We start from the raw sequence: 113,820 nt of genomic DNA, 5'->3' as shown, positions 1-113,820 counted from the left end.
ACCCTTCCGCGTGTGTTCGATCACCCTCGTCGTCAGGCGTCGAAGTCGAACCGGGCCAGCAGCGCCTTGCGCTGCCGGTCGCCGAGTCCGCGCAGCCGCCGGGTGGGGGCGATCTCCAGCTCGCTCATGATTTCCGCCGCCTTGACCTTGCCCACCTTCGGCAAGGCCTCCAGCAGGGCTGAAACCTTCATCTTGCCGTAGACCTCGTTGGTCTCGGCGTCAGCGAGGACCTGCTTCAGGTTGGTGCCGCCACGCTTCAAGCGCTCCTTGAGCTCCGCCCGAGCGCGGCGAGCGGCAGCCGCCTTCTCCAAAGCAGCGGCGCGCTGCTCGTCAGTCAGCTGGGGAAGGGCCACGGTTCCTCCGTCTCATCGTTCATTGCATCAACTCCTACCGGTAACCCGGCAGTCTCAGCGACCGTACCCACGACGTCCGCCGATTGCGAACCCACCCCCCAGGTCAGCGCATGATTCCTCATGCGGTGGACGCACCTGCGGCGGACCGCGCAGCGGGCCCGCGCCACCGTGTGGATCGTATCTCCGAATCCGCGAAATACCCCGCGAACAGGGCTTTTTCGACAGACCAAATGGTTTGCGGAAGGGTTGCGACACCGGCTCGCATCGATCCAGCAACCCCTCACCCGCCCTACCAGGAACTTTCTCGAAATTTTCCGCGTGTCGCGAGTTTTTTCCGCGTGTCGGGCGTCACACTGGGCCCCCACGGGAACCCGATACGCGGCATTCTGTGCCGCAGATACGGCCTGGACGCCAGTCCAGGCCGACCGGGCGATCGGAGTCCCATCCGGCGCCGAAACGGGCGCAGAAACGCGCACAGACCCCGCTATGGACCACGTGTGTGTGCATCTGCACGCCCCGCCGCCGAAACGACGAAGACCGGCGCGGGGTGCGCCGGTCTTCGTGGTCATCGCTGCAGAAACGCGAACACGTCCTGGAGCGCGCGCACTCTGGCACGCAGTGCCGGGACCGTCGGCCCGTCCCGCAGCACCTCGCGCGAGACATTCGGGACAACGGCTCCCAGCGTCGGCTCGGGAACGAGGTCCCGAATCGTTTCCGGGCCACCGCCCTGGGCGCCGACACCGGGCATGAGAATCGGGCCGTTGAGCGCGGACAAGTCCGGCGCCTGGGTCAGCGTGGCGCCGACCACCACGCCCACCGACCCGAACTCGGCGCCCGCGTTGCGGGCCGCGGCCTCGTCGACCATGGTCTGCGCCACCGTGCGCGCGTCCGCCGTGACCGCCCGCTGCACTTGCTCGCCCTCGGGATTCGACGTGGCCGCGAGCACGAAGATGCCGCGCTGGTTGGCCTCGGCGAGTGTCAAAGCCGGTGCCAGCGAACCGAATCCGAGATACGGCGACACCGTGACCGCGTCCGACCCCAGGGGACCGTCGGCCAGCCAGGTGCGGGCGTAGGCATCCATGGTCGAGCCGATGTCGCCGCGTTTGGCGTCGGCGAGCACCAGCGTCCCCGAGGCACGCAGCACCTCGATGGTCCGCTCCAGCACCGCGATCCCGCCCGAGCCGTAGGCCTCGAAGAAGGCGACCTGCGGTTTGATCAGCGCGACCAAGCCGTCGAATGCCTCCACGCAGATCTCGGCGAACTGTTCGAGTCCTTCCACGTCCTCGGTGAGACCCCAAGACCGCAGCAGTTCCGGGTGCGGGTCGATGCCGACGCACACAGGGCCGAAATGTCGCATCGCGTGCCGCAGCCGGCCGCCGAAGGTCTTCATCTCGCCCGCTCCGTCCAGCCGAAGCTCAGCCACGCAGAGCCCAATGCAGTTCCTGCAGGGAGCGCACGCCGATCCCGCCGTTGATGCTGGCCTCGATGCCCTGCACCGCGGCCGCCGCGCCCTGCACGGTGGTGATGCACGGGATGTTCACTCCGACCGCCGCGCTGCGGATCTCGTAGCCGTCCACGCGAGGACCGGAGTTGCCGTACGGGGTGTTGAACACCATGTCGATCTCGCCGTCGCGGATCTGCTCCACGATGGTCGGCTCCTCGGCCGGGCCTTCCTCGGAGTGCTTGCGCACCCGCTCACACGGAATGCCGTTGCGACGCAACATCTCCGCGGTTCCCTCGGTGGCGAGGATGCGGAAGCCGAGGTCATGGAGGCGCTTCACCGGGAAGACCATCGCGCGCTTGTCCCGGTTCGCGATCGAGACGAACACGGTGCCCTCGGTGGGCAGCGAGCCGTAGGCGGCGGTCTGGCTCTTGGCGAACGCGGTGCCGAAATCGGCGTCGATTCCCATCACCTCGCCGGTGGACTTCATCTCCGGCGACAGCAGCGAATCCACCCCGCTGCCATCGGCGCGCCGGAACCGGTGGAACGGCAGCACGGCCTCCTTGACCGCGACCGGGGCATCCAGCGCCACGTGGCCGCCGTCGCCCTCGCTCGGCAGCATGCCCTCTTGGCGCAGCTCGGCGATGGTGGCGCCGAGCATGATCCGCGCGGCGGCCTTGGCCAGCGGCACCGCGGTCGCCTTGGACACGAACGGAACCGTCCGGCTGGCCCGCGGATTGGCCTCGAGCACGTAGAGCACGTCGTCCTTGAGCGCGTACTGCACGTTCAGCAGGCCTTTGACGCCGATGCCCTTGGCCAGCGCGACCGTGGAGCGGCGCACCGCCTCGATGTCGCTGCGGCCCAGCGTGATCGGCGGCAGCGCGCACGCGGAGTCGCCGGAGTGGATGCCCGCCTCCTCGATGTGCTCCATCACGCCGCCGAGGTAGACCTCCTCGCCGTCGCACAGCGCGTCGACGTCGATCTCGATCGCGTCCTCCAGGAACCGGTCCACCAGAACCGGGTGCTCCGGGCTGAGCGCGGTCGCGCGGGAGATGTAGCCCTCCAGGGACTTCTCGTCGTAGACGATCTCCATGCCCCGCCCGCCGAGCACATAGGACGGGCGCACCAGCACCGGGTAGCCGATGCCCGCGGCGATCTTCTTGGCCTGCGCGAAGGTGGTCGCCGTGCCGTACTTCGGCGCGGGCAGCCCGGCCGTGACCAGCACGTCGCCGAACTCGCCGCGATCCTCGGCCAGGTCGATGGCGGCCGCGCTGGTGCCGACCACCGGCACGCCCGCCTCGGTGAGCCGCTGCGCGAGACCGAGCGGGGTCTGCCCGCCCAGCTGCACGATGACGCCGGCGACGGTGCCCGATTCGCATTCGGCGTGATAGACCTCGAGCACGTCCTCGAAGGTCAGCGGCTCGAAGTAGAGGCGGTCGGCGGTGTCGTAGTCGGTGGAGACGGTCTCGGGGTTGCAGTTGACCATCACCGTCTCGTACCCGGCCTGGGACAGCGTCTGCGCCGCGTGCACGCACGAGTAGTCGAATTCGATACCTTGGCCGATCCGGTTCGGACCGGACCCGAGGATGATCACCTTCTCCCGTTCGCGCTGCGGCGCGACCTCGGACTCGGCCGCCGGGTCGAGCTCGTATGCCGAGTAGTGATACGGGGTCTTGGCGTCGAACTCGGCGGCGCAGGTATCGACGGTCTTGAAGACCGGGCGGATCCCGAGCCGGTGCCGCAGCGCGCGCACGCCGCTCTCCCCCGCCAGCTCCGGGCGCAGCGCGGCCAGCTGCCGATCGGACAGGCCGTAGTGCTTGGCCCGGCGCAGCAGCGGCTCGTCCAGCACGGGCGCATCGACGACCTCCTGGCGCAGCTCGACCAGACCGGCGACTTCCGCGACGAACCACGGGTCGATGCCGGAGGCGGCGGCGACGGCCTCGATGCTCGCGCCCAGGCGCAGCGCCCGCTCGACCTGGTAGATGCGGCCCTCGGTCGGGGTGCGCAGATCCTCCAGGATCGCTTCGACGTCGGTCCACGCACCGTCGTCCTGGGTCCAGAAACCGGTGGCCTTGGTCTCCAGCGAACGCAGCACCTTGCCCAGTGCCTCGGCGAAGTTGCGGCCGAGCGACATCGCCTCGCCCACCGATTTCATGGTGGTGGTCAGCGTGGCGTCGGCGCCGGGGAACTTCTCGAACGCGAACCGCGGCGCCTTGACGACGACGTAGTCCAGGGTCGGCTCGAAGCAGGCCGGGGTTTCCTTGGTGATGTCGTTGACGATCTCATCGAGCGTGTAGCCGATGGCCAGCTTCGCGGCGATCTTCGCGATCGGGAAGCCGGTCGCCTTGGACGCCAGCGCGGACGAACGCGAGACGCGGGGGTTCATCTCGATGACGATCAGGCGGCCGTCGCGCGGATCCACCGCGAACTGGATATTGCAGCCGCCGGTGTCGACGCCGACCTCGCGCAGGATGGCGATGCCGAGGTCGCGCAGCTTCTGGTATTCGCGGTCGGTGAGCGTCATGGCCGGGGCGACGGTGACCGAGTCGCCGGTGTGCACACCCATCGGATCGACGTTCTCGATCGAGCAGACCACCACGACATTGTCGCGGCCGTCGCGCATCAGCTCGAGCTCGTATTCCTTCCAGCCGAGGATGGACTCCTCGATGAGCACGTTCGCCGTGGGCGAGGCGGCCAGGCCGCCGCCCGCGATGCGGTCGAGGTCCTCCTGGTTGTAGGCCATGCCGGAGCCGAGACCGCCCATGGTGAACGACGGGCGCACCACCACGGGGAAGCCGAGTTCGGCCACCGTGTCGCGGACCTCGTCCATGGTGAAGCAGACCCGCGAGCGCGCGCTCTCCCCGCCCACCTTGGCCACGATGTCCTTGAACTTCTGCCGGTCCTCACCGCGCTGGATGGCGTCGAAGTCGGCGCCGATCAGCTCCACTCCGTACTTCGCCAGCACACCGCGCTCGTGCAGCGCGACCGCGGTGTTCAGCGCGGTCTGCCCGCCGAGGGTGGCCAGGATGGCGTCGGGACGCTCCTTCTCGATCACCTTCTCGACGAACTCCGGCGTGATCGGCTCGACATAGGTCGAGTCGGCGAACTCCGGGTCGGTCATGATCGTCGCCGGGTTCGAGTTGACCAGCGACACCCGCAGGCCCTCGGCCCGCAGCACCCGGCACGCCTGCGTGCCGGAGTAGTCGAATTCGCACGCCTGGCCGATGACGATCGGGCCAGAACCGATCACCAGGATGTGCTCGAGATCCTCGCGGCGAGGCATCAGGCTCCTTCCATGAGACCGGCGAAACGGTCGAACAGATATGCGGCGTCGTGGGGTCCGGCGGCGGCCTCCGGGTGGTACTGCACGGAGAAGGCGCGGCCGTCGACCAACCGGACGCCTTCGACCGTGCCGTCGTTGGCGCACACGTGACTCACCTCGGCCGTGCCGAAGGGGGTGTCGAACCGCTCGCCCCGCTCGCCTTCCAGCGCGAACCCATGGTTCTGCGCGGTGATCGAGATCCGGCCGGTCTCGTGCTCGACCACCGGGATGTTGATACCGCGGTGGCCGAACTTCATCTTGTAGGTATCGCGGCCGAGCGCGCGACCGAGGATCTGGTTACCGAAGCAGATGCCGAACAGCGGCAGGCCCTTCGCCAGCACGCCCCGGGTCAGCTCGACCGCGCCGTCGGCGGTGGCCGGGTCGCCGGGGCCGTTGGACAGGAACACTCCGTCGGGCTTCAACTCGAGGATCTGGTCGAGTGTCGTAGTCGAGGACACCACGTGCACCCGCATGCCGCGCTGTGCGAACATGCGCGGGGTGTTGGTCTTGATGCCCAGGTCGACCGCGACGACGGTGCGCCGGTGCTCGCCGTCCGGCTCGATCGTGTAGATCGCGTCCGTGCTCACTTCGCCCGCCAGGTCGGCACCGAGCATCGACGGCTGGCCGTTGACCCTGGCCACCAGCTCGTCGGCGGCGGCGAGCGCGGCACCGGAGAAGATGCCCGCCTTCATCGAGCCGCGGGTGCGCAGGTGGCGCACCAGCGCGCGGGTGTCGATGCCCGCGATGCCGACGATCCGCTGGCGCTCGAGTTCGTCGGGCAGGGTCGTCCTCGCGCGCCAGTTGGACGCGCGCCGCGCCGGGTCGCGCACGGCGTACCCGGCGACCCAGATCTTCGCGGACTCGTCGTCCTCGTCGTTCCAGCCGGTATTGCCGATCTGCGGCGCGGCGGCCACCACGATCTGGCGGTGGTAGGACGGATCGGTGAGGGTCTCCTGATACCCGGTCATCGCGGTGCAGAACACCGCCTCACCGAGTGTCTGGCCCACGGCGCCGTAGGCCCGGCCGCGGAACACCCGGCCGTCCTCCAGCACGAGTGCTGCGCTGGTTCCGCCCGTGTCTCGTGTCATCCCTCGTCATCTCCCGTCATCGTGCCGGTCTGATCCGCCGTCGAAAACCGCCGCCAGGCCGGGTAGACCGACTTGTCGTCGCCACGGAAACCGGTATCGATCTCGGTTCCGGTCGGAAGTTTCCAGCGAATGACCAGCACACCATCTTCTGTCATCACTTTGCCCGCATGGCCGCGTTCGGTGCGCACCGCGGTGATGGATTCCTGCGGAATCCAGATCACCGTCGCGCCGTCGCGTTCGAGCAGAATCCCCCGTTCGAACCGCGTGAGTTCCGCGGTGGCCCGGAAACCCAAGTCGCTCACCGTGATCCGGTCCTGCCAGCTGGGTGCGATGGTGCTGCCCAGATAGAGACCGGTGGTCGGTTCCAGGACCTGCGCACCGAGTTCGGCGGGCACGGCGGGCAGGACGCCGATGCGCTCCACCTGCCGCGCGGCACGGTTGCGCCAGCCTCGGTACATCAGCCACAGGCACAGCACGAACAGGACGAGCAGCCCGACAACCCAGAGCGTTCTTTCCACCTACGGACCTCCTGTACTGGATGTGCGGCGCTCCCGGAGCCCTACGTGGTCACGCTCCGCGACCGCCTCCGGGCTCGTCGCCCGCGCCGCGGTACCGGATGTGCGGCGCTCGCTCATCTACGCCTCCGCACGGCTGCGCACCGCCTTGCCGTCGCGGGCGGTGACCCGGCCGCGCAACAGGGTCGCCGTGACCCGGCCCGGGAAGGTCATCGCCTCGAACGGCGTGTTGTGCGAGATGCTGGCGAGTTCGCTGCCGCGCACCGTCCAGCTCGCGTTCGGGTCGACCAGCGTCAGGTTCGCCGGCTCGCCGACCTCGAGCGGCCTGCCATGGTCGTCGAGGCCGACGATCTGGGCCGGACGCTCGCTCATCACCCGAGCGACACCGCGCCAGTCCAGCAGCCCCGGCTGCACCATGGTCTGCACGATGATCGACAGCGCGGTCTCCAAGCCGAGCATGCCGGGACGGGCGGCGGCGAACTCGCAGCACTTGTCCTGCTCCGCGTGTGGGGCATGGTCGGTGGCGACGCAGTCGATGATCCCTTCGGCCAGTGCCCGCCGGAGCGCGGCGGCGTCGGAGGCTTCGCGCAGCGGCGGGTTGACCTTGTTGACCGCGTCGTAGGTCTCCAACCGCGAATCGTCGAGCAGCAGGTGGTGCGGGGTGACCTCGGCAGTGATCGAGATACCCTGGGATTTCGCCCATTTCACCAACTCCACGGTGCCCGCGGTGGAGGCGTGACAGATGTGCACCCTGGCGCCCGCGTCACGGGCCAGCAGGGCGTCACGCGCCACGATGGACTCCTCGGCCGCGCGCGGCCAGCCCGCCAAGCCGAGCCGAGCGGCCGTCGGTCCCTCGTGCGCGATCGCGCCCTTGGTCAGCCTCGGCTCCTCGGCGTGCTGTGCGATCAGCACGCCGAGCGAGTTCGCGTACTCCAAGGCGCGGCGCATGATCAGCGGGTCGTAAACACAGTGGCCGTCGTCGGAGAACATGCGCACCGCCCCGACACCCGCGGCCATGGTGCCCATCTCGGCGAGCTGTTTGCCGTCGAGCCCGACGGTGACCGCGCCGACCGGGTACACGTCGACCAGGCCGACCTCCCGGCCCCGGCGCCACACGTGGTCGGTGACGACCACCGAGTCGGCGACCGGGTTCGTGTTGGCCATCGCGAACACCGCGGTGTAACCGCCGAGCGCGGCGGCCGCGGAACCGGACTCGATGGTCTCGGTGTCCTCGCGGCCCGGCTCGCGCAGATGGGTGTGCAGGTCGACGAGGCCCGGCAGCAGAATCTGCCCGTGCGCGTCGATGATCTCGCCCCCGACCAAGCCCAGGTCGGTGCTGATCTCGCGGATCTCGCCGTCGGCGACGAGCACGTCGACCGGCTGGCCCTCGCCGTAGGGCAGTACGCCCTTGATCAGGACGGTGGAGTTGTCACTCATGCCACTGCCTCCTGGGTGCCGACGAGCAGGCGGAACAGGACGGCCATCCGCATGTGTACACCGTTGGTGACCTGTTGCAGCACTGCGGCTTTCGGGGAGTCCGCGACCGAGGACGCGATCTCCATGCCGCGCAGCATCGGGCCGGGGTGCAGCACGACGGCGTGGTCGTCCAGCAGGGCCATCCTGCGCTCGGACAGTCCGTAGGTGATCGAGTATTCGCGGGCCGACGGGAAGAACCCGCCGTTCATCCGCTCGGCTTGCACGCGCAGCATCAGCACCGCGTCGGCGCCGATCAGCTCGGCGTCCAAGTGGTGTGAGACACGGGCGGGCCAGGTGTCGACGCCGACCGGCAGTAGCGTGCGCGGGGCGACCAGCACCACCTCGGCGCCGAGAGTCGCCAGCAGGAAGACGTTCGACCGCGCGACTCGGCTGTGCAGGATGTCGCCGACGATGACGACCCGCTTGCCCTCGATGTCGCCGAGCCGCTGCCGCAGGGTCAGCGCGTCCAGCAGCGCCTGGGTCGGGTGTTCGTGCGTACCGTCACCGGCGTTCACGACGGCCGGTCCGGAGACGCGTCCCGCCGAGACCGCCCACTCGTCCATCCATCGGGCGATCTGGTGCGCGGCGCCAGAGGCCGGGTGCCGGACGATCAACGCGTCGGCGCCCGCGGCGTGCAGGGTCAGCGCGGTGTCGCGCAGCGATTCACCTTTGGCGACCGAGGAACTGGTCGCGCTGACGTTGATCACGTCCGCGCTCATCCATTTGCCCGCGACCTCGAACGAGACCCGGGTGCGGGTGGAGTTCTCGTAGAACACCGTCATCACGGTGCGGCCGCGCAGCGTGGGCAGCTTGTGCACCTCGCGGCCGAGCAAGGCTTGTTCGAACCGTTCGGCCTCGTCGAGCAGTTCGGTCGCGGTGGCGCGATCGAGGCCGGCGACGGACAGGAGATGCCTCACGCGCCCGCCTCCTGTTCCTCGCCGTGGTGCAGGTAGACGCCGTCGCGGCCGTCGTGCTCCGCGAGCAGCACCGAGATGTCCTCGGACCGGTTGGTCGGCACGTTCTTGCCGACGTAGTCGGCGCGGATCGGCAGTTCGCGATGACCGCGATCGACGAGCACCGCCAATTGCACGGCGCGCGGACGGCCCAGATCGCGCAGACCGTCGAGAGCGGAACGGACGGTGCGGCCGGAGAACAGGACGTCGTCGACCAAGACGACCAGTGCGTCCTCGATGCCGCCTTCCGGAACGGAGGTGCGCTCCAGCGGCCGGTGCGGGCGGCTGCGCAGGTCGTCGCGATAGAGGGTGATGTCGAGCGAGCCCAGCGCCGGGCGGACCCCGGAGAATTCCTCGATCTTGTCGGTGAGCCGGGCGGCCAGCGTGGTGCCCCGGGTGGGAATGCCGATCAGGACGACGCGCGGCGCGTCCGGATCGCCCGCGTCCAACGCGGTCTTCTCGATGATCTGGTGTGCGATGCGCGCGATGGTCCGCCCGACATCCGAAGCCGACAACAGCTCTCGGCCCGCCGCCACCCACTCCGGGGCATGTCGCTGCGATGTCTCGGCAGCGCCGGACTTGGCGGCCCGTTCTTCGGGCACGGCCATGCCGACCTCCTTCCCCGCCTCGCCGGACGGTCCGTTAAAGGATGTCTTACGGCAAGCAGACTAGCAGCGCCTCCGCCCTCGCTTTCACCAGCCATATCGGGCTGTGAGCTGGGCCACGGCTCCTCGCGCGCGGCAGCCGTGCCACCGGTTCGCGCACCGCGAGCAGCCGCGGTCCGGATCGTGCACTAATCGACGACTTCGACCGAAAACCGCTAGCACATATGTTCGATCAGCAGTACGCTCGGCGACATGTCCACACCGCTGCAGGGGTCGCTGCTCGACGGGTTCGGTGAGACCGAATTCGGCTCGCTGCGCGATATCCGCCGTACCGCGCTCGACCGTGGTGCCTGGGTGGATCTGTTGCCCGGATGGCTGTCCGGCGCGGCCGCGCTGTTCGACCGGCTGGCCGAGTCCGTGCCGTGGAAGGCCGAACGCAGGCCGATGTACGACCGGGTGGTCGACGTGCCCCGGCTGCTGAAGTTCTACGAGGAGCACGAACCCCTGCCGGATCCCGCCCTGGCCGACGCGCGCACCGCCTTGTCCGAGCACTACCGGCGCGAACTCGGCGAGCCGTTCCGCACGGCCGGACTGTGCTACTACCGGGATGGGCGCGACAGCGTCGCCTGGCACGGCGACACCTTCGGCCGCGGCGCGACGCACGACACCATGGTCGCGATCGTGTCGATCGGGGCGCCGAGAGCGCTGCTACTGCGTCCGCGCGGCGGCGGGCCGAGCCTGAAATACGTTGTGGGACATGGCGATCTGCTAATCATGGGCGGCTCCTGCCAGCGCACCTGGGAGCACGCGGTGCCGAAGACGCGCAAACCCACCGGCCCGCGGATCAGCATCCAGTTCCGTCCGCGCGGCGTGCGGTGACCTACCGGCCTGCTGTGCGCCGCCCGACAACGCGACACACTTGACCTGAACCGTCCTCGAGGTTGAAAGCTCGTCCGCATGAGCACAACAGCATTCACGCCGCCCTTGGTCGAGGACACGACGGTCGACCACACCGCGGACATCGCCGCGATCCGTCAGATCGTCGCCAACGCCGAGACCGCGTTCAATACCAACGATGCCGATCTGTTGACCGGTGACTTCACCGCCAACGCGGCTGTCGTCAACGCGGCGGGAATGTTGATCACCGGATTCGACGCGCTGCTCGACGCGAACCGCCGTGGTCTCGCCGGGTTCCTGAAAGACCAGTACGCGCGCTACGAAGTCGCCGACATCACGTTCCTGCGCCCCGACGTCGCGATCGCTCACAAGCGTGCGTGGGCGACCGCGGCCGACGGAGCACTCCTCGACAACGACCACGCCATGATCGCGCTCTACGTTCTGGTCAAGCAGGGCGAGCGCTGGTATACGGCGGCCAGGCAGAACACCTTGGTACCCGAGGACGAGTGATCGACCCACGGCACACGAACCCGCGGAGGCGCCGCTCAGCTCGCAACCGCGCACTGGGCGGCGCCCACGCGGATCGGTCCCGCGTCATGGCGTATTCGGCAGCGAGTGCGAACGGACCGTTTTCACTTGTCACCTGATCCCATTAACCTGGCACTATGAGCAATCCAGGGGCGGGGGTCTTGGCCGTGATGCCGCTGCACACGATCAGCGAGGTCTACGGCGAGGGTGGACTGCGCGAACGACTCTTGCTGGAAATCGCCGAGCTGCCCGACACACCGCGGCTCGCCGCGGCGCTCGATCTCGCGGCGGACCTGCATCGCGACGATCGTTATGGGCGCGAGCCATACCTCAGTCATCTACTGCGTGTGGCGATTCGGATCATCAGCTACTACGAGGTCACCGACCCCGACGTGGTCGTCGCCGGCCTGCTGCACGACTCGGTGGAGGATCATGCGGCGGAGCTGGCCGCCGACCGTCCCGGCCCGGCAATGGACGCCGCGCTGGGCGCGCTCACCGATAGGTTCGGGGAGCGAGTGGCCGACCTGGTGGCCGCCGTGACCAATCCGGAACCCGACCCGGCGCGCGACCGACAGACCCAGTATCGCGAGCACGTCGCGACCAACCTGGACCGCGATCCCTGGGCCCGTGTCATCAAACTTTCCGACTTCACCGACAACGGCGTCGGCATCCTCTACGCCACCGGTCCCGCAATGCCCAGGCTCGCCGCGAAATATCGCCCGCTCACCGCGGTGTATCGCGACCTGGTCACCCGGCCGGACACGCCTCTGGCCGACCACGTCCGGCAGCACATCCTCGCCCAGCTCGATCGCGCGGACGAGCGCTTCGACGCCATTCTCGCGCACGACTGATCGCCGCTCCCGCCCGCTGCGCAGGAAAGCTGCTCATCGGCGCAGCGGAAGATCGTGCGGCACAGGCGAATCGAACAGTTCGCCACACTGCCGGCAGCGGGGCTGCCCATGGTCGCGTTCCTTGCTGCTGTTCATCTGACACGGCGTGATCAACACGCCGATCGCGACACCGGGCGCCCTCGGGTGAGCGCTCACGTACCGCGCAGCACCGACTCGACCAACTCGCGGACCGCGGCCAGCAGCCGATCGGTCTCGCCCGCGCGGACCATGCGTGGCACCAGCTCGCCACTGAGTGCGCCGAGCAGCAGACGGCCCACCACGTCCGCGTCCAGGTCGGGCCGGGCTTCGCGTAGCAGCGTCGTGATGTGGTCGTCCCAGAACGCGTGGAACTCCGCGGTCCGCGGATGCGGCGGCACGGTCCGATAGGCGACCATCAGCTCGGAATTGTCGATCACCAGCCGCGTCATCGCGTCGAAGTAGGCGATCAGGCGAGCGCCCGCGGGCGCGCCGGGCCCCAGCGGCGGCAGGCCGCTGGTGATCGCGTTCATGAGCGTGAGTGCGCTCTCGGCGATCATTTCGTGCAACAGCCCGGCCCGGTTGCCGAAACGATGGAAGATCGTGCCCTTCCCCACCCCGGCGGCGGCTGCCACGCGGTCCATGGTGATCGCCTCGGCGCCGTGCTCGGCGAGCAGAGCGGCGGTGGCGTCCAGGATCGCACGCCGGTTGCGGGCCGCATCCGCCCGTTCCTTCGGCCGTTCGTCGCCCATCGGACCCACTTTCCTGGACAACTTGACCGGCGGTCCATATCCTCGGAGAGGCAACTGGACCGACAGTCAAGTTATGGAGTTCGTAATGCAGGCAATCGTAATGACGGACATCGGAGGCCCGGAGGTGCTGGTCGCCAGGGAGGTGCCCGCACCACAGGCGGGCCCGGACGAGGTGGTGATCCGTGCCGAGGCGATCCCCGTGCTCTACCCGGAGACCAAATTGCGCTCCGGGGACTTTCCACTGGGCGCGCCGCCACCACTGATCTTCGGTTTTCAGGCGGCAGCCGTCGTCGCCGAGGTCGGCAGGCAGGTCGATCCCGCGCTGATCGGGCAGCGCGTGGTCGTGGCTACCAAGGGTTTCGGCGCCTACGCCGAATTCGTCGCCGCCCCAGCGGATTCGGTGGTGTTCATTCCGGACGGGCTGTCGTCGGTAGACGCGGCGGCCGTACTGATGAACGGATCGGTGGCGATTCCGCTCCTGGAAACCGCCACGCTGACCGGAGGTGAGACCGTCCTCATCCAGGCCGCCGCCACGGGCATCGGTAGCAGCCTGACCCAGCTCGCCAAGGAATACGGCGCGGCCCGCGTCGTCGCGACCGCCGGCGGTCCGGAAAAGGCGGCGCAGGCACGCAATCTGGGCGCCGACGAGGTGATCGACCACAACGACCCGACGTGGACCATGCGGTTGCGCGAAACCCTCGGCGGCGCAACCGTGGACGTGGTCTTCGATGCGATCGGCGGCGCGACCGCCGCCGAACTGCTCGATCTCATGACTCCCCTGCGCGGCCGGATGCTGGGCTATGGCTGGCTGTCCGGCGCACCCGCGCAGGTCTCGGCGAGTGATCTGATCATGCGCGGGCTCACCTTCACCGGCTGCGCCGGACCCGACTGGCTGGACCGGGTTGCCAAGGCGGGCAGCGCCGTTCTGGCCCGCGCCGCCGCGGGCGGGCTGGATCCGCTGGTCGAGGCGGTGCTGCCGCTGGACCAGGCAAGCCGCGCACATCGGCTGCTGGAGGATCGGACGCCGCTGGGCAAGATCGTGTTGCGGCCGGCGCCCGGCGTGTCGTAGGCACGAGGCGACGCCGACGCCGCCGCGGATAGTGTGGGGTCGTGCGGACTTCTCTGGAACTCCATGTCGGGGCCGCGAACGCGCTCACCGCTCGATGGTGCGCGGAGGTGAGCCAGCGGGACTTCGTCGTGTCCGGGGCGGGGGTGTGGCCGTTGCTGGCCCTGCTCGCTTCCGCGGCGGAGGGTTCAGCACGGGACGAACTCGCGGCGGCGATCGGAGTGCCCGGGGCGAACGGGCAGGACGCAGGGTTGCGGCTGCTGCGCGACATCGAAGGCGCGGAGGCGGTATCAGCCGCGCTCGGGGTGTGGGTGCGCCACGATCTTCCGCTGCACGAGGAGTGGTCGGGGCGACTGCCCGCGGGCGTCCTCGCGCGATTGGCCGGGCAGGCCGAACTCGACGGCTGGGCGGCCCGGCACACCGACGGGCTCATCGAGCGATTCCCCCTCTCGGTGAATCCCGACACGCTGATGGTGCTCGCCACCGCGCTTGTCGCGAAGACCCGGTGGCGCGTGCCATTCGAGGTCGGGATGCTGGCCCCGAAAGACGGCCCGTGGCAGGGACATCGCGGGCCCGGGTTGTCCCGGACGAGCACCGGCCTCACGAACGCGGCGATTCTGGACGCCCCGCAACCGGTTACCCGAGTCATCGTCGAAGGGGCCGCCGATCTCGACGTCCACCTCCTCCTCGGCCCGAGCGCGCCCGGCACCGTACTCGGAACGGGTTTGGCGGCCCTGTCCGACGCGGTGCCGATCCGTACCGGCCTGCCGGTCGGGACCGAAGGGCCGGGGCTCACCGTGCGCACCGAGGAGGTCCCGGCCAACGCCGACCAGCTGCGACTTCGGCTGCCACCTTTCGAGGTGCGATCCACCCACGATCTGCTCGCCGGGCCCGGATTGTTCGGCCTGACCGCCGCGACCGACTGCACCAGTGGTCATTTCCCCGCGATCTCCCCCGTGCCGCTGTGCGTCGGCCAAGGAGCCCAAGAGGTTCTGGCCCGGTTCAGCCACGATGGTTTCGAAGCCGCCGCGGTGACCGCGTTCGGCTTACGCGCGGCGAGCGCGGCACTGCGGAACTACCAGGCGACCGTCATGTCGGTAACGTTCGACCGGCCCTTCGGATTCCTCGCCGTACACCGCCCGACGGGATTGGCAGTCGTCGCGGGCTGGATTGCCACCCCACCCACCTCACCTCCCGCCGGCTCGGCGTAACTCCTCCGACAGACGAGCTGAAGGCGCTGCACCTCACACACAGCGCGCGAAGTGTGGTGCGTGTTCGGGTCGCACGCCGCGGGCGATCAGGAACGGTGGGACGCTGCGCAGCACCGGAATTCGGCGCAGGATGCGCACCGGCAAGGGTGCGCGAGGGGAACCGGCGATATCGATGCGCCCCTCGAGGGCCGGGGTGATGGCCCAGGTGTGCAGGAACCGTTGCACCGCCTGGGTCACCACGGTCGGGAACCTCCGCCGTCGCTGCACCTTCGCCAGCTCCCTGGTTCCCACGGTTCCCGAGAGCAGCGGCGCGGCAAGAATTCTCGCCGCGGCAACGGCATCCTGCACCGCCAGATTGATGCCGACGCCGCCGGCCGGGGACATGGCATGGGCGGCGTCGCCGAGGCAGAGCAGGCCGTTGGTGTACCACTTGGTCAGGCGGTCGAGCTTCACATCCAGCAGTTTCACCTCGTCCCAGCTGGTCAAGGCGTCGAGGCGGTCGCGAAGCCACGGGGCGGCATCGGCCAGGGTGCGCATGATGTCCTCGACCGGCCCGCGGCGGGCGGACTCGTCGGCGCCCTTGGCGATCAGGGTCGCGCACTGCCAGTAGTCGCCGCGGTCGAGCAGGACCGCCACTCGCCGGGCGGTGACGATCGGCAGCGCGCCCGCGGGATCGATCTCGTTGCGCGGCAGACGAAACCACCACACGTCCATCGGCGTCGACCACTTGCGGGTCGGCAGTCCCGCCGCCGACCGCAGCAGTGAACCACGGCCGTCGCAGGCCACGGTGAGGTCGGCCTCGATCGCGCCGGTCGCGCCGTCCAGGGTCCGGTAGGCGACACCGCCGACCCTTCCGTCGATCCAGATCAGGTCGGTGGCCTCGGTGTTCATCCGGAGCCGGAAGGTCGGCTCGGCCTCGGCGGCGCGCGCGAGCAGATCCAGCAGATCCCATTGCGGGACCATGGCGATGTATTTGTGCTTGCCCGGCAGATTCTTCAGCGTGACGAGGGTCTGCACGCCGCCCGCGACCGGCAGTTGCACCTGATCCACTTTGCGCGCGGGCAGTTTCGCGAACTCAGCGCCGAGACCCAGTTCGTCGAGCAGGTCGAGGGTGGTGGGATGCACGGTGTCGCCGCGGAAGTCCCGCAGGAAGTCCTTGTGCTTCTCCAGCACCGTGACCTCGACGCCTGCGCGGGCCAGCAGCAGTCCGAGGATCATTCCGGCCGGTCCCCCGCCGACCACCAGGCAGGTCGTGCGCTCCATCGACTGTCCCTTCCTCGGTCGCCGCATCGCCGCAAGGTGTCGCCTGTCTGCGCAAATCCTAGTGCGGGGCGGGCGGCGCCGGACCGGGATCGGCAACGGTCGTCCGGTTCCGCGGCGACCTCAGTCGAGTTTCCCTGCGCAGGACGAAGAAATACGGTTCGGCCAAGCCGCGCAGGTCCATCACGCCGAGCAGGGTGTGCTCGTCGGCGCGCCGGAAGTGATCGATGATCGGGAGATGGTCGTAGATCATCCCGGCACTGGTCACGCCGCGATACTCCACCTCGCGCAGACGCGCGGTCGGGGCGTGGGTTCGCAACGCGGGCCTGAGGATCGGCAGCATCTTGCGCATCGCGCGCACCCCGGACAGCGGAACCCGGCCGGCCAGTGCGAGCGGAACCCGGCGCGGATCGACCGGAAATACCGCACCCCCCGCGGTGAACAGCAGCGGATGCACGCTGTCGGGACCATCGAACTGCTTGCCGTACCACCCGGAGGCTCCGAGCACGCCGTCGAGTGAGTGACCGGTATGCAGTTCTTCGCCGCGCCAACGTCCTGTCGTGATCTCCGCGACCCGTGCCGCGGGCAGGCGGTCGAACAGCGCCAACGCCTCCTCCGCGCTACGGATGTCCGTCACGGTCGGCTCGTTCGCGCCCATATCATCCCTACTTCCGCATCGACGCAACTTTGCGAGAGATACACTATCTTTCTCTCACCAAGGGCGTCCATCGCCCGGCTATCGGCATCCGTCGTCGGTACCGATCTTCGCAGTCGTCCACACTCGGACGCCGCGCCGCGGCTTCCGGGCGTTCAGTAGGCCGCCATCAGATAGATGCCGGTAATGATCATGGCGCACGCTGCGACGCGCTTGGGGCTCACCGCCCGCCGCGGGAAGCCCATCAGTCCGAAGTGGTCGATCGCGAGGGCGCCGAACATCTGCCCGGCGATGATCAGGGCATTGAAGGTGCTGGCTCCGACATCGGAAGCCACGGCGATCATCGCCAGGATGGCCGCCCCGCCGAGTAGCCCGCCGAACGGCGCCCACCGGGGCATGCTCCGGATATCCGCCCTGCTCGGCCACGGCCGGTCGGCGGAAACCACCAGCGACACCACCAAGAAGATCGCGAAACCCGTGAAGGCCACGGCGTAGGAGATCACGCCGCACAACCAGACATTTTTCAGCGCGAGCTTCAGCGAGTTCTGGCAACCGGCCTCGACCGACCGGAGCGCGCCGCCGACGAGGATGAACACGAAGATGAGTGCGGTCGTGACAGGCGGCAGCGCGGTACGGGTTTCGGCGGTTCGAACCGTCATCGAGGATCTCCGGAGGATGCGAAGGGCGGACAGGCAACCGGCAGCAGGGTGTCAGTACTCTGCGGTCAGGTCACGCTGGCGCTGCGCTCGCCCGCCGCGGGTTCCTCAGCCATCAGATAGATCGCGAGCGTGATCAACCCGCATGCCACGAGACGGGGAAGGCTGGCGGACCGCTCCTCGAATCCCATGAGTCCGAAGTGATCCATGATCAGGGCGACCACCATCTCGCCGATGATCACGAGTGCACTGAACGTCGCCACGCCGACGTATCGGGCGACGGCGATCATGCCGATCACCGCCGCTCCGCCCAACAGGCCACCGAACGGCGCCCACCACGGCATGTTCCGCACGTCGTCGAGACTCGGCCACGGCGTCTTCGAGGACAGTGCGAGGAAGACGGAAAATCCGGTCAGCGCAACGGCATACGAGATCACCGCGCAGAGCCACATGTTCCGGATGTGGTTCATCAAGGTGTTCTGGCAGCCTGCTTCGGCCGACCGTAGGCCACCGCCGACCAGGATGAAGAGAAATACCAGTCCAACCATGATGGTCATGGGCCACATCCTTGGCTTGGCGGAATCGCCTCGGACACAACCACTTCGGCTTCTTGAATGGGCCGATCGGCATCCGAGTACACCTGATGACCCAGGCAACGTACCATTATCTAACGGCACGATCAATATAATGACATGATGGCAGCCGATGCCCGAACTGGTCGATTCCTCCCCGCGGAACCCAGCCGCGCGTGCGACGACACAGGCGACCTCCCCCGGATTCCGGCTGAGCATCCCGGACGTGGTCCGGCTGGGGTTGTTGGCGGCCGGTCTGCTGTGCGTGCTCACCGGGCTGCTGCCCCGCGATGAGGCCGCCGCGAACATGCGCCGGATCGGCCCGCTCCTACTGTTTCTCGGCAGCGTCATCGTGCTGGCCGAACTCACCAGGAAGGCCAAGGTCTTCGACGCCATCGCCCATCGCTTCGCGATTCTCGGTCGCGGGCGCTACCCGGCGTTGTTCGGCCTCTGCGTGCTGTTCGCCTCGGCCACCACGATCCTGCTGAATCTCGACACCACGGCCGTGCTGATCACCCCGGTCATGCTGGCACTCGCGGCGCCCGCCCGGATTCCGCCGCTGCCGCTGGCCATGACCACCCTCTGGCTCGCCAACACCGCGAGCCTGCTGCTACCGGTCTCCAACCTCACCAACCTGCTCGCCGCCGATCGGGTGGCACTCACCGCGACCGAATTCGCGGCGCGGATGTGGGCGCCGCAACTGGTTTCGATCGCCGCGACGATGGCGTGCCTCTGGCTGTGGTACTGGCGGCGCGAACGACGGAAAACCGACCGCTATGTGCCACCCGAACCGATCCGCCCGGCGAATTCCCGGGAGCGCGCGCTGTCATCGACCACGGCGGGGGCCTGCCTGCTGTTCATCCTCGCGATTCCCCTTGTCGGTGATCGGATCGGCATCGCAGCCACCCTCGCAGCCGCCATCGCGGTGACGGCGTTCGCCGTCTTCGACCGCAGCGCCTTGCGCCTGTCGCTGGTCCCATGGCGGCTGCTCGTTTTCGTGGTCGGCCTGTTCCTGGTCGTGCCCACTCTGAGCCGATTCGGCCTCGCCGATTCGATGCACGCTTTGATCGGCACCGACTCCGGTGCGTCCGGTGCATTCCGGGCCGCCGCGGCGGGCGCCACCCTCGGCAATCTCGCCAACAACTTGCCGGCCTACACCGCGGGCGAAGCGGTGATTCCCACGCAGAACGGCGACCAGCTTCTCGCACTGCTCATCGGCACCAATATCGGCCCGATCGTCACACCGTGGGGCTCGCTCGCCACGCTGCTGTGCCTGGAGTTCTGCCGTACACACGGCGTGCGCGTCCCTATGCGGCGTTTCGTCGTGACCGGCCTCGTCCTCGCCATCGTCGCCACCGCAGGCGCCGTCGCGGGGCTGTTGGTCACGGGCTAGCCATCGCATGGCTCTTGGCACGCAGTTCGCTGGACGGGTCCAGGATCTCCGAGGCGGGCGGCCCGGCGTGGTACACAGCACGTTCCATGCCCTTGACCTCGAGTGAGGTCAAGGTATGAGGATCGGGCGTGGAACCACCCGGTTCCGGCCGTGCTCCCGCTGGTCATCCGTACACCCACCAGCGGGAGTCACGAGCGCCGAAATACGTTGCGGCACCATAATTCCCGAGCGATGCACTACTCGAAGGACCGACCCCGCGACAGGGGCGGCACGGTCGAGCAGGCCGCTGGAGCCGCCGAGTCCTGCGCTCGTGCGCCGAAATCCGGAGCGCGTCACCGGAGCGTGTGCGACACCACCGAACTCAGCTCGGCGCGGTGATTTCCCACTCGTGGACGGTGAGTTCCGAGGCGCCCGTTGTATGCACGGGATCGGCGAACGCGATTTCCCGTGCGGCGTCGAGGTTTTCGGCGTAGATGACATATGCGCCACCGGTGCCGTCGGTGAAGCGGCCGCTCTCCTGCAGCTGCCCGCGCTCGTGCAGCCACTGCAGGAACTGCCGGTGCGGTTCGATGACGGCGGCGTCGAACCGCGGCGTGCGCATCACCAGGACGAGGTACTTGTTCACGCCTCGGGCTCCCGGCGCGGTGCGCGGGTGGCGGCCGCCGCGGCGCGCACCTGCGGCGCCACCAGGACGACCTGACCGAGCACCCCGTTGACGAAGGACGGAGAGTCGTCGGTGGACAGCTCCTTGGCCAGCTCCACCGCCTCGTCGACGGCGACGACCGGTGGGACGTCGGTCGCGTGGAACAACTCCCACACCGCGATGCGCAGAATCGCCCGATCCACCGCCGGAAGCCGCGACAGGGTCCAGTCCTGCAGGTAGGACTCGATGGTGCCGTCCACCCGGTCGAGGTCGTCGGCGACGCCCTCGACCAGGATGCGGGTATAGGCGTGCACCGGCGCGACCGCCTGGTCGCGGGTGGCCAGCTCGGCGCGCTCGTCGAGCAGGTCGGCGGCGTCTATGTCCCTGGCCTCCGCCTCGAACAACAGATCGACCGCACGGCGGCGGGCCTTGTGCCGCGCGCCGAGCTTCTTGTATGTGGACTTCTTGTCCCCGGGCTGGTCCGCCACGATCACATTATCCCCGGATCACCTGGCTCGGGGATCAGGCGTTGACCCGGCCGAGGTAGCTGCCGTCGCGCGAGTCGATCCGCAGCTTGTCGCCGGTGTTGATGAACAGCGGAACCTGCACCTCGGCGCCGGTCTCCAGGGTGGCGGGTTTGGTGCCGCCGGTGGAACGGTCGCCCTGCAGGCCGATATCGGTGTGGGTGACCTCGAGCTCGACCGAGACCGGCAGCTCGACGTACAGCGGCGCGCCCTCGTGCGTGGCGACCTGCACGGTCATGTTCTCCAGCAGGAAGCGGGCGCCGCCGCCGATGGTCTCCTCGGCGATGGAGATCTGGTCGAAGGTCTCGCCGTCCATGAAGACGTAGTCGGTGCCGTCGTGGTAGAGGTAGGTCATGTCGCGGCGGTCGACGTTGGCGGTCTCGACCTTCACGCCGGCGTTGAAGGTCTTGTCGACCACCTTGCCGGACACGACGTTCTTCAGCTTGGTCCGCACGAAGGCGGGGCCCTTGCCCGGCTTGACGTGCTGGAATTCGATGATCTGCTGGAGCTGACCGTCGATCTTCAGCACAAGGCCGTTCTTGAAGTCGCTGGTGTCCGCCACTGTCTTCGGATCTCCTCGTTCTACCGCTTGGTCTCGGGCAGACCGGCGTCAGTCGACGACGGTCAAGTCTCTGTTGGTGTGGGTGAGCAGCTCCGGGCCCCCTTCGCGCACCACGAGCGTGTCCTCGATCCGGACCCCGCCGCGGCCGGGAAAGTACACACCTGGTTCGACGGTCACCGCCACGCCAGACAGAAGTGTACCGGTTCCGGTTTTCGCGATTCCGGGCGCTTCGTGGATCTGCAGCCCCACCCCGTGCCCGAGACCGTGCACGAACAACTTGCCGTGCCCGGCGGCCTCGATCACCGACCGCGACGCCGCGTCGACGTCGGCCACCGGAACCCCCGGTCGCAGCGCGTCGCACCCGGCGCGCTGCGCCTGCTGGACCAGCGCGTACACCTCCCGATGCCAGTCGGTCGGCGCGCCGAGCACGTAGGTGCGGGTCATGTCGGAGTGGTAGCCGCCGACCACCGCGCCGAAGTCCAGCTTGACGAAGTCACCCGCAGCCAGCACCGTATCGGTCGGTCGGTGATGCGGGACAGCCGAGTTCGCTCCGGTCGCCACGATGGTTTCGAACGACACCGCTTGGGCGCCGTGCTCGAACATGGCCCATTCCAGATCTCGCGCCACCTGACGCTCGGTGCGGCCGGGACGCAGTCCGCCACGCTCGAGCAGCGCGGCGAGACCGGCGTCGCCCGCCGCGCACGCCGCGCGCAACTGTTCGACTTCGTAGGCGTCCTTGACCATGCGCAACTGCTCGACCAGTCCGGGCGTCGCGACGAGGTCCAGGCCGGTCCGCTGCTCGAGAAAGCCGCGATGATGGTCGACGGTGACGGTATGACTTTCGAAGCCGACCCGGCCGAGCTGCCACTCCCCGGCCAATTGCACGATCCGGCGCGCGGTGGCCCGCGCGATCTCCGCGCGCAGGTCCGGGACCTGCTCGGCGACTTGCGTCCGATACCGGCCGTCGGTGCCGATCACGGTGCGGTCCTCGGCGGTGCGTGTGTCCCAGCAGTGCACGAGCAGCGCCGCGTTGGAACCGGTGAATCCGGTCAGATACCTGATGTTCACCAGATCGGTGACCAGCAGGGCGTCCACCCTGTTCTCCACCAGCAGGCTGCGGAGCGCGCCACGCCGCGCCGCATAGTCGGGCGCGTGGACCTGGTGATCAGCACACATGGGTCAAAACTACCGCCGACACGCCGCAGGCCGACACGCAACACGTGTTCGATGCGCGACCCAACCGGCGTGGTCGCAGGTCACACAACGAAATGCCGTGCCCTCCAGTATATTTCGGCTGCGAAGAGATGACTGCGGAGCACTCGCTGTTCACATTCGCGCATGTTGTGCACATTCAGGCCCGGTACGACTCCTGGGCGCCGACGCGGGGCGAAGGTGGAGGCATGTCCCCCTTCGTGTTCACCGCCCTCGCCACGTGGAGTGCGGCATTGACCGTTCTCGATCTCCGCGAACGACGCCTTCCGAACAGACTGACCGGTTTTGGAGCATTGGCGATACTCGGATATGCCCTGATCACAGGGCAATTCACCGTCGCGACGCTCGGTGCGGTGTTCCTCGCGGGGCCGTATCTGCTGGTGCACCTGGCCGCACCCACCGCGCTGGGCGCGGGGGACGTCAAACTCGCGCTCGGCCTCGGCGGGGCGGCCGCGCTCGGCGGTGCGCAGGCGTGGGTCTGGGCGGCGCTCGGCGCACCGGCGCTCACGGCGTGCATCGCGTCCGTGACGCTGGCCGTTCGGCGCCTGCGCACACCGGGCACCGGAGGCCCGGGTAGCAGCCGACTCACCCTGCCGCACGGACCCTCGATGTGTCTGTCGACGCTGCTGGCACTAATGCCGCCGACGATGGACACGAGCTGAGCTCCACCGTCGCCGCGCCGAAGAGCCTTCCTTCGAAGCCCGGGCAGGACTACCCGGCGAACGAATGGCGAAGCCGGCGAATAGAGCGCAATTCGTCGGTACCATCATTCGCAGGCAACGACTTCCCCGAGCAGCTGCTCGAGCTGCGGTAGCGAGGTGCGGCCCCTCGGCGAGTTGCCCTCGAGTGCGCCAGGACAGCGATGCAGCGTCGAGAAGGAGCCGCCGAGTGAATCCGAGGCATCCATCGCGGAGGCCGATCGTCGCGGGAACCGACGGGTCTGCCGAGTCGATCGTCGCGGTGCGCTGGGCGGCACAGACCGCCGCTCTGCACGACGCGCCCCTGCACATCCAGCTCGTCATGGAGTCGTCACTGGGCCCCGATACCGACGATCCGCCGCGCCCGGCCGCACTGCTGCGAGTGCGGGAAGCGGATGAGGCGATCGAACGCGCCGCCGAAGCCGCCGAAGCCGCCGCGCACGTGGTCCGTGATATCGCCATCGGCACCGAGATCCGCACGGCGCACATCGCCACCGCCCTGATCGAGCGCTCCAGGAACGCGGCGATGCTCGTAGTCGGCACGCGCGGCGTCGGCCGGATCCAGCGCGTGCTGCTGGGATCGGTGAGCACGGCCGTCGCGCGAGACGCGGACTGCCCGGTCGCGGTGGTGCCCGCCGAGACGCCGCTGTGGGACCGGGCGAGCACCCGCCCGGTCGTCGTCGGGGTGGACGGTTCGAGCGCCGAGCAGGCCGCCATCGAGGTGGCGGTGACCGAGGCGTCCCTGCGCGGGGTCGAGCTGGTGGCGGTGCACACCTGGGGCGAGATCGAGCCGCTGGCGGCGACCGGCACCGACTGGACGGCGCTGCGTCGGACCGAGGAAGCGGTGCTGGCCACGAGCCTGGCCGGATGGCAGGAGCGGTTCCCGGAGGTGGCGATTCAGCGTGAGGTCGTCCGCGACCGTCCGGAACGCCGCTTGCTCGAACGCTCGCGCGACGGCCAACTGCTCGTCGTGGGCAACCGCGGTCGCGGTGTCTTGAGCCGCCTGCTGTTCGGCTCGGTCAGCGAGGCACTGCTGCGGTCGGTGGATCGCGCCATCGTCATCGCGCGCTGACCGCCCGTGCCGCGCGCTCCGGCCTGCCGTCGGCGTGCGCGTCGTCACGCCGGGCCGAGTTCCGGAGCACGGGCGCCGACATGGGAAGATGGACCACGTGCTGCGTTGGATAACTGCCGGAGAATCCCATGGTCCCGCTCTCGTCGCCATCCTCGAGGGAATGGCGGCAGGCGTCGAGGTGACGTCCGAGGAGATCTCCACGCAGCTGGCGCGCCGCAGGCTGGGATACGGGCGCGGCGCACGGATGAAGTTCGAGGCCGACAAGGTCACCGTCGTCGGTGGTGTGCGGCATGGACGCACGATGGGCGGCCCGGTCGCCATCGAGGTGGCGAACTCCGAGTGGCCGAAGTGGGTCACGGTGATGTCGGCCGACCCGGTGGATCCGGCCGAACTCGCCGAGCTGGCGCGCAATGCTCCGCTGACCCGGCCCCGCCCCGGGCACGCCGACTACTCGGGCATGCTCAAGTACAACTTCGACGACGCCCGCAACGTGCTCGAGCGGGCCAGCGCCAGGGAGACCGCGGCCCGCGTGGCGGCGGGCACCGTGGCGCGCAACTTCCTGCGCCAGGCGTTCGGCGTCGAGGTCGTCTCGCATGTCGTTTCGATCGGCACCGCACAGAACACCACGGGCATCGTGCCGACCGCCACCGACCTCGCCGCGGTGGACGAGAGCCCGGTGCGCGCGTTCGACAAGGATGCCGAGGCGGCGATGATCGCCGAGATCGAGGCGGCAAAGAAGGACGGCGATACCCTCGGCGGCGTGGTCGAGGTGATCATCGAGGGCCTTCCGGTCGGCCTCGGCTCGTTCACCAGCGGCGAGAACCGGCTGGACTCGCGTCTCGCGGCCGCGCTCATGGGCATTCAGGCCATCAAAGGCGTGGAGGTCGGCGACGGCTTCGAAACCGCACGCCGCCGCGGCAGCCAGGCGCACGACGAGATGCGGCCCGGTCCCGACGGTGTGCTGCGCTCCACCAACCGCGCGGGCGGCTTGGAGGGGGGCATGACCAACGGCGAGGCCCTGCGCGTGCGCGCCGCGATGAAGCCGATCTCCACGGTGCCGCGTGCGCTGTCCACGGTCGATATGACCACCGGAGATGAGGCCGTGGCCATCCACCAGCGCTCGGACGTGTGCGCCGTGCCCGCCGCGGGCGTGGTCGCCGAATCCATGGTTGCCCTGGTCGTCGCGCAGGCCGCGCTGGAGAAGTTCGGTGGCGACTCGCTCACCGAGACGGTCGAGAACATCACCAGCTATGTCAAGCGCATCAGCACCCGCCCGCACGTGCCCACGGACAGTCGGTCGCAATGATCGTGCAGACCGATCCACGCGCCCCACGCGTGGTGCTGGTCGGACCGCCGGGAGCGGGGAAGTCCACGATCGGCCGCAAGCTCGCCAGGGAACTCGGCGTCGAGCTGTACGACACCGATGCCGGCATCGAGCGCGAGACCGGTCGCACGATTCCGGAGATCTTCGCCGAAGACGGTGAGCCGGAATTCCGCAGTATCGAGGAGCGGGTGGTGCGCCGCGCCATCCTGGCCGAGCGCGGCGTCGTCTCGCTCGGCGGCGGCGCCGTGCTGTCCGCGGACACCAGGGAGCTGTTGCGCAACCGCACCGTCGTCTACCTGGAAATCAGTGTGGCCGAGGGCCTGCGGCGTACCGGAGCGAGCACGCAGCGGCCGCTGCTCAACGGCGCGGATCCCGGCACGAAGTACCGCGAGCTGATGCGCACCCGCCGCCCGCTCTACCGTGAGGTGGCCACCGTCCGGGTGCGCACCGACGGCCGCAGCCCGGGCCGGGTGGTACGAATGATCATGTCCAAGCTCGGCATGGAACCGGCGGAGCCCGCCTCGGCCGAGCCGGATCTCCGGCTGCCCAGCCAAATCCCGCAGGGCAGAAGCCGATCCCGGGACCGGCGCCGCGCCAGAGCCAGAACGGCCGCCCGGCGCAGGGCCGCGGAGCAAGACGAGACCACCGATACCGCGTCCGATTCCGCGCCGGAACCCGGCCGCACCACAACCGCTCGTGTCGGTCGCGCCCGCAGGGGAAGCGCCACGAGCGAACCCGACGCCCCGGACGGGGCGGGTACCGGTGACCCGTCAGCAGGCGGCCGAACCAGGCGCGCCCGCACACGCCGTGCCCGCGCCAGGGCACGGCAGCAGTCGACAACAGCACCAACAGAATCGGAGCAAGCCACGTGACAGAGCCGAGTCGTCTCGAAGTCCGGACCGCCGACCCGTACCCGGTGATCATCGGCCGCGGGCTGCTCGGCGAACTCGTCGAATCGGTCGCCGGGGCGACCACGGGCGTGCGCACCGTGGCGATCTTCCACCAGCCGCCGCTCGCCGAGACCGCCGAGGTGGTACGGAAGGCGCTGGCCGACACCGGCATCGACGCCCACCGGATCGAGATCCCGGATGCCGAGGCGGGCAAGGACCTCGCCGTCGCCGGATTCTGCTGGGAGGTGCTCGGGCGCATCGGCTTGACCCGCAACGACGTCGTGGTCAGCCTCGGTGGCGGCGCGGCGACCGACCTGACCGGTTTCGTCGCCGCCACCTGGATGCGCGGCGTGCGCATCGTGCACGTGCCCACCACCCTGCTCGCCATGGTCGACGCGGCGGTCGGCGGCAAGACCGGCATCAACACCGAGGCGGGCAAGAACCTCGTCGGCTGCTTCCACGAACCCGCCGCCGTGCTGGTCGATCTGGCCACCCTGGAAACGGTGCCGCGCAACGAGATCGTGGCGGGCATGGCCGAGATCATCAAGGCCGGTTTCATCGCCGACCCGGTGATCCTCGACCTCGTGGAACGCGACCCGGAGGCCGCCATCGACCCGACCGGTGAGGTGCTGCCCGAGCTGATCCGCCGCGCGATCCAGGTGAAGGCCGACGTCGTCGCCGCCGATCTGAAGGAGTCCAGCCTCCGCGAGATCCTCAACTATGGCCACACCCTCGGCCACGCGATCGAGCGGCGGGAGCGCTACCGCTGGCGGCACGGCGCGGCGGTCTCGGTCGGTCTGGTGTTCGCCGCCGAACTCGGTCGCCTCGCGGGCCGTCTCGACGACGCCACCGCCGACCGGCACCGCGCCATCCTGTCCGCCGTCGGGTTGCCGACCAGCTACGACGCCGACGCCCTGCCCCAGCTGCTGGACGCCATGCAGACCGACAAGAAGACCCGCTCCGGCGTGCTGCGCTTCGTCGTGCTCGATGGCCTGGCCAAGCCCGGTCGCCTCGAAGGCCCGGATCCGACCCTGCTGGCGGCCGCCTACTCGGCGATCGCCCGCGAGGACAGCCCGAGCGGCGGCGCGGTCCTGCTGTAGATCCGCAGGGCCTCGGAGATACGACAACGGCGCGCCCGGGTACCGGGCGCGCCGTTTGGTTCGTTGGATCAGATCGCGCTGCCCGCGGCGGAGTACATCGCCGGCGGGGTAGAGCGTTTCTTGCCCTTCTGCCGCTCGGCCAGCATCCGGCCGATGCCGACGCCGATCAACGCGGGCACGAAGATCAGCAGGATGATGAACGACGCGCCCGCCGTGGCTTCGAAGAGCAGGCCGTTGTCACCGAGATCGAACCGGGGAACCAAGTCCAGGATCCAGGCGACCAGACCGCTGCCCACACCTCCCGCGACCGCGGCTTTCAGCCACAGCATGGTGAGATCGGCGCCTCGTTCCGCGTCCCCACTGGCCGCGCGGTCCCTGCGGCCGTCCAGCACACCCCAGGACACGATGGCCGCGACCAGCACGATCAGGCACAGGAGGCGCATCAGTGCCCCGTGTGTCGGCCAGTACACCATCGCGAACCCGAGCGCGGCACGCAGCGCCACCACCAGCGCGCCGAGCACGACGGCCCGCAACAACCAAGCATTCATGCGGAACACCATAGCTGTGTTTTTTGGCGGCGCCTATGGCGCTGGGTCTCAGTTGGACGGAACCCAAAGGTCGTACCGGCCACTACCGTCATTTCGCGGAACGCACCGCGCCCGATCATTCCAGAGCGGCGCGTCCTTCAGGCAGCTCGCCAGCGAGACGTTCGACGCCGAAGACACGCATTGGAACCCCCAGCTCGGCTGCGCCGATGCGCAGGCATCGGCTTTTGCCACTGGCTGTCCGCCGAACCCGAACCCGAACGCAGACGCGGCGATCGCCATCGCGGCGGCGACTCCGATTCGAATGAACATAATGCTCCCCTCCCGTTGAAATGCATTGGACGACAGCATAATACAGGCGGTCACGGCAGCGGAAGAGCATGGAGGCACCGGTGCTACAGGCCCTCGTCCAGCGCCTCCGCCATCTCCGCGCGCGGCGCAGGCCGCCCGGTGAACTGCTCGACCTGCCCGTATGCCTGGTTCAGCAGCATCTGCAATCCGCTGACGACGGTGTGGCCCGCACGTTCGACGGCCTCCGCCAGCGGGGTGGGCCACGGGTTGTAGATCGCGTCGAGCACCACCGGGGCCTCGGCCACCGCGGGGGCGACGACCGCGGCCGCTGTGGCGGGAATGGTGCTGACCACAGCGCCTGCCGCCGCACAGACCGCCTGCAGGGGCCCGGCCTCGAAGGCTGCCAATGCGGCGATCATTCCGAGCCGCTCGGCGAGTTCCAGCGCGCCGCGCGCCCGGCCCGGGTCTCGCGCGACCACGGTGACCGTCTCGGCGCCCAGCTCCGACAACGCCAGTAGCGCGGGCCGCGCGGTGCCTCCTGCTCCCAGCACCACGCCCTCGGTCAGCTCCTCGACCCCGGCGCCGCGCAGCGCGCCGAGCACGCCGTCTACGTCGGTGCAGTCGGCGCGCCAGCCGCTTCCGGTGCGGACCAGCGTGTTGGCCGATCCGACGAGCACGGCACGTTCGGTGCGCTGGTCCGCGTAGGCCAGTGCCGCTTCCTTGCCGGGCATGGTCACCGAAAGCCCGACCCATTCCGGCCCGAGCCCGTCCACCAACCCGGGCAGCTGCTGGGCCGAGCATTCGATGCGCTCGTAGCTCCAGTTCAGCCCGAGCGCGCGATACGCGGCCAAGTGCAGCTGTGGCGATCGCGAGTGCGCGATCGGCTTGCCGAGCACCGCCGCCTTGCGGCTATCGGCCACCGGGGTCCTTGGAACTGTCGAGAATCCCGCTGCGCTGCGCCCGTGCGATCAGGCGCAGATGCTCCTGATAGTCGTCGGTGAACAGGGTGGTGCCCTGCTTGTCGACAGTGACGAAGTACAGCCACGGCCCCTGCTCCGGATTCTCCATGGCACGCAACGCGTTCAACGACGGCGCGGCGATCGGGGTCTGGGGCAGGCCACGCATCGCATAGGTGTTCCATGCAGTTTCCTGGGCGCGGTCGGCGTCGGTGGTCGCCACCTCGGTGCGATCCAGGGTGTAGTTCACCGTCGAGTCGAACTGCAGCATCTGATCGACCCGCAGCCGGTTCACGATCACCCGTGCCACCTTGCCCATGTCCTGGGGTTTCGCCTCACGTTCCACCAGCGATGCGGCGATCAGCGTCTCATACGGCGTGAGTTTCGTGTCGGCGCCGGACTGCAGCAGTCCGGTGGATTCATAGCTCTTCGCGCTCGCGGCCACCAATTGCTTCAGGATCTGTTCCGGTGTGCCGCTGGGATCGAAATCCCAGGTGCCCGCGGCGATAAGGCCTTCCAGCTGCCTCGTCCGCTCCGGACAGTCCTTGACACCCTGCATCGCCCACGCGGGCACCCCGAGCGCGGACAGGTCCAGGCCCGCGCCCGCGGCATCGAGCTGTTCGTAGGTCACGCACTTCTGGTCGGCGCCGGTGCCGATGCAGCTGGCCTCCGCGATCTTGCGGTAGATGCCGTCATACCTTCCGCCGGTGCTCATGTCGTGCTGGTCGTGCAGCAGCCGTCCCTCGGAGACAACCAGGTTGCCGACCCTGGACTGCTTGCCGACCAACGTGGCCGCCGCCTCCGCGGCCGGGCTGCGGCTGGGGATGGCGTAGAAGCCGGGCTGCACCGTGCTCATGCTCGAATTGCGTACGGCCGCTTCGTAGAACGCCCCCGTACTCGCGACGACACCACGCTCGACCATGGTCGCGGCGATCTGCTGGGCGGTGTCACCCGGATGCACCTGCACCACCACCAGCGGTCCGGCCGGGCCGGCGTAGTCGTCCGGGGCGCCCAGGCTGTCGACCAGCTTCATTCCCGCGAAGACCGCCGCACCGGCGAACAGCAGAACGAAGACGCCTGCGAAGACCCATAGGTTCCTGCGCCGCCGCTTCCGCTCGGCCGCCTTGCGCGACGCAGCGCGGGAACCCCTGCCGCGCCGCGGCCGGGTGGTGCGCTCCGGTTGCCGGGTGGTGCGCTCTGGTTGGACGCGCTTCGGGCGGCGCGGCGTCTCCTGTCCAGCGGTGCTCGTCCGCTGACCGCCGCGCCGCGGGGCGGGCGGTGGCGGCGCGGGTGGCTCGTCGTCGTCATCGACGTAGCGCGGGATGACCGCGGTGTCGTCGTCGTAGTCGTCGTATGCGTCGTCGTGCCCGGCCCAGGCCCGCTCGTCTCTGCGGTAACGCCGATCAGCTTCGCGCTGTCGGAACAGTTCCTCGGCCCGCGCCCACCGATCCGTCATGCATCGTCTCCGGACGACGCAGAACGTCCCGCTTCCACCGACCTCAACACCGCACTCCGTTCGTCCAACCATCCTTGCAGGATCGACACGGCCGCCGCCTGATCGATTACCTGCCGCTGGCCACGCGCGCGAACTCCACTGTCCCGCAATGCACGTGCAGCTGACACCGTAGTCAAACGTTCGTCGGAAAGCCGGACCGGCACCGGCGCGACGGCGGCCCGCAATCGCTCAGCGAATGCGGTGGCCAGCGTAGCGGCGGTGCCCTTCTCCCCGCGCAATGTTCGCGGTAATCCCACGATGACCTCGACGGCTTCGTATTCCCGCACAATTTCGGCAATTCTCCCGATGTCGGGTGTAGGGGCCGTGCGCTGCCGCTGTTTCGCCCGCGGCACGGTCTCCACCGGCGTGGCGAGAATGCCGTCGGGATCGCATGCGGCGACCCCGATCCGGACAGAGCCGACGTCGACCCCGATCCGTCTGCCTCGACCGGGATCGGTGGCGGGATGCGGCCGGTCGGCGCCACGCCGCGCCGACCGCTCCGCTTCTTCGGGGTCGCCCATCACCCGGCTAGTTCAGCCACCCGCGCGCGGACCGCGGCCAGGCCCGCCGGAATGCCCGACGGATCCGACCCGGCGCCCTGCGCCATCTCCGGCTTACCGCCGCCGCGCCCCGCGATGCTCGGACCGAAGCTGCCGACCAGATCCCCGGCCTTGATGCCGAGTTCTTGGGCAGACTTGTTCACGGCGACCACGAACGGCACCTTGCCGTCGGCGTTGCCGAGCAGTACCACCACGGCGGGCTCACTGCCGAACCGGCCGCGGATATCGGTGGCCAGCGTCCGCAGATCGCCCGCGGGCACCCCCTCGGGCGCGGCGACGGCGACCAGCAGCAGGCGACCGATCCGCTCGGCCTGCTCGACGAACGTGCCCGCCGAGGACAGCACCGCGGCCATCTTGGTGCGCTCGAGCTCCTTCTCGGCCGCCTTGAGCCGCTCCACCAACTGCTCGACGCGCCCGGGCACCTCGTCCGAGGGCACTTTCAGCGCGGAGGCCACACCGGCCAGCAGGGCACGCTCCTTGGCCAGGTACTTGTAGGAGTCCAGGCCGACGAACGCCTCGACACGGCGCACGCCGGAGCCGACCGACGACTCACCGAGCACCGTGATCGGGCCGATCTGCGAGGAATGCTGCACGTGCGTACCACCGCACAGCTCCATGGAGAACGGGCCGCCGATCTCCACCACGCGGACCTCGTTGCCGTAGTTCTCGCCGAACAGGGCGAGCGCGCCCATCTGCTTGGCCTTCGGCAGGTCGGTCACGAAGGTGTTCACCGGGAAGTCGGCGCCGACCGCATCGTTGGACACGGCCTCGATATCGGCCTTCTGCTGTTCGGACAGCTGGCCCTGCCAGTTGAAGTCGAAGCGCAAGTAGCCCGGCTTGTTCAGTGAGCCCGCCTGCACCGCGTTCGGGCCGAGCACCTGCCGGAGGGCGGCATGCACCATGTGCGTGCCGGAGTGGCCCTGGGTGGCGCCGCTGCGCCAGGCCGGGTCGGCCTGCGCGAGCACCACATCGCCCTCGGTGATCTGGCCGTGTTCCACCGTGGTCTTGTGCACCCACAGCTTCTTGGCGATCTTCTGCACGTCGTTCACGCGCAGCTTCAGGCCCGAGGAGGCGGTGATGGAGCCGCGGTCGGCGATCTGGCCACCGGCCTCGGCGTAGAGCGGGCTGCGATCCAAGATCACTTCGACGTCCTGGCCCACGGTCGCGGTCGGCACCCGCACGCCCTCGGCGATCAAGGCGAGCACGGTGGCTTCGGAGGTGAGCTCGTCGAAACCGGTGAACTCGGTGGCGCCGCGGTCGACCAGTTCCTTGTAGATCGTGAGGTCGGCATGAGCGTGCTTGCGGGCCTGGGCGTCTTCCTTGGCCCGCTGGCGCTGCTCGGCCATGAGCGAGCGGAAGCCCTCCTCGTCGACCGACAGTCCGGCCTCGGCGGCCATCTCCAGGGTCAGATCGATCGGGAAGCCGTAGGTGTCGTGCAGGGTGAACGCGTCCGACCCGGCGATCGTCGTGCCGCCCTCGGACTTGACCGCGGCGGCGGTGTTGTCGAACAGGGTGGAGCCGTTGTTCAGCGTCTTGAGGAACGCCGTCTCCTCGCCGACCGCGACGGTCTCGATGCGGCGGAAGTCGGTGGCCAGCTCCGGATAGGAGGGGGCCATCAGATCGCTGACGACCTTCATGAACTCGCCCATCACCGGCTTCTCGGCGCCGAGCAGGCGGGCCGAGCGCACGATGCGGCGCAGCAGGCGGCGCAGCACGTAGCCGCGGCCGTCGTTGCCCGGGTTCACGCCGTCGGAGATCAGCATGGCGGCGGTGCGGGCGTGGTCGGCGATCACGCGGAAGCGCACGTCGTCCTCGTGCTGCACGCCGTAGGAACGACCGGTCAGCTCCTCGGCCTTGTCGATGATCGGGCGCAGCAGGTCGGTCTCGTAGACGTTGTCCACGCCCTGCAGCAGCAGGGCGATCCGCTCCACGCCCATACCGGTGTCGATGTTCTTCTTCGGCAGCGACCCGACCGGCGGGTGACCCAGCTTCGGGCTCAGCTCACCGCGGATGTCCTGCATGAAGACGAGATTCCAGATCTCGAGGTAGCGGTCCTCGTCGGCGACCGGGCCGCCGTCGCGGCCGTGCTCTGGTCCGCGGTCGTAGTAGATCTCCGAGCAGGGACCACCTGGGCCGGGCACGCCCATGTCCCAGTAGTTGTCCTTGCCGTCACGGAACTGGATGCGTTCATCGGGGATGCCCGCGACGCGCTTCCAGATCTCGGCCGTCTCCGGGTCGTCCTGGTACACGGTCACCCAGATCCGCTCGGGATCGAATCCGTAACCGCCTTCGTCCTGCGGCTTGGCGATCAGGTCCCAGGCGAGGGTGATCGCCCCCTCCTTGAAGTAGTCACCGAAGGAGAAGTTCCCCGCCATCTGGAAGAACGTGTTGTGCCGCGTCGTGACGCCGACCTCTTCGATATCACCGGTGCGCACGCACTTCTGCACGCTGGTCGCCCGCGGGTAGGGCGGTGCCTCCTGACCCAGGAAGTACGGCTTGAACTGGACCATGCCTGCGTTGACGAACAGCAGGTTCGGGTCGGCCAGGATCAGCGAGGCACTCGGCACCTCGGTATGGCCGGCACGGAGAAAATGGTCCAGGAAACGCCGTCGGATCTCGTGGGTCTGCACAGATATCCAGCCTACCGGTGCGGCGCACTCGAATATTCATCGACCGGGCGTGCCCGTGACCGGTCAGCGAACCCAGCCCTGCAGTGGCTCGGTGTCGAATGAGACCCCCACCGGATCCGGCAGCTCGACCGTCTTGCCGAACCGATACCGATTCGTACTGGTGTACACGCCGTCGTCAGGGTGGCTGAACACGACGGACTCACCGCTATCCCGGTCGATTAGCAGGTACACGGGTATGCCCGCTTCAGCGCATGCGGCCGGTTTCTCGACGCGATCGCGCCGGTCGGTGTCCCGGTCGTAGGAGGTGACCTCGACGACCAGCAGTATCGGCGCTGGATCGACCCAGTTTCCCTGTCCGGTGAAGGACCCGTCCGGTGCCAGGACACCGTCGGCTCGAGCACGGCCGTTGCGGTACCTCTCGACCTTCAGATCGATTTCCTGATACAGCCAGAACTCGCCTCGGAGTGGGAGAAGCTGTCGCGCGATCCAGCGAACGATCTCGCAATGATCCCCATCCGGCACAGCCTTGACCCCCAGCTTCCCGTACAGAAACTCCAGTGTGACCGTCTCACCCGAATGGCGGGCGAGATGTTCGAACTCCTCGACCAGCATTTGAGGTCGCTCCACCATGGCCGTCACCAGGTCCTCCCGTTCTGCTCGGCCGGACGGTGAATACACCGATCATGCAGCCGTACGCTACTCGTCGGGCATTCCCGATCCAGTTTGCCCTGGGACCAGCCGTATTCGGCGAACGCCGTCGCGCGGCTCCACGACCTCACGTATCCCGGACGATACGGCGAAGTTTCTGTACGCGGGGACCGATCTCGCGTTCGTGGCCGTGGTCGGTGGGGTGGTAGTAGTCGACGCCGACCAGTTCGTCGGGCGGGTACTGCTGGGCGAGCACGCCGTCCTTGTCGTCGTGCGGGTACCGGTAGCCCTGGGCGTTGCCGAGTGCGGCCGCGCCCGGGTAGTGACCGTCGCGTAGGTGCGGCGGTACCGCGCCCGCCTTGCCTGCCGCGACGTCGGCCATGGCCGCGCCGATCGCGGACACCACGGCGCCGGACTTCGGTGCGGTCGCCAAGTGGATCGTCGCCTGCGCAAGCGCGAGCCGCCCCTCGGGCAGGCCGACCAGCTGCACCACCTGCGCGGCGGCGGTGGCCGTCTGCAACGCCATCGGATCGGCCATGCCGATGTCCTCGCTCGCGTGGATCATCAGTCTGCGCGCGATGAAGCGCGGGTCCTCGCCCGCGCTCAGCATCCTGGCGAGGTAGTGCAGCGCGGCATCGACATCCGAGCCACGGATGGACTTGATGAACGCGCTGATCACGTCGTAATGCTGATCGCCTGCGCGGTCGTAGCGGACCGCGGCCTTGTCCACGCTGGCCTCGACCAGGTCCACGTCGACGGTGCCGTCGAGCGAGGATTCGGCCGAGGCTTCCAGCGCAGTGAGCGCCCGCCGGGCATCACCGCCCGCGATCCGGACGATGTGGTCGAGCGCGGCGTCGGTGACGGTGTACGCGCCGTCGAGCCCACGTGGGTCGGTGGACGCGCGGGTGAGCACCATGCGGATGTCCGCTTCGGTGAGCGAACGCAGTTGCAGCACCAGCGACCGCGACAGCAGCGGGGACACTACCGAGAACGACGGATTCTCGGTGGTCGCGCCGACCAGTAGGACGATCCGGTTCTCCACCGCGGCGAGCAGCGCGTCCTGCTGGGTTTTGGAGAAACGGTGCACTTCGTCGATGAACAGCACGGTCTGCTCGCCCGCCGACAACCTGCGCCGCGCCATGTCGATGACCGCGCGCACCTCCTTGACCCCGGCCGAGAGCGCCGACAGCGCCTCGAAACGACGGCCGGTCGCCTGCGAGATGAGCGAGGCGAGGGTGGTCTTACCGGTGCCGGGCGGGCCGTACAGCAGCACCGACGCCGCACCGGAGCCCTCGATCAACCGGCGCAGCGGAGAACCGGGACCGAGCAGATGCTGCTGCCCGACCACTTCCTCCAGTGTGGCGGGACGCATACGCACCGCCAGCGGCGCACCGGCGTCCCGGCGCACCACCGCATCGATCGAGTGCTCCGGAGACACCGTGGCGCCGGGCACGTCGAACAAGCCATCGCTCACGGAAAAGTACGTTACCGAGCCCCACCGACGCGTCCCATTCCGGAGCGGGGCAGTTCGGCCGATGACCACTTCAGAACTCGGCGCGGCCCGGACTACCGCTGTGGAGTTCGCGATCTTTTCGCCCCGTCCGGTCGGTGTGGGTCGGGCCCGGTCTCGGCGAGCCGAGTTGCGTGACGCCGGTCCTTCCGATGTGATCAACACCCGTGACTGAAAACATGGTTGTTTCAGATCCCGCGTCCCTCGGGCGATTCGCCAGGCGCGCCCTCCTGCGCGGCGGCGCGGCAGCCGCCACCGCCACCGCCGTCTTCGGCGCCGGACGCGCGGGCGCCGGGACACCGGTATTCCGGCACGGCGTGGCCTCGGGCGATCCGCTCCCCGGCGGCGTGATCATCTGGACCCGCGTCACGGTCTCCGACGACGCGACGCCCGGCTCCGGCCTGGGCGGCCCGGCGAGCGTGCGCTGGGAGGTCGCCGCGGACGAGCGGTTCGCCTCGGTCACCGCATCCGGCACGGCCACCGCCACCGCGGATTCCGATCACACCGTCAAGATCGACGTCTCCGGTCTCGCGCCGGGGGTCGAATACTTCTACCGCTTCAGCGCGCTCGGCGAGACCTCGCCGATCGGCCGCACGAAGACCGCGCCCGCCGCCGCGGGCTCCCCCGAACGCCTCAGGTTCGGCGTGGTCTCCTGCTCGAACTGGGAAGCCGGCTACTTCGGCGCCTACCGTCATCTGGCCGCGCGTTCCGACTTGGACGCGATCGTGCACTTGGGCGACTACATCTACGAGTACGCGCGCGGCAGGTACAGCAGCGGCAACGGCGCCGTGCGACCCCATGACCCGGCCAACGAAATCGTCAGCTTGGCCGACTACCGCATTCGTCACGCGCAGTACAAGACCGATCCGGACCTGCTCGACCTGCATGCGACTCTGCCGTTCGTCTGCACCTGGGACGACCACGAATCCGCCGACAACTCGTGGTCCGGCGGCGCGAACAACCACGACCCCGCGACCGAAGGCAGCTGGACGGACCGGCGAGCCGCCTCCGCGCAGGCCTACCTGGAGTGGATGCCGGTCCGCGCGGCCGGATCCGGCGCCGACGCGCGCATCTACCGCAGGTTGCGCTTCGGCACCCTGGCCGAACTGACCATGCTGGATCTGCGCAGCTATCGCGACCAGGAGGCGAAGCCGGGAGCGGGTTGGCGCGAAGTCGACAACCCGGCGCGCACGCTCACCGGGAAGGCGCAGATGGAGTGGCTGACCGCCGGCTTGGCGTCGGCGCCGGTGCAATGGAAGCTGGTCGGCAATTCGGTGATGGTCGCCCCGTTGGTCTTCCCGCCGTTGGAACCGGCCACCACGGCGGCGATCACCAGCACGATGGGTATTCCGCAGTCCGGCCTCTCGCCGAACGGCGACCAGTGGGACGGCTATACCGCCGATCGCACCCGCCTGTTCCGCGCGATCGTCGAGCAGCAGATCTCCGACGTGGTCTTCCTCACCGGCGACATCCATTCCTCCTGGGCGGCGGACCTGCCCGTCGACGCGGCGAACTATCCGGGCGGCGCCACGGTGGGCGCCGAGTTCGTCGTGCCGTCGGTGACCTCGACCAGCATCGGTGACATGCTGCGGGCGAACGCCACGCCGATTGCCGAATCGATCAAGTCGGTCAACCACCATCTGCGCTATGTCGAACTGGATTCACACGGCTATGGCGTACTCGAGGTCACCGCGGATCACGCGCAGATGGACTGGTACTACCTGCTGAACGTGGCCGACCCGAATTCCGCTGCGCGCCACGGCGCTTCGTTCGCCGTCCGCTCGGGCGGCCGGATCGAGCCGGGACAGATCCCCCTCGGCTGACGGTCGGTCCCGCGGCTCGATGCCAGCGGGGACATTCGCCTCTCCGTCGAGTGGTGGAGTCTTCCGGAGACCTACTCCGACCAGCGCTCTTCCAGCATCGCCGAGACGTCCTCGGCGAAGTCGCCGACGATGTCGTCGCCGATGCACCGGGCGTCCTCGGCGAGCGCGGCCCAGCGGTTGATCAGGGCCGCCGAGCGCGGCACGGACAGTCCGTGCTCCCTGGCGGCCGCGATACGCGTGTGGTCGGCGGGCAGGAACCAGTAGGTGGACAGCCATACCCAGATCAGCCGGGCTTCGAGGATGCGCTCGGCGAGCAGTTCGTCGTCGGCCAGCGCGGGCCACACGCCCACCACCTCCGAACGCCATGCCTCCACCATCTGCCCGGCGCGCTCGCGGGAGAGTTCGAGATCGCACAGGCAACCGGGGAAGGACACCAGCGCGTAGGCGATGTCCAGGGTGGCGTCGCGGAACCCGCCCCACTCGTAGTCGAGGAAGCGAGCACCCTCCTCGTTCAAGATCACGTTGTCCGGGCACAGGTCCGAGGGGCTGAACGCCCGGAACCGTCCCGCGGAGTACAGCCGGTTCCCGCGCACGATCCGCTCGGCGACCTCACCGGGTACCTCGATGCCCAGTTCGCGCTGCAGCAGCCCGGGCACCTCGGCGATCGCCGTCTCGGCCTGCTGCGCGATGCCGTCCACCCGGTGCACCACCTCGACCCGCCGCAGCAGCGCGACGAAGTCCGCCTCGCGGCCGACGGTGGCGGCGTGCATCCGGCCCAGCGCCTGCGCGAACGCCATCAGCGCGTTGCGGGTGGCCGGCTCGGCGCCGGACCGCAGCACGGCGGTCAGCAGGGAGTTCTCGCCGAGATCGCTGAGAATCAGCAACCGGTCGGGGAGGCTGTGGGCGATCAGGTACGCGCCCGGCCGCTGTTCTCGGCTGAGCGCTGTGGTGAACTGATAGGACACGGCCTCGCGGAGAAACGCGGAATCGATGCTGGCCACGCCGGGCGCCAGGCCGCCGGTGCGGCGATCCTGCGCAGACCCGCGGACCTGCTTGACGATCAGGGTTCGCGGCAACGAGAAGGCGTTCTCCGATACACGCACGCGTAGGACCGTCGTCCTACCACTACCGCTGAGTTCGATCGGATCGCTCAGCTTTACCGGAGCACCCATTCGCTTTGTGAGCAACTGTTGCGCTGCGGACACGACTTCGGCGGCGCGTTCGGCCAATAGTGCGGTCATCGCCTCTCAAGCTACTCGCATCGGGTCACTTCTAGCGAGCGGTTACACAACCTTTCCGCGTCGCTCGGCGTGTCTTCGTCAAGGTCGGAGGGCGGAAGCCGGTCGCTTGACACGTTTACACCCGTCAGGTTTTCTCATCGTCAACTGCCCTGCGCCACATCGCAAACCAGTTGAGTGGAAAGGTCTCCGCATGACCGAAACCCCGCCTCCCGCACCGAAATCAGCCGGCGGTGCCGCTTACCCCGACGACCAGCGCTTCACGGCACAGCCAGGGCAGCACGAGAGCCCGGACCCCCATGCACCGGGACCAGGGACCGGCCAGGCGCGCCACGAGATGGCAGGGCCGGCCGGATACCCGCAGTTCGAAGGCCCCGGCGCCGCGCAATACGGCAGCGAACCACTGGAACCGCCCCCGTCGGTGGGCGCACCGCACCCCAGCTATGGCCAACCAGGCACCGGACCGGGTTGGACGCCGTCCGGCGACGCGGCACCGCAGCAGCCGGTCTACGGCTACCAGCAGGCCCCCGCCGGTCCCGGCACACTCGACGTGGGCCAGGCGCTCAGCTACGGCTGGGCGAAGTTCCGGGCCAATCCGGGGCCGTGGGTCGGGGTGACCGCGGTGGGCCTGGTCATCTATCTGGCGTTCCTGCTCGTCGTGCAACTCACCGACCCGACGACGATGTTGCCGCTGCTGCTCATCTTCCTGGCCATCATGGCCGCGGTGTGGGTGCTGCAATCGGCCATGGTGCGCGGAGCGCTGTACGAAACCGACGGCACGCCACCGCCATTCGGCGCGTACTTCCGCTTCTTGAACGCGGGGAACGTGCTGCTCACCGCGCTGCTGGCGTTCCTGCTCACCTTTCTCGGCTCGGCGATCTGCCTGATCCCCGGTCTGATCGCCGGCTGGCTGTGCATGTTCTCGCTGCACTTCGTCGTCGATCAGGATCAGGGTCCGTTCGAGGCGCTGAAGTCCAGCTTCAGCCTGGTGGTCGCCAACGCCTGGCAGGTGCTGCTGCTCGCGCTGGCGGTGCTGGTGGTGACCTTCCTCGGGCTGCTGCTGTGCGGTCTCGGCCTGCTGATCGCGGGCCCGGTCGCCGCCGTCGCGGTGACCTACGCCTACCGCATGCTCACCGGTGGCGCCGTCGCCGCGCGGTGAACCGGCGCTCACCCGACCGGTGAGCGCATCCCGGTCCGGCGCTCGAGCACGATGCTCGGGCGCGGCCTCGCCGTCCGCGGGGCCGACGCTCGAGCACGTTGTTCCCGGCCACGACGATCGCCGCCGGGCCATCGCACGCTGACCCATTCCGCCGAAGTCGCTGCGACACAACGGCGAATCCGGCCTCCGGCTCGGTGCGATGGTTACTGCGCGGCGGTCGCGCCCTCGCCCTTCTGCCGGCCCGGCTCGACGTCCAGCCCCGCTTCTTTGCGCTGCAGCTCGGTGATCGCCGCGGGTGCGTCGGTCAACGGGTCGACGCCGCCGCCGGTCTTCGGGAACGCGATGACCTCGCGGATCGAGTCCTCGCCTGCCAGCAGCGCGGTGACCCGGTCCCATCCGAAGGCGATGCCGCCGTGCGGAGGGGCGCCGAAGGCGAAGGCGTCGAGCAGGAAGCCGAACTTCTCCTGCGCCTCCTCATGGTTGATGCCCATCACCTTGAACACGCGTTCCTGCACGTCGCGCCGGTGGATACGAATCGAGCCGCCACCGATCTCGTTGCCGTTGCAGACGATGTCGTAGGCGTAGGCCAGCGCGGAATCCGGGTCGATGTCGAAGGTGTCCAGCGATTCCGGCTTCGGCGAGGTGAACGCGTGGTGCACCGCGGTCCAGGCGGAATGGCCCACCGCCACGTCGCCGCTCGCGGTCGCCTCGGCCGTCGGCTCGAACAGCGGCGCGTCCACGATCCAGACGAACGCCCAGGCGTCCTCGTCGATCAGCCCGACCTTGCGGGCGATCTCGACGCGCGCCGCGCCGAGCAGTGCGCGCTGTGCCTTGGCCGCACCCGCCGCGAAGAAGACACAGTCACCGGGCACCGCACCCACGTGCTTGGCCAAGGCCTCGCGCTCGGCGTCGCTCAGGTTCTTGGCGACCGGCCCGCCCAGCGTGCCGTCCTCGTTCACCAGGACATACGCCAGACCCTTCGCGCCGCGCTGCTTGGCCCACTCCTGCCAGGCGTCGAGCTGGCGCCGCGCCTGGCTCGCGCCGCCGGGCATGACGACCGCGCCCACGTAAGGCGCCTGGAACACCCGGAACGGGGTGTCCTTGAAGAACTCCGTGCACTCGGTGATCTCGACACCGAAACGCAGGTCGGGCTTGTCGGTACCGAAGCGGCGCATCGCCTCGGCGTAGGTCATGTGCGGGATCGGTGTGGGGATCTCGTAGCCGACCAGCTTCCACAGCGCGACGAGGATCTCCTCGGCCAGCAGGATCACATCCTCCTGGCGCACGAAACTCATCTCGATGTCGAGCTGAGTGAACTCCGGCTGGCGGTCGGCACGGAAGTCCTCGTCGCGGTAGCAACGCGCGATCTGGTAGTACCGTTCGATGCCGCCGACCATGAGCAACTGCTTGAACAGCTGCGGGCTCTGCGGCAGCGCGTAGAAGCTGCCCGGCTGCAGGCGGGCGGGCACCAGGAAGTCGCGCGCGCCCTCCGGGGTGGAGCGAGTCAGTGTCGGCGTCTCGACCTCGATGAATTCGTGGCGAGCCAGCACCTCGCGAGCGGCCGCGTTGACCTTCGACCGCAACCGGATGGCGTGCGCCGGAGCCTCACGGCGCAGATCCAGGTAGCGATGCTTCAGGCGCGCCTCCTCGCCGGGCTGCTCGTCCAGCTGGAACGGCAGCGGAGCGCTCTCGTTCAGCACCTCGAGCTCGGTGACGTTGACCTCGACAGCGCCGGTCGGCAGCTCCGGGTTCTCGTTGCCGCTCGGGCGCGGTTCCACGGTGCCGGTGACGCGCACGCAGTACTCGGCGCGCAGCCGGTGCGCGTGCTCGGCCGGTTCGCCTTCGCGGAACACCGCCTGAGCCACGCCCGAGGCGTCGCGCAGATCGATGAAGATCACCCCACCGTGGTCACGCCGCCGCGCCACCCAGCCGGTGAGAGTGACGGTCAGACCGGCATGCTCGCTTCGCAGCGAACCAGCCAAGTGGGTGCGCAGCACGGGATTCCTTTCGACGACTCCGGCACCGGCGCGGTGTGACCAGGTGCGGGTCCATCGTAGTGAGACATATTCGACGAGTGGAAACCGATATCACCACACCCGTGCCAAGCTGTATCCGGAGTGCAGGACCGCAGGCCCGTCTGACCGAGAATTACGGACAACGAGGAAGCGACGACGATGACCTTCAACGAGGGCATGCAGATCGATCCGGATCGGGTCTCGTCCGGCGGTGGCCCCGGCATGGGTGGCAAGCTCGCGCTGGGCGGCGGTGCGGGCGGACTCATCGTGCTGGTGCTGACCCTGCTGCTGGGCGGCGACCCCGGCTCCGTTCTCGGCAACTTCACCGGCGCGCCCGATCAGAGCCAGACGCAGCCGGGCACTGCGGGCACGCCGAGCCACTGCAGGACCGGCGCCGACGCCAACAAGTACCTCGACTGCCGGGTGGCGCTCACCGCACAGAGCCTGGACGCCGTGTGGTCGGCCGAACTGCCGAAACAGACCGGCAAGCGCTACGTGGAGCCGAACGTCGTGCTTTTCTCCGGTGCCGTTTCGACCGGCTGCGGCAACGCCACCAGCGAGGTGGGCCCGTTCTACTGCCCGGCCGACCGGACCGCTTACTTCGACACCAGCTTCTTCCAGGACTTGGTGGACCGTTTCGGCGCCAGTGGCGGTCCGCTCGCGCAGGAGTACGTGGTGGCGCACGAGTTCGGCCATCACATCCAGAACCTGCTCGGCGACATCGGCCGTGCACAACGTGATCCCCGCGGCCCGCAGTCCGGCGCGGTGCGCACCGAACTGCAGGCCGACTGCTATGCGGGCATCTGGGCGCATTTCGCGGACGAGCTGCCTGCGCCCGGAGGCGGCCAGCCGTTCCTGCGGCCGCTGTCGGACAAGGACGTCAACGACGCGCTCTCGGCGGCCGCGGCGGTCGGTGACGACCGCATCCAGCGCGCGGCGCAGGGCAGGGTGAATCCCGAAGCGTGGACGCACGGTTCCTCCGAGCAGCGGCAGAAATGGTTCCTCGCCGGCTACCGAACCGGTCGGGTCGACGCGTGCGACACCTACTCGGCGCCGGACCTGAACAATCCGCCCGCGCCGCGCTGAGCCGCGGGCCGTGACCTACGGCCGAACCCGCCCCCCTTACGGCAGGAGCGGATTCGATCGACGACCCAGCAGGCCGGTTCCCACGGCGGGGCGGCGCGCTGTCATGATCGACGGCAGTTCACCTGTGCCGCAGGCGAACATGGACAGCACCGGAAGATGGGATCGATGCGAGGAACGAAAGCCGTTCTGCTGGTTGTGATGCTGACACTCGGGGTGGCCGCGGGCACCGCCTCGGCCGACCCGGCGGCCGACCGGCCCAGCGCGCTACCGCCGATCGCGGCGCCGCTGGCGCTGTTCACCCTGACCACCATCCCGGACAGCTGGCAAATCCGGAGCGATCTACGCCCGCAGCTGGAGATCTTCGCCGACGGCCGGGCGGTCAGCAGTCCCGACGCCGTTGCCGCCGACCGTCGCCCGGAGACGCCGCCGCAGCGGATCGAGGGCCATATCCCACCCGAGGCGCTGAGAGCCGCAGTGGCCGAGACCGCCGCGCTGGCCACGGCGGATCTCGGTATGCCGAGGGCCGCCGACCAGAGCAGCCGGATCATCGACTACATGCCCGAGCCTGCGGGACAGGACGTGCACCTGATCGTGTACGCGCCCGAGACCACCGACGGGCTCGGCGCCGACCAGCAGGCCGCGCGCAAACGCTTCGCCGACCTCTACAAGAGACTGCTCGACGCGTTCGTCCCGGACAACTGACGACCGCACGCTGCTCGGCCCGAACCGATCGTCGCCGTCCGGGCCGAGTTCAGCGCGGTAAATCCTTGCACCGGGTTAGAACTGGTCCTGTTCGTAGTCGGAGCTGATGATCTCGTCCGAGTGCGTCGCGCCGATGACGTCTGGCGTGGACTCCCCCAGCGGACCGGTGAGATCGTCGTTGCCGGTGGGGCTCAGGTAGGGCTGTACCGTGCGCGAGTGTTCGTCGTCGTCGTTCCGTTGCCCCGCCGCGGCGGCCGGGCCACCCATGAAGCTGTTGGCTCCGGTCGCGGTGGTGCCCGGCGTGCCGGCGCCGAACGGCGTGCCGGGGATACCGGTGACCGGGCGGATCGGCGCAGCCGGGGTGCCGGGCAGGCCGGTGGGCTTGGGCACCGAGGGCGTGCTCGGGGTTCCCGGCCGTCCCGGGCTGCCGAGCAGTCCGCTGGGCGCACCGTGATTGGTGCTCGGGCTCGGCGTTGCGTGTACCGACGAGGGCGTGGTCGCAGGGTTCAGCGTTCCCGGCGCGGCGGAGTCCAGGCCCGCGGCTTTGGTCGCGGTGTCGGCCGCGGTCGACTGCGCCTGCTCCAGGATCGGCTGGCCGACGTTCTGCGCCAGCGCCTGCGCGGCCTCCTGTGGACCCGGTCCGACCAGCTGCTGCACCATGCCGCCGAGTTCGGCGGTCTTGCCCGCGAGATCCCCGCGGGTGGCGTTGACCACGCCGACGGCGTGGCCGAGGTGATCGGTGGCCGACGCGATCAGCGTGGCCTGCGCGGGCGGGGTGAGGATCACCGGGGCGAGCGCGGTCGCCTGGGTGGCGAACGAGGAGGCGATGCCGAGCAGCTGCGCGTTGCCCTGCTGCACCACCGCCGCGGCGCGCTGGGTGAGTTCGGAGATATCGATGCCACGCTGGCTGGTCTCCTGGCCCTCGACGTTCGCCTGCTGGCTGGTGGCCTGGGCGCTGCGGGCGGCCTGGCTCTGCCACACCTGGTCGACCGCGGCCATGCTGCCCTTGCCCACCTGCATGGCCATCTCGATGACTTGGGAGGACTGGCTGAGGATCGCGGTGGGATCCAACGCGCCGAGGATGCCGGAGCCGAAGCTGCCGAGCAGGTCCAGAATCGGCTTCATCAGCACGTCCACGCCGGGCAGTGCGGGCAGCGCGACGCCCTGCATCAGAGCGGCGACCGGATCGGCGGGCAGCGGTGGCAACGCGGCTGCGGCCTGGTTCACCGCGGTGGCGATCGAGCTCGGCGCGTCGCCGAGCCCACCGCTCAGCACGCCATCGGCTCGGTCGAGCGCGGCTCGGACCACCGGCGCGGCCGCGGCGTTCACGTCGCCGAGCAGCGCGGACACCTCGTGCGGCACGCCGGGCGGATCCTCGCCGCTCGGAACGCCGTTCAGTCCGGGCAGACCGGCGGGAACCCCGCCGAGCGACTGCTGATCGTCGGAGATCTTGCGCGACAACACGAATGCGGGCGGCTCGATCGGCGGCAGGTCCTCGGGCAGCTGCGGCAGCGGCAGGTCGAGCACCGCCTGAACCGGTGAACTCTGCAACGCGTCCAGCACGGTCTGCTGGCCGATGGCGACATTCTGCTCGGCCGCGTGCGTGATGGCCTGCTCTTCCGGCGCGATGACGCCGCTGTCCAGCGGTCTCATACCGCTCCCCCGATCTGGCCCGTAACCGACCCGAGTGCGCCCGCGTTGGACCAGTCGATGGCGTCGTAGGCCGCCGCGGCGCTGAAGGCCGATTCCGAGAGCTTGGCGTATTTGGCCGATAGATCGTTGATGTCCTTGGCCTGCAACACCTGCGCGGCAGCGAACATCGCCAGATAGTCCGCGCCGATCAGACCGAACACCGGAACCAGCGCGGCAACGTTCTTCAACGCGTCGAAATTGCCCGCCCCTGCCAGATCACCGGCGATACCCGCGTTCGTGGCGGCGAACGCCCGGACCGCTTCGGTCTCTACCGAGAGATCACTCATCGAGTTGCCCCCCAAATCGTCGTGAACATACGTCATGAACTTCGTCGTGACCGGTCCCGCTCCCTGCCGAATCGGCAAGGGCCGCTATCGGTTGCGCTCAATATAGCGGACGGTACCGGCAAGTTTCGAGCCCGAACGCGCAGCCCGACGCGGCATCGGCACCGAACTGGAACGTGTTGCAAATTGGAACAAGTTCTATATTCTCTCTGCCATGAAGGTCGCAGTGACCGGCGCAGCCGGCTACCTTGGCACCAACCTGCTCCGCCTCCTCACCGAGCACGGCCACCAGGTCACCGCCATTGATCGAGCGGTTCCCGGTGCGGCAACGGCGCCCGGCGTCACCTGGGTGCGCGGCGATGTGCTCGACCCGGCGTCGATGCGCACCGTGCTGGCCGGCGCCGAGGTCGTCTACCACCTGGTCGCGGTGATCACCCTCGCCGAGAAGAACGACCTGGCCTGGCGGGTGAACACGGAGGGCGTGCGCGTCGTCGCCGAGGCGGCGCTGGCCGTCGGCGCGCGCCGCATGGTGCACGCGAGCTCCATCCACGCGTTCGACCAGTACAGCTGCGGTGGCCGGATCGACGAGCGCGCCGCCCGGTCGACCGACCCGGCACTGCCGGTCTACGACCGTTCGAAGTGGGCGGGCGAGGTGGAACTGCGCAAGGTGATCGACCAGGGACTGGACGCGGTGCTGTGCAATCCCACCGGCGTATTCGGCCCGTTGGACTACAGCAAGCCGCTGTCCCGGATCAACCGGACCCTGAAAGACGCGGCACTGGGCCGGGTGCCCGCCATGATCGGCGGCGGCTTCGACCTGGTGGACGTGCGCGACGTGGCCCAGGGCCTGCTGCTGGCCGGCGAACGCGGCCGCACCGGCGAGAACTATCTGCTCGGCGGATCCATGATCTCGATGCTCGAACTGTGCCGCGTCGCGGCCGCGCACAGCGGCAAGAAGGGCCCGAAGTTCGCCATCCCACCCAAGCTCGTCTCCGGCGTCATCCCGGTGCTCGCACCGATCGGCAAGCTGTTCAACTCCGACATCGTCTCCAAGGCCGCGCTCGGCGCGCTGATCTCCGCGCCGATCGTCGACCACGGCAAGGCCGCGCGCGAGCTCGGCTACCAGCCGCGCCCGCTCGACGAGACCGTCCGCGACCTGGTCGCCTTCTTCGACGACCCCACTCGGCTCGCTCCGCCCGGTGCCAGGCGAATAGCTTGACAGCCCTTAGAACACATGTTCGACTGAAGGGGTGCGGTGGCATAGCCAAACCCTGGACGCCGAGGACGGCGCCCTGCCCGGGCTGTCCCGGGCGGGTCTGGTGCGCACCGTGCAGACTCCCGAGTTCGAGGGCGTCACGTTCCACGAGGTGCTGTGCAAGAGCGCGCTGAACAAGGTGCCCGAGGCCTCGGGTCTGCCGTTCCACTGGACCGTCAATCCGATGCGCGGCTGCTCGCACGCCTGCCGCTACTGTTTCGCCCGCGGCACGCACGAGTACCTGGACTTGGACGCGGGCCGGGACTTCGACACGCAGATCGTGGTGAAGACGAATGTCGCCGCGGTGCTGCGCAGGGAACTCGCCCGGCGGTCCTGGCGTCGCGAACCGGTCGCTCTCGGCACCAACACCGATCCGTATCAGCGCGCGGAGGGCCGATATCGCTTGATGCCGGGCATCATTCGCGCGCTGGCCGAATCCGGCACCCCGTTCTCCATCCTCACCAAGGGCACGCTGCTGCGGCGGGATCTGCCGTTGCTCACCTCGGCCGCCCGCGAGGTGCGAGTGAATCTCGCGGTGTCCATCGCGATCCTCGACGAGGACCTCCATCGGAGCCTGGAATCGGGGACGCCGTCACCACGTGCGCGACTGGACTTGGTGCGCGCCCTCACCGACGCGGGATTCGCGGTCGACGTCCTGGTCGCACCCGTCATCCCGTGTCTCACCGACAGCCGGGCGCACTTGGACGCCATTTTCGGCGCGATCGCCGAGGCCGGGGCGAATTCGGCCGTCGCGTTCCCGATGCACCTGCGCGGCAGCACCAGGGGCTGGTTCCTGGCCTGGCTGGCCGAACACCATCCGGCTCTGCTGCGCCGCTACCGCCAGCTCTACGGCCGGGGCGCGTACGTGACGCCGGAATACTCGGCCTGGCTGCGCGCGCGGGTCGATCCGCTGCTGACCGGGCACGGTTTGACGCCACGCAGGCAAGCCGAACCGGAGACACAACCCGAAACCGCGCACACGACCGACGCGCAGCTGGCATTGTTCGCCTGACGCCTCCGTCGCGGAATCTCGCCGGTCCGCGCATCGGCGGCGCACACCGCATTCGACGGAGTAGTTTGGCGATGGCACCTCTCAGCGACGAGGAAGTGAAGCAGGCACATGGTTTCACACCAAAATGATGTCGGCACAGCGAAATTGGAAAAGGTCGTCATTCGGTTCGCCGGGGATTCCGGCGACGGAATGCAGCTGACCGGCGACCGCTTCACCCACGAGGCCGCCGCCTTCGGCAACGACCTGGCCACGCAGCCCAACTTCCCGGCCGAGATCAGAGCACCGCAGGGCACCCTGCCCGGCGTCTCGTCGTTCCAGATCCAGATCGCCGACTACGACATTCTCACCGCGGGCGACCAGCCGGACGTGCTGGTCGCGATGAACCCCGCCGCGCTGAAGGCGAATCTGGAGGATCTTCCGCGCGGCGCCACGGTCATCGTCAACACTGACGAGTTCACCAAGCGCACCCTCGGCAAGGTCGGTTACGCGACCGACCCGCTGGCCGACGACACACTGTCGGACTTCGTGGTCCACCGGGTCCCGATGACGTCGCTCACCCTGGGCGCCACCGAATCGACCGGGGTCGGCAAGAAGGACGCCCAGCGCGCGAAGAACATGTTCGCCCTCGGCCTGCTGTCCTGGATGTACGGCCGCCCGATCGGCGGAACCGAGCGGTTCATGCGGGAGAAGTTCGCGACGAAGCCGGAGATCGCCGAGGCCAACGTGCTGGCGTTCCGGGCGGGCTGGAACTACGGCGAGACCACCGAGAGCTTCGCCACCACCTACCAGATCGCGCCCGCGAAGCTGCCGTCCGGCACCTACCGACAGATCACCGGCAACACCGCGCTCGCCTACGGCCTGATCACCGCCGGTCAGCTCGCCGGGCTGCCGGTCTTCCTCGGCACCTATCCCATCACGCCCGCCTCGGACATCCTGCACGAGCTGAGCAAGCACAAGAACTTCGGCGTCACGACCTTCCAGGCCGAGGACGAGATCGCCGGAATCGGCGCGGCGCTGGGCGCTTCGCTCGGCGGCGCCCTCGGCGTCACCAGTACCTCCGGGCCCGGCCTCGCGCTGAAGAGCGAGGCCATCGGCCTAGCGGTGATGACGGAGCTGCCGCTGGTCGTCATCGATGTGCAGCGCGGCGGTCCCTCCACCGGCCTGCCGACCAAAACCGAGCAGGCCGATCTGCTGCAAGCCCTCTACGGCCGCAACGGCGAATCACCGGTGGCGGTGGTCGCGCCACGCTCGCCCGCCGACTGCTTCGCCGCCGCCGTGGACGCGGCCCGGATCGCGCTCACCTATCGCACACCGGTGCTGTTGCTGTCCGACGGCTCTATCGCGAACGGTTCGGAACCATGGTCGATACCGCAAGTGGCGGAGCTGGACCCGATCGACCCGGCGTTCGAGCCGGAGGGCGACGACGGCGACCCCTTCCAGCCGTACACCCGCGACCCCGACACGCTGGCGCGCCCGCTCGCGGTGCCCGGCACCAAGGGACGCGCGCACCGCATCGGCGGACTGGAGAAGGCCGATGGCAGCGGCAACATCTCCTACGATCCCGCCAACCACGAGCTCATGGTGCGATTGCGCCAGGCCAAGATCGACGGCATCGCCGTGCCGGATCTGGAGGTGGACGATCCGGACGGCACGGCCGAGCTGCTGCTGATCGGCTGGGGCAGCTCCTACGGCCCGATCGGCGAGGCCTGCCGGCGCGCCCGCCGCCGCGGCGTTCCGGTCGCCCAGGCGCACCTGCGACATATGAATCCCTTGCCCGCCAACCTCGGTGACGTATTGCGCCGCTACCGCATCGTGGTCGCACCAGAGATGAACGGCGGCCAGCTGGCCATGCTGCTGCGCGCGAGGTATCTGGTCGACGTGCGGCCATGGACCAAGGTCGCGGGCACGGCGTTCTCCGCCCAGGAATTGGTCGGGGTCATCGACGCGGCGCTGGACGGGTCGATCGAGGAGATGGAACAGAACAAGGTCTTCGCCGCGCGGGCGCGGGCCACTTATCGAGCGCTGCCGGACGAAGTCCGTCCACAGCCCTGCGCCGGGCCGAGCGCAGGCGAGGCAGCCGCCCATCAAGCGCTGCCGGACGAAGTCCGTCCACAGCCCTGCGCCGGGCCGAGCGCAGGCGAGGCAGCCGCCTATCGCACGGCTGGGGGTAACGCATGACCATCGTGGAAACCTCGCTCGTCGGCACCGACCTGGGCCTCACCGGGGTGTCCGGGGTGCCGTCCGCGGACGGACCGCAGAAGGTGAAGGACTTCACCTCCGATCAGGAGGTCCGCTGGTGCCCCGGCTGCGGCGACTACGTGATCCTGGCGACCGTGCGCGGCTTCCTCGCCGAACTCGGATTGCGCAGGGAGAACCTGATGTTCGTCTCCGGGATCGGCTGTTCCAGCCGCTTCCCGTACTACTTGGACGCGTACGGCATCCACTCCATCCACGGCCGCGCGCCCGCGATCGCGACCGGGCTCGCGGTCAGCCGTCCCGATCTGTCGGTCTGGGTGGTGACCGGTGACGGCGACGCACTGTCCATCGGGGGCAACCATCTCATCCACGCGTTGCGTCGCAACGTGAACATGACGATCCTGCTGTTCAACAACCGGATCTATGGGCTGACCAAGGGGCAGTACTCCCCGACCTCGGAGCAGGGCAAGATCACCAAGTCCACCCCGATGGGTTCGGTGGACCATCCGTTCAACACCCTGTCGGTCGCACTGGGCGCGGAAGCGACCTTCGCCGCCCGTGCGCTGGACTCCGATCGCGCCGGACTCACCGAGGTGCTGCGCGCCGCCGCCGAGCATCGCGGGACGTCGTTCGTGGAGATCCTGCAGGACTGCCCGATCTTCAACGACGGCTCGTTCGACGTGCTGCGCCGAGAGAACGCCGCGGATCACCTCATCCCGCTGCGGCACGGCGAGTCCATCCGCTTCGGCGCCGACGGCGAATTCGCCGTTGTCCGGCGCGGTTTCGGGCTCGGGGTCGCCCGCACGGACAGTGTCGCTGAGTCCGACATCGTGGTGCACGACGCGTACGCCGAGAGCCCGGAGTACGCCTACGCGCTGTCGCGGCTGTCCGACCAGGATCTCGGCCACGTCGTCACCGGCGTCTTCCGCAGCGTCTCGCGGCCGACCTACGACGACGCGGTGCGTTACCAGACCGACGTCGCGCGAGAGAAGAAACCGATCGGTCCGGAATCGCTGCAGTCCCTGCTCACCGGGCCCGAGACCTGGACGGTCGGGTAGCGGGCCGACTCCGCGGGATGCCAGGTGCCCGCGCGGCCAGCGGCGGACCGGTCGGACGCGCCCGGCGAAGGCCGGCAACTGCGGGTCAGCCGAGGGCGGCGACCTCGGTGTCGGTCAGCACGATCGGCGACACCACGTCCTTGGCCCGCGCCAACTGCACGGCGCGATACAGCGGCCGCTCCTCCAGCCCCGCGTCGCGCGCCTCGGCCCGCAACTGATGCACCAGCAGCGCGGAAACCGCCACGGCCGCGGCCAATTGACTGGCTGCGAGCGCGTCGGCGAGCCTGCGCAGGCCGATCAGATGCAGCTCGCGGCCACTGCCCGCGTCGGTGTACATCGCCAGCGGGACGACCTGCGAGATCTCTCCCGCGGTCACCCGCAGGGCGATACGGCTCAACCGGGCCGGGAACACCAGCACCTCGACACCCGTCGCCGAGGACACCTCCACCTGCCGTTCCCCGAACAGCCTGCGGGCGTGCAGGATCGTCCCCGCCAACCACATTCGCCGCCGCCGCAACGCGATGGCGTACAAGACGGTGGGCGCGCCGACGACCACTCCGATGGCGACGGCGATCGGCCAGCTCACCACGGTCGCCGCCAGCAGCGCGGCGCCGAGTCCGATGCCCGACGCGGCCAGCGCGAGGCGGCGCAGCATCGGCGCGTACAGCTCGGGCGCGACCAGATCCAGCCCCACCGGCGCAACCGCTTGCTCGTCACCAGAATTCGTCGACACTGCTCCGCCCTCTCACAACCCCGGCACCGGTGCGCCGGTCACGCTACCGTGTCCACCGCTCGGCCGACGGCGGGTTCGGCGCAGAGTACCCCGGCCGCGGCGCCGATGCCGCGCAACCGGTGAACCGCACCCACGTCGCCGCGGCCTGACAATCACAGTCCGACGTGATCCGCCCTCAGCCCGCGCACGGCCACAGCGAAGCCGGAGGCACGCACAACGAGCGCCGCCGGACGTAGTCCGTCCTCAAACCGCGCACGGCCGGAGCGAAGCCGGAGGTACGCATAATAGGCGCCACCGGACGTAGTCCGTCCTCAAACCGCGCACGGCCGGAGCGAAGGCGGAGGTACGCCTATCCCGCCAGCGATTCGCGGATCACGCCGACCACTTCGGCCAGCGGGATCTGCCGCTGCTCACCGGTCGTCATGTCCTTGAGCCCGATGGTGTTCTCCGCGATGTCGCGGTCGCCGAGCACCAGGGTGAACGCCGCCCCCGACCGGTCGGCCGCCTTCATGGCACCCTTCACGCCGCGCCCGCCGTAAGCGAGATCGACCCGCACGCCTGCCGATCGCAGCTGAGCCGCGAGCACGACCAGTCGCTGCTTGGCGGCATCGCCCAGCGGCACCCCGAAGACCTCGCAGCGTGCCGGGTGGCCCGCCGACTTGCCTTCGGCCGCCAGCGCCAGCATGGTGCGGTCCACGCCGAGACCGAAGCCGATGCCCGACAGCGACTGTCCCCCGAGATCGGCCATCAGGCCGTCGTAGCGACCGCCGCCGCCGATGCCGGACTGCGCGCCGAGACCGTCGTGCACGAATTCGAACGTGGTCTTGGTGTAGTAGTCCAGACCGCGCACCATGCGCGGGTTCACCACGTAGGGCACGCCGAGCGCTTCCAAGTGGCCGAGTACCTGTTCGAAGTGCGCCTTGGCCGATTCGGAGAGGTGATCGATCATCAACGGCGCGTTCGCGGTCATCGCGCGCACCTCGGGCCGCTTGTCGTCGAGGACGCGCAGCGGATTGAGCTGGGCGCGCCGCGTGGTCTCTTCGTCCAGCGGCAGCTCGAACAAGAATTCCTGCAGCAGTTCCCGGTACTGCGGCCGGCAGGTCTCATCACCCAGCGAGGTGATCTCCAGCCGGAAGCCGTCGAGCCCGAGCCCGCGGAAGCCGGCATCGGCGATGGCGATCACCTCGGCGTCCAGCGCCGGGTCGTCGACGCCGATCGCCTCGATGCCCACCTGCTGCAGCTGCCGGTACCGCCCGGCCTGCGGCCGCTCGTAGCGGAAGAACGGACCCGCGTAGGACAGCTTCACCGGAAGCTGGCCGCGGTCGAGGCCGTGCTCGATGACCGCGCGCATCACACCCGCGGTCCCCTCGGGACGCAGCGTGACGCTGCGATCGCCGCGGTCGGGAAAGGTGTACATCTCCTTGGTGACCACGTCGGTCGACTCGCCGACACCGCGGGCGAACAGGCCCGTGTCTTCGAAAACCGGCAGCTCGATATGTCCGTACCCGGCCAGTCGGGCAGCGCGGATCAGGCCGTCGCGCACCGCGACGAACTCGGCCGAGCCGGGTGGCACGTAGTCCGGTACCCCCTTCGGGGCGGAGAAGCTGCTGGTCTTGGTCACGATGCTCCAGTTTCCACCACCACGCCCCCGCAAGTCCAACCGGTTCTCCGAACCGCCTCTGGAGGAAGGATGCGCCGGGAGTCTCAGGAAGAAATGGCACACTCTTATCCCGATGTCACCGGATACGGGAGGAACGTGGTAGTGCCGAGCAACGAACAGCGACGAGCAGCGGCGAAACGCAAGCTGGAGCGTCAGCTCGCCAACCGGGCCGAGCGGGCGCGCAAGCGCAAGGTACTCACGATCGCGGGATCGGTGCTGGGTGTCGTCGTCGTGGTCGCCGCCGTCACCGGGGTGTATTTCCTGACCCGCGGCGAGGACAACGGCTCCGACGCGGCGGATGCACCGTTGTCCAGCGCCCCCCCAACCGCCGCCGCGCCGCCCGCCGCGAAGGCCAAGCCCGCGACGGTGGACTGTGTCTACCGCGACAGCGCCAAGCCCGCGGACAAGCCCGCGAACAAGCCGAAGGCCGACGGCATCCCGACCACCGGCGTCGACGCCGAGGTCAGCGTCAGCATGGAGACAAGTCAGGGCCCGATCGGCCTGACCCTGAACAACGCCGAGTCACCGTGCACGGTGAACAGCTTCGTCAGCCTGGCCGCGCAGAACTTCTTCGACGGCACCGACTGCCACCGGATGACCGCGGACGAGGGCCTGAAGGTCCTGCAATGCGGTGACCCGACCGGCACCGGAATGGGCGGGCCCGGTTACGAGTTCGACAACGAGTACCCGACCGATCAGTACGCGCCGGACGACCCGAACGCCACCAGGAACCCGATCGCCTACAAGCGCGGCGCCCTCGCCATGGCCAACGCGGGTCCCGGCACCAACGGCAGTCAGTTCTTCGTCGTCTACGGAGATTCCCAGCTGCCACCGCAGTACACGATCTTCGGCACGGTGGACGAGAACAGCCTCGCCACCCTCGACAAGATCGCCCAGGTGGGCCAGGACAACTCCAACGGCCCCGGCGACGGCAAACCGCAGCAGCCGGTCACGATTCAGTCGGTGCGCGTCGACCGCTGAGTATCGAACCCTCGGGCCCGCCGCCGAACTCCGGCCGCGGGCCCGAGCCGGGTATGGAGCACTCCCGCCACCAGCGAGGATAGGTGAACCTTTCTTCGGCTAGGTTACCCTCAATCCGAAGATCATCCGGCGCGTTCCCCACGTATGCCTGAAATGTGCGAGATATGCTGAAAAGCGGCACGCTCGTTCGATTGTGCCGACCTTTGTCGGGTAACCTCGAACCAAGGAGTTCCCGTAGCGTAGTCACCCTCTCGACAGGACCGCCCTGGTAGAGAGTGTGCGCCACGCCGCGAGCACTCCGGGTGTCCACGTTTGCAGGCGGGACCCGCTGCACGGGACTACAGTTCGCGTGGCGGCGTCCGTGACGAAGCACCACACATCATCCATAGCGATCACTGCAGCATCGGGGAGCAGCCATGTCCGAGGAACTGGACGACATCGGCCGGGAAACCGCGGCCATGATGAGGACAATGTTGCAGCTTGCGACACTCGTTGCCTTGAAGACCCGCGAGCGTGGTCAGAAGGAAGTCGAAGCGCGAGTCAAGCTCACCGAGACCCGCATCAAAGAGGCCAGAGAACTGCAGGTCCGGGAGGCCCGCGACTCGAAGGCCAAGGATCCGCGCAACACCGAGCTGGCTCGGCTGATCGAGAAGCCGGTCGCGGAAAAGGGTGTGTCCCTGGAGAAGGACCGCTTCTCCGCACAAGCCGAGGCCTCGCGGATGGCCGCAAACGCGGCCGCCAACGCGAGGCCTGCCATGCAATACGACTCCGCGGAACGCCGGATGGCGATCGCGGCCCATCTCGCCAAGATGGGTGTCGCGCCGGAGCTGGCCGCGGTGCGGATGCTGATCGAAGTCGGGCAGGCACAACCACCGGGCGAGGCGGTGCGCGATCGCCCCGCTGAGGCGCCGACGGTCACCAGGGCGAGGGAACAGGAATCCCGCGGCCTGGAGCGCAGCCGATAATCGGACGAACAAACGCCCGCTGGTAGTTACCCGGCGGGCGTTCGCCTTTCGACGGGCAGCGGCGAGAAGCGCTGCCGCGCAATGGATCAGGTGCGGAAGTCACCGATCGTGGGATCGCCGAACATGCCGTGCTGCGGCGACTTCGTCGGCAGTGGGTTGAGCATGTCCTTATGGCCGTTGCGCACACTGCAGTACTTGAACGGTCCCTTCGGGTCGAACAGCTTCGACATGTGCGGGTCGGCGTGATCCAGGAACCAGACGCTCAAGCCGGTGCGACCGTCGAGGCGGTAGTGTTCCCAGGCCCGCCACAGCGCGTCCAGCCGAGCGATCGCCTCGGCGTGCTGCCACCACTCCGGGCACCACACCGTGTCGCTGAGATCGGTGACCTGTCGTCGGTAGACCACGCTGAGGTAGTTCTCGACGAAATCCACCACGCTCGCGTGGATCATCGGTTGTTGCTGCTGTTCGGTCACAGTGGCCGCACCTCCTCGATCGGTCCGTACTCCGGCGGCGGTGTCGACTTGTCCAGCGAAGGCGAGCCGATCAAGTCGGTGACCTCGGTCTTGCGTTCCGGATCATGCCGCGAGATGGACTGCTTCACGTCGGCGGCGTACTCGCCCTCCCACCACGGCACCGTGCGGAGCAGCACCGGTGGCGCTCCGGACGGGAACAGGATGGCCCGGCCACGCGGCAGTGTCGCCAGCGCGTTGACCGTGAACGTCTTGGACGAACTCAGCGAGCGCGAATAGCTTTTGCCGCCTTTGGATTCGGAGACCGATTGCGAGATCGCGTCGTATTCGCCGAGCACGTCCGAACGCTCCTGCAGGAACTTGGTGTCGTCCACGCCGCTGCCGAGCACCTTGATGTTCGCCGCCGACCACAGCGCGTTCATACCGCTCTCACCCCAGCAGCGAGCCCCCTGCGCCCAGGACTGCAGCACCGTCATCACGACGATGCCGCGCGAGCCGAAGTGGCTGTACTGCTTGGGCAGATCCTTCCAGCGCACCACGTTCGCGGCCTCGTCGAGCACCGCGAGCAACGGGATCGCCAGTCGCCCTCCGGCGGACTGCGAAGCCTTGCGCATAGCGACGTCGATCACCGCCTCGGTGAGTGCGCTCACCAGCGGCGCGGCCGACCCGCGCCCCTCCAGCGACAAGCTGTACAGCGTTCCGTTGTGGTTCAGGAACTCCATCTCGTCGAACTCCCTGCGGTCGCCGCCGCGGGTGATCCACGGGTGCACGTTCGACAGCTTCAGGCAGCGGATCATCTTCTTGGCGGTGCCGAAGATGCCACTGCGGGTCCGTGGGTCGGTGTTGTACTGCGAGGAGAGGCCGGAGGCCGTGTAGTGATGACGGGCCGCGCGCAGGAGTTCGATGGGCTCGGTGTCCTGCGGATTCGTCACCCACTCCCAGACCTGCACGATCGGGCGGCTGCCATTGCGGTCGCCGACGGCGGCGGCGAGGAACAGTCCTGCCAGCAGGTCCTCGGCCTCGGGATCGAAGAACGCGTCGGTGTTGGTGTCACGGCCGTCGTCACCGTCGGCGAAGTGCCCGGCCAGCCGCGCCGCACGCATCTCGCAGCCTTCGCTCTTGGCATCCACCCAGGACAACGGATCCCAGAACCAGGTCGGCAGTTCGCCGGCGACGCCCTGCGGGTCGAAGACGAAGGTGGGACTTCTCTTGGCCTCCCGGACGTCTCGGGTGGCGTCCACCACGTCGCGCTTGTTCGAGGTGGCCAGCACCGGCCCGACCGCGGTGAGGATCGCCGGAATCACCCGGGAGGTCGACTTGCCTTGCCGCGGACCCCAGATGTCCAAGTGCAGATCCTCGTAGGAGCCGTAGAGCATCACCCCGTCGGCCACGCCGACGCCGATCGGCACGCCCGGAACGCCGCCGTTCGGGAGTTTCACACCGAGCTGCTGGGCCTTCTCCCGGACGCCCGCCTCGGTGAGCATCGTGATCGCGCCGCCGTTACCCATCACGTCGGCCTTGTCGTCGACCGGCAGCCTGCCTTTGGACTGACGCTGTTGCAGCTGCTTGCGGATCACGAGATAGCCGACCACGCTCATGATCACCAGCAGGACGATCGCCGTCGCCGCGCCTGGCCACTGCAACTTTCCCCTGGCCAGGTCCGCGGCGATCGCGATCGGGTTGACCGGGACTTTCTGTGGGCTGCCCGCGAGCATGTTGCCCAGATGGAGCGCGAGCCACAGGGTTCCGAAGACCGCGAAGCCGGCGTAGATCAGGATCAGGCTGGCGTCGGGTCCGGGTATGGCCGGATCCGTCACCTTTTTCTTCTTCGCCATGTGTGCCTCCTGGGTCGGCGGTCCGGTGGGGAAAGCGGGTGGTCAGCGGAACGCGTCGAGCCGCCAGCCGTCGGGTGTGCGCACGACGGTGGCGATCACCGTGGCGGGCGGCAGCGGCTCCTTGCGCCCGTTCGGGTAGACGACGGTCTGCTCGACCCCGATCTTGAACTGCTGGACGTTCGGATCGGTGAGAGTCGGCGCCTTCTCGCCGGACGCGAAAGTGAACGCCTCCACACGCGCCCCTTCCCTCGCCCAATCCGCCCACTGCAGCGTCGACTTCGGGGTCTCCACCGCGGTCGGCGCCGCATCCAGCATACGAATCAAGCTGGGGCCGAGAAACTTCCGTGCCCGCGCCAGCGACGCGCCCTGCGTCTCGGTGGCGGGTTCCCAGCTGTAGACCGCCCGCAGCGCCGCGACCGCGACACCGTCGGGCGTCACCGGGTCCGGCGCGGGGACGCCCTCGAGCAGACGGGTCGTGGACGTAGCCGGCTGCGCCGCATCGGATCCCGTGTCCGCGCGGTCCGCGCGGCCACATGCCGCGCCCAGCACCGCGACGCTCAGCACCAGCATCACCACCAGTTTCGCGCGTGCACTTGCTTTGTCTTTCCAGGCTAGCCGCATCACGCCACGCCGCGGCAGCCCTGCCGGCGCGGGTTCGAGCCCCCGGGCCCTCACAGCACCCTCCGCGCTCGTCCGTCCCCCGGCACCGCGACTTCCGAGACGCCACCCGCGGATCGCGTGTCCGCCCCCGGCACCGACTGGATCATCCGGCCGTTTCCGGTGTAGATTCCGACCAGCGCCGGTCCGCGCGGCCCGAACGAACTGAACACCAGATCCCCCGACCGCACTCTGCTCATCGGCACCTCCACACCTGCCTCCCATTGCTGTTCGGCCGTGCGCGGCAGCGTCACCGTGCCGGAGGATGCCGCGAACACCGCCGCCGAGGTCAGACCCGGTCCGTCCAATCCGCCGCCGCTGGGCCCCTGCGGCCCACCGCCGCCCCAGACGTAGGGCGTGCCGAGCCATTCGTGCGCTGCTTCGGCGATCTGATCGCCTGACGAGCCCTGCCCCGGCGTGAACCGGCCGAGCGAGCCCGGCGCACGGTATTGCGCCTCCATCGCGAGGATGTTCCGCACATACGGCTGGGTCTCGGCGTAGTGTGCGGCAACCTGGTTCGGCATGCCGCCCGAGGCCAGCACCGCGCCCTCGCCTGCGTTGTACGCCGCCAGCGTCAGCGCGACGACGTCGCCCTGCACTCTGCCTTCGGACTGCCACCGCAAGATCCTGTGCGCGATCGCGCACATGTAGCGGCCCTGGCCGATGATCGCGTCGCCGTCGTCCCACACGCTGGCCATGCCGTTGCCGTCGGCATCGATCACGTAGGGCCGCCCATCGTCGGGATTGATGCTCACGGCGGTGGTCGGCAGGAACTGGGCCAAGCCCTGGGCACCCGCGGGCGAGATCGCGCCGCGCCGGAAACCCGACTCCTGCCTGCCCTGCGCGGCGAGCAGCGACGGCGTGACCTGCGGGCAGATCGAACCCGCGCGGCGGTACCAGATCTCCAGTTCCTGCGGCACCTTGCCCGCGGCGAGCGCACCACCGGCGGTGCCGAAGCCGAGGCTGCACCGTGGATCGCTGGAATAGGCATGCGCGCCACCGACATCCGGAGTCGGCGCGCCGTCCAGCCAGGGCAGCGGGTCGATCTGGCGTCCTCCGGTGAACCGGCCGCCCGGAACGATCTCGAAATGCAGGTGCGGACCACTGGATTCGCCCGCCGAGCCGACCGCGCCGATGTGCTGACCCGCGGTCACGGTATCGCCCGCGCGGACCAGCACACCCGAGTCCCACATGTGGCCGTAGACAGCCGAATACGAACGACCGTTGGTGTCCACCGAATCCACGACGATCCAGTTGCCGAATCCCGACGCCGGACCGGCGGCGACGACCCGGCCGTCGGACACCGAGAAAATGGGGGTGCCGTCGGCCGCGGCCAGGTCGACGCCCCTGTGCGCACCCCCACGCGAGCCGAAGATATCCGACAAGGTGAAGGTTCCGACGGCCATCGGCAGGGTGCGGCGCAGTGGACCGACGCCCGCCGCCAATGAAGGCGTCGCGGTCGCGGTCGGATTGGCCTGGGTCGCAGTGGGGTTCGCGGTCGCCGCGGCGCGCCGATCGCCCGGCGGGTAACCCCCTGGCGGCAGCGCCGACTGCGAACCGAGCACCGAGCCACCCTCGCAGGCGTCGTCCACCGCGGGCATGACGATGACCAGCACGATGGTCACCAGGCCGAGCACCGCGCCGAGCGCCGTCCACAACACCGACTTGCCGCTCATCGCCGCCGCACCTCGGCAGAATGCCGCGCGCAGGCGTGTTTCACGTCCGGCGCCGGGCTTCGTTGAGGGTGTCGGCCAAGGTGCGGTTCATCTCGGCGGCGGCGGCCAATTGCTGTTGCAGGAGAGCGACTTTGCGCCGCAACGCGGTCGCGTCCATGCGCTCCAGACCGGGGCCTTCGGCGGCCCGCACCCAATTCCGCACCGAATTCGTGTGCACTCCGATCTGTTCGGCGACCACGCGACAGGCCTCCGATTCGCTGCGTAGCTTGCCCGTGAGCGCGATGACCTGCGCGACCGCGGCATCGCGCACCTCGGGCGAGACGCGGCGGTAGGACCGGTGCGGCATCATGCGGCGCTCCCCGGCGAATCCGTTCCGCGTGAGGTCGATTCGGTGAACTCGCTGAACCGCTGGTTGGTGTCGTGTATCCCGCTTTCCTTCTCCGACAGCGTGAATTCCATGTGGAACGGGATGCCGGGCCTGCGGTCCTCGCCGATCTTCAGCAGGAACTTACCGGTGCCGGGCGGGGATGGCCGCTGCTGTCCCGGCTTGAGCGCCTCGCCCGTCAGCGCTTGCGGTGCGGACCATCCGGTCACCATCTCCTCCTCGGCCGATGTGAACGGAACCGTGCTGTCGAGTCGTTTGATCTCCTCGGCCGGGAGCGCGCCGAAGATCTTGGCGCGCGCACGCTCCAGGAAGCCGAGCGCCTTCGCGATGGCGGCTTCCGATCCGAGTGCTTGCAGGTCCTTGATGGTATGGCTGATCATGATCAGCGCGGTGGCGATGCCGCGCTGTAGTCGGGTCAACTCGTCGACACGGTCGACCATGAAGTCACCCAGACCGAGCACCTGCCACAGCTCGTCCATCACCACCTGGAAATAGCGCTGCGGGCCGAGCTTCGCGTCGGCCAGCACGTGCGCGGCCTCGACCGAGGCGAATCCGTCGGCCCAGCAGGCCAGCATGACCGCGGCCTTGAGCTTCTTGTCGCCGGTCGGGATGTGCGAGACGTCCATGCACACCGCGACCGCGCTGGTGTCGATCGGCACGGTGGTCTGCCCGTTGAAGACCGCGCCGAAGGGGCCCTGGGTGAGCGCGCGCAGCGAGCGGCGCAGCCCCTTGATCGCCTCCTGGTACTCGTCCGAGTTGTCGGCTCCGGCGTCCAGCATCAATTCCTCACCGCCGCCGACGATCACGTCGAGGAGGTTCTCCATGATCGGCGGCTTGTCCGGCGTGTACCCGCTGCCGGGCCGGTACAGGATGCGCAGAGCGGTGGAGATCAGCGTCTCCTCGTAGTCGCGGACGCGGTCGCCGCGCACCAGTTCGACCAGACCGGCAATCAGCGTCACCTGCCTGGCGCGCAGGTCCTGCAACACTTGCAACTGCAGGGCCGGGAACTCCTCCAGCCGCGGAACCACCGCGCCGAGCACACCCGCGGCGAGCGGGTTGAGCTTGCCGTGCCCGTACCCCAGGTCGATCACCTGACCGCCGACCAACTCGACCATCTTGCGGTAGTCCGGTTTGACGTCGGCCAGGATCAACGGCGTGATCCCCTGCGCGATACCGCCCAGCACGATCCGGCGCACCAGCGAGGACTTGCCGAAACCGTTGAGGCCGAGCACGAAGAGGCTGGGAGCGGTGATGAAGCTGCCGCGCATGAACCAGTTCATCGGGTCGAAGCAGACCGGAGCCCCGGTGTGCAGATGCGAGCCGAGTGGGGTGCCGATCAGCGGCGCACCAGCGCCGACCGACCACGGCCACAAGCCGGCGACCTGAGCGGTGGTGGCGCGGTATTCGACCGGCCGACCGACGACGTTCATCCGGCCGCCGCCCGGACCCGCGTAGCCGCGGTCGGTGAGTTGCGCTGTGCTGCGATCGAATCCGTCCTCGATCGTCTGCTCCGCCCTGGCCGCGTAGTTGCGGCGGCGGATGTCGTCGGTGCGGACCCGGAACTGCGCCCACGCCGCCCGCAGACCGCTGCCCTCGCGGGCGATCATCTCCAGCTTGGCGCGGGTGGCGTCGTCGAGCAGCGAAGGGCCGGACTGTTTACGCCGATCCGCCTTCGCCTTCGCGCGGCGGGCCGCCTTGTCCAGGTACGGGGTTCCCATGGCGCGGTCGGCCGTGTAGTCGACCTTCGCGGGCCGTGCCACACGTCCGTTCCTGGCACCGGTGCGATCCGGCCGTCGGGGGATTCGCTCGGTGGCCGCATCGCGGGGAACGCGGGAGCCGCGCTCACCGTGCGAGCGGTCGTGGCGCGCGCCGTCGGACCGGCCCGCGCCCGCTCGCGCGCGCCGCTCGGCTTCGCGCGCCGCGCGCCGGTCGGAGGTCTCGACGCCCGACCGGTCCTCGCCGCTCACCCGCGCCGAATCCCGTGCGGGGTGCCGCGGCCGCGACGGTCGCTGTCCCCACTCGTCCCGGCCGGATTGCTCGGGCCGTCTGCGGCGCGCGTCCTCGTCCCGTTCCCGTACGGGTGGCTCGTAGTCCCGTGCCATGAATCGCTCACCCCGCCAGTGCCTTCGGAATAGTCGCATGCTCCGGCAGGATCACCCCGCAACCGAGCGAAGCCGCGAAGGCCGCCGCCTGGTAGCGGTAACACCGCCGAATCTTCAAGCGCGCCTGGGTCGACAGGTCGCGCGTGATGGCTTCGATGCGCGGCAGGTCACCGCGCAGTGGCTCGGTGATGGTCACCAGCGCCCCGAAGCGGGTCACACCGTGACCCCTGGCCTGCTCCTCGCGGGCCTGCTGGGTCGCGCCCACTCGCAGCGTCGCCGCCGCGGACACGACCCCGCGTTCGCTCTGTTGGGCCACCAGCGCGTTCTTGAAATCGTCGTCGACGATTTCGGCGGCGTCGGCGGCTGAGTGCGGACGGTACACGATCGCGATACGTTTCCGCGGGACTTCGGGATTCGGCGCGAGCAACCGCTGCAGCACCCGCTCGTCGACCGCGCCCTCCGGCGCCGCGTCCATCTCCCAGGTGACCGACCGGCCACCGTCGTGCACCAGGTGATCCCACTTCTCGTCATGGGACACCGGACCCGCGTCCGCCCAATCCAGGCCGTGCCCTTCGGGTTCGCCCGCGGCGACTTCCAGATCGGCCTGCGAGGCAGGGTCGTAGCTGCGCCGGATGAACGCGATCACCTCGTCGGCCGACATCGGTTGCGCGCGCACACCGGCCTCGGCCAGCGCGGCGCAGATGCCGGGAAGGCGGCGGCCGATCTCGACGGCCTCCTCCGCCGGGTTCTTGCGGCGCTCGGCGGTGGTGGCCTTGAACGTGATCGCCACGCGCGGCAGCAGCTGCACCCGCTCCTGCGGCAGTTCGGTGGCCAGCTCGTACATCACCTGCTGGGCCAGTTCCGGCGCCTCCGGCCTGGTGATCGTGGAAACCTCGGTGAGCAAACGGTTTCCGGTCTCCGGCACGGTGTCGATGACCGGAACGACGGCGACGATGTCGCTGGTCTGGCCGACCGAGGCCAGGAAGGTGCCCCACGCCGACACCCATCGGTCGATCACGGGTTGGTCCACCGCCTCATGGCCTTGCGGCCAGGCCCGCAGCACCACCGTGTACTGCGCGAATTGCGGCAGGTGGATCATGCCGAAGCTGTAGCCGCCCGCGTCGATGCCCTCGTAGAGCTTGGAGGGCGCCAGCAGTCCCGGCAATCGGGTGACGCCGCCGGGGATCCGGGAGAAGCGGCCACCGCGGTACACATGCTCGCCGCGACTGCGCGAGCGCATCCAGTTGAACATCATCAATCCCGTCTCATAACCCGAACGACCTCCGGTCCGCCACACCAGGGGGACCATCACGACGACGCCCGTGCCGCCGACGATCAGACCCCACTGGAAGCCGCCGACCATCGCGGTGATCAGCGCCGTGATCACGACCGCGAAGCCGAGCACGGTCTCTTCCCAGCGCAGGCCGAAAAGACCCGCGCTGCGCGGCTTCTGCCAGAGCCCGTACGAGCGCCGCTCGTAGGTGTCGGTGACTGTCATCGCGGAATGGTGCTCCTCCCGAGGTCGGGTGAACGGTTCGTCCAGCGGTCGCCCGCGACGTCACCCATGGCTTGCTCGGCCCGGTTCAGCCCGCCGCTCGCGGCGCGCGCCGCGCCGATCCGGCCTGCCGTCCTGGCCGATCCGGACGCTACTCCGGCCGCGCCCGCAGGTCCGGAGGCGCGCGGTGCCGCGCCGCCCTGACCGCCACCGCCACCGCCACCGCGGGGCGTGGTGGGCCGCGGCACGCCGCCGCCACGCGGCCCGCCAGGACCGCCCGGCCGCGGCCCGGTCCCGCTGCCGCTCACGTAACCCGCGTTACCCGGCGCCGCGGCGCCCTTGACGCCAACGGCCTTGGTACCCATGGCTCCCAGGCCCGCCACCGCGAGCAGGGTGCCGCCGGTCGCGGTGAGGCCGGAACCACCGCTACCGACGATCGCGACGGCCGGGGTGACCAGCCGCATCAGCGCGGGCAACACGAACGCGACGCTGCACAGCAGCACGATCGCGACCAGCATGCGCTGGGCCTGTTCACCGTCGGGCAGGCCGCCGGTCGGGGTGAGCGAGTCGACGTGGCCCGCCGTGGTGAAGGCGATCATGTAGACGATCGCCGCCACCGGCTTCCACAGCATGAAGGCGATGATCCAGCCGATCAGCTTCTGATAGGACTGCTTGCCCATGTTCATGCCGGATGCCGCCGCCGCCAGCGGCAGCACTCCGGCCGCGATCACCAGCAGGCCCTGACGGACGATGGCGAGCACGATCTGCGCCAGCGCGCCGAGCAGGCCCACGATCGCGATGATCAGCACGAGGCCTGGGGAAAAGGCTTGCAGCTTGCTGGTTTTCACCATCAGCTCGGCGAGATCCTTGGCATTTCCGTTGGTCGAGTCGTTGATGATCCACTCCGCGAAGCGATCCGAGGCCTGAGTGCCGGCCACGATCACCGCGCCCAGCATCCACGAGCTGAACACCACCCGGGTGAACATCCGGAACGACTCGGCCGCCTCGTTCATCACGGCTCCGCGTCTGGCCTCGGCCAGTCGCGCGCCGGAAATGATCACCGACGCGATCAGCAGCAGGATCTGCGCCTGATAGGTGTAGTCGTTGATCTTCGTGAACAGCGAGCCCGAATCGCTGACCGCCTCGTTGGGCACCTTCATCCAAAAGGTCAACGCCAGGATGATGGCCTGGCCGAGGCCGTTCATCAGTGAGTCGACCACCTTGCCGAAGGTCGAGTCCCAGGCCTTGTCTTTGACCGCCGTCGCCGCCTGACCGGGATGCGAGGCGGCATTTCCCGCCTTGCACGCGGCGGAGGCCGCGTCACCGAGGGAGATGCCGGGCAGTCCCACATTGTCGAGCGTGTCGTGGATTTCGTTGCACGTCTCGTCGAAACCGTAGGTCTGGCCGTAGGCCACGGTCGGCGTCGCGATCATCACCGTGAAGATGACCGCGAATATTGTGACTATCCGCCTCACCATTGTGTCCACCCCTCGATGCTCCGCAGGGACTCGATCTGCACTCGTTCGTCGCCGGTCACCGTGGTGAGCTTCCAATCTCCGTCTCGCCACATGACCGCCAGGCGCATGCCCACCCATGTTGGTTGGCCATCAACTGTTTCTCGAGCCTTTCTCGCAAACTGCACTTTCGCGAAATCATCTGCATAGCTTTCGATTCGGAAGGCATCCGACGCGAACAACAAGGGCCGGAGTTTGTCGGGCAGACGGTCGGACACCTTGCCCTCGGCGACCAGCCGGTCGTAGTCGGCCAGATACTGCGGCGTCACGTCGACCAGACCGACCAGCAGACCACGATCCTTGGGATTGGCGTTGGTCCGCCAGTAGATCTGTTCGGCGGCCAGTGCGGCGCCTTGCGGCGTGTGCGCGAATCCCACCGCGGCGGAACCGTCGATCCGGGACGGTCCGTCGGAGGTCGAGAAGCGCACGACCGGACCGCCGAATATCCGCTGCCACACCCCTTCGCCGTTCGATGGCGCCGGCGCGGCGGCGGTCCATCCCGGCGTTCCCGGTTGCTGCCGCTGGTTCGGATTCTGTGGCAGAGCGGTACCTGCCGCGCCGACCGGGACATCGACGCGTCGGCCGAACATGTCGGTCTCGGGATTGCCGAATACCGCGGCGGCGGGGACCGCAGACGGTCCTCCCACTGCACTGGCCGACGCGGTGCCGGTCCTGGAGACCTGCTCCTCACCGGATGCGTTGTCCCGCGTGGCGACAACTGTGACCACCGCGGCGAGCGCGACGCTGAGCACCGCGCCCGCGCCGAGCAACGCCAGCCGCGGACGACCGGATCCTCGCGTGGTCACCACTTCGTCCACCCCCCCAGCGACTCGAGATACTCCGTCTGCGCGTTGTTGGACGTCGAAGGCTTCAAGCGCCAATCACCCGCGTCCCACACCATGACCAAGCGAGTCGCGGCCCACAACTGTTTGCCGTCCACCACCGGCCCCCTGGTGGCCAAGCGGACGATGGCGAGATCGTCGGCGTAATCGTCGACCTTGAACGCGTCGGAGGCGACGAAGTAGCGGGTCACCTTCTCCGGCTGCTGCTCCGGCAGGCGGTCGTCGGCCAGCGCCTTGTCGTAGGCGGCGATCTGCTGAGCGGACACCCGGACCTGCCGCACGTACAGGTCGCGATCGGCGGGGCGGGCGTTGAGCCGGTAGGTGATCTGGGCCGCCGCCAGCACCGCCCCCTGCGGGGTGTGCGAGTACCCGACGGCCAAGTCGTCCTCGATGCGCGTGGGCCCGTCGGACGTGGAGAAGGGCACCGAAGCGCCGTACACCCGCTGCCAACCGTGCGGCTCGGTGGTGCCCTCCGGCGCCGCGGTCAGCCAGTCCGGGTCGGTCGGCTTGTGCTGCCGCGACGGATCCTGCGAAAGCGGTTGTCCGGCGGCGTTGTTCGGAATGTCGACGCGCCTGCCCAGGATGTCCACTTCCGGTCCGGCGAACCCGGTGCCGCCGGAACCTTCCGTGACGGCGGGACCGCCGCCGACGCCTTGATCGTCGCGGCCGACGAAGACGAAGATGCCGACCACCACGATGAGTGCGAGCACGGCGGCAGAGGCGACGACACCGAAGGAGACACGGTCGCGCGCGTACGACTCTTTGTCGCTCACGTCGGTGCCTCCAATCTCACGATGTCAGTGGGTAATGCGTCGATCGAGTCAATGGGTCGTACGGCTGAGCCCGGGTCGGGCAGTCGTAATCTCCAGTCGTCGCCGAACCACTCGACGGCAGTGTGGTGCACCGCCTTGGAGCGATCGGAATACTCGGTGTACACATCGACGGTGGAGCTCTGTCCGGTGTAGCCGGTGATCTTGTAGCCGAGCAGCCGGGGCGCGAACTCGGCGCTCGCCGGGCCGGTGATCGACAGCTGCACCCGATTGGTCACCCACTCGTCCTTGGCGGGGCCCGGAACCAGTTCCTGCGCCGCCACTTTCGCCCACTGGGTGTCTGCGGCCACCGCCAACCGCACGGAGTGCGTCAATGCGGCGACGCCCGCGCCGCGCGGCGAATGCTCGAAACCGGTTGCCGCGCCGTCAGCTGTCGACTTCGGCCCCTGGTCGGTGACCGGCAGCGGCACGCCTTGGAACGGCTGCCAGCGAACGTTGGTCGGGACCGCGGTCAGGTCCGGTCCCGCCGTGTCGTCACCACCCCCGCATCCGACCGCCGCCACCAGCAGCGCGGCACCGACGAATCCGGCCGCAGGCAGGCGGAGCTCGCACCGCCGTACCGCGGAGTCTGTCGGCCGCATTACCGTGGAAATCATTCCCGCGTCGTCCCCATCCCGCTCCGGCGGCTCACGCGGGCAGGAACGCCAGGGCGATCCCCGACGCCGTGCTCGCCACCACAGCACCCAGCAGGCTCATCAGCACGCCGTGCGAGGCGTCGTTCATGGCCAGATCACTGCGGAAGGTCAACCACAGCTTTCCCGCCGACACGATCATCCAGGCCAGGCATACCAGCAGTACGAACCACAGTAGCCAGTTCAGCAGCTGCATCAGCGGTGCGAGGACCTCGGCGGGCATCCTCTTGTACGCCAGTACCTGGGCGGCCGGGATCTGCACGGCACTCATCGCGACCATCAGGTGCCGATGACGGCGTTCATGATGGTGCCCGCGCTGGTGGCGACCACGCCGCCGATCATCGCTCCCGCCACCATCTTCGGCGACTCGAGACCACCACCGGTCCACTTCTCCCACGCGAACCTGCCGCCCGCGTAGGTGATGCCGCAGATCCCGGACAACAGGACGAACCAGGTGAGGTACCGCACCAGCTGCAGGATCTTCTCCGAGCCAGGAGGCGCCTCGGGCGTCGGATTACCGACTTGCGCGAGTACGGTGCCGTACGTGTCCTGCACGGCGAGGAGGATCATGCTCATCGGGTGCCTTTCTCGAATAGTGGTGTGTTGTCGCCGATTCGATGCGTACGTTCACTGATCGGACGGCTTCCTGAGATCGGGAACCTGGCGGTCGAAGGTGGCCTCCTCCAGTGCCGTCCGAGCGGCCGCGACGATGTCGGCCCCGAGCTCCCGGACATCGAGCGGGACTTCCTCCAGCAGATCGAGCTTGCGTTTCTTCGGTGGCAGCGGATCGCCGGGCGACCACACCGGAAGCTGCTCCGGTTCGACCAGCGTCCATTCCTCATACCACGGCACCTGCCACACCTGCCCGGCCAGTGAGCCGACCACGTCCCGGTAGCGGCGGATCTCGGGCGCCATCCTGCCGGGGCGCGCGGCGACGGTGATCAGGCCGAGCACCTCGGACAGCCCTGCGAAGCCCGAAAGATGTTGGCGCAGAAGGTCGTGTGCACGGGACAGACCGGCGATGGTCTCCCTGGCGACGAGGACGACGAAAGGGCTTTCGCGGTCGAAGACGCCGGGCCAGCGGCGGCCCGAATCCGCCGCGGGCGCAAGCACATGCGCGAGGGTACTGGCTCCCGCACCGCCGTGCACACCCAGCAGCCAGACCAGCGGTGCCCGGCCGACGCCGGGCACCGGCCGGTCCCAGATGGCGGCGCGGCGGGCCTCCGGCGGTGCGATCACACCGGCGGGCGCGGGATCGGGCTGACGGGGAAAAATCATGGCGGCGGTCATGATGCCACCCCGGCGAGCAGGCGCCCATATGCCCGGCGCGTCTCGGCGGCCAGGGAGGTGTGCCGCACGAGTTCACCACGGGCGAGGTGGGGATCGTACGGAATCTCCCTGATTTCGCGGACCCACCCGGAGAGATGCTCTCGCAAATGATCCGCTACCCGGGAATCCCCGTCTGGGTACTGATGCGAGACGACGATGGTGGTGTCACCGACGATGCCGCCGTCATGCCCCTCGGTGGTGTCGCCGAACTGGTCGTCGAGCCATTCCAGCGCGACCCGCAACCGGTTGGCTGCGTCGTTGCGGGCCGGAATCGTCAGTACCAGAGCCACATCCGCGTCATCGAGCAAGGGAAGCAGTTGCCTGGCGGCAATCGGATGTCCTCCGTCGTAGACGGCGGTGTATCCCGCGTCGCGCACCGCGCGGGCGACCGTGAGGTAAGTCGCACGTCTGCGCAGCGGCGCGGCATCACGCCACAGCAGCCCGATGCCCGACGTCGCACGCGACAGGCATTCCTTCAACGGCGCGGGCTCGTCGGCCCCACGCCCGTACAACCAGGACTGCAAGCTGATCGGGTGCAGATGCTCGTCCGCACCGCGCAGTGCGAGATCGCTACCCGCCGAGGTCGCGTCCACCGCGACCGTCGGCGTCCCGCCCGTGCCGAGCTCACCCGCCAAACCCAACGCCGTCGTCGTGGTACCCGCGCCGCCGCACCCGCCGACCACCAGAATCGGTCGCTGCGCCGGATGATCCTCGGCCCCCGCATCGTTGCCGCGCCGCAACCGCACCACCGGAGCCTTGGAGCGCACCGGCTGGCTCGACGATTCGCCCTCCCCGGGCGTCTCGTCGAGCCAGCGGCTCCAGTCCTCTCCCATCGCCTCTGCTCTCCTTTTATCCGGCCGCGATACCTGTGATCATGGTGCGGCCGTCGATCACCGCGGTGGTGACCATCTGTCTGTTGTACGTGGCGGGCACACCGCCGGGCCGGTATTCGGTGACCTCGACGGAGTACCGGTGGTCTCCGATCGTCACGATCCGCACGCAATGTGTGGTACCCGCCGGGACCGTATCGATACCCCGTTGGATGACCCAGGCGGGCTGGACAGCGGCATCCGGCGCGACCGCCGCCCTGGCTCGCTCCCCGGACCGTTCGACGTAGTACGCGTACTGGAACAACAGCACGGCGTCCGGCCCGGAGGTCGTCCCGCCCGCCTCCGCACCGCGCACGATCGCGTCACTGCGTTCGGTCGGGCAAGCGCCCGCACCGGCCGCCTGGGCACTGCCGACGGTGAGCTGCACGGACGCGGGCCCCCGCGAGTCTCGTGGCGCGGCGGCAGGATCGGCCGCCGAACGCACCAGCATCAGCACGCACACGGCGGCCACGGCCAGCACCAGCACCGCCGCGATCACGATGATCAGCATGCGGGCCCTGCGCGTGGCGGGGTGCTCGCGGGCGGCTTGGCGCAGGGCTCGCGAGACGCGTGGACGCGGTCGCTCGACCCGGTCGTCGGACTCGTCACCGGCCCACGGGAACTGTGCGACCTCCGCCTGCCGCGGTGCGACGTAGTCGTCGTCGGGGCCGGGCGCCCGACCGCTCGCCACCCAATCCGACCAGCCGCCGGTGAATTCGCTGCGCTGCGCGGGCAGGTCCGCCGGGACGTCTTCGGGTCTGCGCTGCCGGGGCTCGTCGTTGTCGTCGTTGTCGTCGCGAATGTAGTGCCGGGAGCGCGCGGGTCCGTCGTCTTCCGGAGGGGTGATGGCGCTCGCCTCTGCTCCGCCATCTGCCTCCGGGGCACCGGTCTCCGGCTCCAATGCGCCGTACCAGCGGGAAAGCTGTTTGTACGACTTCAACATTCCCCCATTCCCGCAGAGCAGGGCGCGCAGTATCGCATCGTCGGACCCTCTCGGCGATCAGTTCGTGGAGAACGGGTAGGTGTTGGGCGTGCCGGGTCGGTCGGTGGGCGGAATCGATGTCACGCCGCCGGATGAGGCGCCATCGGCTCCTGTCCCGAACGGAAATTGTCCCGTACCGGACGAACTCGGCGTGGGCGACGCGCCGGAGCTGTCGCCGAAGAATCCGGGCGGCTGCTTCTCCAGCGCCGCCCGCGGCGTGGCATTCCCGCCGAAAGCGTCGGCGACGTCGCGGGCGACGGCCGCGAACCAGTCGGCGACGAAGTGGGTCGGTGCGGTACCGTTCGCCGAGACGGTCGCACTGTTGTAGGCGGTGTGCCGCTGGATGGTGTCCCAGTAGCGCACCCACGTGGTCGTGTTCAGCAGCTCGCTGTTGTCGGTGACGTTCTGCACCACCGCGTCGAACGCCTGCGTGACCAACCGGACACCGGTCGTCGGCGGAACCAGTTGCGGGATGGCGCCGAGCAGCTTCGCACCGAGCGACAGCAGCGCGGCGGGCGGATTGGACAGGCCCGCGGTGGCCAGTTCGGAGATGGCCGCCGGATTGATGATCGTCCTGACCACCGTGACCACAGCGTTCAGCCCGATCATGCCGATCTTCAGCATTGCCTGCAGCGCGCCGGGCAGATCCAGAGGAGCGCGCGGATCCGAGGCATCGGCGAGGCGCTGGGAGATCGACTTCTTCGGCGAGATCGACAGGGTCGCGAGCGAATTGCCCTGCACGTCCTTGCTGACCACATCGGTCGCGGTCTTGATCGAGGTGAACGCCAGCGCCTGCGCGATCGACACCAGTGAAGCGATCGGATCGCCGCCGCTCAACGTGGATTGGCCGACCAGGTTGGCGACCGCCTTCAGGATGGGCGCACCGCCCGGGGCGTCGCAGGCGAGATCGCCTGCCGCGCAGAAACTCGCCACGCGACCGGTGAGTGCGCCGAAGTTGGCGGCTTGGTCCCGTTCCGGTCCGATGCCGCCGCCGCTGGCCGGCGCCTGCGGAAGCGCCGCGAGAGATGCGAGCCGATCGGCCGAGGTTCCCGGCGCGGCATCCGGCGCCGCCTTGCCAGGTGCGCCGGGGAACAGCGGTGCGCCGGGGTTGCGGGTCGGGTCGCCGAACAACGCCACCGCAGCGACCTTCTCGGCCGGCAACACGCCCTCGCCCCGGCCGACCTCCTGGGCGAAGACCGACGCGACGTGCGCGCCCTGCGAGTAGCCGACCACCGCGAACCGGGTGTTCGGGCAGGTGTCGGCGACGGTCGCGGCCATGCTCCGCAAACGGTCGAGACCGCCTGCCACCGATTCCGAGTACGGCACCGCGCCACCGGCTGTCGCACCGCCGAAGCCGGATTCGTATGGCACGTAGGCGCGGTCGACCAAGCCGGTGTCGGGGGCCTTGGCCATCATCGGACGAAAGACCGTCGAGAGCATGCCGGTGTCGGTGGTGGGCGCCGCGTCCGGCGAGGACTCACCGGTGCCCTGAATCCCCAAGGCGTACAAGGCAGGACACGTAGCGATGGGGAGATTTGTCGAGGGGCCAGCGGGATTCGGCGGCTGCGCCGCGGCGGCTCCGGCGGTCGCCACAGCCACGGCGAATGCGACCAGCATTCCCGAGAGTCGTGCCGTGTGTCCAGTCATAGCGATCCGCAATCAAGTCGTTTGCCGCAACTACCCTCAGCGCCATGAAACGCAATAGACCGTAACAGATTCCGGCTATTACTGCCGCATCGGCGGAAATCTTCCGCGAAACGCCGATCGGCACGCGACACGCAGTGGCGCGTCCCGGGAAACAACCCGGCAAGTTTCCGAAAGCTCGCAGTGGAGGGCAACCCCGAGGGAAACGCGAGCACCGCCGTGCCGAAACCGCTTGGGACAATAGCTAGTTGACAGCAACTATCGGAAGGGCACGCGGACCGGTCAGGCCGCGGACGTCACCCGGTAGACGTCGTAGACACCCTCGACATTGCGCACCACATTCAGCAAGTGCCCCAGGTGTTTCGGGTCGCCCATCTCGAAGGTGAACTTGCTGATCGCCACCCGGTCGCCGTGCGTGGCCACCGACGCGGACAGGATGTTCACCTTCTCGTCGGCCAGTACCTTCGTCACGTCGGACAGCAGGCGGGTGCGATCCAGCGCCTCGATCTGGATCGCGACCAGGAACACCGAGGACGGCGACGGCGCCCAGGACACCTCGATGATCCGTTCGGCCTGATCACGCAGCGAACCGGCGTTGGTGCAGTCGGTGCGGTGCACGCTGACCGCACCGCCACGGGTCACGAAGCCCATGATCTCGTCACCGGGCACCGGGGTGCAGCATTTGGCCAGCTTGGCGACCGTGCCGGCCGCGCCGGGAATCAGCACGCCCGCGTCGCCGGTGACGCGCTGCCTGCTCGGCGTCGTGGACGGCGTGGAGCGCTCGGCCAGCTCGTTCTCCACGTCGCCGATGCCGCCGAGCTGAGCCATCAGCCGCTGCACCACGTGGTGCGCGGAGACCTGGTGCTCGCCGACCGCGGTGTAGAGCGTGGAGATGTCGGAGTAGTGCAGCTCATGGGCGACCGCGGTCATCGCGTCCACGCTCATCAACCGCTGCAGCGGCAGCCCGACGCGGCGGACCTCCTTGGAGATCTGCTCCTTGCCGCTTTCCAGGGCCTCTTCGCGCCGCTCCTTGGCGAACCACTGGCGAATCTTCGCCTTGGCCCGTGGCGACACCACGAAGTTCTGCCAGTCGCGACTGGGTCCCGCGTTCTGCGCCTTGGAGGTGAACACCTCGACGACCTCGCCGTTCTCCAGCTGGCGTTCCAGCGCGACCAGGCGCCCGTTCACCCGGGCACCGATGCAGCGGTGCCCGACCTCGGTGTGCACGGCGTAGGCGAAGTCGACCGGTGTCGACTTCTGCGGCAGGGTGATGACGTCACCCTTCGGCGTGAAGACGAAGATCTCCGGCGACTTCAGGTCGAAGCGCAGCGACTCCAGGAACTCGGCCGGGTCGGCGGCCTCACGCTGCCAGTCCAGCAGCTGGCGCATCCACGCCATGTCGTCGACCTCGGCGGTGTCGTTGGAGTGTTTGCCGCGGGTCTCCTTGTAGCGCCAGTGCGCGGCGATGCCGAACTCCGCGGTGCGGTGCATGTCCTGGGTGCGAATCTGCACCTCCAGCGGTTTGCCGTCCGGCCCGACCACGGTGGTGTGCAGCGACTGGTAGACGCCGTAGCGGGGCTGGGCGATGTAGTCCTTGAACCGGCCCGCCATCGGCTGCCACAGCGAGTGCACGACGCCGACGGCCGCGTAGCAATCACGCACCTCGTCGCAGAGGATGCGGATACCGACCAGGTCGTGGATGTCGTCGAAGTCCTTACCCTTGACGATCATCTTCTGGTAGATCGACCAGTAGTGCTTCGGACGGCCCTCGACGATCGCGTTGATCCGGGAGGCGGCCAGCGTGTTGACGATCTCGGCCCGCACCTTCGCCAGGTAGGTGTCGCGCGACGGCGCGCGGTCGGCGACCAGACGGACGATCTCGTCGTACTTCTTCGGATGCAGGATCGCGAAGGCGAGGTCCTCCAGCTCCCACTTGACCGTCGCCATGCCGAGGCGATGGGCAAGCGGCGCAATGACTTCCAGAGTCTCCTTGGCCTTCTTGGCCTGCTTCTCCGGCGGCAGGAAACGCATGGTGCGCATGTTGTGCAGCCGGTCGGCCACCTTGATCACCAGCACGCGCGGGTCGCGGGCCATCGCGATGATCATCTTCCGGATGGTCTCCGCCTCGGCGGCCGCCCCTAAGTTGACCTTGTCCAGTTTGGTGACGCCGTCGACCAGGTGTGCCACCTCGGAGCCGAAATCCTGGGTGAGCTGCTCCAGGCTGTAACCGGTGTCCTCCACGGTGTCGTGCAGCAGCGCGGCCACCAGCGTGGTGGTGTCCATGCCGAGCTCGGCCAGAATGTTGGCCACGGCGAGCGGATGGGTGATGTACGGGTCGCCGGATTTGCGGAACTGATGCTTGTGCCGGTCGTCGGCCACGTCGAACGCGCGCTGCAGCAGCGTGAGGTTCGCCTTCGGGTAGAGCTCGCGGTGCACGGTGGCCAGCGGTTCCAGCACCGGCTTGACCGCCGCTATGCCGCGCTGACCGGTCATGCGGCGGGCCAGACGCGCACGCACCCGGCGCGAAGCCGAGGTCGGGACGGCGGCGGAGGTACCGGGCTGACGGGCGGGCGAGGTGTTCGCCGCGGTCGGCTGCTGCGCGGCCTGCGTGGCGTCGGAGGCGGCCGCGGCACCGTTCGACTGCGGGCCCGACGTCGATTGCTCGACCTTCGCCTCGCCCAGATGCTGAGCCATGCCACCACCTCTCCGCGACTCGATCGGAACACCCTATCCGACCGGTGCAACCTCCCGGATCACCACTTTAGTCCGGCCGAAGCGGGCACGTCCCGCTCAGCTGACCAGGGATGCGCGCCGCGGTCGCCGGAACCAGCGACGGACACGGTCCCGGAGCAGGTCAGGCGGCTCGCGTAACCGTCACCCAACGGACACGCCCGGGCCGGCCAACCGGCGTGTGTACCGGAAAAGCGGCTGTTCAACGGCCGCTCCACCAGCTCGAACGGGACTTTTCTCCGCAGTGACGCCGCGTCTTCGAGCAGCCGCCGGGTCACGTTCGTGGTGTCGAGAGTCGCTGGCCCCGCAGTTCGTGCCGGGATTTGTCGCCGGCCAGGTCAGGTAACCGCGCACCTACCGAGTACGAGCCGTCCGCCGAAGGTCCTGACCGCATGCCTCCGAATGCCCGGGGCGGGGCGCACCCACCCGCCGGCGCGCGGCAACGTCACCGGACATGTCGAGGCAGTGCGGCCGGTGATCGCTCAGCGAACCGCGGCGGGCTCCGGTTCGGTGGACGGTGGCCGGATCGGCGCGGAGCCGGGGCGGAGGGAGCGGCCGTCGAGATCGGGGGACGCGGCGACGTCGAAGATGTCGAGCACTGTCGGGGTGATGTCGACCAGCGTAGCTCGGGTGCTGGTGGTGCCGGAGCGGAAATCGAGGCCGCGGGCGATGACGAAATTGGTTGTCTCATCCGGGGATTGGCCGCCGTGCCCGCCTTTCGGCAGGTGACCGTGATCGGCCGTGACGATGATGGTCCACCGCTCGGCCGGGTGGGCGGCGGCGCGGGCATCGACGGCGGCGACGATGCGGCCGACCAGGATATCTACCCGCGTCACGGCGTCGAGATAGGCGCGCGACGCGCCGCCGGACTCGTGACCGGCGCGGTCCACCTGGTCCAGGTGCGTGAAGATCAGGTCGGGTGCGAACTTGCCGATAGCGGTGACCACGGCGGCGGCGGTGGCGGCGTCGGTGCGGGACTCGTCCGGGTCGTGCGGTGCGGGCGCGGTGGAGACGACCACGTCGGCGCGCGGGCTGCCGCTGCCCGCCATGGTGGCGATCTGATCCCAGGTCGCGATCGACTGGGTCTTCAGCCCCGGGCGGGCGCGTTCGAGCTGGGTGAAGACCGTCGGATACCGCGCGAACGGCGCGGCGGTGAACTGGTTGTTCGTGATGCCGTGCTTGCGGTCCCAGACCCCGGTCAGCACGGTCGCCCACGACGGACCCGAGATCGTGATATGCGGAACGATCGAGGAGCGGCTCAGCAGGCCCGCGCCGGCGAGCCGCAGCAGATTCGGTGCCTGCGCCTGCTCGATCTTGCGGTACATCAGCCCGTCGATGCCGATCACGACGGCCTTGGCCACCGGCGGGTCCGCCCGGGCGACCCCGGCGACGACAGACGCCGGAAGGACCGTAGCCGCCAGGACGGCAACGGCTTTCGCCAGCAGCTGCGTTCGGCTCATACCGCGAACCATGCGGGTCCGAGCGCGGCGCGGGATAGCCCGCCGCGGCAGTGTTCATGGACGTTTCATCGGCGACGCAACCACCCGTCGCCTCCCTGAACAGCCCCTTAACGAGCCATCGCGGGAAGCTGTATGCCGAGCTCATCGCGGATGTCGTCGGAGTGAACGCCGGATTCCGGCGACCGGCTCGTGACACGTCGAAGGAACGGGTGCTCGGCCGGACTCACGCCGTCTACCGGGCCGTCCCCGGCTCGCCCCAGCCAGCGCCCGGTGGTAGGTACCGTACCCGCCATGACAGTCACCCGTTCGCTGCTCTTGTTCGCGCTCGCCGCGCTGGCCGAGATCGGTGGCGCCTGGTTGGTGTGGCAGGGCTGGCGCGAGCAGCGCGGCATCGTCTGGATCGCCGCGGGTGTGCTCGCCCTCGGCGCCTACGGTTTCGTGGCCACCTTCCAACCGGACCCGAACTTCGGACGCGTCCTCGCCGCCTACGGGGGTGTGTTCGTAGCGGGCTCGCTGGCCTGGGGCGTACTCGTGGACAAGTTCGACCCGGACCGCTGGGACTACCTCGGCGCGGCCATCTGCCTCGCCGGCGTCGCCGTCATCATGTACGCCCCACGCCACTGACCGAATCGCCTGCCACGCCGGATCGGCCGACGAGGGCCCCGAACCGCGGCCGCGCGCCGGTCAGCTTCAGACGCCCCGGCCGAAGGCGTGGCAGCACATCGCACCAACGCGACGGGCGGCGGTGGCGGCCCGCCGTCACTCCTCCGCGCCGAATGCCCAGACGGCGGCCGGTCGGCCGGTCGCTTTGACGCGACGCCGTTCAGTGGTGCGGGCCAGGCCCGGGATCGCCGCCAGGGTGCGGTTCAGGTTGGCCGGGTCGGGCCGCGCGCCGGACAGCGCGGTGGCGGCCTCCACCGCCCTCGTCGCGGGGAATTCCTCGCCGAGCAGGGCCCGGGTGAACGGCAGGTCCTTCCACAGCAAGCCCGTCAGCAGACGGCGAGCCACCTCGACGATGCGATTGTGGTCGAACGCCAATTCGGGCACCTCGTCGAACCCTGCCCACCGCGCCGGTCCCTCATGGAGACCCACCACCGCCCACATCGCGATCGATAGTGTCGGCCCACGCGGGTCGCGGTTCGGCTCGTCGAAGGTGACCAACTGCCCGACCGCGTCGATGGCGGCCTCTGGGACACCCAGCTTCGCGTGCACCGCCCGCCGCGCCGCGTCCGCCAGCCGTTCCCCACGTCCGAGCAGCACACCGGGCAACGCCAACTCCCCCGCGTACGGCTCCCTCGCACGAGGCGCGATCCCGATCCGCACGCCGCCGTCCTCGTCACAGAACCGCACCGCTACCACATCCACCGAAACAACGGATTGCTCCACGCCGACCCATCCTGCCCGACCACCCGCACCGATCGCGGACCACCCGCGATTCGTCCGCCAGATGTCCGCGGGCAGCGCGGCAACGCATTCCGCTCGCGGGTGTCGTTCAGGAGGAGGCGCCCTCGCCTTCGAGCCGATCGCCGATGAGCATGGTCCCGGGTCCCTGCTGCCCGCCGGGACCGGGCAGCCACCGCACATTGTCGGCGGTCAGCGGCTTTCCGCACTCCTGGCACACCACCACACCACGGGTCGGCCGGCCGCAGTCACGATGGACCACGACGGCAGGCGGTCCTCCGGCCCCCGCGAGCCATTTGTCACCCCAGGTGATCAGCATTGTGAGCACCGGATACAGATCGCGTCCACGTTCGGTGAGCAGGTACTCGTAACGGACCGGATTCGATTGGTACGCACGCCTTTCCACGATCCCGTGCTCCTGGAGGGCATCCAGGCGGGCGGCGAGCACGTTGGAGGCGATGCCGAGATCGCGGCGGATGTCCTCGAAGCGGGTCAGCCCGACGAACAGGTCACGCAGGATCAGCGGCGTCCAGCGCTCGCCGATCGCGTCGACCGTGCGCGCGATGGAACAGACGATGTCGGAGAAAGCAGCCTTGGGCACTCGATCAGGATAGTCCGTTGCTTTTTGCAAGTCACTTGGACTAGGTTCGGACCAGTCGACAACGAAGGGGTGACGCACATGTCCGACGCGATTGCCAGGTTCCGCACGGCAACCGAGACCGGCGACATCGACGCGCTGATGCACGCATTGGCGCCCGATGCCGAGCTGGTCTCGCCACTGTCGGGCCGGTTGGTGTTCCGCGGGAGAGACGACCTGCGGGTGCTGCTCTCGGCAGCCTACGGCAGTCTCACCGGGTTGCGCTGGACCGAGCAGATCGGCGACGGCGCACGCCGGGTCCTGCTGGCCGACGCCGCGATCGGACCGTTCCGGTTGACCGAGGCGCTGGTGCTCGGCCTCGACGACGAGGGCCGCATCCGCACGTTGCAACCCCACCTGCGGCCGTGGCTCACGCTCACCTACCTCGCGGTACGCCTGGCCCCAGGCTTGTTCAAGCACCCCGGAATCCTGCGGCGGGCGTCCCGGGCCGCGTGAACGCCGCCGTCGATCGCCTGCTCCGCATCCGGGCCGGCTGTCGCGAGAACGGCCACGCCGAGCCGGGCGCGACCACCTCGGTGTCCGGCGCCCGAAGGCGCGCAGCCGAACTGGTCGATGCCGAACTCACCCGGTTCTTCGTGCCGCCCTACGCCGGACACCGAGGCAGGCTCGGTGTGCGCCCCGACCGGGACGAGATCGTCGAGATCGTCCCGGTCGGCGACCGCACGGTGACGTCGAAACGGCTTTCCGCGCTACTGGGCTGAATCCTCCTGTGCGGACAAGGATTTCGTGCGTGACGCCCTAGGTGACGAGCGTCTCGACCAGACCGTCCGCGGTGAGCTCCAGCCGCCGAGCCACCCCGATGTCGTCGAGGAAGCGCGGGTCGTGGCTCACCACGATCAGCGCGCCCTCGAAGCCCGCCAGCGCCTGGGTGAGGTGCTCCAGACTGGGCAGGTCGAGGTTGTTGGTCGGCTCGTCCAGCAGCAGCAGCTTCGGCGCCGGGTCGGCCAGCAGCAGCATGGCCAGCGCGGCGCGCAGCCGTTCGCCGCCGGACAGCGCCCCCGCCGCGACGTCGGCGTCCGTGCCGCGGAACAGGAAGCGGGCCAGCTGGGCCCGGATCCGCTCCGCGGACGCGTGCGGCGCCGTCGACGCGACGTTCTCGAACACCGACCGCTGCTGGTCGAACACGTCGAGCCGCTGCGGCAACATGCGCCATGGCACTTTCGGACCCTGCTGCGCTATACGCCGCAGCAGGGTCGTCTTGCCGACACCATTGCGGCCGGTCAGCGCGATCCGCTCCGGACCGGACACGCGCAACGACACGGTCGGCCCGCAGGACAGCTCCACATGGTCCAGCACGATCACCTCCTGGCCGAGATACAGCCGCGTACCGGGCAGGTCCACCCGGATCTCCCGATCGTCGCGCAACAACTCCCTGGCCTGCTCGAGCTGCTCCCTGGCGGTGTCGAGCTTCTCGATGTGGTTGTTGCGCAGCTTGCCCGCCGACACCTGCGCCTGCCGTTTGCGTTCGGCCATCACGATTTTCGGCTCCCGCTTCTGGTCCCACATCTTCTGCCCGTAGCGCTGTCTGCGATCCAGTTTGATTCGCGCTTCGACGAGCTCGCGTGCCTGTTTGCGCACATCGCTGCGCGCGTCCCGGATCGCCGCACGAGCGGCTTCCTGCTCGGCGGCGATAATGCGCTCGTACTCGCTGAAATTTCCGCCGAACAGCCGCAGTTCGCCGGTACGCAGCTCCGCGATCGCCGACATCCGCTCCAGTAGCTCACGGTCGTGGCTGACGGTGAGCACCGTGCCGGAGAACTGCCCGACCACGTCGTAGAGCCGTGCACGGGCGACCCGGTCCAGGTTGTTCGTGGGTTCGTCCAGCAGCAGCACATCGGGCTCGGCGAGCAGCTCGGCGACCAATCCGAGCAGGACGGTCTCGCCGCCGGAGAGTGTGTCCAGCGTGCGATCGAGTTGTTCGACCGAATCCGCGACATAGTGCAGTCCGAGCCCGGCCAGCAGTGCCAGCGCCCGTTCCTCGACATCCCAATGATTGCCGATGATGTCGAAGTCGGATTCGATGCCGACACCGGATTCGATGCGGTGCAACGCTTTTCGAATATCAGCGATGCCGAGCACGGTGTCCACTCGTTGCCCCTCGGCGAGGCCGATGTCCTGCTGCAGGTACCCGAGATGTCCCGCAACCGTGATGGACCCACGCGCGGGCCTCAGCTGACCGGCGATCAACCGCAGCAGCGTGGACTTGCCCGCACCGTTTCCGCCGACCAGGCCGATGTGACCGGGGCCGAGGACGGCGTCGAGCCCTTCGAAGACGGGAGTGCCGTCCGGCCAGGAGAACGTGAGATCGGAAAAAGACAGATTGGTCATGCCAACTCCCAGAGGTTGCGACGGGTACACGGCGCGCGAACGCGGGCCGCCCGAGTGGCTACCTCAGATGAGCAACGGCATGACTCCGATCAACGGGGATAAGACGTACCTAGAGTAAACACAGTGCCCGCGGATGCGCCAGTGATATTCGGATCACATCCTTCTGGCTTCCGTGTGGGCCGGCATCGACCTTCCCGCACGGATGTTCGGCGTAGCCGCGAGCGGCTCTCAGACCTGCACGACGGAAGTCAGTGCGTAGTCACCCTGCTTCTCCCGCCCGCCGAGGAAGGTGAGCTCCAGCACCACCGCCGCGGCGACCACCTCGGCGCCGGCCTGCTTGAACAGTTCGGCAGCGGCGGCGAGGGTGCCGCCGGTGGCTAGGACGTCGTCGAGCAGTAGAATGCGGCGGCCCCGGAGCTCGACGCCGTCCGCGGGAATCTCCAACGCGGCGGTACCGTACTCGAGGCTGAATTCCCGGCTGATCACCGGTGGCGGCAACTTGCCCGCTTTGCGGACGGCGAGCACCCCGGTGCCGAGGCTTGCGGCCACACCGGCCCCGAGCAGGAAGCCGCGGGCGTCGACACCCGCCACGAGATCGGCGTCAGGTGCGCACGCGGCCAGGCAATCAATCACAGTACGGAAGCCCTCGGCGTCGGCGAACACCGGCGTCAAATCCGCGAAACGCACACCGGGCGTGGGGAAGTCGTCGTGCCAACGGGTCAAACGATCGACCACCTCAGCGGCTTTGATGGTCCGTTCGGCGACTACGTCCTCGGATTCGATCGCCGCGTGCTTGCTCATCGACACCTCTCCATGATCACATCACCCACACCATCTGTCACCGCTCGAGCACCCACCGGTCCATATTCCAGCCCGACCCGGCCTGGGTGGGGGCGGCTATTCCATTGCGCAGCCCCTTGCCGAAGGCGATCGTGCGCGGGGTGGCGAACAACGGGATGCTCGGCAGCTCGGCCCACAGCAGGTTCTCGGCCTCGGTGAACAGATTCAGCTGTGTGGCCGAGTTGCCGTCGGCCGCAAGCTGCTCGGTGATCGCATCGTAACGGCCGTTGCCGAACCGCCCGGCATTGAGCCCGTTACCGGTGCGCAAGGCGCTGGTCGCGGCCACTCCCTCGCTCGAGCCGGCGGGGCCGGGCGCCGAGGCGGTGCTGCCCAGAACCGCGTCGACTGTGCCCTCGGTGAGCCGCGCCGGGGTGAAATCGGGCGCACCGGCGTCCACCACGGTGATACCCGCCGGCTTGCAGGCGTCGGCGATCATCGTGACGGTCTGTGCGCGGCGGTCGTCGGGACCCAGATAGCCGATGCGGACGGTCGGGTTCGGCGCGCCGGATGCGGTGACCGCCTTGGTCGCGTTCGCCACGTCGCCGCCGGAGTACCTGTCCGCCGCACCGATGACCGCCGGATACAGCAGCGAATCCTGTTGAACGATATGCGCGTTCAACGGGCCGGAGCCGAGGCCGGACTTCGGCGCGTCCGGGACCTTGCCGAGTTTGTCGAACAGGGTCTGCCGCGGCAGGCACAGCGCGAACGCACGCCGGGCCTGAACCGAGGCGAACACTCCCCCGGTCGACAGCGCCAACTGCTCGGCGCCACGTCCCGGCACGGTGTGTACCGAAAAGCCGTTCAGATTCAGGTCTTTCACCGAACCGGTGGCAATATCGACCACACCGACGGCGTTGTCTCCGATCTTCTGCTTCAGGTCGAAGGTCTTGGGCCACACAACGATACGTCCGGTGGCCGGCTTGTTGCCCCACCAGCGCTCGTTGGCGACCAGCACCAAACCCTCCTCCTTGCTGAAGGATTCGATGCGGTAGGGCCCCGACGACGGGAACCGGGACAGATCCAGCTGACCGTCGGCCGGGATGGTCCAGCCGGAGTTCCAGAACTCCGCGAGCCTACCGACGGCGTTCGGATCACCGCCTTGGAAGGCCGACACCACGTTGGGCACGTTCGCCACGCGGGCCGCGACGTGCGCGGGCATCAACTCGCCCGCGGTGAACAGACTCCGCCACGGCAAGTAATGCCTGCCGGGCCGGAAGACCACCGTGGCATCCCGCGAGCCGGGCTGGCACTCGACCCGCTCGATGGCGTCGTAACCGGCGGTACTCGCGGCGTCGAAGAGCGGAACCGCCCCTCGGTCACCGGGTTTGGTGAACCGCCCGCTGCGGGCGGCCCAAGCGAGCACCAAGTCGTCACACGAGGTCGGTACGCCGTCGGAGTACACCCCGTCGGGGTTCAGGCGGTACTGGATGGTCTGCGATTCGCCGGGCACCTCCTTGGCGGTACCCAGGTCGGTGTCGGCGACCTGCTGGCCGTCCGGACCGGTGTAGAAGAACCCGGTGAGCACCCGGGCGAATACCGCGGTGGATCCGGAACTCGCACCGAGCGTGCTGCCGCCGTTGTAGCTGGCGATGGTGGCGTCGGTCGCGTAGCCGATAGACGGCACCTGGTTCTTGCTGGAGCAGCCCACCACCAGCCCGGCTGCCAAGGTGCCCGCGGCGAGTGCTCCGATCAGTCGTACCGTCGTGCCTGGCTGTCGCATGAAACCCCCTGCCTCGTGGTGGTCAGTGCCGCCTCTTGTGCCGTTTTCCGCTCGGTCGGGCACCCGGCCGCGGCGCCTGCCCGGCCGGACGCTGTCTGCGTGGCGTCTCGTCGAAGTTCCGGCCCGCCGCCACGCTCGCCCTGCGCTCGGCCGCAACGCCCGCGCGGGTGCCGGCCGCCCCGGCGCGCTTGGCCAAGACCTTCTTCGTGTGGGCCGCAACGGGTCCCCAGCGCTCCTTGATCGACACCAGCAGCGGTGTGCCGAAGAAGATCGAGGAGTACGTGCCGACCAGCAGGCCGACCAGCTGCACCAGCGCCAGGTCCTTGAGGGTACCGACGCCCAGCATCCAGACCGCGATCACCATCAACCCGACGATCGGCAGAATACCGATCAGCGCGGTGTTGATCGAGCGCATCAGCGTCTGGTTCACCGCGAGATTGGCCTGCTCGCCGTAGGTCCGCCGGGTCAGGTGCAGAATGCCGCGCGTGTTCTCCTCGACCTTGTCGAACACGACCACCGAGTCGTAGAGCGAGAAGCCGAGGATGGTCAGGATGCCGATCACCGTCGCCGGGGTGACCTCGAATCCGACCAGCGAGTACACGCCCGCGGTGACCGCGACGTCGAAGACCAGCGCGGCGAGCGCGGCGATGGCCATGTGCGTCTCGAAGCGGACCGCGATGTAGACCGCGACGAGCACGAGGAACACCGCCAGCGCGATGAGCGCCTTGCGGGTGATCTGGCTGCCCCAGGTCTCGCTGACGTCGGAGGTGCTGATCGCGGCCAGGCTCGGCTTGCCGCTGGCGTCCTTCGGCTGGAACTCGGCGAACAGCGCGTTGTTCAGCGCCTCCACCTGCCGCTGGTCCAGCGCCTCGGAACGGATCAGCATCGTGGCCGAGCCGCCGGTGCCGACGGTCTGCACCGAGACCGGGTCGGTGCCGATGGAGCCGCGGTAGATGTCCTCGACCTGGCTGGTGGTCGCGCTCCCCGCCGGGAACTGGATGCGCGAACCGCCCTCGAAGTCGATGCCGAAGTTGAAGCCGCGGAAGATCATGCTGCCCAACGAGATCAGCACGATGACGGCGGTGATGAGATACCACATCCGCCGCTTACCGATCACGTCGACGGCGCCGGTTCCGGTGTAGAGGCGGTTGAAGAAGCCGTGCTTCGGTGGCTGCGGCTCGGTGACCGCGGCGAACACGTCGGTGATCTCGGCCGCGTTCGCGTTGTCGAGCGAACGGGTGGTGTGACTGTTGGTCATCGCGTCCTCACGCCTTCCCGAGGGCGGTTTCGGCCGCCTTCCGCTCGCGGGCGATCTGCTGGATCGCGCCGAGGCCGTTCACCGACGGTTTGGACCAGAACGCCGTCCGCGAGGCGAGCAGCACCAGCGGCGAGGTCATCAGGAACACCACGACCACGTCGAGGATGGTGGTGAGGCCGAGGGTGAACGCGAAGCCCTTCACCTGTCCCACAGCCAGGATGTAGAGCACGGCGGCGGCGAGGAAGCTGACCGCGTTGCCGGACAGGATGGTCCGGCGCGCGCGCTGCCAGCCGCGCGGGGCGGCGGAACGGAAACTGCGGCCCTCGCGCATCTCGTCCTTGATGCGTTCGAAGAACACCACGAACGAGTCGGCGGTCATGCCGATACCGATGATCAGACCGGCGATGCCCGCGAGGTCGAGGGTGAAGCCGATCCAGCGCCCGAGCAGCACCATGATGCCGTAGACGGCGAGGCCGGAGGCCACCAGGGACAAGCCGGTGACCAACCCCAGCATGCGGTAGTAGGCGAGGCAGTAGAGCAACACCACCGCCAGGCCGATCGCACCGGCGAGCAGGCCTGCCTTCAGCGAGGACAGACCGAGTGTCGCGGACACCGTCTCGGCCTCGGAGGTCTGGAACGACAGCGGCAGCGAACCGTACTTAAGCGTGTTGGCGAGCTCCTTGGCCGTCGTCGCGGTGAAGTTGCCCGAGATCTGGGTGCGACCGCCCTGCTGTGGTCCCTGTTGCACGACCGGCGCGCTGACCACCTTGGAGTCGAGCACGAAAGCGACCCGCTTGTAGACGAATTCGCCGGTGAGGGCGGCCCACGCGTCGCTGCCGCCGGACTTGAAGTCCAGGTAGACCTCGTGCCTGGCCTGCTGCTGGTTCAGACCCGAGGTGGCGTCCTTGATCTCCTGGCCGTCGATGCGGCTCTTGTCCAGCAGGAAGACCTCGGTGCCGTCGGTCGAGCAGGTCACCAGCGGAAGGGCCGGGTCGTCGTTGCCCGCGAGCGGATCGGCCTTCGTGCAGTCCAGCGCGGCCATCGCGGCCTGCTGCACGGACGGATCGGTGCTCTGCCGCAGGGCTTTGGCCGCCTGGATCTCCTTGGTGGCCGCTTCGGTGGGCGTCAGGCTCGGATCGGCCGGCGGCTGGGTCGGCGCCTGTGCCGGGAACACGCGTTGTTGCGGAGAGACCGGAGCTTGGCCGCCGACCGGAGCTTGGCTTCCAGGGGTGGCCTCCGGCGCCTCCGGCGGGGTGGGTTGCGCTGCGGGTGCGGGCTGCGTGCCGGGCGCCGTCTGCGGTGTCGCACCGCGTCCCGCCGCGGGTACGGCCTGCAGCACCGGCCGGATGTAGAGCTTGGCCGTCGTCGCCAGCGCACGCGCCTGCTGCCCGTCGTCGCCGGGGACGGTGATCACGATGTTGTCGCCGTCGATGACGACCTCGGACCCGGAGACGCCGAGCCCGTTGACTCGGTTCTCGATGATGTCCTGCGCCTTCTTCAGGCTGTCCTCGCTCGGCTTGCTGCCGTCCGGCGTGCGCGCGGACAGCGTGACCCGGGTACCACCCTGCAGGTCTATGCCGAGCTTGGGTGTCGGGGACTTGTCACCGGTGAAGAACACCAGCGCATAGACCACGGCCAGCAGCGCGGCATAGACGCCGAGCAGCCGGAGCGGGTGCGCCGATCCCTGGGAAGGTGGCACAGTACGTCATCTCCTAGGCAGGAAGTCGAGGATGGAACAAGCGGGCACGCCCCAGTGACGCCGGGTGCGCGGATGGCAAGCCGCGGCGACATCCGGCGAATGGGACACGACCGGAAGAATCAGTCCTTGGTCAGCCGGGTCTCGGTCTGCTCGGCGGATTCCTCGATGGCGTCGGTCGCGTCCGAGCTGTCGGAGCTGGTGGCGTCCGTGCCGGTCTCCTCGGTGCTCACCGCATCTTCGGCGCGCACCTCCCGGATGGCCTGGCGCAGCCACGTGGTGACCACGTCCTCGGCGATCTCGAGGTCGACCGTGGTGTCGTCGAGTTCGACCACGGTGCCGTACAGACCCGACGTGGTGATGACCTGATTGCCGATCTTCAGGTTGTCCTGCATGCTCGAGACCTTCTCGGCCTCCCGCTTCTGACGGCGGACACCGAGGAACATCGGCACGAGCAGGGCTACCAGTAGCAGCGGAAACAGCAGTTCCATCGTCGAAGTCAGTCCCTAGTGTTGTGGGTGGGATGGACAGGTACCCACACAGTCTGCCAGTTCGCTGCGCGGGTGCCACACCCGCACACCCCGCTGGGCAGCTACAACGCCCGCATCACACACCGACTCGCCCGCCGGAACACGCTCCGGCGGGCGAGGTCGTGGGGTGCGGCGGATCAGGCGGTCTTGCCGTAGACGTAGTCGTCCAGCGGGAAGTTCACCGCCTCGCGGTGCGCGTTGAGGGTGCTGGTCGGCCGCAGCAGGGCGGCCTCGCCGTGCGGGTTGAAGTAGTAGCTGCGTGCGGTAGCGCAGTCGCCGCCGTAGAAGACCGAGGAACCGAGCTTGGCGGTGACTCGGTCCAGGAACTCGGCGTTGGCCCGATCGGTGACCTCGAAGGTGGTCTCGCCGCGGCGGCGCAGCTCGCCGAACAACCTGCCCATGTGCTTCATCTGCGCCTCGATGGTGGTGAAGTAGGACAGGCCACTGTAGGAGTACGGGCTGTTGAGGCTGAGGAAGTTGGGGAACTTCGGCACCGTGATGCCCTCATAGGCCTGGAAACGGTTGTCCCGCCAGAACTTTCCGAGGTTCACCCCGTCACGGCCGATGATCTCGATGGCCGGGAAGTTCACGTCCCACAAATTGAAGCCGGTGGCCAGGATCAGCGTGTCGATCTCGGTCTTGTGGCCGTCGGCGGTGACGATGCCATCGGGCTCGATGCGGTCGATCGAGTTCGTCTCCAGCCGCACGTGCGACTGATTGAACGTGGTGAAGTAATGGTTGGAGAAGGTGGGCCGCTTGCATCCGAAGTCGTAGTGCGGTGTGAGCCGCCTGCGCGTCTCCTTGTCCCGCACCGACGACCGAAGATGCGCCTTGGCCAGCAGGCCCGCGCCCTTGTTCATCAACTTGGCCTGTTTGAAGTGCAGCACTCCCACCACCATCAGCGCCTCGAGCAGGCTGGTGTTGATCAGTCGCGCGGCCTTCTGCGTCACGGGAACCCGCTCGAACAGCTTCCGCACCGGCGTGGGGATTGCGGTGTCGAGCTTCGGGACCACCCAGATCGGGGTGCGCTGGAAGACAGTGAGCGCCTGCGCCTTCTCGGCCACCTCGGGGACCAGCTGCACGGCGGTGGCTCCGGTGCCGATGATCGCGGCCTTGCGACCGCTGAGGTCGAAACCGTCCTCCCACGCGGTGGTGTGGATGATCTTGCCCGAGAACGCGTCGATGCCCGGGAACGGCGGCGTGTAGGGCTGGGACAGGAATCCGGTCGCGGTGAGCAGGTACCGGCCGGTGACGGTTTCCCCGCCCTCGATCGAGACCACCCACTGCTCGTATTCCTCGTCCCAGCGCGCGCCGTCGACGACGGTGCCGAAGCGCATCCGGCGGCGCAGACCGTATTTGTCGGCGACGTGCTCGGCGTATTTCTTCAGCTCCGCGCCGGGCGCGAACAGCCTCGACCAATGCGGGTTCGGCTCGAACGAGTACGAGTAGGTGACCGAGGCGATGTCGACCGCGAGGCCAGGGTAGTGGTTGACGTGCCACGTGCCGCCGAGATCGTCCTCGCGTTCGAGGATGACGTAATTGCTCAGGCCGAGCCGATCGAGCTGAATACCAGCCCCCATACCGCCGAATCCCGCACCGACCACGACCGCGTCGTACTGAGGCGCCACGCCGAACCTCCTGCTAACTGAACCACATATCAGGGAATGACACATCATTCCGTTGCTGACGACTGTATCATCGACAGGGTGACGAAGCCATCCACGCGTGCCGAGCGACGCAAAGCGGAACTGCGCCAGGAGATCATCGACACGGCCTTCTCCTGTTTCGCGGAGAAGGGCTATCACGCCACCGGCATCGCCGACATCGCGGGTCAGCTGGGCATCGGGCACGGCACCTTCTATCGCTATTTCAGCAACAAGCGCGACATCATCGACCACGTCATCGATGACCTGGCCGCGCGCATCATCGCCGCCCTCGGTACCGAGAACGCCCCGGACGCGGCCGGCACCCTGGACGAATACCGTGCCCAGATCGACCGTATCGGGGTCGCCCTCACCGAGATCCTGATCGCCGATCGCCGGGTGGCCCAACTGCTGCTGTTCCACGCCACCGGCATCGATGACGAGCTCACTCAGCGGTTGTACGGTCTGCTCGACACAGCCGACGCGCTGACGGCGGGGTATCTCGATCATGGTGTCGAACTCGGCTACCTGCGCGCGGACCTGGACGCCGCGAACACGGCGCGGGCGGTCACCGGCATGCTGATCGCCGGCATCGTCTACGCACTGCGCGAACCCGACGCAGCCTCGATCGCCGGGCTGAACGAGGCGATCCGCCGCCTGCTCGTCGATGGCGTCCGCAAGGACTGAGCAACTCGCCGGTCCCCCTGACAGGACCGCGGGCGCTAGGGTGAGACGCGCCGATCCGACGTTTCACCAGGGGGACGGCCCTTGTTCGCGATTGGCGGCGGAATTCCGAAATTTCGCTTTTGCGCGGTCCGGCGCGCCACGCCTGACAGAATGTCGCCCGTGATCCCCGAGGATGTGCGCCGGACCCGTTTCGCGACCCCGCCACTCGGGCATCGCGGTTACCACGCGGACGAGGTCGACGCCTTCCTCGAGCTCGTCGCCGCGACCCTGGCCGGACAGGGCGCGCTTGCCGCGGACGATCTCCGCCACGTCGGCTTCGACGCACCCCGCTCCGGCGAGCGCGGCTATCGAGCCGACCAGGTGGACGAGTATCTCGACCAGGTCCGGGTCGAGCTCGAGTTCCGCCAGCGCGGCGTTCGCCCGGTGCCTGCCGCGAACGGCAACGGACACATGCCGCTCACTCCGGACGATGTGCACCGGATGCGGTTCACCCAGGCGCCGGTCGGCCGGCGCGGCTACAACGAAGAAGAGGTCGGCGCGTTCCTCGACTTGGTCGCCGCGACCCTCGCGCACGGCGGGCCGGGCAGCCTCACCATCGACGACGTCCGCGCCGTCCGCTTCACCGAGGCCCGCCTCGGCACCCGCGGCTATCAACGCGACGAAGTCGACGCATTCCTCGATCTGGTCGCCACCGCGCTCCGCAATCGCCGCTGACCACCCGCCCGCTCGGGTTCGGTGTGCACAGCGGCTTCGCGGCCGGGGTCAGTCGAACAGGTCGAGGGTGGGGTGCGGCTCGCGGCCGCGCACTTCTATGGAGCCGAAAACCAGATCGGGCGGCGGGACGAGACCGAGGTGCTCCCAGGCCGCGGCGGTGGCGACCCGGCCGCGCGGGGTCCGCGCGATCATGCCCGCGCGAACCAGGAAAGGTTCGCATACTTCCTCGACAGTGGCGGCCTCCTCCCCGACCGCGACGGCCAGGGTGGACACGCCGACCGGGCCGCCGCCGAAACTGCGGACCAGCGCGCCGAGGACCGCGCGGTCCAGGCGGTCGAGGCCGAGTACGTCCACGTCGTAGACCTCGAGCGCGGCTTGGGCGATGGGCCGGGTGATCCAGCCGTCGGCGCGGACCTCCGCGTAATCGCGCACGCGGCGCAGCAGGCGGTTGGCGATCCGAGGCGTGCCGCGCGAGCGGTCCGCGATCTCCGCGGCCGCGTCCTCCTCGACGCCGACGCCGAGGATGTGCGCCGAACGCAGCAGAATGCGCAGCAACTCGCCGGGCTCGTAGAAGTCCATGTGCCCGGTGAAACCGAAACGGTCGCGCAGCGGGCCGGTCAGCGCTCCTGACCTGGTGGTGGCACCGACCAGGGTGAACGGCGCGATATCCAGCGGAATCGAGGTCGCGCCCGGCCCCTTTCCGACGATCACGTCGACCCGGAAGTCCTCCATCGCCAGGTACAGCATCTCTTCGGCGGGCCTGGCCATGCGATGAATCTCGTCGATGAACAACACGTCGCCTTCGACCAGGTTGCTGAGCATGGCCGCCAGGTCGCCGGCCCGTTCCAGCGCCGGCCCCGACGTGATTCGCAAAGCGGTGCCGAGCTCCGCGGCGATGATCATCGCCATGCTGGTCTTGCCGAGACCCGGCGGACCGGACAGCAAGACGTGATCCGGCGTGCCGCCGCGCTGCTTGGCACCGCGCAACACCAGCGCCAGCTGTTCGCGAACTCGGGGTTGACCGATGAAGTCGTCCAGCGACTTCGGGCGCAGGCTCGCCTCGATCTCGCCGTCGGATTTCATATAGCGCGGGCTGACCTGGGATTCGGTGGGTTCCTCCGGATAGTCCATGACGCCTTACCGGTTCTTGCCGAGCAGGCCGAGCGCGGCCCGCAGTGCGGCGGAAGTATCGGCGGCAGGCTGGTCGGCCAGCACCGTGTCGACCGCCTGCTCGGCCTGCTTGACGGCGAAACCGAGTCCGATGAGCGCCTCGACGACCTGATCGCGCACCGGCGTGAGCACCGCGGCGGGCGTCGATCCGGGCGGACCGGACGGCACCGGAACGAGATTCACCTTGTCGCGCAGTTCCACCACCATGCGTTCGGCGCCGCGCTTGCCGATGCCGGGCACCCTGGTCAGCGCGGCCACGTTGCTCTCGGCCAGCGCCTTGCGCAGCGCCTCGGGCTCGAGCACGGCCAACACCGCCATCGCGAGGCGAGGCCCCACGCCGGAGACGGTTTGCAGCAGGCCGAACAAGTCGCGGGCCTCGGTGTCGGCGAAACCGTAGAGGGTCATCGAATCCTCGCGAACGATCATCGCGGTGTAGAGCCTGGTTTCCGCTCCGCGGGTGAGCCCGGCCAGGGTGGACGGGGTGGCGTTGAGCCGGTAGCCGACCCCGGCCGCCTCGATCACCGCGTGGTCGAGGGCGATCTCCAGCACCTCACCGCGAACCGACGCGATCACCTGTGCACCGCCTTCCGTTGTTCGGCCAGTCGTTGCCGGTATCGTCGCTGCGCCTCGGCCGCCTTGGCCTCGGCCGCCGCCATCCGTTCCAGCAACGGCGCCCGCCAACAATGGCAGATGGCCAGTGCGAGCGCATCCGCCGCGTCCGCCGGTTTCGGCGCGGTCGGCAAGCCGAGGATGCGGGTGACCATGGCGGTCACCTGCTTCTTGTCGGCGGTGCCGTTACCGGTGACCGCCGCCTTCACCTCGCTGGGGGTGTGGAACGCGACCGGGATCCCGCGCCGCGCCGCGGCCAGCGCGATCACTCCACCCGCCTGTGCGGTGCCCATGGCGGTGCGGACATTGTGCTGGGCGAAGACACGTTCGATCGCCACGGCTCCCGGTTCGTGGGTGTCCATCCAGCGTTCGGCGGCATCGGCGACCGCGAGCAGGCGCTGGGCCAGATCCAGATCGGCGGGAGTACGCACCACGCCGACATCCAGGGCGGTGACCTGCCGACCCGACCCGCCCTCGACAACGCTGAGGCCACATCGGGTGAGTCCGGGGTCGACGCCCATCACCCGCACGACAACCCCTCTCGCAGACGCGAACAACTGTTCGAGAGTCTAGCGGAGGCTTGATCTTTCGCCGACCAGCGACACGACCGGCTACCCGCCGAGCGCAGCGGTGTCCCGCGTCGCTCCCGGTAGCCCGAGCAATTCCGGGCGGCACGCCCTCGTCGCCCACTGGTGTGCGGGATCGGCGACCAAACGCCGCGCGGTCAGGTCGAGCAAACCGCTGACGTTGGTCACCGTCGCGGCGACAACTCCGTCGCTGCGAGTGAGGACGTGCTCGACCCGATAGGTCTTGCCCTCTCCCCATTGCCAACTACAGGACACGTCCACGGCGTCGCCGCCGCGTAATTCACGCTGGAAACGAAGCACGGTCTCCAGATTGACCGGCCCGAGCCCCGCCGCGATCAACTCGTCGACCGAGACGCCCGCCGCTCGGACGCACGCGAAACGCGCGTGGTCGGCGAACTGGTGGTAGGCCGCGCCGGTGACGTGCAACTGCGGATCCAGGTCGGTCACTCGGACTTCGATGCGGGTACTGAACGACACGGGCCCGACTATGCCAGAGGGCACCGACAAGTCCGGATCGTCGAGGAAGGCCGACAACCCTCGCACGCGATCTTGCCGACGGCAGTCATCGAGGACGACAGAAATCCGGCGAGGATGTCGAAGGTTCTGCCGCGGTGTCAGCTGTCGGAGACCCGCTTCGCGAACGCCGCGTAAGCCGACTCGCCGAAGAGGACGAAACGGACTTCCGCCGCCCCGGTCTCGCTCGCGCGCACCGTCTCCACGGCGATCCGGGCGCCGTCGTCCATGGGCCAGCCGTAGATACCGGTCGAGATGGCCGGGAACGCGACCGTTCGCGCACCCAATTGGTCTGCCGCGCGTAAGGATTCGCGGTAGCAGGAAGCCAGCAGCGCGGAGCGGTCCTCGGCCGCCGACCATACCGGGCCGACCGTGTGGATCACCCACCGAGCAGGCAGGCGACCCGCCGTGGTGGCCACCGCCGCGCCGGTCGGCAGCCCCGCGCGGTAGCGCGAGGCGCGCAGTTGGCGGCATTCGGCCAGGATCTCGGGGCCGCCGCGCCGATGGATCGCGCCGTCGACTCCCCCGCCGCCGAGCAGCGACGAGTTCGCCGCGTTGACCACCGCGTCGACCGCCTGCTCGGTGATGTCGCCGCGCACGAGCACCAGTTCGGCCATGTCCGTATTCTGCCTGCTCGAACGGCCGCGGTCAGGCCACCGTTCGGCGCGGCACGGCGACCAGCGCACGGAACGTGCGCCGATAAGCCTGCGGTGCGACGCCGATCGACTCGGTTAGATGCTGCCGCAGCGAGGTACCGGTGGCGAAGCCGACCTCGCCCGCGATCCGGTCGACGGTCAGGTCGGTGGTCTCCAGCAGATGCCTGGCGCGGAAGACCCGCTGCTGGATCAGCCAGCGGCCCGGGCTCAGGCCCACCTCGTCGCGGAAGCGACGGGCGAAGGTGCGCTTGCTCATTCGCGCCCGCTCGGCCAACTCGTCGACGGTGATCGGAGAACGCAGGTTGGCCAGGGCCCACTCCCGGGCCGCCGCGGTCCCGGCCGATGTAGCGCGCGGAACCGGCTGCTCGATGTACTGCGCCTGACCGCCGTCGCGCCACGGTGGGACGATGCAGCGCCGAGCGACCGAGTTCGCGACGGCGCTGCCGTGGTCGCGGCGCACCAGGTGCAGGCACACGTCCAGCCCCGCCGCCGCGCCTGCCGAGGTGAGGACGTCCCCGTCATCGACGTACAACACATCCGGGTCGAGGCGCACCCGAGGAAAGGTGCGGCGGAACCGTTCGGCCTGGTTCCAGTGCGTGGTGGCCGGGCGCCCGTCGAGCAGTCCCGCGGCGGCGGCGATGAAAGCGCCGGTACAGATCGCGACGATCCTCGTCCCGGGCCGGATGCGTGCGAACGCGTCGAGCACCCGCCGCGGCAGCGTGCCCGAGAGGGTTGCCGCGATATCGCAGGCAGGCAGCACCACCGTGTCGGCTGTCTCCAGCGCCCGGCTGTCGCGCGCCACGGCGATCGCGAAATCCGCGGCGCTGCGCACCGGGCCTCCGTCGATCGAGCAGGTGGTCACGTCGTATCTGCCTGCGGCGCTGCCGAATACCCGATTCGGGATGCCGAGTTCGAAGGGGTACACCCCGTCCAGTGCGAGCACCACCACCCGATGTGGTGCGACTTCGTCCGCCACCATGGCACGATCATATCGAATAATGGCAATCGTGCCATTTTCTCCGCGGGTCGCGCCCGGCAGGCTGGCAGCCATGATCGATACCGACAGCACCGCGACCATGCGCGCGATCAGCCAGCACGTCCTCGGCGGCCCCGAGGTGCTCACCGAAGCGCAACTCCCCCAACCGGTTCCGGGTCCTGGCCAGATCCTCATCCGGGTGCGCGCCGCCGGACTCAATCCGACCGACTGGCTGCACCGCGCCGTCGCGGGACTGTTCCTGCCCGAGCCGCCGTTCGTTCTCGGCTGGGACGTCTCCGGTGAGGTGGCGTCCGTCGGCATCGGCGTCACCCTGTTCCGCCCCGGCGACGAGGTCTTCGGCATGCTCCCCTACCCGGGCGGCCACGGCGCCTGCGCCGAATACACCGTCGGTCCGGCTCGCGCTTTCGCGCACAAACCAGCCGTCCTGGACCACGCGCAGGCCGCGGCCATCCCGCTCGCCGCGCTCACCGCTTGGCAGGCGCTGGTGGACACCGCTCAGCTGGGCGCGGGGCAGCGCGTGCTGATCCACGCGGCCGCCGGCGGCGTCGGCCATTTCGCGGTCCAGATCGCCAAAGCGCGCGGCGCGTATGTCATCGGCACCGCCAGCGCGCCCAACCACGCGTTCCTGCACGGGATCGGCGCCGACGAAGTCATCGACTACCGCAACACCGATGTCGCCGAGGCGGTCCGCGATGTCGACGTCGTGCTGGACTCGATCGATGACGACAACAGCGTTCGCTCGCTACGCACGCTGCGTCCCGGCGGGCTGCTGGTGACGTTGCGCGCCATGGGCCCGCTCGACCTCGCGGGCGAGGCGGACGCACTCGGCGTGCGCGCGGTCCGGATGCTGGTGGAACACGATCACGCGGGCATGCGCGCGCTCGCCGGACTCGTCGAGTCCGGCGACCTGCGCCCGACCATCGCCGGAATATTTCCGCTGTCGGAGGCGGCCGAGGCGCACGCTGTGGGCGACACGGGGCGAACCGTGGGCAAATTGGTACTCGCCGTACCCTGAATCTGCCACGATCCGGGCCGTCTCGCTTCTACCATCCGAGGATGAGCAATGCGGTCAAGGCTTTCCTCGAGGGCGGGCCGGAAGGCTTGCCCCAGCGCATCGTGCCGATCACCCCGCCGGGGGTCGAGCTCAAGGTCGCGTATCGGGGCGGATACGAGCATTTCAAGGTCACCCCGCGGCACCTGGACACGCCCGAAGGGCAACTGCCCGTCTACGAGTGGTGGGAGCGCACCGAGATCGCGGAGTAGACGACGGCCCTGCCGCCGGCGGCGTGCTGCGCCGACCGGCGGTGCAGCGCTGATCGCATCAGCCGGCATCCAACGCTGGACAAAAGCGTAACCAAGTGGTTACGCTTTTTCCGTGGACGAGGTGGCCGGAGCGATCGCCGATCCGGTTCGGCGAGAAATCATGGAGTTGCTGCTCGGCGCCCGGCGCACCGCCGGGGAGATCGCCGGGCACTTCGCGATCAGCCGCCCTGCCGTCAGCCGACACTTGCGCGTGCTCCGCGAAAGCGGGCTGGTGCGTGACGAACTCGTCGGCAGGCAACGCTTCTACGTGCTCGACACCGGACCGCTGGCCACCTTGACCGAGTGGCTCGCGCGCTTCGACCAGCCGACGGCGTGGGCACACCACCTCGACGCACTCGACACCGAGGTCTACCGGACCAGGCGCGAGCGCCGTTCCGGCGGCCAGGACACGACCAAGGAGAACACGGCGTGAGCGGTCCGGCCCGAAACCCGCGGCGGAGCGCTGACCATGCAGGGTTCGCTCATGCCAGAAAGGACACAGCGTGATCAAACGACCCACCGGACGACTCTTTCCCGCGGAAACCGGCAAGGACCTGGTACTGGTCCGCACCTATCGCGCCCCGATCGAGGACGTCTGGGCCAGCGTCACCGAATCCGACCGCACCGCACGGTGGTTCGGTCCGTGGGAGGGCGAGGCAGGACCGGGACGAACCATCAAGGTGCAGATGGCTTTCGAAGACGAACAGCCGTGGATGGACATGCACGTCGACGCGTGCGAACCGCCGCATCGGCTGGCCGTCTCGGCGATCGACGAGCACGGTTCCTGGCGGCTGGACCTGGTGCTGAACGAGTCCGCGGGCACCACCGAGCTACGCTTCACCCATCACCTGCTGACCGACACCGAGATCGCCCAGATCCCCCAGGTCGGCCCCGGCTGGGAGTACTACCTGGACATGCTCGGGGCGGCCCGTGCGCAGACCGGCCGCCCCGATTTCGACGAGTACTACCCCGCCATGCAGGAGTACTACGCGCGGCTGATCGACTAGTCGTCGAGCTCGGCGAGGACCTCGTCCGGGATGTCGACGTTGGTGTAGACGTTCTGCACGTCATCGCTGTCTTCGAGGGCATCGACCAGCTTGATCACCTTGCGGGCACCGTCGGCGTCCACCGCGACCGACACCGAGGGCTGGAAACCGGACTCGGCGGAGTCGTAGTCGATCCCGGCGCCCTGCAACGCGGTGCGCACGGCGATCAGATCACCGGGCTCGCTGACGATCTCGAAGGACTCGCCGAGGTCGTTGACATCCTCCGCGCCCGCGTCGAGCACCGCCAACAGCACGTCGTCCTCGGACAGACCGTTCTTCTCCAAGGTGACGATGCCCTTGCGATGGAACAGGTAGGCCACCGAGCCCGGATCGGCCATGTTGCCGCCGTTGCGCGTCATCGCGACCCGGACCTCGCCCGCGGCACGGTTGCGGTTGTCGGTGAGGCACTCGATCAGCACGGCGACACCGTTCGGTCCGTAGCCCTCGTACATAATCGTCTGCCAGTCGGCGCCGCCCGCCTCCTCGCCGCCGCCGCGCTTGCGGGCGCGCTCGATGTTGTCGTTGGGGACCGACGACCTCTTCGCCTTCTGGATGGCGTCGTACAGCGTCGGGTTGCCATCCGGGTCACCACCACCGGTCCGGGCCGCCACCTCGATGTTCTTGATCAGCTTCGCGAACAGCTTGCCGCGCTTCGCGTCGATCGCAGCCTTCTTGTGCTTGGTGGTGGCCCATTTGGAGTGGCCGCTCATTCCCTACTTCCTTCAGGTCGATGGCACGTCTGGTGGTGTGTACCGTACCGGCACGGCCGGGCGGACAACTTCTCCAGCCTACTCGGGCGTCCACTTCGGCCGCGCAAGGCGGCCTCCGCTACGCGGCTGCCACTCGACTCGGCGCAAGGCTGAGGACAGACTCCGTCCGGCGGCGCCTTTTCTGCGGCTGCCTCTGCCCGGCGGGCGGACTTCGCCCGTCAAGCCGCCCGGACCAGGTCGACGAACATCCGATGCACTCGCAGGTCGCCGGTCACCTCGGGATGGAACGACGTCGCGAGGACATTGCCCTGCCGCACCGCCACGATCCGGCCCGACGCCGGGCCGTGCGGCACGGTGGCGAGCACCTCGACGCCCTCACCCACCCGCTCGACCCACGGCGCACGGATGAACACCGCACGCACCGGACCGTCGTCCAGACCGGCGAACGGCAGGTCGGTCTCGAACGAATCGACCTGGCGGCCGAACGCATTGCGACGCACCGTCATATCGATCCCGGAGAGATGCTCGGCGTCGGGGCGGGTGTCGAGCACCTCAGCGGCGAGCAGGATCATCCCCGCGCAGGAACCGAAGGCGGGCATCCCGTCGCGCAGCCGCGCACGCAGCGGCTCCAGCAGGTCGAAAGCCTCCAGCAGCTTGCTGATCGCCGTCGACTCGCCGCCGGGCAGCACCAGCGCGTCGACGGCGGCGAGCTCGGACTCGCGACGGACCAGCACGGGCCGCGCGCCGCACCGCTCCAGGGCCGCGACATGCTCCCGGACGTCGCCCTGCAACGCGAGCACACCGATGGTGGGACCGGGCTTCTCCGGTTCGGTGTCGGCGGCTGGTGCGGCGACCGAGGTAGCGTTCACGCCGGAAAGCTTACGAGCCCGACCGATGTGGGCCTGCTCACGGTTGCCGTCCGGGCTCCGGGCCGGAGGGTGACACCCTCTCGAATAGACAGTCGTGCCGCCACGAGAGGCGCCGACACCGCGTAACGGACCCGCTGTGATCCGGTGATGCGGGGTTCGAGACGACGGCGGTCAGCAAAGACGTTGTCGCCGTGTACGCCTGGATTTCCGAGTGGCACGCATCCCGAAATGCGAGCCACGGTATCCGTCGAGCCGCGCCTCGCTCAGCTCTCGCGCAACGTACGGATCAGCCCTTCCTGGACCACGGCGGCGACCAGCGTGCCGTCCTGGGTGAAGATCTTGCCGCCGGTCAGGGCCCGGCCGAAACCGGCTGAGGGGGAGGACTGGTCGTAGAGCAGCCACTCGTCGGCGCGGAACGGGCGCAGGAACCACATCGCGTGATCGAGCGAGGCGTTCTGGGTCTGCTCGTCGGGGTGGATCACCTTCGAGGAACCCAGCAGCGTCATATCGCTCATGTAGGCCAGCGTGCACACATGCACCAGCGGGTCGTCCGGCAGCGGATGCCGGTAGCGGAACCACACCTGCTGCTGGGAGACCACACCGTCGCGGCGGGACACGTCCTGCTGCGGCACCGTGCGGATATCCCAGTGCTCCCACTCGCGCATCGCCCACAGCCGCTCGGGGCTCATGCTGGTCTTCGCGTCGGGCAGATTTTCCGGCGCGGGCACCTCGGGCATGACGTCCTGGTGCTCGGGCCCCTGGTCGCCGACGTGGAACGAGGCCGACATGGTGAAGATGGCCGCGCCGTCCTGGATGCCGGTCACCCGGCGGGTACAGAACGACCGTCCGTCTCGGATGCGCTCGACCTGGTAGACGGTGCGTTCCTGCGGATTGCCCGGACGCAGGAAGTATCCGTGCAGCGAGTGCACCTGGAACCGCGGTTCCACCGTCCGGACCGCGGAGACCAGCGCCTGGCCGGCAACCTGTCCGCCGAACGTGCGCGGAAGCTGGGTCTTGGTGGACGCGCCACGGAAGATGTCCCGCTCGAGCCGCTCTATCTCCAGCGCCTCTTCGATTGTCGCCATGCCGTGAGATTAACCCGGCTGATGACGAGGGCGTCCCCCGGCCACCGGTGAACGCCCGGCAACGACCGCGGCTCGACCACCCGCGGCACGTCACGGTTTGCTGAGATGGACCGGTGCCCCGTTTTCTGCCCATCACCGCGGACAGCCTCATCGAGCGGGTGATCCGCCCGGTCCTGACCGCGCGCTCGCACATGGTGATCGCCGTCGACGGCGCGGACGCCGCACAGCCCGTGGCGTTCGCCGGCCGGATCGCCGCCGAGCTGCGCGACGCAGGCCGCTGCGCCGACGTGGTCTCGCTGCACGACTACGTACGGCCCGCTTCGTTGCGCATGGAGTTCGGTCGCACCGACGAGATGTCCTATCGCACAGCGTGGTTCGACTACCCCGCGCTGCGGCGCGAGGTGGTCGGCGCGCTGCGCGAGCACGGCCGGTGGCTTCCCGCCCTCTGGGACGAAGCCGCCGACCGCTCGGCGCGTGCGGCGATCCGCACGGCACCGCCCGCGACCACGATCGTCATCGCCGGACCGATGCTTTCCGGCCGTCACCTCGACGCCGACGTGACGGTGCGCTTGGACCTGTCCGAGGCCGCCCTCCGCCGCACCATCCCGGCCGACGCGCAGTGGACCATTCCCGCACTGCTGCGGCACGATACCGAGAACCCTGACACACCAACGTTCTTCGTTCGATGGGACCACCCGGATCGCCCCGCGCTTCGAGTCGACGAAGCCATGCGACATAGGTGTCCTCCCCCGTCCGTGTGAACTCTCGCCCATTGTCGATGGGGCATTCACACCGCAGGATCTATGCATAGATAGATGCGCATGACAACGTATCCATATGTAGCTGCTGGGTGGATGTCCGATCTCCGTCATCGCACTGCCGGGTAGCCCACGCCGAGCCGTATCCGCCCGCGACGTCAGACCAGGCGATGACCGCCGTCCACGTGCAGCACGGTGCCGGTGATGAAGTGATTGCGCATGAGGCCGATCATGGCTTGGGCGATGTCGGCGGGGCGGCCGATACGGCCGACCGGCAAGCGCGCGGCGAGCTGTTGATGGCGTTCCGACTTCGCGGCCCCCGCGATAGTGTCCCAGATCGGGGTGTCGACCCAGCCCGGGGAGACCGCGTTGACTCGGACCGGACCGAGTTCGACGGCCAGCGCGTAGGCGAGCGAGGCGAGAGCGCCGTTGACGGCCGCCACCATCGCGCCACCCGGGGCGGGCCGGTAGGCGGCGACACCGGAGGTGAAGGTGAGCGAACCACCGGGGACGATCCGTGCGTGCTTGGCGAGCAAGACCGGGCCGACCAGCTTGGTAGCGATCAGGTTTCGGGCCTGCTCAGCGTCGAAACCGGCCAGCGGCTGGTAGGCGCCGATGACGTCGGCCGCAGTGGTGACCACGTGATCGACCGAGCCGAGGTCGGCGAACAGACGCTCGAGATCGGCTTCGCGCGTGATGTCGGCGACGACCGAGCGCACCGTTCCCGGCCCCTCGGGCACGGTGCGTTCGGCGGCGGCGAGCCGTTCGGCGCAGCGGCCCGCGATGGTGACCTGCGTGCCCTCGGCGACCAACGCGGCCGCCAGCGCGAGTCCCATGCCGGAGCTGCCGCCCACGACGACGACGCGTTCGGATGTTGTGCTGCTTGCTGTCATGGCTCCAGCCGACCAGTAGCGGCGCCGAGTGTCCATGTCGCGCTGTCGAATACGCCTTAGCCCTGGCCTAACACCGCAGGCAGCAGATCGATTCGGCCCGGCAATGCGGAGCCATTGCCGGGCCGACGCCAGGACGCTCTCAGGCCGTGCAGGCCGGGGACTGCTGGTTCAGATTGGCCAACGCCTGGCAGGCCCACGCCTTCTGGACCTTCCACTTGCCACCCTCCGAGACGAAGGGCACGTCGACCTGATTCTCCTGCCCGTTGATGGTGAACTTGGCCTGTGCGGTGACACTGTCGCCGAAGACGGTGACTCCTGTCACCACGGCCGTGGCGTTGGACTGCCGGAACGCCTCGGCCAAACGGTTCGGCAGGCCGGGATCGGCCTCGATGCCCTGCACCGAATCGAGCTTCTGCTCGTTCGGCACCGCGGGATCGAGAGCGCGCTGCAGCAGGGCGTTGAGTTCGTCGACGGTCGGCGGGGCAGGTGCGGTCGCCGCGGCACCGGTCGTGGTGCGGGTCGGTGTGCGCGAGTCGCTCGTGTCGTCGCCGCAGGCGGCCAGGCTCAGGGCGGCGGCCACGGCCAGGCCCGCGACTGCGATGCGTCCGGTCTTACGAAGCTTCAATGTTCGTCCTTTGCGTTCGGAGGATTCCCGACGGTGAGAGGGCACGAAACGGCCATCGGCCATCACATGGCGAAGCTACTGAGCGCGATTGTGGGAACCCTGAGACTACTTTCTGGCCGCCGTGAGAGTTGGGCCGGACAGCGCCGACACGCGGGACGGGCTACCTCGTGAACAGTTTCTCCGCCAGCGAGGCGACCAGCGCGGGAACCGCGGGATGGCGCACAGCCGCGCGCCAGGCGACCGCGTAGGTCAGCACGAGCGGTGCGCCGCGCACCGGCCGCCAGACCAGGCCGGGTAGCTCGGCCGCTCGCGCGGAACCGAGCCCGATCACGTCGGGCCGGGACGGCAGCACCGCGAGCATCTGCGCATATCCCATCGCGCTGTCGCTGAGCCGTACCGTGGCGCCCTGGTCGGCGAGCGTGCGCAGCAGTGAATCATGCAGGGCCGCAGCGGATTCACGCGGGAACAAGATCAGCTCCTGGCCGCTCAGGTCGGCCGGGGCGAGCAGTGACGCGCCCGCGAGTGGATGTCGCGCGGACATCAGCACGCCCAGCTCCTCGCGGGCGACCGGTCGCTTCACGAAGCGTTCGGGCAGCTCCACCGGTATGCGGACCAGCGCGAGATCGACTTCGTCGGCATCGAGCAGGCGAACCTGATCGGCTGTGGTCCCGCCCGTGAGCACCGTGCGGACGCCGGGTAGCTGGCCGGCGAGCAGGGCGTCGATGCGCTCGGGCAGCCACGGCGGAACGCCGTTCAGCAGCCCGAGCCGGAACACCGGCGCACCGGCCGCCGCGGCGCGCCTGGTCTCCCTGATCGCCACGTCCATCGAGGCCAGCACGTTCTTGCCGGCGCGCAACAGCGCCGCACCGGCGGGCGTCAGCGCGACTCGCGGCTCCCGCACCAGCAGTGGGCCGCCCAGCTCCCGCTCCATCACCTTGATCTGCTGACTGAGGGTGGGCGTCGAAATGAACAATCGCTCCGCGGCCCGGCGGAAATGCAACTCCTCCGCCAGGACCACGAAGTAGCGCAATTGCCGCAGTTCCACGCGGCTGACGCTACCGGCCTGCGATCACCAACCGCGCTCGGCCAACCGGTGCGGCTGCGCGATCTCCTCGACGTTGATGCCGACCATGGCCTCGCCCAGGCCGCGCGACACCTTGGCCAGCACGTCGGGGTCGTCGTAGAACGTGGTCGCTTTGACGATCGCGGCGGCCCGCTGAGCCGGGTTGCCCGACTTGAAGATGCCCGAACCCACGAATACACCCTCGGCGCCGAGCTGCATCATCATCGCGGCGTCGGCCGGGGTCGCGATGCCGCCCGCGGTGAACAGCACGACCGGCAGCTTGCCGGTCTCGGCGATCTCGCGGACCAGCTCGTACGGCGCCTGCAGCTCCTTGGCCGCGACGAACAGCTCGTCCTCGGGCAGCGACGACAGCCTGCGGATCTCCTGACGGATCTTGCGCATGTGCGTGGTCGCGTTGGACACGTCACCGGTGCCCGCCTCGCCCTTCGAGCGAATCATGGCCGCGCCCTCGGTGATCCGGCGCAGCGCCTCACCCAGATTCGTGGCGCCGCAGACGAACGGCACGGTGAAGTTCCATTTGTCGATGTGGTTGGCGTAGTCGGCCGGAGTGAGCACCTCGGACTCGTCGATGTAGTCGACGCCCAGGCTCTGCAGGATCTGCGCCTCCACGAAGTGGCCGATGCGGGCCTTCGCCATGACCGGGATGGACACCGCGGAGATGATGCCCTCGATCATGTCCGGGTCGCTCATCCGGGACACGCCGCCCTGCGCACGGATGTCGGCCGGAACGCGCTCCAACGCCATCACCGCGACCGCGCCGGCGTCCTCGGCGATCTTGGCCTGCTCCGGCGTGACGACATCCATGATCACCCCGCCCTTGAGCATCTCGGCCATGCCGCGCTTGACGCGGGCGGTACCGACGGTCTGGGTGGTCTCGGGCGTGGTCACGGCAAACTCCTCCAGGCATGTGCGCCAATTGGTTGCTCGGAATCGAACGCCACGATTCTAGGCGGCCGCGAAAGGCCGCTTGATAGCCAGTCGGAGTGCACTGGCCTGGTGTGATCTCGCCGGAGGTGTGCCCTACGCCGGGAGGGCTCGGCGCGCGTGCCGTCCCGGCGCGGCATTTCTCACAGCGGGCCGACTACCAGCAAATGCGCCCAGTACTCCGCGGCCGCGGGGCCGAGCAGCGGCAACAGGAAATCGAACAGCAGGTACGACATGAACCAACTACCTCCACACACCGAGCAGGAACGGCCCCGCTTATCGGGACCACGACGCCGAATTCGTCTGCGTCCTTGACAGCACTACCCTCCGGCGCCCTGATTCATCGCGACGTTATCACGATCGTGAAACACAACACATACGTTGCGGGCCGGTCAGCGGATGGAGCGGACCTCGGGGTCGGCGGTGCCCGACGCGGCCTCGGCGGCTCCGGCGAGCAGTTCGTCCAGGTGATACGGGTAAACGGTTTCACCGCCGCGGTCCAGCGCGACGATGTCGGCGGCCGTACACCATTTGTGACCGGTGATGGAGCGGCGTTCGATCGCGGTCAGGTTCGCGGCGTGCGGTTCGAAACCGCGCACACGCAGGGCGAAGAACAGCTCTTCGGAGCGGATCAGCTCACCGTTGAAGGGGAATACCGCCACCCGGCGCCAGATCGGGCCGCGCAAGTCGCCCGGATCCGCGCGGTGCCCGGTTTCCTCGTGGAGTTCCCGCACCGCCGCGACGCGCAGGCTCTCCCCCGGCTCCACGCCGCCGCCGACGGTGAACCAGAACGACACTTCCGGCGTCTTGGGGTCGTTGCCGCGCATCAGCAAGGTCCGATCGTTCTCGTCGAACAGCACGACGCGCGCGGTGGTGCGGATGGTGTCGACCGCGAGGCCGGTGGAGGCGGCGGGCGTGGCGCGCTCGGTGATCTCGAAGTAGGACGGCAGCGGGGCCGTACCGCCGAGGTGCAGAATGCGGACCGGGCGGCGCGTGCGCAGCGCGAGCGTGTCGCGCACGGCGTCATTGTGGAAGCGGCGGGCGATGAGCACCCTGGCCTCGGCGTCGGCCAGTTCGGCGACCAGTTGCGGGCGCAGCATGCCGATGTCCACCGCCGACAGCGCGGAGGACAACTGGTTCTCCACCGTCTCCCGATCGGCACGACCGGCCCGCTCGGCCCGGCCCGCCAGCGCGGACAGATGTCCGGCCTGCTCCGACAGCCTCGGATCGGATACCGGGCCCGCGATGGCCATGGCGACCGACCTGGCCACCACCGCTCGCCGCGCCAAGGCCGCGTCGAGCGCCTGCCAGGACAAATCGGAGCGCACATGCAACCGGTCGAGGCGATTGGCGGTGGAGTAGGCCCAGAGTCCGATCGCGATGACCACCGCGGCGATCAGGGCGAGGACGAGAACGGTCGTCGCGGAGAAGGTGATCATCCGGCGGCACGCACCCTCGTGTCGCCCACGGTCACCGTCTCGTACACGCGCAGGATCTGTTCGGCCACCACTGGCCAGTCGTACTCGCTCACCACCTGCGTCGCGGTGCGCACCAGCGCCTCCCTGCGCACCTCGTCGGTGAGCACGGTGTGCAGCGCGGCGGCCAGTGCCGCCGAATCACCGATCGGGACGAGCATGCCCGCCGTACCGTCGCGCAGCACCCGGCGGAACGCGTCCAGTTCGCTGGCCACCACCGGAGTGCCCGCGGCCATCGCCTCGATCAGGATGATGCCGAAGCTCTCGCCGCCCAGATTGGGCGCGACGTAGACGTCCGCGCTCCGCATCGCCGAAGCCTTGTCCTCGTCGGACACCTGACCGAGGAACCGCAGATGCCCGGACAGCCCACCCGCCTCACGGCGCAGCCGGTCTTCGTCCCCGCGGCCCACGATCAGGATCTCGACGTCGGGATGTCTGCGCACCAGATCGGGCAGCGCGCCGAACAAGACATCCATCCCCTTGCGCGGCTCGTCGTAGCGACCCAGGAACAGCACCGTCCCCCCGGCGCGGGGATAGCCCGGCAGCATCGGCGCCCTGACGAACGCGGGGACGTCGACGCCGTTGGGGATCTCCACCGCGTCCGAGCCCAGCGCCTCCACCTGCCAGCGCCGAGCCAGCTCGGATACCGCGATCCGGCCGGCGATCTTCTCGTGATACGGCCGCAGCACGCCCTGAAAAGTGCTCAGCACCAACGATTTCGTCGTCGAGGTGTGAAAGGTCGCGACAATCGGTCCCTCGGCGATCTTCAGCGCGAGCATGGACAGACTGGGCGCGTTGGGCTCGTGGATGTGCAGCACGTCGAAATCGTTGCCGTCGATCCATCGGCGAATCCTGGTGTAAGCCATGGGCCCGAACGACAATCGGGCCACCGACCCGTTGTATGGGATGGCGACCGCGCGTCCGGCCGACACCACGAACTCCGGCAGCGGCGTGCCGTCCGACGCGGGCGCCAGCACGCTCACTTTGTGCCCGCGTTCGATGAACACCCGCGCCAGCTCGACCACATGCGCCTGCACTCCACCCGGGACGTCGAACGAATAGGGGCAGACCATGCCGATCTTCATGTCGCTACGTCCCCCTGCTCCGCCCGGATGCTCGCCTGCGCGGCGGCGATCATGGCACGCCGCTGCGGCGAGAGGTCGCTTTCCCACAACGGTTGCAGCATGTGCCAATCCGCCGGATGCTCGGCGATATTCGCCGCGAAGCGGTCCGCCAATTGCTGGGTGGCCGCGGCGACACCACCGGAAACGTCCAGTGGCGCCTCGGTTTTCAGGCCCCAATTCTCGCGCCCGTCGGCGTCGATCTCGAACCACGCGTGCACCGGGATCAGCGCGGCGCCGGTCTCGATGGCCAGCTTCGCCGCGCCCACGGGCATCCAGGTGCGCTCACCGAAGAACTGAACGGGAACACCTTTGCCGGTGATGTCGCGTTCGCCCATCAGGCACACGATCTTGTTCTCCCGCAGGCGCGCCGCCAACTGCCGGAACGGCGGCTGCTCGCCGCCGGTCAACGGGAACACCTCGAAGCCGAGGCTCTCCCGGTAGGCGACGAATCGCTCGAACAGCGATTCCGGCTTCAGCCGTTCGGCCACGGTGGTGGGATTGCCGTAGTGCTGCACCAGCCAGACGCCTGCCATGTCCCAGTTACCGGAGTGCGGCAGGGCCAAGATCACGCCGCGGCCCTCGGCGAGCGCGGCGTCGAGGAACGGCAATCCGTCGACGAAGTAGTCGACCGCGGAATGGTCCATCGTCGGCAGCCGGAACGCCTCGCGCCAGTACCGAGCGTAGGACCGCATGCTGTCGCGAATCAGCTCGTCCGGCACGTCGGCGGGCAGCACCCCCAGCACGCGGGCCAGATTGCGCCGCAACTGATTCGGCGCACCACCCGCGCGGAACTCCCGATTGGCGCGCCGGGCGACCCGGTCGCCGCCCCAGTCGAACAGCCGCCGGGCCATCGACTCCGGCAGCGCACGCACCAGCCGCCAGCCCGCCGCGTATCCGGCCGCGCCGAGCTGCTCCCCGATGCTCACGCTGTGTCCTCTCTCGGATGAGCGGAGCCATCCATGGTCATAGTGCGCTCACTGCTACCTGCGCCTCGCTGACGCTCGCCTCCGGCACGAGCGAGTGCTCGGCTGCGCCCATTGTCCGCTCGCTGCGCTCACGCATGCGCACTTCCCCGCTGCTCGTCCGTGATCCGTCGGCACAGGTGTCCGGGCGCCGTCGACAGGTCGGCGTCCGGCATGAGTGAGGTCACGACGGGAGCCCTGTGGCGTCGGCGGTTCCCGTGCTCGAATTCCGTGGCTGCCCCGTCGGTATCACGGTGCGCGCCCCCGGCGAGTTGCGCACGGCGAGCACCCGCTGGATGACGGTGACGATGCTGAGCACCGCGAGAATCCACATGGCCACGTGGACCGCGTAGGCAAGCCATTCGATGCCCCAGTATCCGCCGATACCGGTGAGACCGGCGCCGGCCAGCACGATGACCAGGCGGTCCGGCCGTTCGATGAGACCGCCGTCGGCGGACAGCCCGCTGGCCTCGGCGCGCGCCTTGGCGTAGGAGATCACCTGCGAGGTCACCAGAACGACGAGCGTCGCGACGAACAGCGGTTTGTGCTGCTCATGGTAGACCGCCCACCAGGCCAGGCCCGCGAAGATGGCGCCGTCCGCGAGACGATCACAGGTGGCGTCCAGCACCGCGCCGTACTTCGTGCCGCCGCCGCGGGCCCTCGCCATGGCCCCGTCGAGCATGTCGAACATGACGAACAACCAGATCACGATGGTTCCCCAGAACAGGTGTCCGGTCGGGAACAGCGTGACCGCGGCGACGATGGACGCGGTCGTACCGATGAGCGTCATGGCATCGGGAGTGAGTCCCGTGCCGACCAGCGCCCGGCCCAGCGGTGCCGTCGCCTTGGCGAACGCCTCGCGGCCGAAGAAACTCAGCACGGCCGATCCGACCGGTCGCTCATCTACGCCTCCTTCCAGGCCGCCGCGAGCAGCGCCCTGGTCTCCCGCAACAATTGCGGCATCACCTTCACACCGCCGATGACGGTGATGAAGTTCGCGTCACCGCCCCAGCGCGGCACGATGTGCTGGTGCAGGTGGTCGGCCAGCGAACCGCCGGCCACCCCGCCGAGGTTCAACCCCACGTTGAAACCGTGCGGCCGGGACACCTTCTTCATCACCCGGATCGCCTGCTGGGTGAACGCCATCAGTTCGGCGCTCTCGGCCTCGGTGAGGTCCTCCAGGTTGGCCACCTTGCGGTACGGCACCACCATCATGTGCCCGGGGTTGTACGGGTACAGGTTGAGCACCGCGTAGACCAGTTCGCCCCTGGCGACCACCAATCCGTCCTCGTCGGACATTTTGGGAATGTCGGTGAACGGATGGCCCGTCGAATCCTTGGGACCCGTCGCCGCCTCGGCGATGTAGGACATGCGGTAGGGCGTCCACAGCCGCAGCAGCCGGTCCGCTTCCCCAGCGCCGGTGTCCATGATGGGGCCCTGCTCGGCCGAGGTCGCGGTCTCGTCCAGATCCGCGAGGCCGTCCGGCACCGTACGCTCGGTCATGCCGTGTCCTTTCGGGCATGAGCGGCGCCCTGCGTGGTCACGCGTCGCTGCCTCCTCCGGGCCTGACCGCTCATGCCCCACCCTTGTTCGCGGATCGAATCTCGAAACCCTCGGCGGTCGGCGAGGCGTTCTCCCGATGGGCGATCCACGCGACGATAGTGGCCACCGCGTCGTCCACCGGCACACTGTTGACCTGGGTGCCGTCGCGGAACCGGAAGCTCACGGCGTTCGCGTTCACGTCGCGCTCACCGGCGATCAGCATGAACGGCACCTTCTGCGCGTTGTTGTTGAAGATCTTCTTCTGCATCCGGTCGTCGCTGCGATCGACCTGCGCCCGGACACCCTCGTCCTGCAAACGCTCGATCACCCGATCGAGATGCGGGACAAAGGTTTCCGCCACCGGGATGCCCACGACCTGCACCGGCGACAGCCACGCCGGGAAGGCGCCCGCGTAGTGCTCGGTGAGCACACCGAAGAAGCGCTCGATCGAGCCGAACAGCGCACGGTGGATCATCACCGGCCGCTGCTTGGTGCCGTCGGAGGCGGTGTATTCCAGGTTGAACCGTTCCGGCAGGTTGAAGTCCAGCTGGATGGTCGACATCTGCCAGGTACGCCCCAGCGCGTCCTTGGCCTGCACGGAGATCTTCGGGCCGTAGAACGCGGCGCCGCCCGGATCGGGCACCAGCTCCAGACCGGAGGCCGAGGCGACCTTGGACAGGGTCTCGGTGGCCTCCGCCCAGATCTCCTCGGAGCCGACGAACTTCTTCGGGTCCTTGGTGGACAGTTCGAGGTAGAAGTCGTCGAGGCCGTAATCCTTCAGCAGGTCCAGCACGAACCGCAGCGTGTCGGTGAGCTCGCTGTGCATCTGCTCTTTGGTGCAGTAGATGTGCGCGTCGTCCTGGGTCATGCCGCGCACCCTGGTCAGGCCGTGCACCACGCCGGACTTCTCGTAGCGGTACACCGAGCCGAACTCGAACAGCCGCAGCGGCAGCTCCCGATACGACCGGCCGCGGGCGCGGAAGATCAGGTTGTGCATCGGGCAGTTCATCGGCTTGACGTAGTAGTCCTGGCCGGGCTTGCGGACGGTGCCGTCCTCGTCGAGCTCCGCGTCCAGGTGCATCGGAGGGAACATCCCATCGCGATACCAGTCCAAGTGCCCGGAGACCTCGAACAGGTGGCCCTTGGTGATATGCGGGGTGTTGACGAACTCGTAACCCGCCGCCACGTGCCTGCGGCGCGAGTACTCCTCGAGTTCCTTGCGGATGATGCCACCCTTCGGGTGGAACACCGGAAGGCCGGAACCGAGCTCGTCGGGGAAGCTGAACAGGTCCAGCTCCAGGCCGAGCTTGCGGTGGTCACGGCGCTCGGCCTCGGCGAGCAGGTGCAGATGCTCGTCGAGCGCCTCCTGGGATTCCCACGCGGTGCCGTAGATGCGCTGCAGATCCTCGCGGTTCTGGTCGCCACGCCAGTACGCGGCGGAGCTGCGGGTCAGCTTGAAGGCCGGAATGAACTTGGTGGTCGGGATGTGCGGGCCGCGGCACAGGTCGCCCCAGATCTTCTCGCCGGTGCGCGGGTCGAGGTTGTCGTAGATGGTCAGCTCTTTGCCGCCGACCTCCATGACCTCCGGGTCGTCGATGCCGGACTTGTCGCTGATCAGCTCCAGCTTGAACGGCTCCTTCGCCAGCTCCACCCTGGCGTCCTCGACCTCGACCACCCGGCGCGAGAACCGCTGCGCGCCTTTGACGATCTTCTTCATCCGGGATTCCAGCTTGGCCAGATCCTCCGGGGTGAACGGCCGGTCGACCCGGAAGTCGTAGTAGAAGCCGTCCTTGATGTAGGGACCGATGCCGAGCTTCGCCTCGGGAAACTCCTGCTGCACCGCTTGGGCCAGCACGTGCGCGGCGGAGTGCCGGACGACGTTGCGGCCGTCGTCGGTGTTCGCGGCCACCGGCTCCACGTCGACATCCGCGTCCGGGACCCAGGACAAGTCCTTCAGTTCGCCGTTCACGCGGACGACGACGACGGTGTCCGGTCCCTTGGTCGGCAAACCCGCCTCGCGCACCGCGGCGCCCGCCGTCGTCCCGGCCGGCACCCGGACGAGGGCGACTGGGCTGATGGGCGCTGAAGTGGTCACGGCTGCGCTCTCCTTGGCGTTCTCGTACGCGGGCGGGTACCCGCGGAATAGTGGCCGATCGCGTGTTCGCTCCGGCGCGACCATGCTACTGTCCCGCCGCCTGCCCGCCTCTCTCCCCCACTGTTCTGTTCCGCCTCTCCGGGTCTTCAGGCCGTACTGGTCGGGTGACGTGGGATTTGCGTTCAGGTCCTGCGTTTGGGTGGGCTCGGGTTTCGGGCGTTCCCGGTGAGTTACCCATGTTCTTGCGAGATCAGTGGTTGCGTGACGTGCCATGCTTGGTTGGGTCGTGGGACCAGCGTTTCTCCCCCACTGTTCCGCCTCTCCGGGTCTTCAGGCCGCACTGGTCGGGTGACGTGGGATTTGCGTTCAGGTCCTGCGTTTGGGTGGGCTCGGGTTTCGGGCGTTCCCGGTGAGTTACCCATGTTCTTGCGAGATCAGTGGTTGCGTGACGTGCCATGCTTGGTTGGGTCGTGGGACCAGCGTCCGGCCCTTTGTGGTGCCGCTTCGGTTCCGGGCGCAGTCGGCGAGTCACCTGTGTGCGCATGGGATCGGTTGTCACTTCGGCAGGCGGATTTGTCAGCTCTGGGCGGCGAGGTTCGCGAGCAGTGCGTTTCGTTCGGCGGCTGGGCGTTTCGGGCAGCTGGTGCACATTTGGCAACCGGGGACCTCGAATACCAGGCAGCAGGAGATTCGTCGGACGAAGGTGCGGCCGCCGATCTCGATGAAACGCGGTGCCGGAAGTTTGCCGCCGATCGCGGCGGCCAGCCGTGCGCCCGCGTCCGGCGAACCGGCATCCAGCGCGCGGTTGCCGATCGCGTCGGCGGCGATCGCCCACAGCGAGGGGACTCCCGCGCCGGACACCTCGGCGACCGGCGGGATCACGGCGGCGAGGGTGTCGTGCACGGCCGTCACACAGCCGACCGTCGTGCCACCGTCGGCCGGCATGCGCACCCGCTCGATGCCGCCGTCCGGCCGAACTTCACAATCCAGCCGGTCCAGTGCGGCTTCGGGGGCCGGTTCGTCGTGCGCGTACGCTCGCGCGATCTGCTCCACCAGCGCGGAGGCGACCATGCACCACCACAGCGTGCCCGCGATGCGCAGCGACGTGGTCCCCCACGAGTGACCCATCTCCGCGATACGCGCGGCCAGCCATTCCGGTCGGGTGAGCATCCGCCCCGGCACGGTGGTCACCATTGCAGGGGGCTGCGCAGCCATTCCCATTCGACTCCGATCCAACTACCCACGATCCCGAACGTTCCCAATACCCACAGGGTCGCGACGACCAAGGCGGCGGTGCCGGCCGCGGCGAACACCCGCATGGCCGGACCCCGGGCGGAATACCACGCCATGCCCTGCCGGTACTTGTCCCGTAACCACCCCAAGGCCTTACGCGCCCAAGCGAATTCGGTGGCGAGGATGCCGAGCCCGGCGAACACGATGGCCCAGCCGGGACCGGGATACGGGATCGCGAGAACGCCGACCGCGAGCACCGCGACACCGACCACCGCGACACCGATCCGGTAGGCGAGGTACAGCGTAGGTCGTCGCGCGAGTCCGGCCCGGAAGGCACGCCAGCCGGTCGGCTGGTCGGTCGGACTCGTTTCCAGATCTGCGGTCACGTCCCCAGGGTACGAGCAATCCGGCACACCGAATTCCGCTCCCACGTGACCGGATGCGACGATCCCGCCCGGGCGGCGCGCCCCGGCGGGATCACGTGTCCCGTCGATCACACGAGTTCG

112 protein-coding genes and 1 pseudogene (2 of these 113 only partly in view) are annotated in these 113,820 nt (G+C 68.8%); 31 read left to right on the top strand and 82 right to left on the bottom strand.

Translation table 11 applies throughout. The features are described 5' to 3' along the window. From gmk to pyrR, 9 genes are all read right to left on the bottom strand, one after another. Positions 1 to 24 carry the beginning of a guanylate kinase gene (gene gmk, locus OHA40_RS27840; protein ID WP_330229808.1) on the bottom strand. Its footprint begins 561 nt before the window's first position, so 24 of the gene's 585 nt are visible here — the first part of the coding sequence; its start codon is at positions 22 to 24; its stop codon lies off the left edge, out of view. A gap of 8 nt (positions 25 to 32) precedes the next feature. Continuing rightward, positions 33 to 353, bottom strand: coding sequence for an integration host factor, actinobacterial type (gene mihF, locus OHA40_RS27835; RefSeq protein WP_330229807.1), 321 nt, complete (start codon positions 351 to 353; stop codon positions 33 to 35). A 565-nt stretch (positions 354 to 918) separates the two neighbouring features. Then, positions 919 to 1,743 (bottom strand): orotidine-5'-phosphate decarboxylase, encoded by an 825-nt coding sequence (pyrF, locus tag OHA40_RS27830; RefSeq protein WP_330234407.1) that lies wholly within the window; start codon positions 1,741 to 1,743, stop codon positions 919 to 921. A gap of 25 nt (positions 1,744 to 1,768) precedes the next feature. Then, positions 1,769 to 5,077 (bottom strand): carbamoyl-phosphate synthase large subunit, encoded by a 3,309-nt coding sequence (gene carB / locus OHA40_RS27825; protein WP_330229806.1) that lies wholly within the window; start codon positions 5,075 to 5,077, stop codon positions 1,769 to 1,771. Further along, complete coding sequence (carA, locus tag OHA40_RS27820) at positions 5,077 to 6,204, bottom strand: glutamine-hydrolyzing carbamoyl-phosphate synthase small subunit (protein WP_330229805.1); 1,128 nt, start codon at positions 6,202 to 6,204, stop codon at positions 5,077 to 5,079. Before carA ends, carB begins: the two co-directional genes overlap by 1 nt. Continuing rightward, a complete protein-coding gene (locus tag OHA40_RS27815; protein ID WP_330229804.1) occupies positions 6,201 to 6,722 on the bottom strand; it encodes a PH-like domain-containing protein in 522 nt (173 codons plus the stop codon). The genes carA and OHA40_RS27815 overlap by 4 nt, the downstream gene beginning before the upstream one ends. A 117-nt stretch (positions 6,723 to 6,839) precedes the next feature. Beyond that, entirely contained in the window at positions 6,840 to 8,156 is a 1,317-nt protein-coding gene (locus OHA40_RS27810; RefSeq protein ID WP_330229803.1) for a dihydroorotase, read from the bottom strand. Then, the gene (locus tag OHA40_RS27805; RefSeq protein ID WP_330229802.1) at positions 8,153 to 9,112 is read right to left on the bottom strand and encodes an aspartate carbamoyltransferase catalytic subunit; all 960 of its coding nucleotides are present in this window, start codon (positions 9,110 to 9,112) and stop codon (positions 8,153 to 8,155) included. The genes OHA40_RS27810 and OHA40_RS27805 overlap by 4 nt, the downstream gene beginning before the upstream one ends. Next, the gene (gene pyrR, locus OHA40_RS27800; protein ID WP_330229801.1) at positions 9,109 to 9,756 is read right to left on the bottom strand and encodes a bifunctional pyr operon transcriptional regulator/uracil phosphoribosyltransferase PyrR; all 648 of its coding nucleotides are present in this window, start codon (positions 9,754 to 9,756) and stop codon (positions 9,109 to 9,111) included. Before pyrR ends, OHA40_RS27805 begins: the two co-directional genes overlap by 4 nt. A 249-nt stretch (positions 9,757 to 10,005) precedes the next feature. Here pyrR and OHA40_RS27795 point away from each other — a divergent pair, with 249 nt between their 5' ends. From OHA40_RS27795 to OHA40_RS27785, 3 genes are all read left to right on the top strand, one after another. Next, positions 10,006 to 10,632 (top strand): alpha-ketoglutarate-dependent dioxygenase AlkB, encoded by a 627-nt coding sequence (locus OHA40_RS27795; RefSeq protein ID WP_330229800.1) that lies wholly within the window; start codon positions 10,006 to 10,008, stop codon positions 10,630 to 10,632. A gap of 78 nt (positions 10,633 to 10,710) precedes the next feature. Next, entirely contained in the window at positions 10,711 to 11,160 is a 450-nt protein-coding gene (locus OHA40_RS27790) for an SgcJ/EcaC family oxidoreductase (protein ID WP_330229799.1), read from the top strand. A gap of 155 nt (positions 11,161 to 11,315) precedes the next feature. Then, positions 11,316 to 12,029, top strand: a complete 714-nt coding sequence (locus tag OHA40_RS27785) for an HD domain-containing protein (RefSeq protein ID WP_330229798.1) — start codon at positions 11,316 to 11,318, stop codon at positions 12,027 to 12,029. 191 nt (positions 12,030 to 12,220) lie between these two features. On the opposite strand, the gene OHA40_RS27780 is transcribed toward OHA40_RS27785, so the two are convergent. Continuing rightward, on the bottom strand, positions 12,221 to 12,796 hold the full coding sequence (locus OHA40_RS27780) for a TetR/AcrR family transcriptional regulator (RefSeq protein WP_330229797.1): 576 nt from the start codon (positions 12,794 to 12,796) through the stop codon (positions 12,221 to 12,223). Between the two features lie 85 nt (positions 12,797 to 12,881). Between OHA40_RS27780 and OHA40_RS27775 the strand changes: the two genes are divergently transcribed. After that, positions 12,882 to 13,865, top strand: a complete 984-nt coding sequence (locus OHA40_RS27775; RefSeq protein WP_330229796.1) for a quinone oxidoreductase family protein — start codon at positions 12,882 to 12,884, stop codon at positions 13,863 to 13,865. 41 nt (positions 13,866 to 13,906) lie between these two features. Then, the gene (locus tag OHA40_RS27770) at positions 13,907 to 15,073 is read left to right on the top strand and encodes a serpin family protein (protein WP_330229795.1); all 1,167 of its coding nucleotides are present in this window, start codon (positions 13,907 to 13,909) and stop codon (positions 15,071 to 15,073) included. A gap of 33 nt (positions 15,074 to 15,106) precedes the next feature. Here the strand turns inward: OHA40_RS27770 and OHA40_RS27765 are convergent, their stop codons facing one another. The 4 genes from OHA40_RS27765 to OHA40_RS27750 all read right to left on the bottom strand — a co-directional run bounded on the left by OHA40_RS27765 (position 15,107) and on the right by OHA40_RS27750 (position 18,201). After that, a complete protein-coding gene (locus tag OHA40_RS27765; RefSeq protein ID WP_330229794.1) occupies positions 15,107 to 16,336 on the bottom strand; it encodes an FAD-dependent oxidoreductase in 1,230 nt (409 codons plus the stop codon). Between the two features lie 58 nt (positions 16,337 to 16,394). Next, positions 16,395 to 16,991 carry a DUF4334 domain-containing protein gene (locus tag OHA40_RS27760; protein WP_330229793.1) on the bottom strand — a complete coding sequence of 199 codons (597 nt, stop codon included), beginning with the start codon at positions 16,989 to 16,991 and terminating at the stop codon, positions 16,395 to 16,397. 152 nt (positions 16,992 to 17,143) lie between these two features. Beyond that, positions 17,144 to 17,584, bottom strand: a complete 441-nt coding sequence (locus OHA40_RS27755; protein ID WP_330229792.1) for a DMT family transporter — start codon at positions 17,582 to 17,584, stop codon at positions 17,144 to 17,146. Positions 17,585 to 17,712: 128 nt separating this feature from the next. After that, a complete protein-coding gene (locus tag OHA40_RS27750; RefSeq protein ID WP_330229791.1) occupies positions 17,713 to 18,201 on the bottom strand; it encodes a DMT family transporter in 489 nt (162 codons plus the stop codon). A 148-nt stretch (positions 18,202 to 18,349) separates the two neighbouring features. Between OHA40_RS27750 and OHA40_RS27745 the strand changes: the two genes are divergently transcribed. After that, the gene (locus OHA40_RS27745) at positions 18,350 to 19,609 is read left to right on the top strand and encodes an SLC13 family permease (protein WP_330229790.1); all 1,260 of its coding nucleotides are present in this window, start codon (positions 18,350 to 18,352) and stop codon (positions 19,607 to 19,609) included. Here OHA40_RS27745 and OHA40_RS27740 read toward each other — a convergent pair. The 5 genes from OHA40_RS27740 to OHA40_RS27720 form a co-directional block, all read right to left on the bottom strand. Continuing rightward, positions 19,599 to 19,721: a hypothetical protein gene (locus OHA40_RS27740; RefSeq protein WP_330229789.1), complete on the bottom strand. Its 123-nt coding sequence runs from the start codon at positions 19,719 to 19,721 to the stop codon at positions 19,599 to 19,601. The genes OHA40_RS27745 and OHA40_RS27740 overlap by 11 nt on opposite strands. A 249-nt stretch (positions 19,722 to 19,970) precedes the next feature. After that, complete coding sequence (locus tag OHA40_RS27735) at positions 19,971 to 20,234, bottom strand: YciI family protein (protein ID WP_330229788.1); 264 nt, start codon at positions 20,232 to 20,234, stop codon at positions 19,971 to 19,973. Next, positions 20,231 to 20,740 (bottom strand): transcription antitermination factor NusB, encoded by a 510-nt coding sequence (gene nusB / locus OHA40_RS27730; protein ID WP_330229787.1) that lies wholly within the window; start codon positions 20,738 to 20,740, stop codon positions 20,231 to 20,233. Before nusB ends, OHA40_RS27735 begins: the two co-directional genes overlap by 4 nt. Positions 20,741 to 20,774: 34 nt before the next feature. Beyond that, entirely contained in the window at positions 20,775 to 21,338 is a 564-nt protein-coding gene (efp, locus tag OHA40_RS27725; RefSeq protein WP_330229786.1) for an elongation factor P, read from the bottom strand. Positions 21,339 to 21,386: 48 nt separating this feature from the next. After that, the gene (locus OHA40_RS27720; RefSeq protein WP_330229785.1) at positions 21,387 to 22,514 is read right to left on the bottom strand and encodes a M24 family metallopeptidase; all 1,128 of its coding nucleotides are present in this window, start codon (positions 22,512 to 22,514) and stop codon (positions 21,387 to 21,389) included. A gap of 224 nt (positions 22,515 to 22,738) precedes the next feature. On the opposite strand from OHA40_RS27720, the gene OHA40_RS27715 reads away from it, so the two are divergent. The 5 genes and pseudogenes from OHA40_RS27715 to aroB all read left to right on the top strand — a co-directional run bounded on the left by OHA40_RS27715 (position 22,739) and on the right by aroB (position 27,634). After that, entirely contained in the window at positions 22,739 to 23,212 is a 474-nt protein-coding gene (locus OHA40_RS27715; protein WP_330229784.1) for a prepilin peptidase, read from the top strand. 226 nt (positions 23,213 to 23,438) lie between these two features. Further along, positions 23,439 to 24,320: a universal stress protein gene (locus OHA40_RS27710; protein ID WP_330229783.1), complete on the top strand. Its 882-nt coding sequence runs from the start codon at positions 23,439 to 23,441 to the stop codon at positions 24,318 to 24,320. Between the two features lie 97 nt (positions 24,321 to 24,417). Beyond that, positions 24,418 to 25,626: a chorismate synthase gene (gene aroC / locus OHA40_RS27705; protein ID WP_330229782.1), complete on the top strand. Its 1,209-nt coding sequence runs from the start codon at positions 24,418 to 24,420 to the stop codon at positions 25,624 to 25,626. Further along, positions 25,623 to 26,141 (top strand): annotated as a pseudogene (locus tag OHA40_RS27700) (shikimate kinase); the annotation flags it as partial. The gene aroC and the pseudogene OHA40_RS27700, both read left to right, overlap by 4 nt. 371 nt (positions 26,142 to 26,512) lie before the next feature. After that, on the top strand, positions 26,513 to 27,634 hold the full coding sequence (gene aroB / locus OHA40_RS27695) for a 3-dehydroquinate synthase (protein WP_330229781.1): 1,122 nt from the start codon (positions 26,513 to 26,515) through the stop codon (positions 27,632 to 27,634). A 68-nt stretch (positions 27,635 to 27,702) separates the two neighbouring features. Here the strand turns inward: aroB and OHA40_RS27690 are convergent, their stop codons facing one another. From OHA40_RS27690 to OHA40_RS27660, 7 genes are all read right to left on the bottom strand, one after another. Next, entirely contained in the window at positions 27,703 to 28,182 is a 480-nt protein-coding gene (locus OHA40_RS27690) for a B-4DMT family transporter (RefSeq protein WP_330229780.1), read from the bottom strand. A gap of 392 nt (positions 28,183 to 28,574) precedes the next feature. Next, positions 28,575 to 29,390, bottom strand: a complete 816-nt coding sequence (locus OHA40_RS27685) for a shikimate dehydrogenase (protein WP_330229779.1) — start codon at positions 29,388 to 29,390, stop codon at positions 28,575 to 28,577. Beyond that, the gene (gene mltG, locus OHA40_RS27680) at positions 29,380 to 30,882 is read right to left on the bottom strand and encodes an endolytic transglycosylase MltG (RefSeq protein WP_330229778.1); all 1,503 of its coding nucleotides are present in this window, start codon (positions 30,880 to 30,882) and stop codon (positions 29,380 to 29,382) included. The genes OHA40_RS27685 and mltG overlap by 11 nt, the downstream gene beginning before the upstream one ends. Next, positions 30,879 to 31,442, bottom strand: coding sequence for a Holliday junction resolvase RuvX (gene ruvX, locus OHA40_RS27675; RefSeq protein WP_330234406.1), 564 nt, complete (start codon positions 31,440 to 31,442; stop codon positions 30,879 to 30,881). Before ruvX ends, mltG begins: the two co-directional genes overlap by 4 nt. Beyond that, positions 31,442 to 34,111, bottom strand: coding sequence for an alanine--tRNA ligase (alaS, locus tag OHA40_RS27670; RefSeq protein WP_330229777.1), 2,670 nt, complete (start codon positions 34,109 to 34,111; stop codon positions 31,442 to 31,444). Before alaS ends, ruvX begins: the two co-directional genes overlap by 1 nt. Positions 34,112 to 34,174: 63 nt before the next feature. Next, positions 34,175 to 34,741, bottom strand: coding sequence for a Uma2 family endonuclease (locus OHA40_RS27665; RefSeq protein WP_330229776.1), 567 nt, complete (start codon positions 34,739 to 34,741; stop codon positions 34,175 to 34,177). 145 nt (positions 34,742 to 34,886) lie between these two features. Next, a complete protein-coding gene (locus tag OHA40_RS27660) occupies positions 34,887 to 36,233 on the bottom strand; it encodes a replication-associated recombination protein A (RefSeq protein WP_442943825.1) in 1,347 nt (448 codons plus the stop codon). Between the two features lie 215 nt (positions 36,234 to 36,448). Here OHA40_RS27660 and OHA40_RS27655 point away from each other — a divergent pair, with 215 nt between their 5' ends. Beyond that, entirely contained in the window at positions 36,449 to 38,092 is a 1,644-nt protein-coding gene (locus OHA40_RS27655) for an alkaline phosphatase D family protein (RefSeq protein ID WP_330229775.1), read from the top strand. A gap of 71 nt (positions 38,093 to 38,163) precedes the next feature. Here OHA40_RS27655 and OHA40_RS27650 read toward each other — a convergent pair whose 3' ends face one another. Then, complete coding sequence (locus OHA40_RS27650; protein WP_330229774.1) at positions 38,164 to 39,333, bottom strand: phosphotransferase family protein; 1,170 nt, start codon at positions 39,331 to 39,333, stop codon at positions 38,164 to 38,166. 190 nt (positions 39,334 to 39,523) lie between these two features. Between OHA40_RS27650 and OHA40_RS27645 the strand changes: the two genes are divergently transcribed. Then, on the top strand, positions 39,524 to 40,489 hold the full coding sequence (locus tag OHA40_RS27645; protein WP_330229773.1) for a hypothetical protein: 966 nt from the start codon (positions 39,524 to 39,526) through the stop codon (positions 40,487 to 40,489). Positions 40,490 to 40,692: 203 nt separating this feature from the next. On the opposite strand, the gene aspS is transcribed toward OHA40_RS27645, so the two are convergent. Then, complete coding sequence (gene aspS / locus OHA40_RS27640) at positions 40,693 to 42,486, bottom strand: aspartate--tRNA ligase (protein ID WP_330229772.1); 1,794 nt, start codon at positions 42,484 to 42,486, stop codon at positions 40,693 to 40,695. A 177-nt stretch (positions 42,487 to 42,663) separates the two neighbouring features. Here aspS and ypfJ point away from each other — a divergent pair, with 177 nt between their 5' ends. Both ypfJ and OHA40_RS27630 read left to right on the top strand, forming a co-directional pair. Continuing rightward, positions 42,664 to 43,590 (top strand): KPN_02809 family neutral zinc metallopeptidase, encoded by a 927-nt coding sequence (gene ypfJ / locus OHA40_RS27635; protein ID WP_330229771.1) that lies wholly within the window; start codon positions 42,664 to 42,666, stop codon positions 43,588 to 43,590. 165 nt (positions 43,591 to 43,755) lie between these two features. Beyond that, on the top strand, positions 43,756 to 44,292 hold the full coding sequence (locus OHA40_RS27630) for a hypothetical protein (protein ID WP_330229770.1): 537 nt from the start codon (positions 43,756 to 43,758) through the stop codon (positions 44,290 to 44,292). Positions 44,293 to 44,367: 75 nt separating this feature from the next. Here the strand turns inward: OHA40_RS27630 and OHA40_RS27625 are convergent, their stop codons facing one another. Continuing rightward, positions 44,368 to 45,945, bottom strand: a complete 1,578-nt coding sequence (locus tag OHA40_RS27625; protein ID WP_330229769.1) for a hypothetical protein — start codon at positions 45,943 to 45,945, stop codon at positions 44,368 to 44,370. Continuing rightward, a complete protein-coding gene (locus OHA40_RS27620; protein ID WP_330229768.1) occupies positions 45,942 to 46,271 on the bottom strand; it encodes a type VII secretion target in 330 nt (109 codons plus the stop codon). The genes OHA40_RS27625 and OHA40_RS27620 overlap by 4 nt, the downstream gene beginning before the upstream one ends. Positions 46,272 to 46,482: 211 nt before the next feature. Between OHA40_RS27620 and OHA40_RS27615 the strand changes: the two genes are divergently transcribed. The 4 genes from OHA40_RS27615 to OHA40_RS27600 all read left to right on the top strand — a co-directional run bounded on the left by OHA40_RS27615 (position 46,483) and on the right by OHA40_RS27600 (position 51,789). Beyond that, positions 46,483 to 47,487 (top strand): NAD-dependent epimerase/dehydratase family protein, encoded by a 1,005-nt coding sequence (locus tag OHA40_RS27615; protein ID WP_330229767.1) that lies wholly within the window; start codon positions 46,483 to 46,485, stop codon positions 47,485 to 47,487. Between the two features lie 31 nt (positions 47,488 to 47,518). Next, complete coding sequence (locus tag OHA40_RS27610) at positions 47,519 to 48,535, top strand: Rv2578c family radical SAM protein (RefSeq protein WP_330229766.1); 1,017 nt, start codon at positions 47,519 to 47,521, stop codon at positions 48,533 to 48,535. Positions 48,536 to 48,643: 108 nt separating this feature from the next. Beyond that, positions 48,644 to 50,713, top strand: a complete 2,070-nt coding sequence (locus OHA40_RS27605) for a 2-oxoacid:acceptor oxidoreductase subunit alpha (protein WP_330229765.1) — start codon at positions 48,644 to 48,646, stop codon at positions 50,711 to 50,713. Further along, positions 50,710 to 51,789 (top strand): 2-oxoacid:ferredoxin oxidoreductase subunit beta, encoded by a 1,080-nt coding sequence (locus OHA40_RS27600; RefSeq protein WP_330229764.1) that lies wholly within the window; start codon positions 50,710 to 50,712, stop codon positions 51,787 to 51,789. Before OHA40_RS27605 ends, OHA40_RS27600 begins: the two co-directional genes overlap by 4 nt. Positions 51,790 to 51,874: 85 nt before the next feature. On the opposite strand, the gene OHA40_RS27595 is transcribed toward OHA40_RS27600, so the two are convergent. Further along, positions 51,875 to 52,522 carry a hypothetical protein gene (locus OHA40_RS27595; protein WP_330229763.1) on the bottom strand — a complete coding sequence of 216 codons (648 nt, stop codon included), beginning with the start codon at positions 52,520 to 52,522 and terminating at the stop codon, positions 51,875 to 51,877. Positions 52,523 to 52,871: 349 nt separating this feature from the next. Next, the gene (gene hisS / locus OHA40_RS27590; RefSeq protein ID WP_330229762.1) at positions 52,872 to 54,143 is read right to left on the bottom strand and encodes a histidine--tRNA ligase; all 1,272 of its coding nucleotides are present in this window, start codon (positions 54,141 to 54,143) and stop codon (positions 52,872 to 52,874) included. Between the two features lie 141 nt (positions 54,144 to 54,284). On the opposite strand from hisS, the gene OHA40_RS27585 reads away from it, so the two are divergent. Together OHA40_RS27585 and OHA40_RS27580 are read left to right on the top strand one after the other, a co-directional pair. Next, positions 54,285 to 55,163: a peptidylprolyl isomerase gene (locus OHA40_RS27585; RefSeq protein WP_330229761.1), complete on the top strand. Its 879-nt coding sequence runs from the start codon at positions 54,285 to 54,287 to the stop codon at positions 55,161 to 55,163. A gap of 416 nt (positions 55,164 to 55,579) precedes the next feature. Beyond that, positions 55,580 to 56,128, top strand: a complete 549-nt coding sequence (locus OHA40_RS27580; protein WP_330229760.1) for a hypothetical protein — start codon at positions 55,580 to 55,582, stop codon at positions 56,126 to 56,128. Between the two features lie 86 nt (positions 56,129 to 56,214). On the opposite strand, the gene OHA40_RS27575 is transcribed toward OHA40_RS27580, so the two are convergent. The 19 genes from OHA40_RS27575 to OHA40_RS27485 form a co-directional block, all read right to left on the bottom strand. After that, positions 56,215 to 56,601, bottom strand: coding sequence for a DUF4913 domain-containing protein (locus OHA40_RS27575; protein ID WP_330229759.1), 387 nt, complete (start codon positions 56,599 to 56,601; stop codon positions 56,215 to 56,217). Next, complete coding sequence (locus OHA40_RS27570; protein WP_330229758.1) at positions 56,598 to 58,433, bottom strand: type IV secretory system conjugative DNA transfer family protein; 1,836 nt, start codon at positions 58,431 to 58,433, stop codon at positions 56,598 to 56,600. The genes OHA40_RS27575 and OHA40_RS27570 overlap by 4 nt, the downstream gene beginning before the upstream one ends. A gap of 42 nt (positions 58,434 to 58,475) precedes the next feature. Continuing rightward, positions 58,476 to 59,054 carry a hypothetical protein gene (locus tag OHA40_RS27565; protein WP_330229757.1) on the bottom strand — a complete coding sequence of 193 codons (579 nt, stop codon included), beginning with the start codon at positions 59,052 to 59,054 and terminating at the stop codon, positions 58,476 to 58,478. A 50-nt stretch (positions 59,055 to 59,104) separates the two neighbouring features. Continuing rightward, positions 59,105 to 60,766 (bottom strand): peptidoglycan DD-metalloendopeptidase family protein, encoded by a 1,662-nt coding sequence (locus tag OHA40_RS27560; protein WP_330229756.1) that lies wholly within the window; start codon positions 60,764 to 60,766, stop codon positions 59,105 to 59,107. A gap of 40 nt (positions 60,767 to 60,806) precedes the next feature. Then, positions 60,807 to 61,115, bottom strand: a complete 309-nt coding sequence (locus OHA40_RS27555) for a transposase (RefSeq protein ID WP_330229755.1) — start codon at positions 61,113 to 61,115, stop codon at positions 60,807 to 60,809. Then, positions 61,112 to 63,253: a hypothetical protein gene (locus OHA40_RS27550; RefSeq protein WP_330229754.1), complete on the bottom strand. Its 2,142-nt coding sequence runs from the start codon at positions 63,251 to 63,253 to the stop codon at positions 61,112 to 61,114. The genes OHA40_RS27555 and OHA40_RS27550 overlap by 4 nt, the downstream gene beginning before the upstream one ends. A gap of 7 nt (positions 63,254 to 63,260) precedes the next feature. Then, a complete protein-coding gene (locus OHA40_RS27545; RefSeq protein ID WP_330229753.1) occupies positions 63,261 to 64,751 on the bottom strand; it encodes an SCO6880 family protein in 1,491 nt (496 codons plus the stop codon). Next, positions 64,748 to 66,226: a hypothetical protein gene (locus OHA40_RS27540; RefSeq protein WP_330229752.1), complete on the bottom strand. Its 1,479-nt coding sequence runs from the start codon at positions 66,224 to 66,226 to the stop codon at positions 64,748 to 64,750. The genes OHA40_RS27545 and OHA40_RS27540 overlap by 4 nt, the downstream gene beginning before the upstream one ends. After that, positions 66,220 to 67,068 (bottom strand): hypothetical protein, encoded by an 849-nt coding sequence (locus OHA40_RS27535; protein ID WP_330229751.1) that lies wholly within the window; start codon positions 67,066 to 67,068, stop codon positions 66,220 to 66,222. The genes OHA40_RS27540 and OHA40_RS27535 overlap by 7 nt, the downstream gene beginning before the upstream one ends. Then, positions 67,065 to 67,877, bottom strand: coding sequence for a hypothetical protein (locus OHA40_RS27530; RefSeq protein WP_330229750.1), 813 nt, complete (start codon positions 67,875 to 67,877; stop codon positions 67,065 to 67,067). The genes OHA40_RS27535 and OHA40_RS27530 overlap by 4 nt, the downstream gene beginning before the upstream one ends. Continuing rightward, the gene (locus OHA40_RS27525; RefSeq protein ID WP_330229749.1) at positions 67,874 to 68,515 is read right to left on the bottom strand and encodes a hypothetical protein; all 642 of its coding nucleotides are present in this window, start codon (positions 68,513 to 68,515) and stop codon (positions 67,874 to 67,876) included. The genes OHA40_RS27530 and OHA40_RS27525 overlap by 4 nt, the downstream gene beginning before the upstream one ends. Positions 68,516 to 68,561: 46 nt before the next feature. Next, positions 68,562 to 68,837 (bottom strand): hypothetical protein, encoded by a 276-nt coding sequence (locus tag OHA40_RS27520; protein ID WP_330229748.1) that lies wholly within the window; start codon positions 68,835 to 68,837, stop codon positions 68,562 to 68,564. An 8-nt stretch (positions 68,838 to 68,845) separates the two neighbouring features. After that, positions 68,846 to 69,142 (bottom strand): hypothetical protein, encoded by a 297-nt coding sequence (locus OHA40_RS27515; RefSeq protein ID WP_330229747.1) that lies wholly within the window; start codon positions 69,140 to 69,142, stop codon positions 68,846 to 68,848. 51 nt (positions 69,143 to 69,193) lie between these two features. Further along, positions 69,194 to 69,856 (bottom strand): hypothetical protein, encoded by a 663-nt coding sequence (locus OHA40_RS27510; RefSeq protein WP_330229746.1) that lies wholly within the window; start codon positions 69,854 to 69,856, stop codon positions 69,194 to 69,196. Continuing rightward, positions 69,853 to 70,728 (bottom strand): MinD/ParA family ATP-binding protein, encoded by an 876-nt coding sequence (locus OHA40_RS27505; RefSeq protein ID WP_330229745.1) that lies wholly within the window; start codon positions 70,726 to 70,728, stop codon positions 69,853 to 69,855. The genes OHA40_RS27510 and OHA40_RS27505 overlap by 4 nt, the downstream gene beginning before the upstream one ends. A gap of 16 nt (positions 70,729 to 70,744) precedes the next feature. Then, positions 70,745 to 71,707: a hypothetical protein gene (locus tag OHA40_RS27500; RefSeq protein WP_330229744.1), complete on the bottom strand. Its 963-nt coding sequence runs from the start codon at positions 71,705 to 71,707 to the stop codon at positions 70,745 to 70,747. Positions 71,708 to 71,764: 57 nt separating this feature from the next. Further along, positions 71,765 to 73,246: a cutinase family protein gene (locus OHA40_RS27495; RefSeq protein WP_330229743.1), complete on the bottom strand. Its 1,482-nt coding sequence runs from the start codon at positions 73,244 to 73,246 to the stop codon at positions 71,765 to 71,767. A 426-nt stretch (positions 73,247 to 73,672) separates the two neighbouring features. Then, positions 73,673 to 76,084 carry a RelA/SpoT family protein gene (locus OHA40_RS27490; protein ID WP_330229742.1) on the bottom strand — a complete coding sequence of 804 codons (2,412 nt, stop codon included), beginning with the start codon at positions 76,082 to 76,084 and terminating at the stop codon, positions 73,673 to 73,675. A 518-nt stretch (positions 76,085 to 76,602) separates the two neighbouring features. Further along, positions 76,603 to 77,580: an alkaline phosphatase family protein gene (locus OHA40_RS27485; RefSeq protein WP_330229741.1), complete on the bottom strand. Its 978-nt coding sequence runs from the start codon at positions 77,578 to 77,580 to the stop codon at positions 76,603 to 76,605. A gap of 291 nt (positions 77,581 to 77,871) precedes the next feature. Here OHA40_RS27485 and OHA40_RS27480 point away from each other — a divergent pair, with 291 nt between their 5' ends. After that, complete coding sequence (locus OHA40_RS27480) at positions 77,872 to 78,204, top strand: YnfA family protein (RefSeq protein WP_330229740.1); 333 nt, start codon at positions 77,872 to 77,874, stop codon at positions 78,202 to 78,204. 135 nt (positions 78,205 to 78,339) lie between these two features. Here OHA40_RS27480 and OHA40_RS27475 read toward each other — a convergent pair whose 3' ends face one another. Together OHA40_RS27475 and OHA40_RS27470 are read right to left on the bottom strand one after the other, a co-directional pair. After that, positions 78,340 to 78,966, bottom strand: a complete 627-nt coding sequence (locus tag OHA40_RS27475) for an NUDIX hydrolase (RefSeq protein WP_330229739.1) — start codon at positions 78,964 to 78,966, stop codon at positions 78,340 to 78,342. 106 nt (positions 78,967 to 79,072) lie between these two features. Beyond that, positions 79,073 to 79,582, bottom strand: coding sequence for a winged helix-turn-helix transcriptional regulator (locus OHA40_RS27470; RefSeq protein WP_330229738.1), 510 nt, complete (start codon positions 79,580 to 79,582; stop codon positions 79,073 to 79,075). 78 nt (positions 79,583 to 79,660) lie between these two features. On the opposite strand from OHA40_RS27470, the gene OHA40_RS27465 reads away from it, so the two are divergent. After that, positions 79,661 to 80,074: a nuclear transport factor 2 family protein gene (locus OHA40_RS27465; protein WP_330229737.1), complete on the top strand. Its 414-nt coding sequence runs from the start codon at positions 79,661 to 79,663 to the stop codon at positions 80,072 to 80,074. Beyond that, complete coding sequence (locus OHA40_RS27460; RefSeq protein WP_330229736.1) at positions 80,071 to 80,340, top strand: hypothetical protein; 270 nt, start codon at positions 80,071 to 80,073, stop codon at positions 80,338 to 80,340. Before OHA40_RS27465 ends, OHA40_RS27460 begins: the two co-directional genes overlap by 4 nt. A 37-nt stretch (positions 80,341 to 80,377) precedes the next feature. Here the strand turns inward: OHA40_RS27460 and OHA40_RS27455 are convergent, their stop codons facing one another. The 7 genes from OHA40_RS27455 to OHA40_RS27425 form a co-directional block, all read right to left on the bottom strand. Next, positions 80,378 to 81,967: an ABC-F family ATP-binding cassette domain-containing protein gene (locus OHA40_RS27455; RefSeq protein WP_330229735.1), complete on the bottom strand. Its 1,590-nt coding sequence runs from the start codon at positions 81,965 to 81,967 to the stop codon at positions 80,378 to 80,380. Between the two features lie 228 nt (positions 81,968 to 82,195). Then, the gene (locus OHA40_RS27450) at positions 82,196 to 82,768 is read right to left on the bottom strand and encodes an adenine phosphoribosyltransferase (RefSeq protein ID WP_330229734.1); all 573 of its coding nucleotides are present in this window, start codon (positions 82,766 to 82,768) and stop codon (positions 82,196 to 82,198) included. Between the two features lie 37 nt (positions 82,769 to 82,805). Next, positions 82,806 to 84,527 (bottom strand): ABC transporter substrate-binding protein, encoded by a 1,722-nt coding sequence (locus OHA40_RS27445; protein ID WP_330229733.1) that lies wholly within the window; start codon positions 84,525 to 84,527, stop codon positions 82,806 to 82,808. Between the two features lie 22 nt (positions 84,528 to 84,549). Continuing rightward, the gene (secF, locus tag OHA40_RS27440; protein WP_330229732.1) at positions 84,550 to 85,785 is read right to left on the bottom strand and encodes a protein translocase subunit SecF; all 1,236 of its coding nucleotides are present in this window, start codon (positions 85,783 to 85,785) and stop codon (positions 84,550 to 84,552) included. A gap of 7 nt (positions 85,786 to 85,792) precedes the next feature. Beyond that, positions 85,793 to 87,484: a protein translocase subunit SecD gene (secD, locus tag OHA40_RS27435; protein WP_330229731.1), complete on the bottom strand. Its 1,692-nt coding sequence runs from the start codon at positions 87,482 to 87,484 to the stop codon at positions 85,793 to 85,795. A 119-nt stretch (positions 87,485 to 87,603) separates the two neighbouring features. Then, positions 87,604 to 87,972, bottom strand: a complete 369-nt coding sequence (gene yajC / locus OHA40_RS27430) for a preprotein translocase subunit YajC (RefSeq protein ID WP_330229730.1) — start codon at positions 87,970 to 87,972, stop codon at positions 87,604 to 87,606. A gap of 176 nt (positions 87,973 to 88,148) precedes the next feature. Next, on the bottom strand, positions 88,149 to 89,639 hold the full coding sequence (locus tag OHA40_RS27425; RefSeq protein ID WP_330229729.1) for a flavin-containing monooxygenase: 1,491 nt from the start codon (positions 89,637 to 89,639) through the stop codon (positions 88,149 to 88,151). Between the two features lie 36 nt (positions 89,640 to 89,675). Here OHA40_RS27425 and OHA40_RS27420 point away from each other — a divergent pair, with 36 nt between their 5' ends. Continuing rightward, positions 89,676 to 90,341: a TetR/AcrR family transcriptional regulator gene (locus OHA40_RS27420; protein ID WP_330229728.1), complete on the top strand. Its 666-nt coding sequence runs from the start codon at positions 89,676 to 89,678 to the stop codon at positions 90,339 to 90,341. A gap of 150 nt (positions 90,342 to 90,491) precedes the next feature. Continuing rightward, complete coding sequence (locus OHA40_RS27415) at positions 90,492 to 91,055, top strand: DivIVA domain-containing protein (RefSeq protein ID WP_330229727.1); 564 nt, start codon at positions 90,492 to 90,494, stop codon at positions 91,053 to 91,055. A gap of 48 nt (positions 91,056 to 91,103) precedes the next feature. Here the strand turns inward: OHA40_RS27415 and ruvB are convergent, their stop codons facing one another. The 6 genes from ruvB to OHA40_RS27385 all read right to left on the bottom strand — a co-directional run bounded on the left by ruvB (position 91,104) and on the right by OHA40_RS27385 (position 95,569). Then, complete coding sequence (gene ruvB, locus OHA40_RS27410) at positions 91,104 to 92,186, bottom strand: Holliday junction branch migration DNA helicase RuvB (protein ID WP_330229726.1); 1,083 nt, start codon at positions 92,184 to 92,186, stop codon at positions 91,104 to 91,106. Between the two features lie 6 nt (positions 92,187 to 92,192). After that, positions 92,193 to 92,798: a Holliday junction branch migration protein RuvA gene (gene ruvA, locus OHA40_RS27405; protein WP_330229725.1), complete on the bottom strand. Its 606-nt coding sequence runs from the start codon at positions 92,796 to 92,798 to the stop codon at positions 92,193 to 92,195. Continuing rightward, positions 92,795 to 93,364 carry a crossover junction endodeoxyribonuclease RuvC gene (gene ruvC, locus OHA40_RS27400; protein ID WP_330229724.1) on the bottom strand — a complete coding sequence of 190 codons (570 nt, stop codon included), beginning with the start codon at positions 93,362 to 93,364 and terminating at the stop codon, positions 92,795 to 92,797. The genes ruvA and ruvC overlap by 4 nt, the downstream gene beginning before the upstream one ends. Positions 93,365 to 93,445: 81 nt before the next feature. Continuing rightward, a complete protein-coding gene (locus OHA40_RS27395; protein WP_330229723.1) occupies positions 93,446 to 93,898 on the bottom strand; it encodes an acyl-CoA thioesterase in 453 nt (150 codons plus the stop codon). A 137-nt stretch (positions 93,899 to 94,035) separates the two neighbouring features. Then, positions 94,036 to 94,551, bottom strand: a complete 516-nt coding sequence (locus OHA40_RS27390) for an O-acetyl-ADP-ribose deacetylase (protein ID WP_330229722.1) — start codon at positions 94,549 to 94,551, stop codon at positions 94,036 to 94,038. A 31-nt stretch (positions 94,552 to 94,582) separates the two neighbouring features. Next, positions 94,583 to 95,569 carry a GlxA family transcriptional regulator gene (locus OHA40_RS27385; RefSeq protein WP_330229721.1) on the bottom strand — a complete coding sequence of 329 codons (987 nt, stop codon included), beginning with the start codon at positions 95,567 to 95,569 and terminating at the stop codon, positions 94,583 to 94,585. A gap of 28 nt (positions 95,570 to 95,597) precedes the next feature. Between OHA40_RS27385 and OHA40_RS27380 the strand changes: the two genes are divergently transcribed. The 4 genes from OHA40_RS27380 to OHA40_RS27365 all read left to right on the top strand — a co-directional run bounded on the left by OHA40_RS27380 (position 95,598) and on the right by OHA40_RS27365 (position 97,896). Further along, positions 95,598 to 96,602, top strand: a complete 1,005-nt coding sequence (locus OHA40_RS27380; protein WP_330229720.1) for an NADP-dependent oxidoreductase — start codon at positions 95,598 to 95,600, stop codon at positions 96,600 to 96,602. Between the two features lie 41 nt (positions 96,603 to 96,643). Next, the gene (locus OHA40_RS27375; RefSeq protein WP_330229719.1) at positions 96,644 to 96,850 is read left to right on the top strand and encodes a DUF5988 family protein; all 207 of its coding nucleotides are present in this window, start codon (positions 96,644 to 96,646) and stop codon (positions 96,848 to 96,850) included. Between the two features lie 112 nt (positions 96,851 to 96,962). Next, entirely contained in the window at positions 96,963 to 97,322 is a 360-nt protein-coding gene (locus tag OHA40_RS27370) for a metalloregulator ArsR/SmtB family transcription factor (RefSeq protein ID WP_330229718.1), read from the top strand. A 70-nt stretch (positions 97,323 to 97,392) separates the two neighbouring features. Next, entirely contained in the window at positions 97,393 to 97,896 is a 504-nt protein-coding gene (locus tag OHA40_RS27365) for an SRPBCC family protein (RefSeq protein ID WP_330229717.1), read from the top strand. Here the strand turns inward: OHA40_RS27365 and OHA40_RS27360 are convergent. From OHA40_RS27360 to OHA40_RS27350, 3 genes are all read right to left on the bottom strand, one after another. After that, a complete protein-coding gene (locus OHA40_RS27360; protein ID WP_330229716.1) occupies positions 97,893 to 98,645 on the bottom strand; it encodes a YebC/PmpR family DNA-binding transcriptional regulator in 753 nt (250 codons plus the stop codon). The two genes, OHA40_RS27365 and OHA40_RS27360, sit on opposite strands and share 4 nt — an antisense overlap. A 218-nt stretch (positions 98,646 to 98,863) precedes the next feature. Continuing rightward, positions 98,864 to 99,514, bottom strand: coding sequence for a pyridoxal 5'-phosphate synthase glutaminase subunit PdxT (gene pdxT / locus OHA40_RS27355; protein WP_330229715.1), 651 nt, complete (start codon positions 99,512 to 99,514; stop codon positions 98,864 to 98,866). Between the two features lie 263 nt (positions 99,515 to 99,777). Continuing rightward, positions 99,778 to 100,599, bottom strand: a complete 822-nt coding sequence (locus tag OHA40_RS27350) for an acyl-CoA thioesterase (RefSeq protein ID WP_330229714.1) — start codon at positions 100,597 to 100,599, stop codon at positions 99,778 to 99,780. Between the two features lie 113 nt (positions 100,600 to 100,712). Between OHA40_RS27350 and OHA40_RS27345 the strand changes: the two genes are divergently transcribed. Beyond that, positions 100,713 to 101,360, top strand: a complete 648-nt coding sequence (locus tag OHA40_RS27345; RefSeq protein WP_330229713.1) for a hypothetical protein — start codon at positions 100,713 to 100,715, stop codon at positions 101,358 to 101,360. A 155-nt stretch (positions 101,361 to 101,515) separates the two neighbouring features. Here OHA40_RS27345 and OHA40_RS27340 read toward each other — a convergent pair whose 3' ends face one another. From OHA40_RS27340 to OHA40_RS27280, 13 genes are all read right to left on the bottom strand, one after another. Continuing rightward, positions 101,516 to 102,250 carry an SDR family oxidoreductase gene (locus OHA40_RS27340; RefSeq protein ID WP_330229712.1) on the bottom strand — a complete coding sequence of 245 codons (735 nt, stop codon included), beginning with the start codon at positions 102,248 to 102,250 and terminating at the stop codon, positions 101,516 to 101,518. Between the two features lie 139 nt (positions 102,251 to 102,389). Further along, positions 102,390 to 102,875: a hypothetical protein gene (locus OHA40_RS27335; protein WP_330229711.1), complete on the bottom strand. Its 486-nt coding sequence runs from the start codon at positions 102,873 to 102,875 to the stop codon at positions 102,390 to 102,392. 160 nt (positions 102,876 to 103,035) lie between these two features. Further along, positions 103,036 to 103,920 (bottom strand): LysR family transcriptional regulator, encoded by an 885-nt coding sequence (locus OHA40_RS27330; RefSeq protein ID WP_330229710.1) that lies wholly within the window; start codon positions 103,918 to 103,920, stop codon positions 103,036 to 103,038. Positions 103,921 to 103,944: 24 nt separating this feature from the next. Then, positions 103,945 to 104,793, bottom strand: coding sequence for a pyridoxal 5'-phosphate synthase lyase subunit PdxS (pdxS, locus tag OHA40_RS27325; protein WP_236566561.1), 849 nt, complete (start codon positions 104,791 to 104,793; stop codon positions 103,945 to 103,947). Between the two features lie 482 nt (positions 104,794 to 105,275). Further along, entirely contained in the window at positions 105,276 to 106,319 is a 1,044-nt protein-coding gene (locus OHA40_RS27320; protein ID WP_330234404.1) for an NUDIX hydrolase, read from the bottom strand. Further along, the gene (locus OHA40_RS27315) at positions 106,319 to 107,443 is read right to left on the bottom strand and encodes a glycosyltransferase family 4 protein (RefSeq protein ID WP_330229709.1); all 1,125 of its coding nucleotides are present in this window, start codon (positions 107,441 to 107,443) and stop codon (positions 106,319 to 106,321) included. The genes OHA40_RS27320 and OHA40_RS27315 overlap by 1 nt, the downstream gene beginning before the upstream one ends. Further along, positions 107,440 to 108,408, bottom strand: a complete 969-nt coding sequence (locus OHA40_RS27310; RefSeq protein ID WP_330229708.1) for a phosphatidylinositol mannoside acyltransferase — start codon at positions 108,406 to 108,408, stop codon at positions 107,440 to 107,442. The genes OHA40_RS27315 and OHA40_RS27310 overlap by 4 nt, the downstream gene beginning before the upstream one ends. A 220-nt stretch (positions 108,409 to 108,628) precedes the next feature. Continuing rightward, positions 108,629 to 109,324: a phosphatidylinositol phosphate synthase gene (gene pgsA, locus OHA40_RS27305; protein ID WP_330229707.1), complete on the bottom strand. Its 696-nt coding sequence runs from the start codon at positions 109,322 to 109,324 to the stop codon at positions 108,629 to 108,631. Positions 109,325 to 109,347: 23 nt separating this feature from the next. Beyond that, the gene (locus OHA40_RS27300) at positions 109,348 to 109,947 is read right to left on the bottom strand and encodes an HIT family protein (RefSeq protein WP_330229706.1); all 600 of its coding nucleotides are present in this window, start codon (positions 109,945 to 109,947) and stop codon (positions 109,348 to 109,350) included. Between the two features lie 70 nt (positions 109,948 to 110,017). Further along, positions 110,018 to 112,081, bottom strand: a complete 2,064-nt coding sequence (gene thrS, locus OHA40_RS27295) for a threonine--tRNA ligase (RefSeq protein WP_330229705.1) — start codon at positions 112,079 to 112,081, stop codon at positions 110,018 to 110,020. Between the two features lie 576 nt (positions 112,082 to 112,657). Further along, entirely contained in the window at positions 112,658 to 113,275 is a 618-nt protein-coding gene (locus OHA40_RS27290) for a (2Fe-2S)-binding protein (protein WP_330229704.1), read from the bottom strand. Further along, positions 113,269 to 113,700 carry a TIGR02611 family protein gene (locus OHA40_RS27285; RefSeq protein ID WP_330229703.1) on the bottom strand — a complete coding sequence of 144 codons (432 nt, stop codon included), beginning with the start codon at positions 113,698 to 113,700 and terminating at the stop codon, positions 113,269 to 113,271. Before OHA40_RS27285 ends, OHA40_RS27290 begins: the two co-directional genes overlap by 7 nt. Before the next feature lie 107 nt (positions 113,701 to 113,807). After that, positions 113,808 to 113,820, bottom strand: partial view of a bifunctional SulP family inorganic anion transporter/carbonic anhydrase gene (locus OHA40_RS27280; protein ID WP_330229702.1) — the 3' end only. It continues 2,237 nt past the right edge of the window; only the last 13 of its 2,250 coding nucleotides appear in the window; its start codon lies off the right edge, out of view; the stop codon is at positions 113,808 to 113,810.

The sequence above is a fragment of the Nocardia sp. NBC_00508 genome, assembly GCF_036346875.1.
Taxonomy (GTDB): Bacteria; Actinomycetota; Actinomycetes; order Mycobacteriales; family Mycobacteriaceae; genus Nocardia.
This window is presented reverse-complemented; position numbering and strand designations above follow the sequence as displayed.

Bases quoted from the DNA above. Each gene is read 5' to 3' on its own strand.
- pyrF (WP_330234407.1), bottom strand. From the start codon at position 1,743: ATGAAGACCTTCGGCGGCCGGCTGCGGCACGCGATGCGACATTTCGGC.
- OHA40_RS27315 (WP_330229709.1), bottom strand. From the start codon at position 107,443: ATGAAGATCGGCATGGTCTGCCCCTATTCGTTCGACGTCCCGGGTGGA.
- OHA40_RS27600 (WP_330229764.1), top strand. From the start codon at position 50,710: ATGACCATCGTGGAAACCTCGCTCGTCGGCACCGACCTGGGCCTCACC.
- OHA40_RS27450 (WP_330229734.1), bottom strand. From the start codon at position 82,768: ATGAGCAAGCACGCGGCGATCGAATCCGAGGACGTAGTCGCCGAACGG.
- OHA40_RS27540 (WP_330229752.1), bottom strand. From the start codon at position 66,226: ATGGTGAGGCGGATAGTCACAATATTCGCGGTCATCTTCACGGTGATG.
- OHA40_RS27625 (WP_330229769.1), bottom strand. From the start codon at position 45,945: ATGAGACCGCTGGACAGCGGCGTCATCGCGCCGGAAGAGCAGGCCATC.
- secF (WP_330229732.1), bottom strand. From the start codon at position 85,785: ATGACCAACAGTCACACCACCCGTTCGCTCGACAACGCGAACGCGGCC.
- OHA40_RS27455 (WP_330229735.1), bottom strand. From the start codon at position 81,967: ATGACCAATCTGTCTTTTTCCGATCTCACGTTCTCCTGGCCGGACGGC.
- OHA40_RS27630 (WP_330229770.1), top strand. From the start codon at position 43,756: ATGCGAGGAACGAAAGCCGTTCTGCTGGTTGTGATGCTGACACTCGGG.
- OHA40_RS27810 (WP_330229803.1), bottom strand. From the start codon at position 8,156: ATGAGTGACAACTCCACCGTCCTGATCAAGGGCGTACTGCCCTACGGC.
- carB (WP_330229806.1), bottom strand. From the start codon at position 5,077: ATGCCTCGCCGCGAGGATCTCGAGCACATCCTGGTGATCGGTTCTGGC.
- OHA40_RS27415 (WP_330229727.1), top strand. From the start codon at position 90,492: ATGTCGCCCGTGATCCCCGAGGATGTGCGCCGGACCCGTTTCGCGACC.
- OHA40_RS27550 (WP_330229754.1), bottom strand. From the start codon at position 63,253: ATGGCACGGGACTACGAGCCACCCGTACGGGAACGGGACGAGGACGCG.
- OHA40_RS27465 (WP_330229737.1), top strand. From the start codon at position 79,661: ATGTCCGACGCGATTGCCAGGTTCCGCACGGCAACCGAGACCGGCGAC.
- OHA40_RS27780 (WP_330229797.1), bottom strand. From the start codon at position 12,796: ATGGGCGACGAACGGCCGAAGGAACGGGCGGATGCGGCCCGCAACCGG.
- pyrR (WP_330229801.1), bottom strand. From the start codon at position 9,756: ATGGCCGTGCCCGAAGAACGGGCCGCCAAGTCCGGCGCTGCCGAGACA.
- OHA40_RS27795 (WP_330229800.1), top strand. From the start codon at position 10,006: ATGTCCACACCGCTGCAGGGGTCGCTGCTCGACGGGTTCGGTGAGACC.
- OHA40_RS27775 (WP_330229796.1), top strand. From the start codon at position 12,882: ATGCAGGCAATCGTAATGACGGACATCGGAGGCCCGGAGGTGCTGGTC.
- ruvX (WP_330234406.1), bottom strand. From the start codon at position 31,442: ATGGGCGACCCCGAAGAAGCGGAGCGGTCGGCGCGGCGTGGCGCCGAC.
- OHA40_RS27445 (WP_330229733.1), bottom strand. From the start codon at position 84,527: ATGCGACAGCCAGGCACGACGGTACGACTGATCGGAGCACTCGCCGCG.
- OHA40_RS27570 (WP_330229758.1), bottom strand. From the start codon at position 58,433: ATGGCGAAGAAGAAAAAGGTGACGGATCCGGCCATACCCGGACCCGAC.
- ruvB (WP_330229726.1), bottom strand. From the start codon at position 92,186: ATGGACTATCCGGAGGAACCCACCGAATCCCAGGTCAGCCCGCGCTAT.
- OHA40_RS27690 (WP_330229780.1), bottom strand. From the start codon at position 28,182: ATGAATGCTTGGTTGTTGCGGGCCGTCGTGCTCGGCGCGCTGGTGGTG.
- OHA40_RS27665 (WP_330229776.1), bottom strand. From the start codon at position 34,741: ATGGTGGAGCGACCTCAAATGCTGGTCGAGGAGTTCGAACATCTCGCC.
- OHA40_RS27580 (WP_330229760.1), top strand. From the start codon at position 55,580: ATGTCCGAGGAACTGGACGACATCGGCCGGGAAACCGCGGCCATGATG.
- OHA40_RS27760 (WP_330229793.1), bottom strand. From the start codon at position 16,991: ATGGGCGCGAACGAGCCGACCGTGACGGACATCCGTAGCGCGGAGGAG.
- OHA40_RS27490 (WP_330229742.1), bottom strand. From the start codon at position 76,084: ATGGCTCAGCATCTGGGCGAGGCGAAGGTCGAGCAATCGACGTCGGGC.
- OHA40_RS27500 (WP_330229744.1), bottom strand. From the start codon at position 71,707: ATGTTGAAGTCGTACAAACAGCTTTCCCGCTGGTACGGCGCATTGGAG.
- mltG (WP_330229778.1), bottom strand. From the start codon at position 30,882: ATGACGGATCGGTGGGCGCGGGCCGAGGAACTGTTCCGACAGCGCGAA.
- OHA40_RS27720 (WP_330229785.1), bottom strand. From the start codon at position 22,514: ATGTGTGCTGATCACCAGGTCCACGCGCCCGACTATGCGGCGCGGCGT.
- yajC (WP_330229730.1), bottom strand. From the start codon at position 87,972: ATGGAACTGCTGTTTCCGCTGCTACTGGTAGCCCTGCTCGTGCCGATG.
- OHA40_RS27565 (WP_330229757.1), bottom strand. From the start codon at position 59,054: ATGCGGCTAGCCTGGAAAGACAAAGCAAGTGCACGCGCGAAACTGGTG.
- OHA40_RS27650 (WP_330229774.1), bottom strand. From the start codon at position 39,333: ATGACCGCACTATTGGCCGAACGCGCCGCCGAAGTCGTGTCCGCAGCG.
- OHA40_RS27560 (WP_330229756.1), bottom strand. From the start codon at position 60,766: ATGAGCGGCAAGTCGGTGTTGTGGACGGCGCTCGGCGCGGTGCTCGGC.
- OHA40_RS27420 (WP_330229728.1), top strand. From the start codon at position 89,676: ATGACACATCATTCCGTTGCTGACGACTGTATCATCGACAGGGTGACG.
- OHA40_RS27340 (WP_330229712.1), bottom strand. From the start codon at position 102,250: ATGACAGCAAGCAGCACAACATCCGAACGCGTCGTCGTCGTGGGCGGC.
- OHA40_RS27505 (WP_330229745.1), bottom strand. From the start codon at position 70,728: ATGGGAGAGGACTGGAGCCGCTGGCTCGACGAGACGCCCGGGGAGGGC.
- OHA40_RS27745 (WP_330229790.1), top strand. From the start codon at position 18,350: ATGCCCGAACTGGTCGATTCCTCCCCGCGGAACCCAGCCGCGCGTGCG.
- OHA40_RS27615 (WP_330229767.1), top strand. From the start codon at position 46,483: ATGAAGGTCGCAGTGACCGGCGCAGCCGGCTACCTTGGCACCAACCTG.
- OHA40_RS27655 (WP_330229775.1), top strand. From the start codon at position 36,449: ATGGTTGTTTCAGATCCCGCGTCCCTCGGGCGATTCGCCAGGCGCGCC.
- OHA40_RS27375 (WP_330229719.1), top strand. From the start codon at position 96,644: ATGAGCAATGCGGTCAAGGCTTTCCTCGAGGGCGGGCCGGAAGGCTTG.
- carA (WP_330229805.1), bottom strand. From the start codon at position 6,204: ATGACACGAGACACGGGCGGAACCAGCGCAGCACTCGTGCTGGAGGAC.
- OHA40_RS27555 (WP_330229755.1), bottom strand. From the start codon at position 61,115: ATGATGCCGCACCGGTCCTACCGCCGCGTCTCGCCCGAGGTGCGCGAT.
- OHA40_RS27515 (WP_330229747.1), bottom strand. From the start codon at position 69,142: ATGAGCATGATCCTCCTCGCCGTGCAGGACACGTACGGCACCGTACTC.
- OHA40_RS27390 (WP_330229722.1), bottom strand. From the start codon at position 94,551: ATGGCCGAACTGGTGCTCGTGCGCGGCGACATCACCGAGCAGGCGGTC.
- OHA40_RS27765 (WP_330229794.1), bottom strand. From the start codon at position 16,336: ATGGAGCGCACGACCTGCCTGGTGGTCGGCGGGGGACCGGCCGGAATG.
- OHA40_RS27290 (WP_330229704.1), bottom strand. From the start codon at position 113,275: ATGGTGACCACCGTGCCGGGGCGGATGCTCACCCGACCGGAATGGCTG.
- OHA40_RS27350 (WP_330229714.1), bottom strand. From the start codon at position 100,599: ATGGCGACAATCGAAGAGGCGCTGGAGATAGAGCGGCTCGAGCGGGAC.
- OHA40_RS27750 (WP_330229791.1), bottom strand. From the start codon at position 18,201: ATGACCATCATGGTTGGACTGGTATTTCTCTTCATCCTGGTCGGCGGT.
- OHA40_RS27605 (WP_330229765.1), top strand. From the start codon at position 48,644: ATGGTTTCACACCAAAATGATGTCGGCACAGCGAAATTGGAAAAGGTC.
- OHA40_RS27510 (WP_330229746.1), bottom strand. From the start codon at position 69,856: ATGACCGCCGCCATGATTTTTCCCCGTCAGCCCGATCCCGCGCCCGCC.
- OHA40_RS27480 (WP_330229740.1), top strand. From the start codon at position 77,872: ATGACAGTCACCCGTTCGCTGCTCTTGTTCGCGCTCGCCGCGCTGGCC.
- ypfJ (WP_330229771.1), top strand. From the start codon at position 42,664: ATGACCTTCAACGAGGGCATGCAGATCGATCCGGATCGGGTCTCGTCC.
- OHA40_RS27790 (WP_330229799.1), top strand. From the start codon at position 10,711: ATGAGCACAACAGCATTCACGCCGCCCTTGGTCGAGGACACGACGGTC.
- OHA40_RS27300 (WP_330229706.1), bottom strand. From the start codon at position 109,947: ATGACCGAGCGTACGGTGCCGGACGGCCTCGCGGATCTGGACGAGACC.
- OHA40_RS27385 (WP_330229721.1), bottom strand. From the start codon at position 95,569: ATGGTGGCGGACGAAGTCGCACCACATCGGGTGGTGGTGCTCGCACTG.
- pdxS (WP_236566561.1), bottom strand. From the start codon at position 104,793: ATGGCCGAGATGCTCAAGGGCGGGGTGATCATGGATGTCGTCACGCCG.
- OHA40_RS27360 (WP_330229716.1), bottom strand. From the start codon at position 98,645: ATGAGCGGCCACTCCAAATGGGCCACCACCAAGCACAAGAAGGCTGCG.
- OHA40_RS27525 (WP_330229749.1), bottom strand. From the start codon at position 68,515: ATGCGGCCGACAGACTCCGCGGTACGGCGGTGCGAGCTCCGCCTGCCT.
- OHA40_RS27645 (WP_330229773.1), top strand. From the start codon at position 39,524: ATGACCGAAACCCCGCCTCCCGCACCGAAATCAGCCGGCGGTGCCGCT.
- OHA40_RS27545 (WP_330229753.1), bottom strand. From the start codon at position 64,751: ATGACAGTCACCGACACCTACGAGCGGCGCTCGTACGGGCTCTGGCAG.
- OHA40_RS27620 (WP_330229768.1), bottom strand. From the start codon at position 46,271: ATGAGTGATCTCTCGGTAGAGACCGAAGCGGTCCGGGCGTTCGCCGCC.
- OHA40_RS27715 (WP_330229784.1), top strand. From the start codon at position 22,739: ATGTCCCCCTTCGTGTTCACCGCCCTCGCCACGTGGAGTGCGGCATTG.
- OHA40_RS27485 (WP_330229741.1), bottom strand. From the start codon at position 77,580: ATGAGCCGAACGCAGCTGCTGGCGAAAGCCGTTGCCGTCCTGGCGGCT.
- OHA40_RS27785 (WP_330229798.1), top strand. From the start codon at position 11,316: ATGAGCAATCCAGGGGCGGGGGTCTTGGCCGTGATGCCGCTGCACACG.
- OHA40_RS27520 (WP_330229748.1), bottom strand. From the start codon at position 68,837: ATGAGTGCCGTGCAGATCCCGGCCGCCCAGGTACTGGCGTACAAGAGG.